General features: G+C 39.7%; 119 protein-coding genes and 1 rRNA gene (1 of these 120 running past the window's edge). 84 read left to right on the top strand and 36 right to left on the bottom strand.

Going from position 1 to position 115343, the window contains the following annotated elements; all coding sequences use genetic code 11:
* Positions 1-437 carry the end of an MFS transporter gene (locus ACE1TH_RS18645; RefSeq protein WP_375079715.1) on the top strand. The gene continues 847 nt to the left of window position 1, outside the view, so 437 of the gene's 1284 nt are visible here — the last part of the coding sequence; its start codon lies beyond the left edge, outside the window; it ends in the stop codon at positions 435-437.
* Between the two features lie 29 nt (positions 438-466).
* Here the strand turns inward: ACE1TH_RS18645 and ACE1TH_RS18640 are convergent, their stop codons facing one another.
* The gene (locus ACE1TH_RS18640; protein ID WP_099305139.1) at positions 467-1645 is read right to left on the bottom strand and encodes an MFS transporter; all 1179 of its coding nucleotides are present in this window, start codon (positions 1643-1645) and stop codon (positions 467-469) included.
* A gap of 125 nt (positions 1646-1770) precedes the next feature.
* Between ACE1TH_RS18640 and ACE1TH_RS18635 the strand changes: the two genes are divergently transcribed.
* The 4 genes from ACE1TH_RS18635 to ACE1TH_RS18620 all read left to right on the top strand — a co-directional run bounded on the left by ACE1TH_RS18635 (position 1771) and on the right by ACE1TH_RS18620 (position 5217).
* Positions 1771-2529, top strand: coding sequence for a TrmB family transcriptional regulator (locus ACE1TH_RS18635; RefSeq protein WP_255224915.1), 759 nt, complete (start codon positions 1771-1773; stop codon positions 2527-2529).
* A gap of 94 nt (positions 2530-2623) precedes the next feature.
* Complete coding sequence (locus ACE1TH_RS18630; protein ID WP_375079796.1) at positions 2624-3064, top strand: NUDIX hydrolase; 441 nt, start codon at positions 2624-2626, stop codon at positions 3062-3064.
* A 90-nt stretch (positions 3065-3154) separates the two neighbouring features.
* Entirely contained in the window at positions 3155-3559 is a 405-nt protein-coding gene (locus ACE1TH_RS18625) for a hypothetical protein (RefSeq protein WP_099305133.1), read from the top strand.
* Between the two features lie 203 nt (positions 3560-3762).
* Positions 3763-5217, top strand: a complete 1455-nt coding sequence (locus ACE1TH_RS18620) for a SulP family inorganic anion transporter (RefSeq protein ID WP_255224918.1) — start codon at positions 3763-3765, stop codon at positions 5215-5217.
* A gap of 80 nt (positions 5218-5297) precedes the next feature.
* Here ACE1TH_RS18620 and ACE1TH_RS18615 read toward each other — a convergent pair whose 3' ends face one another.
* Positions 5298-5483, bottom strand: a complete 186-nt coding sequence (locus tag ACE1TH_RS18615) for a hypothetical protein (protein WP_099305129.1) — start codon at positions 5481-5483, stop codon at positions 5298-5300.
* 119 nt (positions 5484-5602) lie between these two features.
* On the opposite strand from ACE1TH_RS18615, the gene ACE1TH_RS18610 reads away from it, so the two are divergent.
* Both ACE1TH_RS18610 and ACE1TH_RS18605 read left to right on the top strand, forming a co-directional pair.
* On the top strand, positions 5603-5971 hold the full coding sequence (locus ACE1TH_RS18610) for a CidA/LrgA family protein (RefSeq protein WP_099305127.1): 369 nt from the start codon (positions 5603-5605) through the stop codon (positions 5969-5971).
* Entirely contained in the window at positions 5968-6657 is a 690-nt protein-coding gene (locus ACE1TH_RS18605; protein WP_375079714.1) for an LrgB family protein, read from the top strand. Before ACE1TH_RS18610 ends, ACE1TH_RS18605 begins: the two co-directional genes overlap by 4 nt.
* 31 nt (positions 6658-6688) lie before the next feature.
* Here ACE1TH_RS18605 and ACE1TH_RS18600 read toward each other — a convergent pair whose 3' ends face one another.
* From ACE1TH_RS18600 to ACE1TH_RS18590, 3 genes are all read right to left on the bottom strand, one after another.
* A complete protein-coding gene (locus ACE1TH_RS18600; RefSeq protein WP_375079713.1) occupies positions 6689-7768 on the bottom strand; it encodes an ABC transporter permease in 1080 nt (359 codons plus the stop codon).
* Positions 7761-8462, bottom strand: a complete 702-nt coding sequence (locus tag ACE1TH_RS18595; RefSeq protein WP_375079712.1) for an ABC transporter ATP-binding protein — start codon at positions 8460-8462, stop codon at positions 7761-7763. Before ACE1TH_RS18595 ends, ACE1TH_RS18600 begins: the two co-directional genes overlap by 8 nt.
* A gap of 113 nt (positions 8463-8575) precedes the next feature.
* Entirely contained in the window at positions 8576-9055 is a 480-nt protein-coding gene (locus ACE1TH_RS18590; protein WP_375079711.1) for a GNAT family N-acetyltransferase, read from the bottom strand.
* A gap of 268 nt (positions 9056-9323) precedes the next feature.
* Between ACE1TH_RS18590 and amaP the strand changes: the two genes are divergently transcribed.
* From amaP to ACE1TH_RS18570, 4 genes are all read left to right on the top strand, one after another.
* Positions 9324-9866 (top strand): alkaline shock response membrane anchor protein AmaP, encoded by a 543-nt coding sequence (gene amaP / locus ACE1TH_RS18585; protein WP_375079710.1) that lies wholly within the window; start codon positions 9324-9326, stop codon positions 9864-9866.
* 12 nt (positions 9867-9878) lie between these two features.
* The gene (locus tag ACE1TH_RS18580) at positions 9879-10088 is read left to right on the top strand and encodes a DUF2273 domain-containing protein (RefSeq protein ID WP_099305115.1); all 210 of its coding nucleotides are present in this window, start codon (positions 9879-9881) and stop codon (positions 10086-10088) included.
* Positions 10089-10167: 79 nt separating this feature from the next.
* Positions 10168-11148 (top strand): HD domain-containing protein, encoded by a 981-nt coding sequence (locus ACE1TH_RS18575; RefSeq protein WP_255224919.1) that lies wholly within the window; start codon positions 10168-10170, stop codon positions 11146-11148.
* Positions 11148-12440: a D-serine ammonia-lyase gene (locus tag ACE1TH_RS18570; RefSeq protein ID WP_099305111.1), complete on the top strand. Its 1293-nt coding sequence runs from the start codon at positions 11148-11150 to the stop codon at positions 12438-12440. The genes ACE1TH_RS18575 and ACE1TH_RS18570 overlap by 1 nt, the downstream gene beginning before the upstream one ends.
* A gap of 51 nt (positions 12441-12491) precedes the next feature.
* On the opposite strand, the gene ACE1TH_RS18565 is transcribed toward ACE1TH_RS18570, so the two are convergent.
* The gene (locus tag ACE1TH_RS18565; protein ID WP_099305110.1) at positions 12492-13412 is read right to left on the bottom strand and encodes a patatin-like phospholipase family protein; all 921 of its coding nucleotides are present in this window, start codon (positions 13410-13412) and stop codon (positions 12492-12494) included.
* 218 nt (positions 13413-13630) lie between these two features.
* On the opposite strand from ACE1TH_RS18565, the gene ACE1TH_RS18560 reads away from it, so the two are divergent.
* Positions 13631-14146 carry a YhcN/YlaJ family sporulation lipoprotein gene (locus ACE1TH_RS18560; protein WP_255224920.1) on the top strand — a complete coding sequence of 172 codons (516 nt, stop codon included), beginning with the start codon at positions 13631-13633 and terminating at the stop codon, positions 14144-14146.
* 65 nt (positions 14147-14211) lie between these two features.
* Here ACE1TH_RS18560 and ACE1TH_RS18555 read toward each other — a convergent pair whose 3' ends face one another.
* Positions 14212-15066, bottom strand: a complete 855-nt coding sequence (locus ACE1TH_RS18555) for a LysR family transcriptional regulator (RefSeq protein ID WP_255224921.1) — start codon at positions 15064-15066, stop codon at positions 14212-14214.
* A gap of 246 nt (positions 15067-15312) precedes the next feature.
* Between ACE1TH_RS18555 and serS the strand changes: the two genes are divergently transcribed.
* The 3 genes from serS to ACE1TH_RS18540 all read left to right on the top strand — a co-directional run bounded on the left by serS (position 15313) and on the right by ACE1TH_RS18540 (position 17194).
* Positions 15313-16584 carry a serine--tRNA ligase gene (serS, locus tag ACE1TH_RS18550; protein WP_375079709.1) on the top strand — a complete coding sequence of 424 codons (1272 nt, stop codon included), beginning with the start codon at positions 15313-15315 and terminating at the stop codon, positions 16582-16584.
* A gap of 89 nt (positions 16585-16673) precedes the next feature.
* Positions 16674-16847, top strand: coding sequence for a hypothetical protein (locus ACE1TH_RS18545; protein ID WP_255224922.1), 174 nt, complete (start codon positions 16674-16676; stop codon positions 16845-16847).
* Between the two features lie 5 nt (positions 16848-16852).
* On the top strand, positions 16853-17194 hold the full coding sequence (locus ACE1TH_RS18540; protein WP_375079708.1) for a GNAT family N-acetyltransferase: 342 nt from the start codon (positions 16853-16855) through the stop codon (positions 17192-17194).
* Positions 17195-17271: 77 nt separating this feature from the next.
* On the opposite strand, the gene ACE1TH_RS18535 is transcribed toward ACE1TH_RS18540, so the two are convergent.
* Positions 17272-18267, bottom strand: a complete 996-nt coding sequence (locus ACE1TH_RS18535; protein ID WP_375079707.1) for an LLM class flavin-dependent oxidoreductase — start codon at positions 18265-18267, stop codon at positions 17272-17274.
* Positions 18268-18407: 140 nt separating this feature from the next.
* Here ACE1TH_RS18535 and sigY point away from each other — a divergent pair, with 140 nt between their 5' ends.
* The 6 genes from sigY to ACE1TH_RS18505 are packed head-to-tail and all read left to right on the top strand — an operon-like array spanning position 18408 to position 21290.
* On the top strand, positions 18408-18941 hold the full coding sequence (gene sigY / locus ACE1TH_RS18530) for an RNA polymerase sigma factor SigY (RefSeq protein WP_099305098.1): 534 nt from the start codon (positions 18408-18410) through the stop codon (positions 18939-18941).
* Positions 18925-19224 carry a YxlC family protein gene (locus ACE1TH_RS18525; RefSeq protein ID WP_255224925.1) on the top strand — a complete coding sequence of 100 codons (300 nt, stop codon included), beginning with the start codon at positions 18925-18927 and terminating at the stop codon, positions 19222-19224. Before sigY ends, ACE1TH_RS18525 begins: the two co-directional genes overlap by 17 nt.
* Positions 19208-19447 carry a sigmaY antisigma factor component gene (locus ACE1TH_RS18520; protein WP_099305094.1) on the top strand — a complete coding sequence of 80 codons (240 nt, stop codon included), beginning with the start codon at positions 19208-19210 and terminating at the stop codon, positions 19445-19447. Before ACE1TH_RS18525 ends, ACE1TH_RS18520 begins: the two co-directional genes overlap by 17 nt.
* The gene (locus ACE1TH_RS18515; protein WP_099305092.1) at positions 19440-19646 is read left to right on the top strand and encodes a PLD nuclease N-terminal domain-containing protein; all 207 of its coding nucleotides are present in this window, start codon (positions 19440-19442) and stop codon (positions 19644-19646) included. Before ACE1TH_RS18520 ends, ACE1TH_RS18515 begins: the two co-directional genes overlap by 8 nt.
* Positions 19636-20523, top strand: coding sequence for an ABC transporter ATP-binding protein (locus ACE1TH_RS18510; protein WP_255224926.1), 888 nt, complete (start codon positions 19636-19638; stop codon positions 20521-20523). Before ACE1TH_RS18515 ends, ACE1TH_RS18510 begins: the two co-directional genes overlap by 11 nt.
* Positions 20520-21290, top strand: a complete 771-nt coding sequence (locus ACE1TH_RS18505; RefSeq protein WP_255224927.1) for a hypothetical protein — start codon at positions 20520-20522, stop codon at positions 21288-21290. Before ACE1TH_RS18510 ends, ACE1TH_RS18505 begins: the two co-directional genes overlap by 4 nt.
* Before the next feature lie 15 nt (positions 21291-21305).
* On the opposite strand, the gene ACE1TH_RS18500 is transcribed toward ACE1TH_RS18505, so the two are convergent.
* Positions 21306-22949 (bottom strand): PAS domain S-box protein, encoded by a 1644-nt coding sequence (locus tag ACE1TH_RS18500; protein WP_099305086.1) that lies wholly within the window; start codon positions 22947-22949, stop codon positions 21306-21308.
* A gap of 134 nt (positions 22950-23083) precedes the next feature.
* Between ACE1TH_RS18500 and ACE1TH_RS18495 the strand changes: the two genes are divergently transcribed.
* Positions 23084-23818 (top strand): class I SAM-dependent methyltransferase, encoded by a 735-nt coding sequence (locus ACE1TH_RS18495; protein WP_255224928.1) that lies wholly within the window; start codon positions 23084-23086, stop codon positions 23816-23818.
* A gap of 25 nt (positions 23819-23843) precedes the next feature.
* Here the strand turns inward: ACE1TH_RS18495 and ACE1TH_RS18490 are convergent, their stop codons facing one another.
* The 3 genes from ACE1TH_RS18490 to ACE1TH_RS18480 all read right to left on the bottom strand — a co-directional run bounded on the left by ACE1TH_RS18490 (position 23844) and on the right by ACE1TH_RS18480 (position 26462).
* Positions 23844-25067 (bottom strand): YeeE/YedE family protein, encoded by a 1224-nt coding sequence (locus ACE1TH_RS18490; protein WP_255224929.1) that lies wholly within the window; start codon positions 25065-25067, stop codon positions 23844-23846.
* 207 nt (positions 25068-25274) lie between these two features.
* Complete coding sequence (locus tag ACE1TH_RS18485) at positions 25275-26147, bottom strand: glycine betaine ABC transporter substrate-binding protein (RefSeq protein WP_099305379.1); 873 nt, start codon at positions 26145-26147, stop codon at positions 25275-25277.
* Between the two features lie 141 nt (positions 26148-26288).
* Positions 26289-26462 carry a hypothetical protein gene (locus ACE1TH_RS18480; protein WP_176554474.1) on the bottom strand — a complete coding sequence of 58 codons (174 nt, stop codon included), beginning with the start codon at positions 26460-26462 and terminating at the stop codon, positions 26289-26291.
* Between the two features lie 174 nt (positions 26463-26636).
* On the opposite strand from ACE1TH_RS18480, the gene ACE1TH_RS18475 reads away from it, so the two are divergent.
* A complete protein-coding gene (locus ACE1TH_RS18475; protein ID WP_176554473.1) occupies positions 26637-26783 on the top strand; it encodes a hypothetical protein in 147 nt (48 codons plus the stop codon).
* A 70-nt stretch (positions 26784-26853) separates the two neighbouring features.
* On the opposite strand, the gene ACE1TH_RS18470 is transcribed toward ACE1TH_RS18475, so the two are convergent.
* Positions 26854-27744: a diacylglycerol/lipid kinase family protein gene (locus ACE1TH_RS18470; protein WP_099305081.1), complete on the bottom strand. Its 891-nt coding sequence runs from the start codon at positions 27742-27744 to the stop codon at positions 26854-26856.
* A 129-nt stretch (positions 27745-27873) separates the two neighbouring features.
* On the opposite strand from ACE1TH_RS18470, the gene ACE1TH_RS18465 reads away from it, so the two are divergent.
* The 7 genes from ACE1TH_RS18465 (at position 27874) to ACE1TH_RS18435 (ending at position 36540) form a co-directional block, all read left to right on the top strand.
* Positions 27874-29682 carry a hypothetical protein gene (locus tag ACE1TH_RS18465; RefSeq protein WP_099305079.1) on the top strand — a complete coding sequence of 603 codons (1809 nt, stop codon included), beginning with the start codon at positions 27874-27876 and terminating at the stop codon, positions 29680-29682.
* Between the two features lie 634 nt (positions 29683-30316).
* On the top strand, positions 30317-31306 hold the full coding sequence (locus tag ACE1TH_RS18460) for an ABC transporter ATP-binding protein (RefSeq protein WP_255224931.1): 990 nt from the start codon (positions 30317-30319) through the stop codon (positions 31304-31306).
* Positions 31296-32294 carry an ABC transporter ATP-binding protein gene (locus ACE1TH_RS18455; protein ID WP_099305073.1) on the top strand — a complete coding sequence of 333 codons (999 nt, stop codon included), beginning with the start codon at positions 31296-31298 and terminating at the stop codon, positions 32292-32294. Before ACE1TH_RS18460 ends, ACE1TH_RS18455 begins: the two co-directional genes overlap by 11 nt.
* Positions 32291-33940, top strand: a complete 1650-nt coding sequence (locus ACE1TH_RS18450) for an ABC transporter substrate-binding protein (protein WP_375079706.1) — start codon at positions 32291-32293, stop codon at positions 33938-33940. Before ACE1TH_RS18455 ends, ACE1TH_RS18450 begins: the two co-directional genes overlap by 4 nt.
* Before the next feature lie 76 nt (positions 33941-34016).
* Complete coding sequence (locus ACE1TH_RS18445; protein ID WP_373454119.1) at positions 34017-35006, top strand: ABC transporter permease; 990 nt, start codon at positions 34017-34019, stop codon at positions 35004-35006.
* A 13-nt stretch (positions 35007-35019) separates the two neighbouring features.
* The gene (locus ACE1TH_RS18440; protein WP_099305067.1) at positions 35020-35928 is read left to right on the top strand and encodes an ABC transporter permease; all 909 of its coding nucleotides are present in this window, start codon (positions 35020-35022) and stop codon (positions 35926-35928) included.
* A gap of 81 nt (positions 35929-36009) precedes the next feature.
* Complete coding sequence (locus ACE1TH_RS18435; RefSeq protein ID WP_375079705.1) at positions 36010-36540, top strand: histidine phosphatase family protein; 531 nt, start codon at positions 36010-36012, stop codon at positions 36538-36540.
* On the opposite strand, the gene ACE1TH_RS18430 is transcribed toward ACE1TH_RS18435, so the two are convergent.
* Positions 36537-38072, bottom strand: coding sequence for a methyl-accepting chemotaxis protein (locus tag ACE1TH_RS18430; RefSeq protein WP_375079704.1), 1536 nt, complete (start codon positions 38070-38072; stop codon positions 36537-36539). The two genes, ACE1TH_RS18435 and ACE1TH_RS18430, sit on opposite strands and share 4 nt — an antisense overlap.
* Positions 38073-38268: 196 nt before the next feature.
* On the opposite strand from ACE1TH_RS18430, the gene ACE1TH_RS18425 reads away from it, so the two are divergent.
* Positions 38269-39621 carry an MATE family efflux transporter gene (locus ACE1TH_RS18425; RefSeq protein WP_375079703.1) on the top strand — a complete coding sequence of 451 codons (1353 nt, stop codon included), beginning with the start codon at positions 38269-38271 and terminating at the stop codon, positions 39619-39621.
* Positions 39622-39729: 108 nt separating this feature from the next.
* Here ACE1TH_RS18425 and proC read toward each other — a convergent pair whose 3' ends face one another.
* Positions 39730-40530: a pyrroline-5-carboxylate reductase gene (gene proC, locus ACE1TH_RS18420; RefSeq protein ID WP_375079702.1), complete on the bottom strand. Its 801-nt coding sequence runs from the start codon at positions 40528-40530 to the stop codon at positions 39730-39732.
* Between the two features lie 208 nt (positions 40531-40738).
* Between proC and ACE1TH_RS18415 the strand changes: the two genes are divergently transcribed.
* The 6 genes from ACE1TH_RS18415 to ACE1TH_RS18390 all read left to right on the top strand — a co-directional run bounded on the left by ACE1TH_RS18415 (position 40739) and on the right by ACE1TH_RS18390 (position 49723).
* On the top strand, positions 40739-42769 hold the full coding sequence (locus ACE1TH_RS18415) for a HelD family protein (RefSeq protein WP_375079701.1): 2031 nt from the start codon (positions 40739-40741) through the stop codon (positions 42767-42769).
* A gap of 65 nt (positions 42770-42834) precedes the next feature.
* Positions 42835-43485, top strand: a complete 651-nt coding sequence (locus ACE1TH_RS18410) for a GDSL-type esterase/lipase family protein (protein ID WP_375079700.1) — start codon at positions 42835-42837, stop codon at positions 43483-43485.
* Positions 43486-43512: 27 nt separating this feature from the next.
* Positions 43513-44259 (top strand): hypothetical protein, encoded by a 747-nt coding sequence (locus ACE1TH_RS18405; protein WP_255224938.1) that lies wholly within the window; start codon positions 43513-43515, stop codon positions 44257-44259.
* 563 nt (positions 44260-44822) lie between these two features.
* The gene (locus ACE1TH_RS18400; RefSeq protein WP_375079699.1) at positions 44823-46541 is read left to right on the top strand and encodes an ABC transporter ATP-binding protein; all 1719 of its coding nucleotides are present in this window, start codon (positions 44823-44825) and stop codon (positions 46539-46541) included.
* A 1-nt stretch (position 46542) separates the two neighbouring features.
* Entirely contained in the window at positions 46543-48423 is a 1881-nt protein-coding gene (locus ACE1TH_RS18395) for an ABC transporter ATP-binding protein (RefSeq protein ID WP_375079698.1), read from the top strand.
* Between the two features lie 70 nt (positions 48424-48493).
* Positions 48494-49723 carry an ATP-binding protein gene (locus ACE1TH_RS18390; RefSeq protein ID WP_375079697.1) on the top strand — a complete coding sequence of 410 codons (1230 nt, stop codon included), beginning with the start codon at positions 48494-48496 and terminating at the stop codon, positions 49721-49723.
* 70 nt (positions 49724-49793) lie between these two features.
* Here ACE1TH_RS18390 and ACE1TH_RS18385 read toward each other — a convergent pair whose 3' ends face one another.
* Positions 49794-50537 carry an SDR family NAD(P)-dependent oxidoreductase gene (locus tag ACE1TH_RS18385; RefSeq protein ID WP_099305052.1) on the bottom strand — a complete coding sequence of 248 codons (744 nt, stop codon included), beginning with the start codon at positions 50535-50537 and terminating at the stop codon, positions 49794-49796.
* A gap of 133 nt (positions 50538-50670) precedes the next feature.
* Between ACE1TH_RS18385 and ACE1TH_RS18380 the strand changes: the two genes are divergently transcribed.
* From ACE1TH_RS18380 to ACE1TH_RS18370, 3 genes are all read left to right on the top strand, one after another.
* Complete coding sequence (locus ACE1TH_RS18380) at positions 50671-52332, top strand: glycerol-3-phosphate dehydrogenase/oxidase (RefSeq protein ID WP_375079696.1); 1662 nt, start codon at positions 50671-50673, stop codon at positions 52330-52332.
* A gap of 120 nt (positions 52333-52452) precedes the next feature.
* Positions 52453-53841, top strand: coding sequence for an alanine/glycine:cation symporter family protein (locus ACE1TH_RS18375; RefSeq protein WP_099305049.1), 1389 nt, complete (start codon positions 52453-52455; stop codon positions 53839-53841).
* 88 nt (positions 53842-53929) lie between these two features.
* Complete coding sequence (locus ACE1TH_RS18370) at positions 53930-55264, top strand: polysaccharide biosynthesis protein (RefSeq protein WP_099305047.1); 1335 nt, start codon at positions 53930-53932, stop codon at positions 55262-55264.
* Between the two features lie 42 nt (positions 55265-55306).
* Here the strand turns inward: ACE1TH_RS18370 and ACE1TH_RS18365 are convergent, their stop codons facing one another.
* Complete coding sequence (locus ACE1TH_RS18365) at positions 55307-56917, bottom strand: gamma-glutamyltransferase family protein (RefSeq protein ID WP_375079695.1); 1611 nt, start codon at positions 56915-56917, stop codon at positions 55307-55309.
* A 191-nt stretch (positions 56918-57108) separates the two neighbouring features.
* Here ACE1TH_RS18365 and treP point away from each other — a divergent pair, with 191 nt between their 5' ends.
* From treP to ACE1TH_RS18310, 11 genes are all read left to right on the top strand, one after another.
* Positions 57109-58539, top strand: coding sequence for a PTS system trehalose-specific EIIBC component (treP, locus tag ACE1TH_RS18360; RefSeq protein ID WP_375079694.1), 1431 nt, complete (start codon positions 57109-57111; stop codon positions 58537-58539).
* Positions 58540-58755: 216 nt separating this feature from the next.
* The gene (gene treR / locus ACE1TH_RS18355; protein ID WP_375079693.1) at positions 58756-59472 is read left to right on the top strand and encodes a trehalose operon repressor; all 717 of its coding nucleotides are present in this window, start codon (positions 58756-58758) and stop codon (positions 59470-59472) included.
* 70 nt (positions 59473-59542) lie between these two features.
* Positions 59543-60028, top strand: coding sequence for a glutathione peroxidase (locus ACE1TH_RS18350; RefSeq protein ID WP_099305377.1), 486 nt, complete (start codon positions 59543-59545; stop codon positions 60026-60028).
* 57 nt (positions 60029-60085) lie between these two features.
* Positions 60086-61153 carry a nitric oxide synthase oxygenase gene (locus ACE1TH_RS18345; protein ID WP_375079692.1) on the top strand — a complete coding sequence of 356 codons (1068 nt, stop codon included), beginning with the start codon at positions 60086-60088 and terminating at the stop codon, positions 61151-61153.
* A 56-nt stretch (positions 61154-61209) separates the two neighbouring features.
* Entirely contained in the window at positions 61210-63084 is a 1875-nt protein-coding gene (locus ACE1TH_RS18340) for an ABC-F family ATP-binding cassette domain-containing protein (RefSeq protein WP_099305039.1), read from the top strand.
* A gap of 158 nt (positions 63085-63242) precedes the next feature.
* Entirely contained in the window at positions 63243-64007 is a 765-nt protein-coding gene (locus ACE1TH_RS18335) for a DeoR/GlpR family DNA-binding transcription regulator (protein ID WP_099305037.1), read from the top strand.
* Positions 64004-64915 carry a 1-phosphofructokinase gene (gene pfkB, locus ACE1TH_RS18330; RefSeq protein WP_099305035.1) on the top strand — a complete coding sequence of 304 codons (912 nt, stop codon included), beginning with the start codon at positions 64004-64006 and terminating at the stop codon, positions 64913-64915. Before ACE1TH_RS18335 ends, pfkB begins: the two co-directional genes overlap by 4 nt.
* 12 nt (positions 64916-64927) lie before the next feature.
* Positions 64928-66817 (top strand): PTS fructose transporter subunit IIABC, encoded by a 1890-nt coding sequence (locus ACE1TH_RS18325; protein WP_099305033.1) that lies wholly within the window; start codon positions 64928-64930, stop codon positions 66815-66817.
* Between the two features lie 108 nt (positions 66818-66925).
* Positions 66926-68185, top strand: coding sequence for an amidohydrolase family protein (locus ACE1TH_RS18320; protein ID WP_099305031.1), 1260 nt, complete (start codon positions 66926-66928; stop codon positions 68183-68185).
* A 62-nt stretch (positions 68186-68247) separates the two neighbouring features.
* Positions 68248-68949 carry a hypothetical protein gene (locus ACE1TH_RS18315; protein WP_141556826.1) on the top strand — a complete coding sequence of 234 codons (702 nt, stop codon included), beginning with the start codon at positions 68248-68250 and terminating at the stop codon, positions 68947-68949.
* 23 nt (positions 68950-68972) lie between these two features.
* The gene (locus ACE1TH_RS18310) at positions 68973-69209 is read left to right on the top strand and encodes a hypothetical protein (protein ID WP_099305028.1); all 237 of its coding nucleotides are present in this window, start codon (positions 68973-68975) and stop codon (positions 69207-69209) included.
* A 42-nt stretch (positions 69210-69251) separates the two neighbouring features.
* On the opposite strand, the gene mreBH is transcribed toward ACE1TH_RS18310, so the two are convergent.
* Positions 69252-70259 (bottom strand): rod-share determining protein MreBH, encoded by a 1008-nt coding sequence (gene mreBH / locus ACE1TH_RS18305; protein ID WP_099305026.1) that lies wholly within the window; start codon positions 70257-70259, stop codon positions 69252-69254.
* 340 nt (positions 70260-70599) lie between these two features.
* On the opposite strand from mreBH, the gene ACE1TH_RS18300 reads away from it, so the two are divergent.
* A complete protein-coding gene (locus tag ACE1TH_RS18300; RefSeq protein ID WP_375079691.1) occupies positions 70600-70992 on the top strand; it encodes a thiol-disulfide oxidoreductase DCC family protein in 393 nt (130 codons plus the stop codon).
* Positions 70993-71075: 83 nt separating this feature from the next.
* Complete coding sequence (locus tag ACE1TH_RS18295; protein WP_099305022.1) at positions 71076-71396, top strand: hypothetical protein; 321 nt, start codon at positions 71076-71078, stop codon at positions 71394-71396.
* A 101-nt stretch (positions 71397-71497) separates the two neighbouring features.
* Here the strand turns inward: ACE1TH_RS18295 and ACE1TH_RS18290 are convergent, their stop codons facing one another.
* Positions 71498-71749: a hypothetical protein gene (locus ACE1TH_RS18290; protein ID WP_099305020.1), complete on the bottom strand. Its 252-nt coding sequence runs from the start codon at positions 71747-71749 to the stop codon at positions 71498-71500.
* A 157-nt stretch (positions 71750-71906) separates the two neighbouring features.
* On the opposite strand from ACE1TH_RS18290, the gene rnhA reads away from it, so the two are divergent.
* The 8 genes from rnhA to ACE1TH_RS18250 all read left to right on the top strand — a co-directional run bounded on the left by rnhA (position 71907) and on the right by ACE1TH_RS18250 (position 84318).
* A complete protein-coding gene (gene rnhA, locus ACE1TH_RS18285; RefSeq protein ID WP_255224950.1) occupies positions 71907-72539 on the top strand; it encodes a ribonuclease H in 633 nt (210 codons plus the stop codon).
* A 66-nt stretch (positions 72540-72605) separates the two neighbouring features.
* A complete protein-coding gene (locus tag ACE1TH_RS18280) occupies positions 72606-73967 on the top strand; it encodes an aldehyde dehydrogenase (RefSeq protein WP_375079690.1) in 1362 nt (453 codons plus the stop codon).
* Positions 73968-73977: 10 nt separating this feature from the next.
* A complete protein-coding gene (locus tag ACE1TH_RS18275) occupies positions 73978-75273 on the top strand; it encodes a lysine N(6)-hydroxylase/L-ornithine N(5)-oxygenase family protein (RefSeq protein WP_099305014.1) in 1296 nt (431 codons plus the stop codon).
* Between the two features lie 152 nt (positions 75274-75425).
* On the top strand, positions 75426-76883 hold the full coding sequence (locus ACE1TH_RS18270; protein ID WP_099305012.1) for a catalase: 1458 nt from the start codon (positions 75426-75428) through the stop codon (positions 76881-76883).
* Positions 76884-77073: 190 nt separating this feature from the next.
* Positions 77074-80124 carry a GNAT family N-acetyltransferase gene (locus ACE1TH_RS18265; protein ID WP_375079689.1) on the top strand — a complete coding sequence of 1017 codons (3051 nt, stop codon included), beginning with the start codon at positions 77074-77076 and terminating at the stop codon, positions 80122-80124.
* A gap of 7 nt (positions 80125-80131) precedes the next feature.
* Complete coding sequence (locus ACE1TH_RS18260) at positions 80132-80986, top strand: amidohydrolase family protein (protein ID WP_375079688.1); 855 nt, start codon at positions 80132-80134, stop codon at positions 80984-80986.
* Between the two features lie 234 nt (positions 80987-81220).
* On the top strand, positions 81221-82981 hold the full coding sequence (locus ACE1TH_RS18255; RefSeq protein WP_375079687.1) for a M3 family oligoendopeptidase: 1761 nt from the start codon (positions 81221-81223) through the stop codon (positions 82979-82981).
* Between the two features lie 425 nt (positions 82982-83406).
* Positions 83407-84318: a hypothetical protein gene (locus ACE1TH_RS18250; protein ID WP_375079686.1), complete on the top strand. Its 912-nt coding sequence runs from the start codon at positions 83407-83409 to the stop codon at positions 84316-84318.
* 44 nt (positions 84319-84362) lie between these two features.
* On the opposite strand, the gene ACE1TH_RS18245 is transcribed toward ACE1TH_RS18250, so the two are convergent.
* The 3 genes from ACE1TH_RS18245 to ACE1TH_RS18235 form a co-directional block, all read right to left on the bottom strand.
* Positions 84363-85400 carry a cytochrome d ubiquinol oxidase subunit II gene (locus ACE1TH_RS18245; RefSeq protein ID WP_375079685.1) on the bottom strand — a complete coding sequence of 346 codons (1038 nt, stop codon included), beginning with the start codon at positions 85398-85400 and terminating at the stop codon, positions 84363-84365.
* A 12-nt stretch (positions 85401-85412) separates the two neighbouring features.
* Complete coding sequence (locus ACE1TH_RS18240) at positions 85413-86753, bottom strand: cytochrome ubiquinol oxidase subunit I (RefSeq protein ID WP_375079684.1); 1341 nt, start codon at positions 86751-86753, stop codon at positions 85413-85415.
* A 120-nt stretch (positions 86754-86873) separates the two neighbouring features.
* Positions 86874-87044, bottom strand: a complete 171-nt coding sequence (locus ACE1TH_RS18235) for an FbpB family small basic protein (protein ID WP_099305000.1) — start codon at positions 87042-87044, stop codon at positions 86874-86876.
* Between the two features lie 234 nt (positions 87045-87278).
* Between ACE1TH_RS18235 and ACE1TH_RS18230 the strand changes: the two genes are divergently transcribed.
* From ACE1TH_RS18230 to ACE1TH_RS18220, 3 genes are all read left to right on the top strand, one after another.
* Positions 87279-87425 (top strand): hypothetical protein, encoded by a 147-nt coding sequence (locus ACE1TH_RS18230; RefSeq protein ID WP_176554468.1) that lies wholly within the window; start codon positions 87279-87281, stop codon positions 87423-87425.
* Between the two features lie 108 nt (positions 87426-87533).
* Positions 87534-87875, top strand: coding sequence for a hypothetical protein (locus ACE1TH_RS18225; RefSeq protein WP_099304998.1), 342 nt, complete (start codon positions 87534-87536; stop codon positions 87873-87875).
* Positions 87876-88231: 356 nt separating this feature from the next.
* Positions 88232-89038, top strand: a complete 807-nt coding sequence (locus ACE1TH_RS18220) for a YfkD famly protein (RefSeq protein WP_099304996.1) — start codon at positions 88232-88234, stop codon at positions 89036-89038.
* 66 nt (positions 89039-89104) lie between these two features.
* Here ACE1TH_RS18220 and yfkAB read toward each other — a convergent pair whose 3' ends face one another.
* Positions 89105-90220, bottom strand: coding sequence for a radical SAM/CxCxxxxC motif protein YfkAB (gene yfkAB / locus ACE1TH_RS18215; protein ID WP_099304994.1), 1116 nt, complete (start codon positions 90218-90220; stop codon positions 89105-89107).
* Between the two features lie 129 nt (positions 90221-90349).
* Here yfkAB and ACE1TH_RS18210 point away from each other — a divergent pair, with 129 nt between their 5' ends.
* Both ACE1TH_RS18210 and ACE1TH_RS18205 read left to right on the top strand, forming a co-directional pair.
* Positions 90350-90541, top strand: coding sequence for an SE1561 family protein (locus tag ACE1TH_RS18210; RefSeq protein ID WP_099304992.1), 192 nt, complete (start codon positions 90350-90352; stop codon positions 90539-90541).
* Positions 90542-90556: 15 nt separating this feature from the next.
* Positions 90557-91204: a histidine phosphatase family protein gene (locus ACE1TH_RS18205; protein WP_255224958.1), complete on the top strand. Its 648-nt coding sequence runs from the start codon at positions 90557-90559 to the stop codon at positions 91202-91204.
* Between the two features lie 47 nt (positions 91205-91251).
* Here the strand turns inward: ACE1TH_RS18205 and ACE1TH_RS18200 are convergent, their stop codons facing one another.
* Both ACE1TH_RS18200 and ACE1TH_RS18195 read right to left on the bottom strand, forming a co-directional pair.
* Positions 91252-92598, bottom strand: a complete 1347-nt coding sequence (locus tag ACE1TH_RS18200) for a hemolysin family protein (protein WP_375079683.1) — start codon at positions 92596-92598, stop codon at positions 91252-91254.
* 385 nt (positions 92599-92983) lie between these two features.
* Complete coding sequence (locus tag ACE1TH_RS18195) at positions 92984-93808, bottom strand: DUF368 domain-containing protein (RefSeq protein WP_099304986.1); 825 nt, start codon at positions 93806-93808, stop codon at positions 92984-92986.
* 160 nt (positions 93809-93968) lie between these two features.
* Here ACE1TH_RS18195 and pdaA point away from each other — a divergent pair, with 160 nt between their 5' ends.
* The gene (pdaA, locus tag ACE1TH_RS18190; protein WP_099304984.1) at positions 93969-94751 is read left to right on the top strand and encodes a delta-lactam-biosynthetic de-N-acetylase; all 783 of its coding nucleotides are present in this window, start codon (positions 93969-93971) and stop codon (positions 94749-94751) included.
* Between the two features lie 32 nt (positions 94752-94783).
* Here the strand turns inward: pdaA and ACE1TH_RS18185 are convergent, their stop codons facing one another.
* Positions 94784-95146, bottom strand: a complete 363-nt coding sequence (locus ACE1TH_RS18185; protein ID WP_099304982.1) for a GAF domain-containing protein — start codon at positions 95144-95146, stop codon at positions 94784-94786.
* Positions 95147-95305: 159 nt separating this feature from the next.
* Here ACE1TH_RS18185 and rlmD point away from each other — a divergent pair, with 159 nt between their 5' ends.
* Positions 95306-96688, top strand: a complete 1383-nt coding sequence (gene rlmD / locus ACE1TH_RS18180; protein WP_099304980.1) for a 23S rRNA (uracil(1939)-C(5))-methyltransferase RlmD — start codon at positions 95306-95308, stop codon at positions 96686-96688.
* Positions 96689-96769: 81 nt separating this feature from the next.
* Here rlmD and ACE1TH_RS18175 read toward each other — a convergent pair whose 3' ends face one another.
* Positions 96770-97459, bottom strand: coding sequence for a hypothetical protein (locus ACE1TH_RS18175; protein WP_099304978.1), 690 nt, complete (start codon positions 97457-97459; stop codon positions 96770-96772).
* Positions 97460-97655: 196 nt separating this feature from the next.
* Here ACE1TH_RS18175 and ACE1TH_RS18170 point away from each other — a divergent pair, with 196 nt between their 5' ends.
* From ACE1TH_RS18170 to ACE1TH_RS18160, 3 genes are all read left to right on the top strand, one after another.
* Complete coding sequence (locus ACE1TH_RS18170) at positions 97656-97796, top strand: hypothetical protein (protein WP_176554467.1); 141 nt, start codon at positions 97656-97658, stop codon at positions 97794-97796.
* A 373-nt stretch (positions 97797-98169) separates the two neighbouring features.
* Positions 98170-99210, top strand: a complete 1041-nt coding sequence (locus ACE1TH_RS18165) for a S66 family peptidase (protein ID WP_375079795.1) — start codon at positions 98170-98172, stop codon at positions 99208-99210.
* Positions 99211-99296: 86 nt separating this feature from the next.
* Positions 99297-99593: a hypothetical protein gene (locus ACE1TH_RS18160; RefSeq protein WP_099304974.1), complete on the top strand. Its 297-nt coding sequence runs from the start codon at positions 99297-99299 to the stop codon at positions 99591-99593.
* Positions 99594-99641: 48 nt separating this feature from the next.
* On the opposite strand, the gene ACE1TH_RS18155 is transcribed toward ACE1TH_RS18160, so the two are convergent.
* Positions 99642-100544, bottom strand: a complete 903-nt coding sequence (locus ACE1TH_RS18155; RefSeq protein WP_099304972.1) for a TIGR01777 family oxidoreductase — start codon at positions 100542-100544, stop codon at positions 99642-99644.
* A 99-nt stretch (positions 100545-100643) separates the two neighbouring features.
* On the opposite strand from ACE1TH_RS18155, the gene recX reads away from it, so the two are divergent.
* Together recX and ACE1TH_RS18145 are read left to right on the top strand one after the other, a co-directional pair.
* Positions 100644-101474, top strand: coding sequence for a recombination regulator RecX (gene recX, locus ACE1TH_RS18150; RefSeq protein WP_375079682.1), 831 nt, complete (start codon positions 100644-100646; stop codon positions 101472-101474).
* On the top strand, positions 101474-101797 hold the full coding sequence (locus ACE1TH_RS18145; RefSeq protein ID WP_099304968.1) for a YfhH family protein: 324 nt from the start codon (positions 101474-101476) through the stop codon (positions 101795-101797). Before recX ends, ACE1TH_RS18145 begins: the two co-directional genes overlap by 1 nt.
* 36 nt (positions 101798-101833) lie before the next feature.
* On the opposite strand, the gene ACE1TH_RS18140 is transcribed toward ACE1TH_RS18145, so the two are convergent.
* The 3 genes from ACE1TH_RS18140 to ACE1TH_RS18130 all read right to left on the bottom strand — a co-directional run bounded on the left by ACE1TH_RS18140 (position 101834) and on the right by ACE1TH_RS18130 (position 103231).
* Positions 101834-101995: a YpzG family protein gene (locus ACE1TH_RS18140; protein WP_099304966.1), complete on the bottom strand. Its 162-nt coding sequence runs from the start codon at positions 101993-101995 to the stop codon at positions 101834-101836.
* An 18-nt stretch (positions 101996-102013) separates the two neighbouring features.
* Positions 102014-102169 carry a small, acid-soluble spore protein K gene (gene sspK, locus ACE1TH_RS18135; RefSeq protein ID WP_099304964.1) on the bottom strand — a complete coding sequence of 52 codons (156 nt, stop codon included), beginning with the start codon at positions 102167-102169 and terminating at the stop codon, positions 102014-102016.
* An 81-nt stretch (positions 102170-102250) separates the two neighbouring features.
* Entirely contained in the window at positions 102251-103231 is a 981-nt protein-coding gene (locus tag ACE1TH_RS18130) for a metal-dependent hydrolase (RefSeq protein ID WP_375079681.1), read from the bottom strand.
* Positions 103232-103392: 161 nt separating this feature from the next.
* Between ACE1TH_RS18130 and mutY the strand changes: the two genes are divergently transcribed.
* A complete protein-coding gene (gene mutY / locus ACE1TH_RS18125) occupies positions 103393-104466 on the top strand; it encodes an A/G-specific adenine glycosylase (protein WP_255224966.1) in 1074 nt (357 codons plus the stop codon).
* Entirely contained in the window at positions 104463-105206 is a 744-nt protein-coding gene (locus tag ACE1TH_RS18120) for an SDR family NAD(P)-dependent oxidoreductase (RefSeq protein ID WP_375079680.1), read from the top strand. Before mutY ends, ACE1TH_RS18120 begins: the two co-directional genes overlap by 4 nt.
* A gap of 48 nt (positions 105207-105254) precedes the next feature.
* Here ACE1TH_RS18120 and ACE1TH_RS18115 read toward each other — a convergent pair whose 3' ends face one another.
* Positions 105255-105611 (bottom strand): hypothetical protein, encoded by a 357-nt coding sequence (locus ACE1TH_RS18115; RefSeq protein WP_099304956.1) that lies wholly within the window; start codon positions 105609-105611, stop codon positions 105255-105257.
* An 11-nt stretch (positions 105612-105622) separates the two neighbouring features.
* A complete protein-coding gene (locus ACE1TH_RS18110; RefSeq protein WP_099304954.1) occupies positions 105623-105844 on the bottom strand; it encodes a cytosolic protein in 222 nt (73 codons plus the stop codon).
* 96 nt (positions 105845-105940) lie between these two features.
* Between ACE1TH_RS18110 and fabL the strand changes: the two genes are divergently transcribed.
* From fabL to ACE1TH_RS18090, 4 genes are all read left to right on the top strand, one after another.
* Positions 105941-106690, top strand: a complete 750-nt coding sequence (gene fabL / locus ACE1TH_RS18105) for an enoyl-[acyl-carrier-protein] reductase FabL (RefSeq protein WP_099304952.1) — start codon at positions 105941-105943, stop codon at positions 106688-106690.
* Between the two features lie 60 nt (positions 106691-106750).
* Positions 106751-106906, top strand: a complete 156-nt coding sequence (locus tag ACE1TH_RS18100; RefSeq protein ID WP_099304950.1) for a gamma-type small acid-soluble spore protein — start codon at positions 106751-106753, stop codon at positions 106904-106906.
* A 195-nt stretch (positions 106907-107101) separates the two neighbouring features.
* Entirely contained in the window at positions 107102-107629 is a 528-nt protein-coding gene (gene ntdP / locus ACE1TH_RS18095; protein WP_099304948.1) for a nucleoside tri-diphosphate phosphatase, read from the top strand.
* A 49-nt stretch (positions 107630-107678) separates the two neighbouring features.
* A complete protein-coding gene (locus ACE1TH_RS18090; RefSeq protein ID WP_099304946.1) occupies positions 107679-109421 on the top strand; it encodes an ABC transporter ATP-binding protein in 1743 nt (580 codons plus the stop codon).
* A gap of 28 nt (positions 109422-109449) precedes the next feature.
* On the opposite strand, the gene ACE1TH_RS18085 is transcribed toward ACE1TH_RS18090, so the two are convergent.
* Together ACE1TH_RS18085 and ACE1TH_RS18080 are read right to left on the bottom strand one after the other, a co-directional pair.
* Positions 109450-110511: an FUSC family protein gene (locus tag ACE1TH_RS18085; protein WP_099304944.1), complete on the bottom strand. Its 1062-nt coding sequence runs from the start codon at positions 110509-110511 to the stop codon at positions 109450-109452.
* 91 nt (positions 110512-110602) lie between these two features.
* Positions 110603-111907, bottom strand: coding sequence for a glutamate-1-semialdehyde 2,1-aminomutase (locus tag ACE1TH_RS18080; protein WP_099304942.1), 1305 nt, complete (start codon positions 111905-111907; stop codon positions 110603-110605).
* A gap of 152 nt (positions 111908-112059) precedes the next feature.
* Between ACE1TH_RS18080 and bcp the strand changes: the two genes are divergently transcribed.
* The 4 genes from bcp (at position 112060) to perR (ending at position 114361) form a co-directional block, all read left to right on the top strand.
* Positions 112060-112527, top strand: coding sequence for a thioredoxin-dependent thiol peroxidase (gene bcp, locus ACE1TH_RS18075; protein ID WP_099304940.1), 468 nt, complete (start codon positions 112060-112062; stop codon positions 112525-112527).
* Entirely contained in the window at positions 112524-113477 is a 954-nt protein-coding gene (locus ACE1TH_RS18070; protein ID WP_099304938.1) for an NAD(P)-dependent oxidoreductase, read from the top strand. Before bcp ends, ACE1TH_RS18070 begins: the two co-directional genes overlap by 4 nt.
* 13 nt (positions 113478-113490) lie before the next feature.
* Positions 113491-113793, top strand: coding sequence for a cyclic-di-AMP receptor (locus ACE1TH_RS18065; RefSeq protein ID WP_099304936.1), 303 nt, complete (start codon positions 113491-113493; stop codon positions 113791-113793).
* Positions 113794-113929: 136 nt separating this feature from the next.
* Positions 113930-114361, top strand: a complete 432-nt coding sequence (gene perR, locus ACE1TH_RS18060) for a peroxide-responsive transcriptional repressor PerR (RefSeq protein ID WP_099304934.1) — start codon at positions 113930-113932, stop codon at positions 114359-114361.
* A gap of 38 nt (positions 114362-114399) precedes the next feature.
* Here the strand turns inward: perR and ACE1TH_RS18055 are convergent, their stop codons facing one another.
* Complete coding sequence (locus ACE1TH_RS18055) at positions 114400-114765, bottom strand: YgzB family protein (RefSeq protein ID WP_255224968.1); 366 nt, start codon at positions 114763-114765, stop codon at positions 114400-114402.
* Positions 114766-115223: 458 nt separating this feature from the next.
* Between ACE1TH_RS18055 and ACE1TH_RS18050 the strand changes: the two genes are divergently transcribed.
* A 16S ribosomal RNA gene (locus ACE1TH_RS18050) occupies positions 115224-115343 on the top strand; the annotation flags it as partial.

Here is a 115343-nt window from a genome sequence, read left to right as displayed (position 1 = left end):
ATGTAGTGTTTCCATTAATGAATGTGAAGCATGGTTTGCTCGGGATATCGGTTTTAATGACACTTTTCACAATACCTGTATTGGTTGTTTTTCCTTATAATGCGATCGTCGGTTTTTACGGAACTGTAATGATGCTTATTGGATTTTCTCTTACTTATGTGAATACACCAATTGGCGTTCTGCTACAGAAGCGAGTGAGCGATCAATATAAAGGCAGAGTGTTCGGCATTTTAGAAACCGGTGCTTCCGCTCTCATGCCGCTAAGCCTTATAATCTACGGATTTGTTTATGAGTTCATCGGACCAATTGGAACACTTTTGCCATCCAGTATCCTGTTATTATCTACTTCCCTATACTTACTGCGGAAAAAAGTGATGGTGACGGCTCATCCTGAATTAAGTCTGAAGAAAGCAGATATGATAGAGAAACCAGCGTGAAAAATGATAGCAAAAAAGCCAATTGATCATCAATTGGCTTTTTTTAATGACGAATTTTCTTCTTTTGGTTGCAGAGATTTTTTCATTGACAGAGCTACGACAATTAAAGCGAGTACCGCCAATACACTGCCGACGAGCGCGTTCATTTCTACCGTACTTCGCTCAATCACAACGCCGCCAATCATGGAGCCAAATGCAATACCGAAGTGTAAAGCAGAGTTATTGAGGCTCTGTTGAATATCGGATGTCTCAGGAGCTGACGCAATTAAATAGCTTTGCATGGCTGGTGTAATGGCCCAGCTTAACAAGCTCCAAATCATCATCACGACAATAAAAAGCGGCATAAATGTCGTTGTAAACGGTATGGCAAAGATGGATACCGCAAATACAGAGATCACGCCAATAATCGTTTTTTGCGGACCGAAGCGATCGGAAAGCAGACCACCAACACCCCCACCAATAATCGCGGCTATCCCGAAAATTAAATACATGATGCTAATCCAATTTCCTTCGATGCCCATCGTCGATTGGAGAAAAGGTGTTAAATATGCATATAACGTTAAGTGTCCAGCAAGGAATAAGAACGAAGTCATTTGAATTAAGACAATCTTAATACTCTTTAATGACTTTAATTGCTGGAGTAACGATATTCCCGGTTTTGGTGCGATTTTTTCCATAAAGATAGAAACAAATAAGATAGACAATCCCGTTAATAGAACAATAAGGACAAATGGTGCACGCCAACCAAAGGCATTACCGAGCATTAAGCCAACAGGCACACCAAGAACAAGCGAAGCACTTACACCCATAAAGACAATCCCAATCGCCCGAGCACGATAAGGTGCACTCACAATATTTGAGGCGATTGTCACACAGAGTGAAATTAATAGTGCAGCACTCATTGCAGAAATGATACGAGCGATTAATAAAACTGCATAGCCAGGGCTGAAGACCGCAAGAACATTCGCGAAGAAGAAAACAACCAAGGTTATTAACGTTAGCTTCTTACGTTCGACTTTTGCGGTAGCGGACAATAGAATTGGACCAGACAATGCAAATACAAAAGAAAAAATTGAGATTAACATGCCAACTTGTCCTAATGTCACGTTTAAATCGGATGCGACTAAATGTAAAATACCACCTAAGATTAATTCTACAAGACCAACGACAAAAGAGACGATGGTTAATAAGTAAACTCGTTTATCCATAAAACACCTCTGTTTATTTTGTTACCACTAGAAGAGTAACATAAAATAAATTCATGCTACAAGTGGAAATTTTTACGGGAGTTGGTCTATCCTAAAGGAAGGATAATGGGAGAAAGGTGGTTCATGTGCTACAACAATTTGGATTTACCCAATACGAAAGCCAGGTCTATACATCGCTAATCACGATTAATCAGCCTTTAGACGCGACGGCGATTGTTAAACGTTCTGGTGTACCTCGTTCAAAAGTATATGAAGTGATTACGAAATTAATTGAAAAAGGAATTGTGCTGGAATCGTTTATAGAAAAAAAACGTCAGTATACAGCACTACCGATGGAGGCGTTAGTTGAAAAACTAACATCAAACTTTGAAGCAAACATTGAAGAGTTAAAAAAAATTGAAGTTGAAGAAATGGAAGTTGACGACCGCGTATGGACATTGCGTGACGATCAATCGATCCAATCGATTATGAAAGAGTTAATAGCTGGAGCAAAAAAATCCGTGCATCTGTCACTTTGGGCTGATGAAATGAATCAATTTCTACCTTTGCTTGAAGAGATGCATCAAAATGGCAAGGACATACACATCCACGCGATTGGTGAAATTAAGACGAACATTCCTGAAACGTCCGTTCTTATTCCAACTCAAGGTCATGATACGTTGGAACGAAGTCGAATTTTAATTATTGATGAAAAAGAAATGATCTTTGCTGGCATTGAGGAGCATGGATGGCAAGCCATTCGGACACATTCGAAACCTCTTGTTACTTTTTTTACAGAGTTCTTCTATCATGATGTGGTCTTAACAAAAATCACGCAGCGTCACCATGATTTAATCATGAACGATGATGAAGTAAGAGACATGTTGTTAAAGCTGAAGTATTAATGAAAGAAATTAGATGAACAGTTTAAAACGGCGGTAACGCCTGCGGAAGAAGGGCGAGTTGAAAGGAGAGGCTAGCTTGGACTACATTCAGACTATGCGAAGAAAAGTAGGAAAGGAACAAATCATTCTAAACTTTGCGGGGGTATGTGTTGTAAATTCGAAAGGGCGTATCTTGTTACAAAAAAGAGGAGATCGCAACCAATGGGGGTTTCCGGGAGGAGCACTAGAGCTAGGGGAATCGGTCGAAGCATGTGCGAAAAGAGAAGTGTTTGAAGAAACAGGAATAGAAGTGTCAATTGACCACCTTGTTGGTGTGTATTCCAAGTATTTTGATGTCTACCCAAATGGTGATCAAGCACAAACGGTTTTACACTTTTTTAAAGGACATCCTATTGGTGGAGAGTTGGATGTAGATGGAGAAGAAACATTAGCACTCAAGTACATGCACCCAAATGAAGTCCCTAGTCTGTTTAATCAACAGCACCAAGACTGTCTTCAAGATTTTATCGATGGCAGAGTCGGTGTGTATCGTTAAAAGGAACAGAATAACTAGACATCCTAAGCAATTTTTTTCAAATTGATACATAGGATAGTGATACAACACTCTTAATGGGAGGGGTGTGTCATGGCGAAAAATAAGGGGACAGGTAAAAACAAACACCAAGATCCCCATCAACAATATTTAGAAGATCTACTAGAATTCTCTGAAGATATGATTTACGTTGGTACAATTTTAAGCACCATTTCATCTGCGCTTGGTTTTATCGGCGTAACGATCGCACGTGATATTTCGCGACAACGAGAGGCATCAAATGATGTGGAGGCTGAGGCAGAAACGGCTGCAACATTTTTTTCAGCAGAAGTAACTGAAACAGGCGGCGTGCGAGGTCCAGTTGACAATCAAGAGGAATACTCTATGTATTTGTACACACAAATGAGGCAAATGCAAGGAGAGCTCAATCGTGTTCATAGTGAGATGAAGAGAATGCAAGATCAGCTAAATCGCTGGTATCGTCCGCCCCAAGGCTAATCAAAATATGTAAGACGGAAGGGTTGTTAACCTTCTGTCTTTTTTGTGTAAGTCGTTTGAAGGCGAAAAATACTTGTTGTAATCATAAGGAAATTCCTTTAACCTAGTAGAGGATTTTATTGAGCGAACTCTCCTTTGATAAAAGAGTGACTTTCGTGAGACTCGGGGGTCATCACTTTTGATTAAAAGAGAGAGGGTAAAGAATGGAAACAGTAAAAGAACAGTGGTTTGGAAATATTCGAGGAGATGTTCTCGCGGGAATTGTTGTTGCACTTGCTTTAATTCCAGAAGCAATTGCGTTTTCAATTATTGCTGGTGTAGACCCAATGGTTGGTTTGTATGCTTCATTTTGTATAGCGATTGTGATTGCTTTTGTTGGTGGACGTCCCGGAATGATTTCCGCAGCAACTGGAGCAATGGCATTGGTTATGGTGACGCTTGTGGCAAATCATGGATTACAATATTTGCTTGCGGCAACGATTTTGACGGGAATCATTCAAATAATTTTTGGGGTTTTTAAACTTGCGCGTTACATGAAGTTTGTACCACGAACGGTAATGACAGGATTTGTTAATTCATTAGCCATTTTAATTTTTCTTGCACAAATTGATCATTTTGTTGGAGAAACGTGGATCATGTACGCACTAGTTGCGTTAACACTGGCTATCATTTATCTTTTTCCCTATGTGACAAAAGCGATTCCTTCGACATTAGTCGCAATTATTGTTGTGACGGTGATTGTATTGACAATGAATATTGGTGTAAGGAACGTAGGGGATATGGGTGAATTAAGTCAGACGTTACCAGTATTTGCGCTGCCAAACATTCCGTTTAATCTTGAAACGTTATGGATAATCTTGCCTTATGCATTGGCACTTGCGATTGTCGGATTACTAGAATCCCTTTTGACAGCGAATATTGTGGATGATATGACGGATACGAAGAGTAATAAGGATCGAGAGAGTCGTGGCCAAGGAATTGCCAATATTGTTACTGGTTTTTTTGGCGGAATGGCAGGATGTGCAATGATCGGGCAATCTGTAATTAATGTAAAATCAGGAGGAAGAGGTCGACTATCAACGCTCGTTGCGGGTCTATTCTTAATGTTCCTCATTTTAGTACTCGGAAATGTTGTTGTCCAAATTCCAATGGCCGCTTTAGCTGGTGTCATGATTATGGTGTCGATTAGTACGTTTGATTGGCAATCGGTACGAACGTTGCACCGTTTACCACGTACGGACGCCATTGTGTTAGTTGTGACGGTGGCAATCGTTTTACTGACACATAATCTGGCTTATGGTGTCCTTGCAGGTGTATTGCTAAGTATGGTGTTCTTTGCGGCAAAACTGTCGCAGGTTCGTGTTGATTCGCACTTCGATAAGGCAGAAAATAAACGGACATATACAGTTGTTGGACCGCTATTTTTTGCATCAGTAACAGACTTTTTAGCAAAAATTGATACAGAGGAAAAGCTGGACTACGTTGTATTTGATTTATCACACTCGCATGTTTGGGACGATTCTGCTGTTGGGGCATTAGACAGGGTCGAAGCAAAGTTCGTCACGAATAAAGTAGATGTTCAAATAATAGGGATAAACAAAGAAAGTAGTCAGCTACTTGAGTCAGTAAGCCAACTACCAAAAGCGTCTAACCATTAAAAAAGAGCGGGAATGTCAACAACGACATTCTCGCTTTCACATTTTATCTTTAGGTATGGTGACGCGAAAACAATAGCAGCTTACAAAAGAAAAGCGATGATGACAACAAAAGCTAAAGCAATTGGCACGAGTAAAAAATAAAGCCAAGAAAATGTTTTTATGCTACGATCACTACTGTATTTTGTATCGGAGCCACTCATTGCGATGATTGTTACAATGAGGCCGCCAATACAAATAATTGCCGCAATAAGTAAAACGTTAACCATGATAATAAGCTCCTTTTTCTTTAAAAACCACCAATGTCATGAATAGATTGATTATAATAAAGCTTACCATATTGTTTTTGCTAATTTAAGGAGGGAACCTGTCAAACGAACAGGGCGTTATGAATGTAATACAACTACTACTGCAGGTTCTATTTTTATATGGCCTTTCCGTTTTTGGAGATTTTTTATCGGTTTGGTTACACTTGCCGATCCCAGGATCGATTATTGGATTTCTATTGTTACTCTTACTGCTAAGTACAAAAATGATCCCAGAAAACTGGGTAGAAAAGGGAGCGACCGCACTATTATTTGTGCTCCCACTATTATTCATTCCTTTTAATTTAGGGGTCATGCAATACCCAGAACTTTTATCAACTACAGGAGTGCTGTTACTGCTTTCCGTTTCAGTCAGTACGCTTTTATCAATGGTCGGCATTGGGCACTTCTGCCAATGGTATGAGCGAAAGCGAGGTGACTTCGAACAATGATTCATGCATTACTAGCCATAGGCATTGTCGCTGGAACCGTAACCTTCTATTTTCTTTTTCGACTGCTTTACTTAAAGTATCCTTATCCATTTCTTTTGCCAGTTGTGACAACAACCGCATTCATTTTAATCCTCTTGCTGTTGTTTAATGTTTCATATGAAGACTATTTAATTGGCGGAGAATGGTTGAGTCGCTTAATGGGTCCAGCGATTGTCGCATTAGCTTTTCCTTTATATAAACAGCGTGTACTCGTTCTCCGCTTTAGTGTCATGATTGGAGGAGCTGTATTGATTGGTGTGTTTTTAGGATTTAGTACGGTTTATGGTTTTGCAGTTTTATTTGGATTTGATGACATTCTTACGGCTTCTTTATTACCGAAATCTATAACAGCACCGGTTGCTGTTGAAATCTCGGCCGCTCTACACGGATTACCAACATTAACTGCGGCATTTGTTCTTGTAGCTGGCTTTAGCGGTATTTTGTTCGGTCCTTTTCTTATGAAGAAAGTAGGGATTAAGAGTCTTCATGGAAAAAGCATTGCTTTGGGTGGAGCCTCACATGCTTTAGGCATTTCAAAAGCCGCTGAATATGGTAATGTTCCGTTATCAATGAGCTCGATTGCGATGACATTAAGTGCGATTGTGGCTTCATTTTTAATACCAGTATTCATATGGATCTTTTTATAACAGCATGCCGCAGCATGCTGTTTTCATGATCTTAAAACCTAGAGAATAAAAGAATGAAGCCATACGTGCTAGCTTGAAGCATCATTGCTCTTCTAGTGATCGATTGATAGGCAAACTGAAGTTGGGTCTGGTCAATCGGGTAATGTGCTGAGAAATATTTTTTTGGTAAATGAACTGCTGATTTGAGCTGTTTTGTATTGATTCCTATCGACAGTAGCGCAACAAAAATTGAAAAAACGATCGATGGAGAGAAAAGAATCAATCCAATAGTGAGAATCACAACTCTCTGGAACAGATTTGCTTGTTCTTGGGTTCGATGTGCTCTTTTTAAGAGAAAGTCTACTTGAAAAGAGTCTGAGCGCCTTTTTAAGATCGTTAGAATCGAGAATCGATTTTGAACAAACCTATCATTAGTAGGGACTTGGATAAATTGGCTTAAGAATAGTTGCCAGTAGCGTTCAGAAACCGTATCCATTTTAATAAAAGCAACCCATGTATGTACCTCGAATCGTTTGAACGTATAGATAAATAAAGCGTAGGCAGCCACAGTTGCTATCATCATTAAGACAAAGATCATTGACTCCATAAATAAAAAGAAAATCATGACGAGCATCCATAACCTTGCTAAGACCCGTACGCGATTCAGGGATCTCAGTGTTGTAAGCAAATAGATTACAGACAGATGTAAGATGGAAAGTAAAAAAAGTAGCAATGCTACATACAACAATTGCAATAAAGGCAGATTTTGAATTTGTGAGAGAAACAGGATAAACAAGCTTGTGTGAACCGCTTGCACCCCAACATTATAGCGAAATGTTTGATTAAAATAAGTTTGAACAACCTTTTTATGGGGAGACAAATAAAGTGTATCAGGCTCTGTTAGTAAGGTGGTTAATCTCGATTTCAACCCGAAAAGAACGTATAACAGACTTAATAAAAATGCTTGAACAACAGGTGAAGCAAAGTGGTTTAAATAATGAAGCAAGAAAAACAACCCAACCATGATAAGTGGTACAAGTAACAGGACTCCACTATTTAGAAACACTTTTCCTACTTGCTTTTTTCGCAATTGATGATAGGCCTTTAAGCGCGTTTTGAATAAATCATTCATCGTTAACACCAACTAAGTGAAAAAAGAAATCTTCTAATGTGCCTTGTTTTTCGGTTGAAACCATTTTTCCTTCTGCTGGGGTTACTTGATGTCCTTTATGAATCACGACCACTCGATCACATAAGGACTCTGCAATGGTTAATAGATGCGTCGAGAGTAAAATCGCTGTTTGATTTGCACGCAGTTTTTTTAAATCGGTTAGAAAACGTGATAAACCGATGGGATCTAGCCCCATAAAAGGCTCATCAATAATTAAATACTTTGGCTTAGCTAGAAGAGCATTAACGATTGATACTTTCTGTTTGTTTCCCTTTGAAAGGGCAAAGGGGTATTTATGTAAATGCTCTGTTAGTTCATAGCGCGTAATCAGCTCTTGTTGATAGTCTGACAGTTGTTCTTTATACAAAGCACGAATAAATGAAAAGTGTTCTTGAACTGTAAGGTGCGGATAAAGGGTCGGTGTGTCTGGAATATAACTGAGTAAATGGCGTTCAGTTAACAGCGATTTCCCATTTATCGTAATCATACCATTCATTGGTTTCAAAGAACCAATAATATGTTGAAGTGTTGTACTTTTACCAGCACCGTTTAAACCTAAAAGTCCAACAATTTCACCTTGATTTACATCAAACGAGATGTCGTGAATGATTTTTTGGTTCACATAGCCACCGTGTAATTGATCGATCTTTAACATGACAGTTCTATTCCTCACTTTCTTCCCTTACGAACAGTTTGTAACTGAAATTTCTAGCGGACAAGGAGAAAATAAAACCCCGTTAGCCCGAAGCCAATGGGGCAAGAGGAACGTTATTCTTCCTGTAACGTTTTGATATACCAAGCGTCGCAAGAGAAATGCTCTGTTTCAAGTAACGGCGCATCTAGTTTTTTGAAACCATGTTTTTGATAAAAGCGGTTCGCGGCATGCATGGTGTGGATGGTCTCTAAGTAACATGCGTTATAATGTTGCTTTGCAAAAGTAAGACTCGTTTGTAGCAAGCGTTCCGCAACACCGCTTCCTCTTGCAGACGGAGCGGCGTACATCTTTTGCAATTCACACACATCTGGACGACCCGGTATATCACCGATCCCGCAACCTGCTACAAGCTTATTGTCTTCAATTGCGACCCAGTAGTTTGTTTGTTCTTTCTGGTAAAGCTCATAAAATCGGCCTAAATCCGGATCGGACCAAGCCGTTCCAGGTTTATTTGCGCCAAACTCAATTAAGCATGTTCGAATTAACTGTTCTACATCAGGGTTGTCTTGTTTTTGTATTTCACGAATGATCATACGTCTTACTCCAATCTAACTAAAGTGACTAAATTATTTTGAATTCATTGTACAGTCTGGAACAATTAGAAGGCAAGTTGATTTTAAAGATGTGGTTTGGAATGAAAAGAATTGTGATTAAGTATCTTTTTTAAGACGCCGCTTTTCAAAATCCTCTTTCATGGGTATAAAGAGGTATACACGATGAAGCATATAAGGAGGTGACTTCCAAAGATTGAAGCTACACGTGAATTCCTGCGTAAAGCATCAATTTCTTGGGTCATGACACATGAATGGTTTATTACGATTTTTTATGGGAGTCTTTGCGTTTGTGACTCTTCTCGTTTCGACGGGGGCAATCCTAACAATTACAAACACATATCCAGTTTTTGAAGAAATAATCGCCCAAGGTCAAGATTTTTTCTGGGTACTAATTGGTGTTTTTTCGTTTTTAATCTTATTGTCGTTTATTTTGTTCGTTGCGAGTGTTATAAGTCGAGGTCATGTTGGGTTGTTTCGATCGGCAACTGAACTTGGGGAGATCGCCATCTCTCAAGAGACTATCGAAGCCACTATTTTAAAAAGTGCACGAAAACTCGATGGAATTCGATCTCTAGAAGTCCATTCTCGCATGAAAAATGATGGCAAGAGCGTGCTCGTTGATTTAACCTACTCTCCATTTGGAACAAAGCCTGTACAAAAAAATGCAACCGCATTGCAAGATGTTGTGAAACATGACTTAGAATCTTGGCTAGAAGTCCATGTCGCAGAAGTTCGTGTCTTTGTGAGACCACAAACAACATCAGCAAGCAAGAAGCAACGAGTTGTGTAAGGAGGTGCTAAGGTGAAACAAGAAACAGTAAAACGGTATCGTGGACGAATCATTGGCTTACTAGCGGCTCTCATTTTTAGTGTTCTCTTTTTAACCATTGGTTTCTGGTATACCGTTGCGATTGGTATATTTGTAACGATTGGGTTCTTAATCGGAAAATGGGTGGACGGCGATTTAAACGTTTCAAGTTATGTGGATGCTTTATTCAGCAGACGGTCGTAATCTGTAAAAAAGAAAGTCATAGGACTTTCTTTTTTTATGCCATAATGGAAGGAGAAAGCGGATAAAGGGGAGGTCTAGCATGTTAATAGAAGATGTACTTTATGGATCAGCGAGAGTAGAGCCCGTTCTAGAAAAGTTAGTGCGTAGCGCCAATGTACAACGGTTAAAAGGGGTGCATCAAGCAGGGGCGTGCTTCCTTGTTCAACCTAGTTGGAATGTTACCCGTTATGACCATTCGATCGGAACGATGCTTTTCGTTCGCAAACTAGGCGGTTCTCTTGAAGAGCAGATCGTTGCATTGCTTCATGATGTGTCTCATACTGCCTTTTCTCATCTCATTGATTATGTAATGGACAACAAAGAAGAAAATTACCACGAAACGATTTATGAGACGTTGATAGAATGCTCAGATATTCCAGTGATACTGGAAGAGGAAGGATACGCGTGGAAAGAACTCTTATCAAGTAAGCAGAATGGGTACTTGTTAGAGAAATCGTTGCCTCATCTTTGTGGCGATCGAATTGATTATACGTTGCGCGATATGTATGAATATGGCAAGGTCCCGTTACATGAAGCGCATGCATTTTTGGAACAACTCATCGTGGTTGATCAGCAAATTGTGTGTACACAATTAAAATGGGCCGAGTGGTTCGTCCAGCTCTTTTTTAAAGAAACGGTTGAATTTTTCCATCACCCAACAAATGTGTACGCCAATCAACAGGTAGCGCATCTTATTTCGATTGGTTTACAGCGAAATGTGCTGTCATTGGAAGATCTAATGAAAACGGATCACGAAGTAATGGAGCAGTTGAGGCAAAGTGAAGACCTGACAATTAAAACATTGCTAGCAGTTTTTAATGACTCGGTTGATAAAGGAGCGTACAGATGGATCGAGAAGCATGTCACCATTAAACATCGCTACATCGATCCGATTGTGGTAATTGACAACGATCTTTTACCAGCATCAAAACTGTCCATGAAAGTTCGAGATATCCATAAGCAAACCGAACAAAGCATCGATCGAGGTGTTAACGTCTTCATTACAGAAGGAGTAATTTAATGAATAAGCAGGAATTAATCGAAACGTTTCCAGCGTTACATGAGGTTGTCAGTTTAAAAGAAACGTTTTGGGAAAATCCATTAAAGAATGGTCAAGCGGAACTAAAAGATGAAGACATCAATATGCAAGCGATTGAGGCAGCAGAAGCGCGCTTGCAACGATTTGCGCCTTACTTAAAAAAGGTTTTTCCCGAGACTGAAGCAACGAATGGATTATTAGAATCACCGCTTAAGCAGATTGATGATTTTAAAGAGGAGCTGGAACATGTCTACAATGAACAAATAGTAGGAAAGCTTTTCTTGAAATGTGACCATGTATTACCTATTTCAGGATCCATTAAAGCAAGGGGCGGGATCTATGAAGTCTTAACCCTTGCTGAGTCAATTTTACTTAAACATGAAGTACTTAAAACCGACGAGAATTATGAAAAAATTGCTGATTCGAGCATCCACGATTTATTGTCCTCATATACCATTGTCGTTGGTTCGACTGGTAATTTAGGATTAAGCATTGGGGTTATGGCGAAAAAGTTAGGGTTTCATGTTGTTGTGCATATGTCAAATGACGCAAAATCATGGAAAAAAGAGTTGCTTAAACAAAGAGGAGCGGTCGTTGTTGAGCATCAGCAAGACTATAGCCTTGCTGTGGAAGAAGGACGTAAACAGGCAGAACAAGACGAAATGAGTTTTTTTATTGACGATGAACAATCGAAAACATTGTTTTTAGGGTATGCGGTAGCGGCTTTAAGGTTAAAAAAACAGTTGGATCAAGCTGGAATAAGCATTAACGCCAACCAACCTCTTTTTGTTTATTTACCGTGTGGTGTGGGCGGTGGACCTGGCGGCATTGCCTACGGACTTTATCAAGTGTTTGGGCCACATGTGCATTGCTATTTCGCAGAACCAACACACGCACCATGCATGCTCATTGGGATGATGACAAGATTACATGACCAGATTCATGTACAAGATCTAGGAATTGATAACCGCACGATTGCTGATGGTTTAGCAGTGGGTCGCCCATCAGGATTTGTAGGGAAGGTGATGGAGCCAATTCTAAGCGGCATTTATACAGTAAGCGATGATACCATGTATCAACTCCTCGCGACACTCATTGATAAAGAGGATACCGCGCTAGAGCCATCAGCTGTGACAAGCTTGGTTGGACCAGTAAAAGCAAAAACAGTGAACAGAAACGGCATTCATCTATCGTGGGCAACCGGGGGAAGTATGGTACCGGATGCGATTATGAGCGCGGATTATGAAAAAGGAAAAGCATTGCAATCCACATAAAAAAAGCTTATCGAGTCAAGTTGTCGATAAGCAAGTGGGGTACTTGTCCACTTATTTAGTCATATTTTTGCGGTTTCGAAGTCGTTTGTGGGCTTCAAAGTCCCATGTCGATAAAAAAAGTTGGGCAGCTTGATAACCTGATTGAAATAAAAAGTCGCTTTGTTCTTCTGTTAATAAAAAGTCTGTTGCTGTGATGGAGTCTGTATAAATTTGAATCGTTCGATCTCGCGTCTCATCGCTAAGATGACGCATATCGTGGGCTTGCATCATCGTTTTTATAATATTTTGCGCTAAGTGTATTGGAGTTGGGATCACAGCATCCGCTTCAATTGTATCTTTTAGAAACCGAAAGCCAAACGTTGGGTGTCGCGGATTTTCTACATCAAACAGCCAAATTGGAAAATTACTAAGCAAGCCTCCGTCAACAATATAGGCCTTACTTTTATTAGCTAATTTCCATCGAGCTGGGCGATAGAAAAAAGGAATAGACGTGCTCATGCGAACAGCCTGAGCGATTGTTACATCACTTGGTTTCATCCCGTAGCGATTAAGGTCGTCAGGAAAAATAATCATTTGCCCACTACTAATATCAGATGCAATAATCTTCAGTTTATCGTCAGGTAGATCCGCGAATGTTCGGATCTGCTTTTTTTGTAATAAGCTTCCAAGCCATTTTTCAATGTAATCATTTTTGTACATCCCTAAATACAGAAGGACGTTAACTAAATTTCCTGCAAAGGGAATATGGTTAATCCAGTTCTTCCCTCTTAAATCTTTGAAATTGAGTTCTTGCAGATGATCGTTAATTTCAGTGCTTGTATAGCCAGCAGCAAGTAAGGCTGCAAGAATCGAGCCTACAGACGTTCCAGCTAGTTTTTGCCACTCGACACCATGTTCTTCCATCGCCGTTATTGCGCCTGCAAAGGCAACCCCGCGAATTCCCCCTCCTTCAAAAACCGCATCGATTTTCATAAACATCCTCCTTTCCCATTGACAAGAATCGCTAAAAGAATACTTGTCTACTTTATTCTATGAATGACTGAAGAGAAAAGTGTTCCTTTTCCATTAATGTGGAGTGTAAGAAATAAAATCAAAAAAAATTAGAAAAATCTCCAAGAAATACATAATTGTTTTATGAATGAACCAAGCTAATGATGAAACAAAAATATACGTAATGGAGTTGAATAATTATGAAGAAATATCTTCTACATTCTTTAGCCTTAACTTTTGTTGCTACAGCTTTAGTCGCCTGTGGTGGAAACGATAATAATAATGATATGAACCCACCGGAAGATGACACGGAGATGAATGAACCAGGCGAAGGAAATGTTGAGAACCAGCGTTACGGTATGAACGAACATGGAGACCATAACCATATGACTGTTTCCGGCGAAGTAGCAGACAGTGTCCGTGAATTAGATGGTGTAAACCATGCTGCAGCGATTGTCATGGGTGGTCAAGCATATGTAGCGGTCACAATGGACGATGAATCTCATGATGTATCTGATGATATGAAACAAAAAGTCGCTGATAAAGCAATGGAAGTCGATCATAATCTTAATAATGTACATGTATCCTCTAACCCAGATTTCGTAGAGCGAATGAGCGGATATGGAGATCGAATTGAAAATGGTGAACCAGTTAGTGGTTTTGCAGACGAATTTATGGACATGGTTAATCGGATGTTCCCTTCTTCAAAACGATAATTCTAATGAAAAAAGAATCTTTATGAGTGATAAGCAGTCATTCATAAGGATTCTTTTTAGTTCCATTATTGGATGATCACGTTCGCAAAGCTTTGCTGTAAAGGTTTTAAATAATGCTTATCTGATGTGTAAAGATATAAATGACGAGCAAAATTTGGATCTTTAATCGGTTTATACACAATCCCACTGTGCCAAACTGGTTCAAGCATTAGCTGCGGAATAAAGGCAACGCCGTTTTTTTGTTTGACAGAGTAAAGTAAGGATTGATAAGGAACGCTGAATACGTCATGCTTTGTCCAATTGTTTTGATCACGTAATGCAACCCAAAATTGATAAAAGCGACTTTTTTTCGGCGGAACAATTTGCGGGTAATCGATACATTGTTCAAGCGAAAGTTCATTGTAAATAGCAAGGGGGTGATCATCCGACATGGCTACTTTATAATGATCGTGCTTGATTAAAGTGGAGTACAAGCCTTGGTGATGTGGAAGGTCTTCAATGACTGCAGCGTCAATTTCCCCTTTTTCAAGCATTGGTATAAATTCAAGACAGTTTAAGCGGGTTTGGTGACACTCAACAGCAACTGTTGATGTAGCGTATGTAATCGAATCTGGTAAATATAAAGGTGATAAAAAAGGTGTAAGACCTAGTCGAACAACAGGTGATGGCATGTAAGCGAGTAGCCTGCTGCGAAGAGAACTCCATAACGGCCTTACGTCAGCGTACAACTTTTGCCCTTTATCAGTAAGGGCCATTCCTTCATGGGAACGAGTAAATAAGCGACCTTGTAAGGAGGTTTCCATTTGCTTTAATTGGCGACTGACGGCAGGTTGGGTAAGGTGAAGGCGAGTCGCAGCTTTTGAAATACTGCCTTCCTCTGCAATTGTTAAAAACGCCTCTAAATAACGAATTTCCATCATAACATCCTTTCGAAAACAAGGAATTATCCATATACCTAGGTTAGTAGATACCTTAACACAGTGTAAAGCACAACCCTATACCCTTTTTGGAAAAAATTAAACATATCGTCCTACAAGGCTTCTTCTGTATTGAAAAAGCATTTTTTTACGTGTGTAAGCTATAGGGGTGTGCTAAAATGTACATAATGATTACTAGTCGTTTACAATGTATACGAAGTGAGAAATTAGAATGAGAGAGGTTTACACATGTTAGATATTCAATTTATTAGGGAACATGCTGAGAAAATTAAACAAACAGCTCAACAAAAAAAATTAAACGTCCCAGTAGATGAACTTATTGATGTTGATCAAAAGCGCCGTGAGCTTATTCAAAAGATTGAAGGATTTCGTACAGAGCGTAATCAACAAACAAAAGCGATTGGTGAATTAGCAAGAGAGAAAAAGAAAGATGAAATGGATGCGAAAAAAGAAGAAGTCCGTCTTCTCAACCAATCTATAAAAGATCTTGAAGCTGAATATCAAGAGGTTGAAGCGTCTTATTTACACATTATGAATCTTATACCAAACGTTGTTTCAGACGACACGCCTGTAGGTGACTCAGATGAAGACAATGTCGAGTTAGAAAAAATTGGTGAGATTCCTCAATTCTCTTTCACACCAAAAGACCACATGGAACTCGGACAAGCACATGAAATGTTTGATGTTGAGCGCGGTGTGAAAATTGCTGGTACCCGTAATTATGTGTTAAAGAATCAAGGCTTATTTTTACATAGAGCGGTTCAGCAATTAGCTGTTGATTTGCTACACGAGCGTGGTTTTTCCATTATGGATGTGCCTTTAATGGCTAATGAAGAAGTGCTGTATAGTACAGGTTTCTTCCCCGATGGAAAAGAACAAACGTATCATCTTGAAAAAGATAATAAATATTTAGTCGGAACAGCAGAAGTCCCGCTCGTTGGTTTTTTTGGCAATGAAATTGTCGATGTTGAAGAACCGATTAAGTTAGGCGCAGTATCAAACTGTTTCCGTCGTGAAGCGGGATCTGCTGGGAGAGATGTTCGTGGCTTGTATCGTGTCCATCAGTTTGCGAAAGTAGAGCAAGTCATTATTTGCAAAAATGATCCTGAATTAGCAGATCGTCTGTTATCGGAAATTACGGAGATTGCCAAAGAAATTTTGAATTTATTAGAGTTGCCATATCGCGTTGTTGCCGTGTGTACAGGAGATATGTCGCAGAAAAACCATAAACAGTTTGATATTGAAACGTGGATGCCAAGTCGCGAAAGCTATAGCGAAACCCATTCATCTTCAAACGTAACGGATTTTCAAGCAAGACGTTCAAACATCCGTTACCGTGATGAAGATGGCAAGCTGCAATATTGCTACACATTAAATAACACAGCTGTTGCAACACCTCGAATCCTTATTCCATTGCTTGAAAACCATCAGCAAGAGGATGGATCGATTAAAGTACCAAAAGCCTTGCAAAAATATATGTACGGTAAAACCATTCTATAATCATAGCTGTAACTAAAATGCGTCGTCGAATAAGGCGGCGTACTTTTTCTTTAGTTAATGTCTGAATAATGAATAAATGGAGGGTTGATATGAGGAAGGGAAGCGTGACTATCCGTCCAATTCAGTCTACAGATCGTCAGCTCCTGTTAAAATGGTTGACGACAGCAGATGTTCTTGCTTTTTATGAAGGAAGAGATCAATCATTTACATTGGAGAAGATCGAAAAAAGTTTTTTAATGAAAAGGAAAGAGATCGCTGGATAGGGGAAGTGGATGGAGCATCAATGGCCTATCTTCAATCCTATCGATTAACAACGAACGAAAAGAAGAAGTACGGTTATCCACCATCTAAAACAGCAATGGGTATGGATTTATTTATCGGAGAAGTGTCTTTTTGGAACAAAGGTTATGGAACTACTCTAGTCAACATGCTGACCGAAAATATAATAGGGGAAGATCCTAAAACGATTGTCACTGTCGATCCACGAGTTGAAAATGAGCGGGCTATTGCTTGTTATAAAAAGTGTGGGTTTACGATCGTCAAGCGACTAGAAAAGAATGAGTGGCATGAAGGAAAATGGCACGATGCATATATTATGCAAAAAAGCTAAACAGCCTATTATTTCTTGGGAAATGATTAAAATAAATAACCAGAGTATTGTTCGCTAGAACAATCTCTGGTTAAACGTCATGATAAAAGTTCTTTTGCAAGTAAGCGATACACATTTAAACGAGCTTCAAATGAGTACTGATTGCTATTAACCATGACCTCGTCGAAACCAAATTCTTCCTTTTCTTTTAGGAGTTGTTTACTTACCTCTTTTGGTGTACCGACAAGATGTAGCGCGCGATTTTTTGCTAAGATCGCTTTATCCATTTCTGTTAGTGGATAGGCTTGAGCGTCTTCGGGACTAAATGTTTGCGGCATTTGACCACGCATTAAAAATAAACGTGATAAGTCAATGGGCAAAGCAAAATACTCTGCTTCATCTTTTGTTTCTGCAACGGTTACAGCGTATGAGACATTGATCTCAGGCTTCGGCATAAAATAAGATGGTTCAAAATAGTGTCGATACGTATCAAATATTTCTTTTGACATTTCCCCATTAAAAAACTGCGCAAATGAGTAGCCAACCCCTTGTTTTCCCGCCTGCCTAGCACTATTTCCACTTGAACCTAACAACCAAGCCTCTGGTAGCTTTACTTCATGAGGTGTAGCAATGACTTGATTGTATAGTGGATCATTTGTTTTTTGATCGTTTAATAATTGAAGTGTTGTTGCTAATTTATCATATTGATCGTCTGGTATAGAGGCACGACCTTGTGCTAATGCTTGTATAGAAAGATGGTCGCCGCCAGGTGCACGACCAACGCCAAAGTCAATTCGATCTGGTGCAAGAGCACTTAACGTTTTAAAAACTTCCGCCATTTTTAAAGGGGAATAGTGCATCATCATGACTCCTCCTGTGCCAAGTCGAATGCGGTTTGTAAGCGCAGCGAGATGGGCAATTGTCACTTCAGGAGCTGAACTGGAAAGAGATGTTGCACTATGGTGTTCGGCCATCCATAAACGATGGTAACCTAGCTCATCACCTAGTTTTGCAAGATCTTTTGTGAACTGTAAGGCGTCTGTTGAAGTTGAGCCTTTAGGAATAGGCGCTTGGTCAAGAATGCTTAATTTCATAAGAAATGACTTCCTTTCGTTTTCACTGTAGAGCACTATAACATAGAAGCTTTAAAAACCAAATTTAATTGCTCAAGAAAAAAATGAACGATTCCGTCGTTCAAACGTATAACAGATGTACAACTTGTAGGGGTGGTGTCATGGAAGAATCACAAGAGAGCACGATCAAGAAAGCGCAAAAGGGTGATGATGACGCTTTGGCCTTATTATTGAAGACTCATTATGAAAGCGTCTATCGGTTTTTAGTGAAAATCACGCTTAATCCTGAGTATGCCCAAGACTTAACTCAGGATACGATGACAAAAGCCATTGTAGGCATCCAAAGTTACAATAGAAAAAAGGCGAAGTTTTCAACGTGGCTGTTTCAAATTGCTACAAATCTATTTTTAGATAAAAAACGAAAGAAAAAGCATGAAGACCAATATGTGCAAATGCAAAAGTTGCAATGGTCCATGAAGCAAGAAGCAAATGACGACTGGATGGATGTGCAACAAGTCTTAGCAAAATTAGATGAAAAGAAGCGGATTCCACTACTTTTAAAACATTATTATGGCTATAGTTACGAAGAGATTAGTCAAATTTGTCAAATCCGTGTTGGTACAGCGAAGTCGAGAGTAAATAGTGGTCTCGAACTCGTGAGAAAGGAGTTATCAGGAAATGAGCCAAGAGAATAAACGATTTAAAGACGGTCTAGATCAACTAAACCGAATTGCTTATAAGGAACCATCAATGGCTGAGATGCTGCATCTTGTTAAAGAAACGAAACGAAAGCAGCGACGAGAAGCCTTTCTATTCATCGTTGTAACGCTTTTATTAGTAAACGGGATGGTCTTTTTACTGGCCAACGTGCCGATTGTCTTTTTAAGCATCAATATCGCGATGCTGGCAATAATTCCAGCTATCGGCGTATTGGCAATCATAGGCGGTTGGAGGGAAAAACATGAACAACGACATTGAGCAATTGTCAGAAATACCGATCTGGGCATGGATCATCCTTGGGATCGTCCTTTTATCACAAAGCATCTATTTATTTTTTAAAAGTCGACAACGTGGACAATGGAAATGGTTTTGGGGGATCTGGGGTGTGACACACTTTCCAATGCCGTTGGTCACCTATTTTATTTGGACCTATTGGTTAAAGTCTAAATTCAAACAACGAGGGGGTACAAGACATGAATGAAGTCATTGAAATCATCCAATTGTTTTTACCGCTTATCCTTGTTCAAGTATTGCTAATGATCGTGGCTTTTATTGATTTGTATCGCCGTGCACACACGAGAGGTCCAAAATGGATTTGGGCGCTCGTCATTGCGTTTATTAATTTATTTGGTCCGATTCTATATTTTTTATTTGGGAGGGAGAAAAAACGTGACGATTGAAGTTAACGCCCTTACCAAAGAGGGGAGAATTAAAGACATAACGTTTCAAATTGCTACAAATCAAATTACGGCATTGATTGGGGAAAATGGTGCTGGGAAGACAACGCTGCTCCATTTAATCGCTGGGAATTTACAACCCTCATCGGGAAGCGTTCAATTTAGCGGATATCTGGAGAAAGATATTCGTTCTACGATTGGCTTTCTTCCGCAATTTCCTGCTTTTCCCCTTTGGATGACTGGACTTGAGTATTTAACTTATATTGGAAGATTATTTGGTTTTACAAAAAAACAAGCTTATGAAAAGGCTTTGACATTGTTACAGATTGTTCGTTTAAACGCAAATGACAGACAACGGATTGAAACGTATTCTGGAGGGATGAAACAACGATTAGGGATTGCCCAAGCATTGATTGGAGACCCAGGCATTTTATTGCTAGATGAGCCTGTATCAGCACTAGACCCAATTGGAAGGACAGAGGTAATGGAACTTCTTTTACAACTGAAAAAAGGTCGATCTATCCTCTACTCAACCCATATACTTCACGACGCTGAACAAATTAGTGATGCGTATGTGCTGATGCATAAAGGCGAGTTGATCAGTGCCGAGACCATAACATCGTTCACTAATCAGAATGAGTCTATTTTAGAAATTGAAACAGTTGACCACGAGCAGTTAAGTAAACGAATTGCCCAGTGTTATCCACAGTGGATTGTCCATAAAAATTTGAATGTTCTTGAAATAATACCGAAGAATGAAAATGAACGTGCTGATTTAGCTGTGCTAACGCTCCTAACAGACGGTCACTATAAGTTCCAAGCAATTCGTAAGCGGAAAAAAACGTTGGTTGATGTATTTGGGGAAGCGGTGAGAGGATGAACAGTTTGTGGACATTAGTGGCCAAGGAAGGATTAGAGGCATGGCGTCACTATAAGTTGTTATGGCTACCGGCTTTATTTATTATCCTAGGTGCGATGCAACCTCTAACGTACTACTATATGGAAGAGTTGTTATCATTACTTGGAGGTTTGCCAGAAGGAGCAAACCTATCATTTCCTACTTTAACTGGAGAGCAAGTTTTGATGGATACGCTCAATCAATTCTCTCAAATAGGCATGATAGCTGTTGTGTTATCCATAATGGGGGTGTTTGCCTATGAGCGAAAATCAGGTGAAGCAATGCTTGTTTTCGTTAAACCAATACCCCTATGGTCCTATTGGCTATCAAAATGGTTAGTCGCCATCATGTTGGTTAATAAAAGTTTTGTTGTAGGATTTATTACAGCGAACTATTACATTTTCCTTTTATTTGATCCGATTTCTTATTCAACATTGGGACTTACCTTGATGCTGTATAGTTTATGGTTAACGTTTATAGTGACTGGAACACTAATGATTGGAACTTTTGTAAAGAGTGCCGCTGTAGTGAGCGTTGTAAGTATTTTAAGTGCCTTTTTCGTGACGTTTTTCCCCATTCTACTTGGGGAGGGAGCGATGTGGACACCAGCAGGCCTAATCGTTCTAGTTGAAGACATTATACTTAAAACCGATTTCTCGATAAAACCCATTCTTGCCACCATCGTTCTTGTTAGTTTCTTTATCGTTGTAGGAATAAGAGGCATTTACAGAAAAGACTGGCGTATGTGAAAGAAGCACCTAGGGCTAATGCCCCTGGTGCTCTTCGTATATAGGAAAGGTAACGTGTACAAACGTACCTTTTCCTAATGCACTATCATAATGAATCGTACCTTTATGCTGTTCAACAATTTTATGACTAACAGTTAATCCTAACCCAGTCCCTTTTTCTTTTTGAGAAAAGAAAGGCTCTCCTAAGCGCTCGACTCGTTCTTCTGTCATTCCATGACCATCGTCTGCAATGTTTATGATAATCGCTTGATTGGTTTCGTCAAGATCGATGGAGGCAGTGATTTGACAGGCACTCGCTTCTGTAGCATTTTTAATGACGTTAATAAATAACTGTTTAAGCTGATTTTTATCTCCGTACACATACATTGGTGATGATTGCTCCTTAAAATGGAGGGTTGCACCATGTGCTTTCGCTTCAGAAGAAAGGAGTTGTACAACATCAGATAACACTTGTGAGACATCTGTTTGTGTAAAAATAATCTCCTGTGGACGTGAAAGAACGAGTAGCTCGCTTGCGATCATATTGATCCGTTCTAATTCATCAAGCATGATTCGATGAATTGGATTTTCTTCCTTACTTTGAGATTGAAACAGTTGGACAAACCCTCGTAGTGATGTAAGTGGATTGCGGATTTCATGTGCAATACCGGCTGCGAGCTCACCAACCACCGCAAGTTTTTCTGTGGTTCGTAGTTTCTCTTCTGCTTCAATAATTGGGGTAATATTATTAGCATACCCTGTAATGCCTACGAGTTCATCGTTAATGATAATAGGGACAGAGGCGCAATTTACAATTACTTTTTTTCCTGTTCGATGCTTAATTTTAATTTCATTACACTGAACGACTTCACGATTCGTTAAAACACGGTGAAATTTTAATTTAAGACGAACATGATCTTTTTCATCAACAAAATCAATTAATGACTTGCCAATTCCTTCGTCCTCGTTATAACCAGTGACATGCTTAAAATGTTGGTTCAAATTTGTGATTTTTCCAGAAAGGTCAATCATATAGACAAGTTCGGGACTATGTTCAAACAATGCTTTATAACGTAATTCGCTTTCTGCTAATTTTTGTTTAGCGGAAATGCGCTCTGTTATGTCTCGTCCTACAACAATCAGGGCTTTCCGATCACCCGCTTCTGTAAATAGAGGTGTTTTAATCGTATCAAACACTTTTGTTTTTCCGTTTTGGAGAGGGATTGTCTCTTCACTTCTTGTAGTATGTCCCCGTGTCCACGTTCGTTCATCTGATTCATTAGCACAAAGAAGTTCGTCTTCATAAAAAGGCTGTTCTTCAGCTAATTGACTATTGGTTTTGCCCACATAATCAATGTGATGCAGTTGGTAGAGCTGAAGAGCAAATTGATTTGATTGAATCCAGCGGCCGTCACCATCTTTAAACGTAATAAAGTCTGGAATCGAGTTTATGAGGGTTTCTACTTTTTCTTTTTCTTCGGTTAAAATATTAATTTTTTCTGATTTGTTCAATAAAAAATAGATAAACACACTTGTCGCAATGATAAATACGATGCCTTTTATTTTTTGATAAAAGGAATATAATTCAGGTTCCCATCTTAGTAATAAGTAGTCAGTTCCAATCACCCAAATAAGACTAACGACAACAAATAAAGCAATAATTTTTCTTTTTGATTTCATCCCAGCGTCCACCTTTATCCAACCTATCGAAATAAGAGTACCTGCTCTTAAGCAGAAAGACAACCGCATTTGAAGAAGTCTGTCAATTTTTGTCGACTTTTTACGACAAATCGTAAGAAGAGAGGGGAAATGCAATGAGTAGTCAACTACCGCCAGAGCATTTGCAGCAATTTGTCGGTGGCAATTTTGAAAGTGTTGGAAAAGAGTTTTTACAGCTTTTTCAACAATATGGTCATTTAAAACCAAATGATCATGTTTTAGACGTTGGAAGCGGGGTTGGAAGGATGGCGCTACCGCTTTCGACTTACTTATCAGACAAAGGGTCGTATAAAGGGTTTGATATATCGAAAGAAGGAGTGGAATGGGCAAAAAACAATATTGCTGCAACGCATACGAACTTTCAATTTGATCATGTCGACATTTACAATCACTTGTACAATCCAAATGGCACCTTAACGTCAACAAGCTTTACGTTTCCATATCCGGACCAGTCATTTGATTTTGTTTTTTTAACATCAATTTTCACGCATTTAATGGAAGAGGAGATTGCACATTATTTAAGTGAAATTGATCGCGTTCTAAAAGAGGATGGTACCTGTTTATTTACAATGTTTATTGTCAATAAAGAAGCAAAAGATTGTATTCAAGCTGGTAAGAGCACCATTCAGTTTCCGTTCCGAGTAGGAGAAGCGTTTATTGAAAATGAAACGTATCCGAATGCGGCGGTAGGGTATGATTACCCCCAAATGGAAGGATTAATAAATGAAACCAATTTACAAATCAAAGAAGTAAAGCTTGGAAACTGGTGTGGACGAACAACGTATACAACTTATCAAGACTTACTTATTCTTAATAAAAAGAAGCAGTAGACGAATGTCTACTGCTTGATGTTTGCTAACAGAAACTGTCCCGCGGTTTGGGGACGGATAGTCCGAACATGGGTCGAAGCTTAAGAGCTAGAAACGTCCCAGCAATTGCCATAACGCCCCATATGTAGCCATGTGCACTAAACGATGCTATACCACCAAAGTAAGCCCCAACGTTGCAACCAAAAGCAAGTCGTGCGCCATACCCCATTAATAATCCTCCGATCACAGAGGCCGCAGCGTTTTTGGCTGTAATTTTAGTAAGAGTAAACAATCCACCAGCGGCGGATGCAATAAACGCTCCTAAAATAACGCCAAAGTTTAAAACCGTTGTTGTATCTGCAAAAATAGATGCCTGCAAGGCTTCCGTGCTTCCTTGCCAGTAACCCCAGCTTTCTACATCAAAGCCAATCGCTTCTGCTGCTTTTGAACCCCATAACGTAAATGCTGACGTGACGCCCCATGGTGTTCCACGGGTGAGTAACGTTAACGCATTCAGTACGGCTAGGACAATTGCTGCTGTAAATAAAGGCCATGAGCCTCTAAAAATACGTTTCCAACCAATTGCTGAAGGGACTGCAGCCATTTTGGGCGGGTTCTTTTTCTTTTCAATTAGAATTGTAATCCAAGCAATAACCGCAAAGATAAGAAGGGACACAACCAGTGCACCGCCATAGCCAAGTCCTGTTGATGTGGCTAATGAAAAAGGTTCTGCGGAGGGCATATCTTCCATCCAAAAATTAAAGTGAGCGGCGCCAATGGTGGAACCAATAATAAAAAATAGCAACGTAATAAACATGACGGAACGACCGCCACCTACAGCATAAAGTGTGCCAGACGCACAGCCGCCTCCAAGCTGCATACCGATACCAAATATGAACGCACCTACGAGTAAACTAACACCTACAGGAGATACATAGCCATTGGCATCTGCGCCAAAGAACGTAGTCCCAACCGCAAGTATTGGTGCAAAAAGCAAGCAAGCGACCGCAAGCATCAGCATATGTGCGCGAAGGGATTGTCCATTCCCGACAGATGCTAATCTTCTGAACGCCGACGTAAAGCCAAAACGTGCATGAAATAATGTGAAGCCAAGCCCTATGCCGATCACGGCTAACAAGGGTTGAACAATATGTTGAGTAATCGCTAAAAAGACCGTTAAAATAACAGAAACAAGTATACCAATGATCACTAAAAGACGTTGTGGTGGATTTAAAGGTTTTGTTTCTTCTTGTTGCGCAACAGTAGCCACTTCATCACCTTACCCTATTAAATTTATCCGAAAAGGATTTTTTAATCTTAGACAAAACAAACGAGTGTGTCAAGACAAAAACTTCCTGTAAAAGATTGTCTCATCTTGTTAAAAATGAACTCGTTATAAATAAGATTTGTTATTAGTCAAAAACCATTCATGATTTAGTGAAAAAAAATACCAAGGCAAGTGGCCTTGGTATATCGATTAATTTTCTAACCAGCTGTCAACAAGCTCGCGATTGTCTTCAATCCATTGTCTAGCGGCTTCCACATCATCATCAAGTTCTGATTGTAACTGAAGAAGTTCGCCAAGATTGTCATCATCGAACTGGGCATTATTTAACCACGTAATGATTTCAGCATGATCATCGGCTAAGCCATCTCGTGCAATGTAGTAAATATCGTCTGGCTCACCATAGATACCGTCTGGATCGTCAAGAAACTTCATGTCGTACTCACCTAGAGTCCAGTGGGGGCTCCAAAGTGTAACGACAATAGGCTCTTCATTTTGATAGGCACTTTCAAGTTCAGCAACCATTGCTTGTTCAGAAGATGCTGCAAGAGTAAAGTCTTCCAAGCCATAGTGAGGAATGACGTCATCTTCCGTCACGCTCATTAAAGCAGAACCTGGATCAATCCCCATAATTTCACCATTTACGTCATCATATGCATCGGGTAAGTCCTCTATTGAGTTCACGTCTTCCATATATGTAGGAACAGCAAGTCCTAAAGTCGCACCCTCATACAGAACACCATCTTCTTGCACATCAATATCTTCGGTTTCTTCATCAATATAATTTTGATCTGTAAAAGGTAGCCATGCATTGAAACCAATATCAAAATCCCCTTGTTCTGTACCAGTAAATAAAAATGCTTTCTCAACGGAAGCTAATTCAACATCGTACCCCTGTTCTTCCAGTAATTGTTCCCACACGTGAGAGAATGCAATGGCTTCAGCATACAAGTTATAACCGATTTCGATTGAACCAGATGATTCACCATCATTGTTATCGCTTCCACAAGCGCTTAAAACCGTTACAGCTGCTAGAGGAATTGCGAAAAGTTGCAGTTTCTTCATGTTTGTAAGTCCTCCTTCTAAATTAAACGCAATTTCTACCATACCATATTGTTTCATAGGAATCATCTTTTATGCATAGGTAGGTTTTTAAAAGAAGGAGTTTGGGAATACAATAAAAAACTCGTCAAACGACGAGGATTATTAAGAACGATAGACTTTATTTACGTGCCAATGCATTTCCGGAAATGTATTAGAGTTGAGTTTTGAAGCAAAAAGATCTGCATGTTCATAAGAGGAGAATAGTTTATCAAAAGGTGTGGAAGTATTTTTTAATGATTGCGTATGACCATCAACAATACGGGTAACTGCGTACATGCAAATGGCTCCTTTCCTCTTGTTCTTACTTGTTAGTATGACATATCAAACCGAGAAATTCATTACTAATTTTCTGAAAAAACGCGAAGGTTTTGTTAGTTTTTGTAGAAAGTGCATTAAATCACTGGAGGAAAGTCGGAATCACTAGTTTTCTAAGAGAAAGGATGATGGAATGTGGATACAGTTATTTGGATTATTATAGCAATCGTGGTGTTTGCGATATTAGCGGGCGTTACTAAGGCAATTTTACGTATTGTATTTAGTTTAGCGGCCGTTGCAGCAGTCATTTTTCTTATTTGGCAATTAGTTAGTGGACTCTAGCAATACTGTCACATACATAAGCAACTGGATATGAACATAAAAACAGGAACCGCTAAAACGGCTCCTGTTTTTATGTTGTTTCTGGTACTAAGACTTCTATAAAACTAGGCAATATGTCTATTGTAACAGGTAAAGTAATGCCCGTTTCTCCATCAATGTTTGTACTAAGTGGGTCTTCTGCTGATATAGAAAGGTGTTTCGCTTTGAACGCATGAACATGCTTGCTATTCTCTAGATTCCCCGTTAAAAGAGAGGTGCCTACTGCAGCCGTATTCACTAAATTTGTATCTTGAATAATAAAACAGTGTAAGTAGCCATCGTCAATTTCTGCTGAAGGGGCAAGTTGTTCAAAGCCACCAACCGAATTCGTTAATGCAGCTATAAATAGAAGGGCGCTTCCTTCCCATGATTGATCGTCGTACTGAATGTGTATTGTGCTAGCCGCATCGCTTGTAATCGTTTTGAATCCTTCTTTCACATATGCAAAAAATCCTAATTTTGATTTCTCTTTGGACGGCACTTCTGATAAAGAAGATGCTAAACGGCCTGCTGCAACGACGTTGACAAATAATTGGTCATTTACTTTTCCTAAATCAGCCTTCCGTGTTGTGCTCGATTGTAAGCTTTGAATCGCTTTTTCAGGTTGGAGAGGGATGTTGAGTGCTCGAGCAAAATCATTTACGGTTCCTAATGGTATAACAGCAAGCTTAGGTTTATGAGTACTCGACATAAACCCATTTATCGTTTCATGTAGTGTACCGTCTCCGCCAGCAGAAACAACGAGGTCGTACTTCTCTTCACATGCCTCCATACAATAGGTTGTTGCGTCAAACTCTTTTTTTGTTTCCCGTACTTCTACCGTATAATCGTGTTCTTTTAATAATTTTGCCGCTTGTTCCGTGTAGGAAAGGGCGTCTTCTTTTCCTGAACTTGGATTAATGATAATCATCGCACGTTTCATTTTTTACACCTCACTATGTTCTCTTATTAGGTATTTCCTTATTTCTCTCATATCTAACCTAAAATTGCACGTTTTTGAAACCAAATTAAAAAGCTTTCGTAGTATACTTGAGTAGGAAGGGGAGAGTTGATGTTTTTTTGGATTTTAATTATGGCGCTGTCTTGCTTGAATTTAAACCCACGAGAATGGATTCGTGGACTAAAACAGATGCCAAAACAATGGTTAATAAGCCAAGTTCTTCGATATGGGATTGGGCTTGTACTTAGTTTTATTATTATTTATATTTTTCTTGTGGATCGTTCGTTAACTGGATTTTTAAATACGTTCGGATTTATCATAGCGATCAATCTAATTGTTTCAGGCTTTTTTCAAGCAACAAAAGGACTGTCAACAGCGACAAAAAAGAAAAAAGTACAGAAGTTAAAAAAAGCAAACATTCCTATGGCGCAAGCTGGTATTGGAATTGCGCTATTTATTGGCTTGATTATTATGAATGTCGTGTATCCACTTACGATTACACAAGATTTAGCGAACCTAGGTGAAATTGAAGTGTCAACCGATTCGATTGATTCAGTTACGGAAGAAAGTGTTCGATCGGTTCCACATTCATATGCACGGTATAAATCTGAAATTGTTTTTGGAAACATTGAAAACTACTCGTTCTATGAATTAGGAGAGTCAGCCATTCAGCGAATCGATGGAGAACTTTTTTGGGTTTCGCCAATTGAATATTCAAGTGTTTGGAGATGGATTAGAGCCGATAGTGCACCTGGTTATGTAATGGTCAGTGCAGAAAATCCAAATGCGGAAGCTGTACTTGTGGATGACTATGAAATGACGTATGTGCCAAGTGCATTTTTAGGAGACAATTTAGAGCGCCACATACGAAGTGTTTATGGCGACGTCATTTTAATTGATTATTCGTTTGAACCAGATGATGAAGGAAATCCGTACTACGCCTATTCGTACGCATATTATGATCATTATCGAAGTGCGCCAAAAGCCGATGGAGTGATTTTAGTTGATCCGGTATCTGGTGAAATGGAGCAGTATGATTTGGGTGAGCAACCTGAATTTATAGATAATGCGATTCATTACTCACTCGCACTTGACTATGCTTATTGGTTTGGTACATATAGTAACGGTCTTCTAAACTCAATTTTTGCAAAAGAAGGTGTGCATCAACCAACAAGTGAAGAAGAAATGATTGGTGTTATTGGACCAGATGGTAATATGTATTGGATGATTGATCATATGAGGCCGAATCAGGAGAGTAATGCCATGGTTGGTTTTACTATGGTTAATGCTCAAACCGGTGATGCAACTTATTATGCAGGAACCTCTGGAATGACTAACGCCAGAGGTGCTAGAGATGCAGTGAATCGCTCGTTCCAGCGTGAACAATGGGAAGGTACACAACCTGTTTTATATTCCATTTATGACAACTACACATGGGTAGTACCTGTTGTGGACCAAAGCGGATTGATGAGAGAAATTGCGATGGTCCATGCAGAGACGTCGAGCGTAGCAACAGGAACGTCGAGAGAGGAAGCGTTCCATCACTATCGTCAGATGCTAGCAAATGATTTAGGCACGGATGATTATATTCCAACAAATCTTTTAGAAGAACTAGAAATGCAAGGAACGGTCTATCGTGTTAGTCAAGCGTCCAATGCCCGCTACATTCAAGTCCTGCTTGATGGTGAGAGTCGTGTATTAGAGTTTGATATTACGGGTAATGCAGCTGCGGTCTTCATTCAACCTGGGGATGAAATTGAAGCAACGGTCAATGATACAGGTGAAAGTGTCTTACCTGTCCTAGAGTTTGAGAATGTAACGATCGATGATGAATTTGGTGAAATTGAAGATTTTGAGCTAGAAGATGAAACGGAAGAAGAATCAAGTGAAGAATCTGAACCAGAAACGTCGGAAGAATAAACTGTTCAAACAGAAGCGCGCCTTATGGCGTGTTTTTGTTTTTTTTGTGAAAGTTGATAGAGTCCATATAATTTTGTAAAGAATGCCTATGACTAGCCCGATGCGATACACTGTTTTTACACCACTAAAATATACCAGAATGAAGAGATACGAAGCTTAATTGACACAACTCGGTGCAGTGCTCATGAACATCTACGAAAATTGGCGCTCGGCTCTAAAGGTGAATGTAAACCTTATTTTTCTCTTATGTCTTACTCATTAGCGCTTGTGCCTGTGATGAAAGCTTCCATCCGCGCGATAAATGATGAATATAATTTGAATTGATCATGTCATTTTTGGATTAAAGGTGACCGTTTTTGGACAAACCTACTCAAATTATAAAAGCAGTGTGTCGTGATTGTACGCTGAGATCTGGACTTGAATTGAAAGCTCTTGAAGTGTATTGAAAAATGATTAAAAATAATCTTACAAATTTAAAGGGAAAATGGTTTTGTTTAGAGAACTATAGAAGAAGCTATGAATATTTCTCAATACATGAAATCATTAAAAAAATTAAATAATGATTGTGTTGTGATTTGATTTTTTGTATCGTTATACATAAGCTTTCTTAATTTTACATAAAAGGGGGGACGAAATGGATAATCCTGTTCTTCAGATAAAAAATTTACAAACGACTTTCCAATCTGGTAGAAAATCAGTACCCGCTGTAGATGGTGTCAGTATTCATCTAAATAAGGGAGAGGTTGTAGGGATTGTAGGCGAATCCGGGTGTGGGAAAAGCGTAACATCGTTATCCATTATGCGGCTTATTCCGAGTCCACCTGGGAAAATAAGTAAGGGTGAAATCTTATTTAACGGTGAAAATCTTGTGAAAGCCTCGAATAAACGAATGAAGCAAGTACGAGGAAAAGAGATTTCAATGATTTTTCAGGAACCGATGACTTCATTAAATCCTTTATTTACAATTGGAAATCAGCTTGTTGAAGCGATTCGAAATCATCATACTATGTCAAAAAAAGAAGCGTTGGAAAAAGCGATTGGTTTAGTCGATATGGTGGGAATTCCTCGGCCAAGAGAAATTGTAAATAATTACCCCCATCAATTATCGGGTGGGATGCGACAACGGATTATGATAGCGATGGCCATGTCCTGTGATCCGGAAGTATTAATTGCGGACGAACCTACTACAGCTCTTGATGTTACCATTCAAGCGCAGATCTTGGATTTAATGAGAGAGTTAAATGAGAAAAAAGGAACAGCTATTCTTTTTATTACTCATGATTTAGGAGTAGTTGCAGATATTTGTCATCGTGTTGTCGTCATGTACGCTGGACAAGTCGTTGAGGAAGGTACGGCTCGTATGATTTTGAAAGATCCTAAGCATCCGTACACAAAGGGGTTAATACGATCGTTACCTAATATGGCAGAAAAACAGCAGACGCTTTATTCCATTCCAGGAACCGTGCCACAGCCGGGTTCTGTTACGCAAGGGTGTCGATTTGCTGACCGCTGTGAATTTGCTTTTGACGCTTGTTTCTTCGAAGATCCAGCCTTACTCGATCTAGAAGAGGGCCGCGCTTGTCGCTGTTTGCTATACAAGGAGGAACAAGAAAGTGTCGGTTAAACCATTACTCGAAGTAGAAGATTTAAAGACGTATTTTGATATTAAAGGCGGTGCTTTGTCTAAAAAAGTAGGTGAAGTGAAAGCCGTTGATGGCGTATCGTTTTCAGTAAAGGAAGGAGAAATTGTCGGGATTGTTGGGGAGTCTGGTTGCGGAAAATCCACAACAGGAAAATCGATTCTGCGTTTAATCGAACCGACTTCAGGAAAAGTGCGTTTTAATGGGGAAAATATTCTAGAACTCTCCGGAGAAAAAGTTCGAAAAATCAGAAGAGACATGCAAATTATTTTTCAAGATCCGTATGCATCGCTAAACCCACGCCATAAAGTTGGGAAAATCATCGGTGAACCAATGTTAATACACGGTATTGGAAATAAAGCAGAACGAAAAAAAAGAGTGGAAGAATTGCTGGAAAAAGTGGGCTTGCGTAAGGAGCACGCCAATCGTTACCCACATCAATTCAGCGGCGGACAGCGCCAGCGAATTGGCATTGCGCGAGCACTTTCGGTTCACCCAAAGCTGATTATATGTGATGAACCGGTATCGGCACTAGATGTTTCTGTACAATCGCAAATCCTTAACCTTATGGAATCCTTAAAAGACGAATTTAAATTAACGTATGTATTTATTGCCCATGATTTAAGCGTTGTAAAACATATAAGCGACAGAGTCGGAGTAATGTATTTAGGTAAAATGGTTGAACTCGCATCCAGTGATGCGCTATACGAAACGCCTATGCATCCTTATACAAAAGCATTGTTATCGTCTGTGCCAATTCCTGATCCTGATCAGAAATCTGACCGAATGATTTTAAAGGGAGATGTACCGAGTCCTTCGAATCCACCAAGTGGGTGTACATTTCACACAAGATGTCCTTACGTAATGGATGTATGTAAATCAGATATTCCGGCATGGAGAGAGGTAGCTACAGATCATCATGTCGCATGTCATTTATTTAACGATTCAACAAAAGAGGAGCGTATTCAATGAAAAAAACGAAGATGAATTTAATTTCAGTGTCTTGCTTAGGGCTACTACTGTTAGCAGCATGTGGAGGAGATGAAGACACATCAAGTGATGGGAATTCGGATACCAATGATAATGGAAATGGAACAGAACAGGCTGACGGAGGCACATTAATTTTTGCACGTGGAGGCGACTCACAAGGTCTTGATCCAGGTGCAGTGACAGATGGTGAATCGTCGCGCGTAACGAAACAAATCTATGAAACGTTAATTGAGTTTGATGAAGATTCGTTTGAACTAACAGAAGGACTTGCGACAAGCTGGGAGCCAAGTGAAGATGGCCTAAACTACGTATTCACCTTAAGAGAAGGCGTAACGTTTCATGATGGAACGCCGTTTAATGCTGACGCTGTAAAGCTTAACTTTGAACGTTGGGCTGATGAAAATCACGAATATGCGTTTAAAGAAGACGGCTATACATACAGTGTCTACGGTACATTATTTGGACTAGGTGATGAACATGTTATTGACGAGATTAACGTCATAAATGATTACGAAGTTGAGTTCGTTCTTAATGAACCACTCGGAGCCTTTTTACAAAATGTTGCGGCTAGTTATTTTGGAATTATTTCTCCAGCGGCGTTAGAAGAACATGGAGCGAATATTGATGAGAACCCAGTTGGCACCGGTCCTTTTGAATTTGTAAGCTGGCAACGTGATTCTAGTATCGTTCTTGAAAAAAATGAAAATTATTGGGAAGAGGGGCTCCCTCATTTAAATGGTGTGACGTTCTCAGTTATTGGTGATAACTCGGCTCGACTTTCTTCACTTTTGTCAGGCGACATTGACATCATGGATGGTCTTTCGCCGGATGATATTTCTCAAATTGAAGGTGCAGATGGATACGAAGTGTTTGAGCGTGTGCCGAACAATGTCGGTTATCTCGGCTTTAACACCGAAGTAGAGCCATTTGATGATCCGCTTGTTCGACAAGCGTTTAATCATGCGATTAATAAAGAAGACTTAATTACCGCTGTGTATGGTGGACAAGCGACTACAGCAGTGAATGCGATTCCAGAAGATTACCTAGGTCATAATGATGAGATAGAAGACTATGAGTATGATTTGGATTTAGCACAAGAATTATTAGCGGAAGCGGGTCTTGAAGACGGGTTTGAATTTGATCTTTGGACAATGCCAGTTCCTCGACCGTATATGCCAAATCCAATGCGTGCTGCAGAACTCATTCAAGCTGAATTAAGTGAGTTAGGGATCACGGCAAACATTGTTGAAAAAGAGTGGGCCGTGTATTTAGAAGAAATTGAGCTTGGCTACCATGATGTCTTTATGCTTGGCTGGTCCGGGGTAAATGGTGATGCAGATTACTTCTTAGGAACGATCCTTCATACAGATGGTATTCCAGGAAGCAACCAAACCTTTTATAGCAATGAAGAAGTCGATGCACTATTAGACGAGGCAAAACGAACAGTTGACCCAGATGAGCGTGCTTCATTGTATGAGGAAGCTCAAGTACTTATTCATGAAGACGCACCAATGGTTCCTCTGGTTCATTCTAGACCTGTATTAGCTGGTTCTAGCTCTATTTCAGGCTATGTCCCTCACCCATCAACAAGTGAAAACTTAAAACACGTTTCGCTTACAAACGAATAACATCGATAGGAGGCGGCAGCAATCTTGCTGCTGCCTTCTCTATCCAAAGAAGAGAGGTGAAACTGTGTTTTCCTATATGTTAAGAAGGGTTGCACTATTAATTCCAGTGTTGATTGGCATGACAGTCGTGACGTTTTCAATTATATGGCTCATTCCAGGTAATCCAGCACAAACGATCTTAGGTGAACAAGCTTCACCACAAGCGATTGCAGAGTTGGAAGAGCAGCTTGGATTAAATAACCCATTTTGGGTGCAATATGGATCATACATAGGAGATTTACTTACAGGTGATTTAGGCGTTTCAATGCGAACAAATAACGAGATCATTTCGGAAATTTGGCCTTACTTAGCGGCGACAATGGAACTTACCTTTTTTGCCATGCTGTTCGCCATTATTATTGGCGTAAATGCAGGAATCGTCAGCGCTTGGAAACAGAATTCGTTTTTTGACTATGCATGTATGCTGATTGCGTTAGTTGGGGTATCGATGCCTGTTTTTTGGCTTGCTTTGATGGAGCAATGGATTTTTGCTCAAGAGTTAGGCTGGTTGCCCACAGTAGGGCGAAGTGATCCACGTAACCCAATTGAACCGATTACCCATTTCTATATTGTTGATACGCTTATACAAGGTAATTTTGATCAAACGTTAACTGCAATACGCCATTTAGTGTTGCCGGTCATTGCGCTTGGAACCATTCCAATGGCAATTATTGCCCGAATGACTCGTTCGAGTATGCTTGAAGTACTGCGGTCTGACTATATTCGTACCGTTCAAGCGAAAGGATCTGGTCAAGGGGTCGTGATTTACAAGCATGCGCTTAAAAATGCGTTTATCCCTGTATTAACTGTTGTAGGTTTACAAGCAGGTGCCCTCCTTGGTGGGGCTATTTTAACCGAAACCATTTTTAGTTGGCCAGGTGTTGGACGGTACATCTATGAGGGAATATCTTATCGCGATTATCCAGTAATCCAGTCAGGCATCTTAATTGTTGCCACCATTTTTGTGTTTATCAATCTCATTGTCGATCTTCTCTATTCGGCTATCGACCCTAGAATTAAATATTAAGGAGGAACAAAAGATGGAATCAAGGCCAATGGCAACTCAGCCACATCAGCGTCCTCCTTCAAAAGAAGAAAAGACAAGGTCGCTTTGGGGAGATACACTGTATCATTTATTTAAAAATAAGTTAGCGCTTGTAGGAGCGATTATTTTATTTATCTTTATTTTACTGGCGATTTTTGCGCCGGTTTTAACGCCTTATACCATTGATAAAACGGAACCAGCAATGCGCTTAATGCCTCCTTCATCTGATCATTGGATGGGGACCGATGATTTAGGGCGAGACGTCTTCACTCGTGTAGCTCATGGAGCAAGAATTTCGCTTTTAATTGGTTTATTTTCAATAAGTGGCGCATTACTTATTGGGACAAGTCTCGGGTTAATTGCCGGTTTTTATGGACGTTGGATTGACATGCTCATCTCAAGAATTTTCGATATTATGTTAGCATTTCCAAGCATCTTGCTTGCAATTGCCATAGTGGCAATCTTAGGGCCATCCTTGCAAAATGCCATGCTTGCAATTGCGATTATTAACGTGCCAATCTTTGGTCGGATTGTTCGATCGAAAGTCATTAGCTTACGAGCGGAAGAGTTTGTTCTTGCTGCGAAAGCGCAAGGAATGAAAAACGGTCGAATTATGTTCCATCATATCTTACCGAACAGTATGGCACCGATTATTGTGCAAGCAACACTTGGCTTTGGTATCGCCATCATTGAAGCAGCCGCCTTAGGTTTTTTAGGCATGGGGGCTAGTCCACCAACACCAGAATGGGGGAGAATGCTCGCTGATTCAAGGGGTTATATTCAAAGTGCCTATTGGACTGTTTTATTTCCAGGCTTATCAATTATGCTTGTTGTATTAGGTTTTAATATGTTAGGGGACGGTTTAAGAGACGCGCTCGATCCGAAAATGAAAGATCAAGGATAATTTTAAATGAAAAACGGACATGGACTTGGTTCATGTCCGTTTAATGTGCACGACGTAAATATAACTGGAAGGGGCAAGGTGATGTTTCCATCAATATATTTTGTTCGACACGCTCAGGCGAATGGGCAAGAACGTTACGCAGGATTGACGAAAAAAGGACATGAGGATGCGCATGCTTTAGCAAATTATTTCCACGATAAGAACATTTCAAGAATTGTTTCCAGCCCTTATTCAAGAGCTGTCTCGACGATTAACCCAGCAGCAGAAATGCTAACCTTACCGATTGAAAAGGACGAGAGATTAATAGAACGATGTTTGAGCCCCGACCCAATGAAAAATTGGCTTATCCATTTAGAAAAAAGTTTTAAAAACGATTCTTATAAGCTTCAAGGTGGAGAATCTTCGTTAGAAGCTCAATCACGTATTCTATCTGTAGTAGATAGCATCAAAGAGAATACGATTATTGTAAGTCATGGAAATCTATTAGCCCTATACATCCAATCGATCGTGTTTATAGATGGGTTTAAACTTTGGAAGCAAATGAAAAATCCAGATGTGTATCATCTTCATCTCGGTTCTAGCACGCTAAAGAAACTGGATTGGAAAAGTTAAGCCGTTTTTATTGTTGTCAACTCTTGCAGATCCTCTGTTAAATGCCTCGTTGCTCGTTGCAAACTAGAAGAGATTTGATTAAGCGTGTCCCAAGTTTGATCTTGCTTCGCTACAGCAAGAGATACTGAGCTGGTTCGCTCATTTAATAAATGTACGATTGAAGCGAGTTCATTAAGCGACTGCTCAAAAGTTGTGCCGTAACTAGAAATTTCTGTCGATAGCTGCGCTGATTTTGCACTTTCTTCATGGGTCGTTGTTGTATATTCGTTCATTTGTTTAAAGATGTTGTTTAACTCAATCATTTGTGTAGAGCCTTCTTTTACAGCGCTTGAATTTCGTTTTAATTCCTTATCCACTTGTGTAGTCCACGTATTAATGGAATCGGTCATCAATTCAATCCGTTTTGCATAATCCGTGGTTTGCATCGATAATTTTCGAATTTCATCTGCAATAACCGAAAACCCTTTTCCAGCATCACCAGCACGAGCTGCTTCTATTGAAGCATTTAAAGCGAGCAAATGTGTTTGTTGCGCTACCGTTTGAATATGACCGAGTGCTTCAGAAATCTTGCTATTTTGATCATTCACTTCGAAAAATGATGCTTCGAGTTGAGTGGCGGTATGATGAATTTGATTCATTTTAGTCATGGCATGTTCGACGCCTTCTTTACCTTGAAAAATGGATTGCTGGTTTTCTTCTACAGTTGCAAATGTTTGCTTTGTTTGAGCAAGAATTTCAATTAATTTTGATTGCAATGTCGCGAGCATATTACGGTTGTCGTCTGTTGCTTGTTGATATTGTTTTGCTGAATTGGATACATACGTAACCGTTTCAGTTAATGTGGATGTGGCTTGTTTTGCATCACGGACATCATTTTCTAATTGGTCCGAACTTTGTAGTACGTCCGTTGACGTTTTTTGGACACGAGCAAATAAACTTGAGACGAGTTTTTCATGGTTTTCACGGTCTTTTTCTGCTTGCATTGTCACTCGATTTCGCTCATATAGTTGAACGAGAATAATGGAACTAGTGGCGATTAAGAAAAAGGCATGAATGAGAAGAAGTGTAAATGGATAATTATCGGTCCCGCAAATGAGCTCAGGAAAAGCAAAATAACCAAGAAAATGTTGAACGGCAAAAATGGCAGTACTTACATAGATAAGGATTGGCATGCTAAAGTACGCTAAGCTTGCAAGCACCATGAATATGGAAAAATGATATTCCACTAATCCGTCTCCCATGGCAATAATGGACATACTGCCTAACGTCAATGTCAGCATGAGTAGGTATGGAATGATGATTGAAGCAGGTTTTTTCATAACGAAATAGATGGATAGGAGCAGGAGGAGAATAGGTAGCACAAAGAGAATCGTACGAAGCGTCTCGTAAGGTTGCTCAGTTGTGTGGATCGTTGAAAGAAGTAAATATGTGTCGAACCAACCTACATGAACGTGTAAAAAATAGACAAAGATAGAGAAGAGGACGACTAGAGTACTAAAACCAAGCATTATTCTGTTTTTGTTTTGATTCATTTGACAAATGACCACACTTTCTTTAGGTGTAAAAGACTACTTCATTATACCTGTTTTTAAAAGAAACGAAACAAAAATTTCCAATTAGGAAGAAAGAGAGATGTTTCAACAAAAATAAAAAAGCGTAACGATTCACACAAAAGATTTGTTATAATACGTAAGGTTTCATTGATTAAGGGAAAGAGAAGGTGGAAAAATGGGAAAAGAAGAAATAAAGAACCCTTTAGAAACCGAGAAAATTAGCAAATTATTTTTACGATACTTAATTCCATCGTTAGTTGGAATGCTGTTAATGGCTGTTAATTTAGCAGTTGATGGAATTATGGTAGGGAATCGACTGGGTCCTGTAGCGCTAGCAGGAGTGAACATCGCGGGTCCGGTCTATACAATCTTTGTTGGGTTATCGCTATGGCTTGGTATAGGTGGAGCGACCCTTTATTCACAAGCAATGGGACGGAAAGAGAAGAAGCGGGCGCAATTTATCTTTACCCATTCCATTTTACTAATTGGTTTAGGGACTTTAGCAATTGGAGGATTGGCGCTCTTTTTCCACGAACCATTAGTTTATGCGTTAGGAGCAAATGAAGAAACAGCGCCGTTTGCTTCAGCATATATGAACGTTTTTTTGCTGTTTGGATTTGTGTTCACTTTAGAGAATGCAGCAAGTATTTTTGTTAGAAATGATGGGAATCCGACATTAGCCATGGCTGCCCTAGTAACGACAGCATTTTCAAATGTTGGGATCAACTATATGATTCTATATGTCTTTGATTTAGGTGTGCGTGAAATAGCGTTCGGTACAATCATTGCTGCTTTTTTAGGATTGCTCGTTTTATCTTCTCACTTTTTTACGAAACGAAGTCAGTTAAAGTTCGTCAAAGTGAAATTCGAAGTTCCTTTAGCTAAACAAGCGTTAACATTTGGTTTTCCGAGCTTCTTAGCAGAAGTAGGTATTTCCGTCTTTACGGTTTCACATAATATTATGTTTGCACGTCTAGCTGGAACCGCCGGTGTGGCAGCTTTCTCTGTTTTAAACTATGTGCACGGAGTGATGTTGCTCATGTTTCTTGGTATGGGCGCGGCTGTTCAACCAATTGTCAGTTATTTTCAAGGGGCAAACGAACACGAGAAGAAAAGACAGCTCATGCGTTTAGCAATTCGAACAGGGTTTATTGTCGGAGCGGTTTTTTTTGTAATTGGTCAAGTGGCAGCGGTACCGATCGTAAATATATTTGGCGATTTTCCAGAAGAGGTGAAAGAATTAGCTGTAACAGGGATCCGTTTATTTTTTATTGCTTATCTCGTTATGGGTGTGAACTTTGTGTTGATGACGTATTTCCAATCGATTGGAGAAGTAAAGGTTGCAACGTGGATTACAGCAGGAAGGCAAATCGTTTTCATGCTAGTCTTTCTTCTTACACTTCCTTTTCTATTCGGAGTTCAGGCTATATGGCTAGCGATTCCATTAGCTGAAGTGGCTGTACTCTGTCTAATTATTATCTACTTAAAAAGAAGCAAAATTCAATTTGGAGAACGGCGAATGTTTTAAGGTTGAAAGGTTTTACGCCTTTTCATGTCTTTACCAAACTATGTTTGAGTTAAAAGGAAAAAAAGAACCTTTATGAGACGATCACACTCATAAAGGTTCTTATTACGATTAATTATGCTTCTTTTTTGCGTGATCTGTAACGGCTTGAACTGCTCGGGCTACTGATCCTTCAAAATCATCTTGGTGCAATGACTTAAGTCCAGCTTCAGTTGCGCCACCTGGTGTTGTCACTTGGTCACGTAAATCTGTTGGCGTAAAACCTGCCTTAAGCATTTCAGCACTTCCAGCTAACATTTGCACAACGAGCTCGCGTGCTTGCGCTTGTTCCAGTTGAAAGGATTGAGCGATCTTTTCGAGTTGAATCACAAATTCATATACAAAAGCAGGTGCACTGCCAGTAATCGCTGTTAGTTCATGAATTAGTGATTCGCTTAGTTGAGCGCCAGTTCCGATAGAAGAAACAAGCGATTCAACGTATCCTTTTTGAATATCTGATACGTGAGAGCCGTATGTATAGAGACTAATGGATGCGCCTGCTTGCGCAGCAGTATTAGGCATAATCCATGCAGTTGCGGTTCCTTTAGGTAATTGGGCTTCAAGGTCAGAAGCACCGATTCCAGCCGCTACTGTTAATACAAGTTGTTGGTCTACAAGTGAGTGTAATGCTTCTAATATGCCAGTATGAGCAGAAGGTGGGGCTGCAATTAAAATCACATCGACGTTAGCAACGACGTCAGTCCAGTTTTCGACAATTTCAATTTGATAGGATTGCGTTAGCTTGTGCAGATGATCTTTATTCGTATGGTTACTTACATATACTGGAGAGAAAGCGGGTTCTGGTTGCGATAGTACACCTTTAAATACAGCTTCAGCCATTCTTCCAGCGCCAATAAATAAAATGGATGGCATAATGTTTCACTCCCTTTGTCGATTTAAAAAGACTTACGCAATATAGCTTAAGCGTAAGTCTTTTTTATTTGAATAATCCCATTATATGGTAAAAATATTTCAGGCAATTGAACTATATAAAGCTTACCAAATTGAAAAGAAAAAGTCTATTATTTTTTTACTTTTTTCTGCAAAATAAGAGTATGTAATAAGAAAGGATGGGATGTGTATGACCCGAGAACATGAAGAGGAGCGTGTGTTGCATCACGCACTTACGAAAATTGACTCGATGTATGAGCGTTTATCGAAGGTTCCCATTTACAGAGGCGATGATTTTACTCAACAAGTACTTGAAGGTCAGCGTCATTCTTTGAGGGAATCTTTGAAAAGTGCAAAGGTCGAACCGTATTTTGCGAGATTGGATTTTCTGGATTTTGAGGATCCTTCTAAAAAAGTGCTCTATATTGGCAAAGTCGGTATTCACGATGAGGAAGAAGATGAACCGCTTGTGATAGATTGGCGTGCTCCAGTAGCCTCTCTTTTTTACAGTTTTAACGGAAGTGAAGATGATGTGTATTACGATTCACCAGAAGGAATTGTTGAAGGGGAAATTAAGTTAAAACGCAATGTGGTTATTCGTTCAAGGGAATTAAAACGAGTAGTTGATAGCTATGTAGAGGGACAAGACGGCAGTGGGGGAGATGAATTCCTTCTTTATAAATTAGGAGAGCAAAAAGATAATAAATTGAAAGATATTGTCTCCACCATTCAAACAGAACAAAATACAATTATTCGTGCTGACGTTCGAAAAGCTTTAGTAATCCAAGGAGCGGCAGGAAGTGGGAAAACAACAGTAGCACTTCATCGTCTAGCATTCTTACTTTACGAATATCGAGAGAAGCTACGAGCGGAGCGGATGATGATTTTTGCTCCAAATGCGATGTTTCTCGATTATATCGCCCAAGTTTTACCTGAACTTGGCGTCGGGAATATACGTCAATCTACTTATGTAAGCTGGGGCATGACGATTTTAAACGATACGTATAGTGTTGAATCCACGACGGACCGAATGTTCACTCGTTTTGAAGGTTCAGAATCTCAGGAGAAACAAAAGGAGATCATAGTAAAAGGATCTCTTTCATTTCGACGTCAATTGAAAACCCATCTCGATCATGTGTTGGTAAGTACCTTGCCGAATAAAGATTTTATTCCTTGGTCCTCAAAAAGCATTCCGCAAAAGACCATTTTAAAGTGGATTCAAGAAGATTTTTCGAATTCAGCACCAGTAAAACAACGTGAGCGTTTACAAGCTCGATTAAAACGATGGGTTGAAATTGAAGTGAAGGCTTATGAAGATGAAAAAGAGCGCAAAAGCTATAAAGCAGAGGGACTTAAAGCCGTTCGTGCCTATATGAACGGGTGGAAAAAACCGAATGTGTTAAAGATTTACGAACGTTTTCTCATAGAGCAGGGACTGAACAGATCAAAAGATTTGCAAAGCGGTTTATTAGCCTATGAAGATTTGGCGCCAATTCTTTTTATCCATCAAGAATTGCACGGAATTGAGAAAGAAAGGCGCTTTGATCATCTCGTTTTGGATGAGGCGCAAGACTTATCACCTTTCACGCTATCCATTTTAAAGGACAATACGCGAGCTGGTGGATTGACAATTCTTGGAGACCTTGCTCAAGGCATTCATGGAGAAGAGGGGATTTTATCCTGGGACTCTTTTGTGGAAGTATTAGATCACAAAGTTGCGTACGTTCAAATGGAGAAAAGTTACCGTTCAACGATGGAGATTATCGACTACAGTAACCACATTTTACAAAAAGTGAGCAATCATCCTCCGACAGCGAAACCTGTATTTCGTAGCGGAGAGCCTGTTCAAGTGATGAGGGAAACGTCCGAGGCACTTATTAAATGGCTTGAGCGTGTTCAGGATTATGAATCGGCTGCGATTTTATGTCGATCAATTGCCGAAAGCGAAAAAATCTATCAACAACTAGTAGACACTCCTATCGAGGTTACGCTAATTCGTGCAAATGATAAAACATACAAAGGAGGCGTTTCGATTTTGCCGATTTATCTTGCTAAAGGATTTGAGTTCGATGCTGTGCACATTCTAAACGTAACGCCAGAGTTTTACCCAAATGATGATATGCACTGCAAATTACTCTATGTTGGCTGCACAAGAGCCCTTCATTCTCTAACGCTGTCTTATCCAACAATAGCTTCAGAAATTATACAAGATGATAAGTAGAAAGAGGAACGAACGCCGTTCCTCTTTCTTTTTTATGAGAATAATGTAGAAAAAAAGGAGGATTTATGGTGAGAGAAAGCGTAGTTAAATACTTAGCCATTGGTGACTCGTTAACAGTCGGTTACGGATCATCCTACCATAAAGGTGGCTTTGTTCCTATTTATAAAAGCTTTGCTGAACAAGCATTAAACACACGCGTGCGCACGATGAATATAGGAGTTGATGGTTTTACTGCCAAGCAAATTTATGGTGTTGTACGAAGTCAATCCCCTAGCTCAATTGCCGAAGCGAATCTCATTACAATTACTGGTGGCGGAAACGACTTATTAGCAGTTTTGGAAGGTGGATTGAGTTCAGTTACGCCAACACTCATGGACCATGCTATAAAGGAAGCAATATGTTATTTACAACAAACCGTTGGCTACATTACAAAGATAAAAAAGCAGACGAACGTCCCTTATCGGATTTTAGTGTTTAACAGCTATAATCCATTTGGTCCGATCCCGATTGCCAATCGGTTTATAACTGAATTTAATCGCGCGCTACAATCTATTACCCGCTTGCCAAATGTACAAGTAGTAGACGTTTACCGTGTCTTTAAAGGAAACGAGCGTGTTCTACTCTATCAAGACCATGTTCATCCAAATGACAAAGGTTATCGGTTAATGGCGGAAGAGGCAGCGAAAAAAGGCTTTACACTTAAGTTCCTAAATTAGGTTAAACGGGGAAAATGAAAGGAGGCGGTGATTGTCCATTTACTTACAATTGTTCACGATCAAGACGGAGCGCTTTTACCAGCAATGAAAGCTTATTTACAGCGGGCGTCTTCTATTTATAACAAGATGTATATTGTGATAAGCGACGAAACAAATGACGCGGTTGAAGCAGAAGCAAGAAAGAATGGTCTAAAAACGTTCCGTATCCCAAAAAAAGGAGCAGCGTTTGCGCGTAGACAGGCTTTGCGTTTGGTCTTTGAAAATTTCGAGGAGGCAGCAACGTATCACTACTGTGACTTTGATCGTCTTTTAACGTGGTTAGAGGTAGGCACCGCGGAACTAAAACATACGATAGAAACATGTCCTGACGTTGATTACCTTCTTTTAGGTCGCACAAAGCAGGCGTTTCAAAGCCACCCACTTGAATGGCAAGAAACGGAAAAGTGGACGAATCACTTATTTTCACTTGCTATCGGTTTTGAAGCAGATGTTACAGCGGGGTCTTGTATAATGAGCTCGCGAGCTCTGAAAGCCATTGTTGCGGAACTTCCCTATTCAATTGGCAAAATGACAGATGCTGAATGGCCGTTACTCGTGAAAAACAAAGTAAAAGAGGCGGTCATTCAAGCAGAGTTTGTAAATGGACTATGTTACCGTGAACGAAATCGCGCATTAGAAGAGGATTCCGTTATAAATTGGGCCAATCGTATTAAACTTTCTTCCTTTATAGCAGAAACCATATTAACCCATTATTATCAAGGTACTTCTAACTAGATTTATATATTTTTCTGTATGTTTTACATAGTACATTAGGCGTGAAAGTTGTATACTAATAGGAGTTGAATAACTTTCATAAGTGAATGAATTTCATAATAGGTAGTAATAGTCATTCTTTGCAATGATCATAGCGATATCGTTTGTAACTTCGTTCGCCAAATGAAGGTGGACAGCAGCTGAATGTTACGAACAATGTAATGTTGAAATTTATTCAGTTCATTCGAGAAGGAGGATCGAACGTGAACCCGCGCTTTGTAAAATTAATTTCTGCTACTTTTTTTGTTTGTGTTGCTGGTGTGATTGTTTTAGCTGTTACTGGACAAATTTAATAGATATATTAAACGGTCCACGATACATTTATAATTCTATGAATACGTTACAAAAATTCTAAGTCGAACTTAGAATTTTTTTATTGGATTACTAGTTATCGATAGATCGTTTTATTTTTTTTGAATTGTTTTTGAATGAAGACAATCATCCTAGTGTTTGTACTTTGAAAAATAAGCTATGATAGAGAGAGATCTTTTGGGTTATGTACGATGTAGAAGGGGTCGATTCAATTGAGGACAGTATTTTCATATTTGTTGCCGTATAAGTGGGCTGCCGGGATTGCATTTATTTTCATGTTGTTAGAGCTGACCGTTGAATTAATTCAACCTCTTTTATTGGCTCGAATTATAGATGACGGCATTCTTCAAGAGGATTTAACGACGGTTGTGGTTTGGGGAAGTATCATGATCGGTTTATCATTACTTGCTTTTATAGCAGGGATTTTAAATTCATTTTACGCAGGTCATGCAGGTCAAAGTACAGGATTTGATCTTCGAAACGCCATGTTTAAAAATATTCAGCGTTCGAGTTTGGATAAACTCCAGCCATTTGCGACATCTTCATTAATGACACGGTTAACGAATGATATTACGCAAATACAAAACACGATTTTTATGGGTTTACGCATTATGGCCCGCGCACCATTACTTGTGCTCGGTGGTGCGATTATGGCTTTCATTATCAATGCGCGTCTTGCTTTTTTTCTCATTATTACGATTCCGATTTTGATTCTATTTCTTCTATGGATCTTAAAAAAAGGTGTACATATTTTTAGCTTAGTGCAAAGTCAGGTTGACCGCGTGAATCATGTTGTCCGTGAAAACTTAACCGGCATCCGTTTAGTGCGGGTATTTGTAAGACGGTTGCACGAAATTGAACGCTTTTTTGCTGAAAGCGATGCATTAAGGCATCGTATGGTGCAAGCATTCCGCTTAATGGAATTAACCATGCCAATTCTCTTACTTTTAATGAACGGCTCGATTTTACTCGTTTTATGGTTTGGTAGTTTTCAAATCGAGAATGAGACTGCTCAGGTAGGCGACGTTGTGGCAATTGTTAATTACGCAACGAGAATTACGTCTGCTTTAGGTGTATTTGCGATGATTATTATGGTGTTTTCTCGAGCTCGTGCTTCTGCACTCCGAATTGAAGAGGTTCTACTTGAACCTGATGATGAGCTTAGTGAGAGTGTGAACCACCCTGCACCTCCTACCTTAAAAGGTGAATTGACATTTGAATCTGTGTCGTTTTCATATGAAGGTCAGAAAACCGACGTGCTAAAAGAGATTTCGTTCACTGTTAAACCTGGAGAAACCGTTGCTGTTTTAGGCGAAACCGGATCAGGGAAAACATCGCTTTTTCAGCTTATCCCTAAATTATATGAAGCAGATAAAGGTGAAATTAAAATTGATAACACCTCAATTAAAGAGTGGAATATTCAGATGGTACGAAAGCAGTTAGGTTACGTCCCGCAATCCATTCGTTTATTCTCCGGCACAATACGAGAGAATATCTCATGGGGTGTTCCGGATGCTCCGATAGAGGATGTTCACTTTGCTGCGAAAGTCGCGCAGATTCATGAAACAATTGAAAAACTTCCTGATGGCTATGATACAAAGGTTGGGCAACAAGGTGTTAATTTATCAGGCGGTCAGAAGCAGCGAATTTCCATTGCAAGAGCCTTACTTCGAGAACCGAAAATTTTGCTTTTAGATGATAGCACTAGCGCCCTTGATACAAAAACGGAAGAACGATTTTTAAAAGCGCTTGAACAGTATTCATGTACAACGCTAATCATTACACAAAAATTATCAACAGCGAGAAAAGCTGATAAAATTTTGCTGCTAGAGTATGGACAAATTGAAGGCTACGGAAGCCACGAACATTTAATGGAGAAGTCTACTTTTTACCGTAAAATTTACCATTCTCAATACGGAAAGGAGGGATAACATGTCTTTAAAATCGATTTTAAAAGAGCCTTTTCAATATAAGAGAATTGATTGGCGAGGGTACACATCGAATCACAAGCAAAACGAGCCTGGAAAAGCCGTACACCCACATGCTGCTCGAGCAGGGAAGGCCCAAAAAGCGAGAGATTGGAAACAAGCTACTCGAAGAATCCTTGCCTACTTAAGTAAACGTAAAGGGTCCATTTACCTTGTGATGATCCTCGTTGTGTTAAGTTCTTTGCTCACGCTAGTAGGCCCTTTCTTGATTGGTTACGCGATTGATAATCACATCATTCCCGTTGATTTCGATGGCTTAGGTGTCATTTTAATTGGCTTGCTTGCGTCCTATATCGCGTTATCGATTGCTACATTTTTCCAAAATTTCATTATGGTTCGAATTGCTCAAGCAACTGTATTTGAAATAAGAGAAGATCTATTTCAACATATCCAGCGTTTGCCTATTCGCTTTTTTGATAAAAGACAGCATGGGGACATTATGAGCCGAGTGACAAATGATATTGAAAATATATCGGCAACGTTAAATTCTTCTATTGTGCAAATCCTTTCAAGTGTTGTGACGTTTGTTGGTATTTTGGCAGTGATGCTGTGGTTATCGCCTATTTTGACAATCATTACGATGACCGTTATCCCGCTTATGTTTTATGGGTTAAAGTGGATTACAAAACGAACGCAAATTTTCTTTAAAGAACAACAGCGCACCCTCGGCCAACTGAATGGTTATTCTGAAGAAACGATTGCAGGTCAACAAATGGTTAAGACTTTTTCAAGAGAAGGAGCTGTGATTGAAGGCTTTACTGAAAAAAACCAAGCTTTAAGAGGAGCTGGGTTTTGGGCACAAACCTATTCAGGTTTCATTCCTAAAGTCATGAATGTATTGAACAATTTAAGCTTTGCTGTAATTGCGTTTATTGGTGGTGTCATGGCGGTTAACCAAGTGGCAGGCATTACGGTGGGGATGATTGTCATTTTCGTGGAGTATGCGCGGCAGTTCACGCGACCGTTAAACGATTTGGCAAACCAATTTAATACACTTCTTTCTGCTTTAGCAGGGGCTGAAAGGGTCTTTGATATTATGGATGAAGACCCAGAGGAAGATCCTGATTCGTCGGTTTCCTTAAAGAACTTAAACGGGTCTGTTTCATTTAACAAAGTAAGCTTTGCGTATGACACAACCCCCATTTTAAAAAATGTCTCTTTTAAGGTGGAGCCAGGTGAAACCGTTGCGTTTGTAGGACCAACGGGGGCTGGGAAAACAACGATTATTAATTTGCTTACTCGTTTTTACGATGTAAATGATGGTTCGATAGAAGTGGACGGAATTGATTTAAGAAAAGTAAAGCGAGCCGACTTAAGAAATCAGATGGGCGTTGTGTTGCAAGATTCTTTTCTATTTCAAGGAACGATTATGGAAAATATTCGTTACGGGCGACTGAGTGCAACTGATGAAGAAGTGCTTGAAGCAGCAACGTTAGCGAATGCTCACGGCTTTATCGATCGATTGCCTCAAGGGTATAAGACGAAATTAAGTCAAGATGGTGGCGGGATCAGTCAAGGTCAGAGACAATTGTTATCCATTGCACGGGCTCTATTAGCGGATCCGAAAATTTTAATTTTAGATGAAGCAACGTCGAGTATTGACACGGTCACTGAAATGAAGATTCAAGAGGCGTTAAAGCGATTAATGAAAGGAAGAACCAGTTTTGTCATTGCGCACCGTTTAAATACGATTGAAGCAGCAGACAATATACTTGTTCTACAAGATGGAGAACTAACAGAAATGGGTTCACATGAAAAGTTAATGAAGAAACAAGGGTTTTATTACGACCTTCAGCGTACAAAAAATATGGACGCAATTCTTTAAACTGTAGAGGAATGATGCAGAGGGTGTCGAAATGTATTAAGCAAAGTGAATAAAGGGGATGCTTCGTGACATGGTTATCGAAAAACTCATTATCAATGTATTTGCCATTGTAATCCCCGTGCTTATTTATAGCTTGCGTGCTGAAGGAAGTTGGAAAATTCAACGCTCGTTAACAATGTTTTTGTTTATGAGCGTTGCGGTTATTTTTTGCATGCTGTTTTCAATTGAATTTGAAGGGGTCCAATGGGACTTACGTTATATACCGGTTTTACTAGCATTTTTATATGGCGGTAAACGAGCAGGATGGGGCGTTACTGCTATAGCGGTTATTGTGAGACTTTTTCAAGGGGGAGACTTAGCGTTATTAGGCATAGGTCTTGTCTTGTTAACGGCTTTGTTTTTTGGTGTGTTTGTTAGTCGCTTTTTTACGTTACCGCCGAAATGGGCTAGAGTAAAGTATGCAGCAATGCTTTTACTCTTTCCTGCTTTGTTGCAAACGTTTATTACGATTCTGTTTATTTACAATTATTCAAGTGGAGATTTTGGCCTATGGATTGTTGGCCTGGAGTATATTGCTTTTCTTGTAGCCACCGTCGTTTTGATTGGACATTTCTTTGAGACCTTGTTGGAGAGAGAACGCATTGTTGCGGAATTAGTTGCAACAGAAAAAGATCATACAAAAGGAGAATTAGCGGCTTCAATTGCTCATGAAGTTCGAAATCCGTTAACCGTTGTAAAAGGTTTTGTGCAATTATTGTCAGAAGATAAACAACATGCTGAATATCACAAACTTATTTTAAGTGAATTGGATCGAGCCGAATCCATTATTCATGATTATTTGCATTCAACCAAACCGCCACAATACGCATCGTTTCAGCTAGAGAATACAGTATCAGAAGTTGTTGCGTTGTTGACCCCATATGCAGACGAACGTTCCATTACTCTTTCTGCACGGACGAAAGAAAGCGCTGAAGTGATGGGGAACGAGAATAAATTAAAGCAAGCTTTAATCAATTTTATAAAAAATGCCATTGAAGCATCGAATTCAAATGGTGATGTCGTCGTTTATTTAATGTTGCATAATGGTCGAGCTGTGATTGAAATTATTGACGGCGGTGTCGGTATGACTCGCCAACAGTTAAAGCAACTTGGAACAGCTTATTTTACTACAAAAGAGGATGGAAATGGAATTGGTACGATGGTATCCATTCGCATGGTTGAAATGATGAACGGGATCGTGACGTTTAAGAGTAAATTAGGCAAGGGAACAAAAGTGGTTATTTACCTCCCAATAAAATGAGGGTGGGTTACATCCAAATCCATCAAAATAAAGCAAACCCTTTAGGGGATCTGCTTTATTTTTGTTCATTTTAGACATAGTTCTCTACAGATACAATCGCTCCAGAGCGTAAAGACGGGTCTTCAACAACTTGTAATAAAGCCTTGGCAACAACTTGAGCTGAGCGTAGTCTTCCGGAAGAATGGTACTGTTTAAACTGGGAAACAGCAGGAAATTGATTTTCATCGTAGCTTCTAATCGTTGCCTGCATATCTGTGTCCATGATGCCTGGATTAAATCCAATAATGGAGACAGGGGAGGCTGTATCTTGCTGTTCAGCTGCAATGGACTTGACCATCATATCAAGGGCTGCTTTGGAGCTTGAATAGCTCGTCCATGAAGGCACGGGGTTAGAGGCTGCTCCTGAGGTAATAAATACCATCCGTTTATTTGCTTGTATGTCTTGGAAAAACGCTAAAAATTGATTACTTAATTCTAATGGAGCAACAAAGTTGATTTCCATATGCTTGCTAAACTCCGCGTCTTTCAAAGTTCCTATTTTACCAACTGGATCAAGAATAGCAGCATTGTAAATGAAAACAATGTCCGATAGATCTTGAACGCTTATTTCCTTTACTATGTCTTGAAATCTATTCCCTCGTTCGTGGGTGGCGCCTGCATCATAATAAATATATGTGAAGGAAGGGTGATCTTGAACCGACGTTTTTGGTTCATTTCGTGATAAACCAAGTACCTCATACTCTTGTTCAAGAAGTTGCTCAACAACCGCAGAACCTAACCCTTTCGAAACGCCAACGACAATCGCAATTTTCATAACCGTGCCTCCTTTTTTAAAAGTGTACCCTAAAAAGAATTTGGACCGCAATGAATGTGTGTTTGAAAGATGAATTACGTGGAATAATACAATGGAGAATATGAATGTGTATATACGATGGAGGAATGATTGAATGACCTTTTCGTCAAAAACGCGTAAAACATCGATTCAAGAGATGCAGAACAGCGAATTAGACTTATTAATTATTGGCGGTGGAATTACTGGCGTTGGTACAGCCCTTGATGCGGCTACTAGAGGATTAAAAGTTGGATTAATTGACATGCAAGATTTTGCTGCTGGAACCTCTAGCCGCTCAACGAAATTGATTCACGGTGGCCTTCGCTATTTAAAGCAATTTGAAATTAAGCTTGTGGCTGAAGTTGGCAAGGAACGAGAGATTGTCTATGAAAATGCCCCGCACGTAACGACACCTTTAAGGATGATGTTGCCTTTTTATAAAGGTGGAACATTTAACTCGTTTACAACCTCAATTGGCTTACGAGTTTATGATAAATTAGCTGGCGTAAAAAAAGGGGAAAGACGAACGATGATGCGTTCAAAACAAGCTATAAAGCGAGAGCCGATTTTAGCACCTGATGAGTTAAAAGGCGCAGGCATGTATGTAGAATATCGAACCGACGATGCTCGCTTAACGATGGAAGTTGCCAAGACAGCTTCTCTCTATGGTGCGCACTTAGCAAATTATGTAAAGGCTGAATCATTCACATATGAGAATAATCGCGTGAATGGCGTTGTTGCGAGAGATTTACAGACGAGAGATGCGATTGTTCTTCATGCTAAAAATATTGTCAATGCAACAGGACCATGGGTGGATACATTAAGAGAACAAGATCGCTCAAAAAAAGGGAAAACCATTCATTTAACAAAAGGGGTTCACTTTGTTTTCTCAAAACGACATCTTCCATTAAATCAAGCGCTCTATTTTGATACCCCTTATGATGATGGTCGAATGATGTTTGCGATTCCTCGTGGAGAGAAAGTATATGTTGGCACAACGGATACAAATTACAAGGGCTCAATGAATGAACCTGGCGTGACTCAAGAAGATGTGGAGTATATTATCGGAGCGATCAATGCGCGTTTTCCAGATTTTCAACTTACGAAAAAAGACATCGAGTCAAGCTGGTCTGGTTTGCGACCACTTATTCATGAAGAAGGAAAAGATCCGTCAGATATCTCGCGAAAAGATGAAATATTCCTTTCTGAAAGTGGATTGATTACAATTGCTGGCGGAAAATTAACAGGCTATCGGAAAATGGCAGCAGATATTGTTGATCGTGTTTGTGAAACCCTTGAAGCAGAGGGGATGGATACATACCCTCAATCAAAAACGAAGCACCTTGTTTTAAGTGGAGGGAAAGTTGGTGGTTCTGATCGCTTAGACCATTTCCAGAAGGTTCATATTGAAGCAGGCGTGAAACTTGGGTTAAATGAAGAGCTGGCTCGAAAACTCGTCGAGCGTTATGGGTCAAACGTGCCACAAGTTTTTGCTTATTTAGATGATCCTCGTGCAGAAACGTATCAATTGCCAAAGGATGTTTGGGCATCGCTACTGTACGGCATTCATCATGAAATGGCCCTAACCCCTGTTGATTTCTTCTTACGACGGACGTCAGATTTGCTTTTCGATGTTCAAACCGTAACGACGTACAAGGATCAAGTCATTGATGCAATGGGATCGCTATTAGAGTGGAGTGAAAATGAGAAAACCGATCATCAAAATGAGTTGGAAGAACAGCTGCATTACTTGACACTCGCTCATTTAAACGAATAATGAACAAGGAGGCTTGCTGGACAAGATATCCAGCAAGTCGTTTTTAATTGCAATCAATCTTTATTTTGGTATAATAATGAGATTGTTTTGATCTTATATGCTAGCTAACGGAGGAATTTAATGGAAGTTTTTCACAATATGATTACAAGTATTAATGGAGTGACATCATACATACTTGTAGCTGCTCTCATCAGTGTAGGTATTTATTTTACGTTTCGGACTAAGTTCGTTCAATTTCGTCTTTTTCCTGAAATGTTTCGTGCAATTACAGAAAAGAAATCAAAAAAAGGCGAAGTGTCTGCATTCCAAGCGTTTTGTATTAGTGCCGCGTCTCGAGTAGGCGCAGCGAATATCTCAGGTGTTGCGATAGCGATTACAACTGGCGGACCTGGCGCTATTTTTTGGATGTGGGTCATTGCTATTATCGGGATGGCGACAGGATTCGTTGAAAGTATGCTTGCACAAGTATATAAAGTGCGAAAAGATGGCCAATTCCGTGGTGGACCTGCTTATTACATTGATCGTGCATTAGGCCAGCGCTGGCTTGGAATTATCTTTGCGCTATTAATTGCTGTAACTTTTGGCTTTATTTTTAATTCGCTACAAGCAAATACAATCACGGCCGCGTTTGATACCGCTTTTAATTTTAATCCACTAACAGTAGGGATTGTTATTGCACTTGCAGTAGGGGTCATCATCTTTGGAGGAATTCGCTCGATTTCGGTTTTCTCAAGTATTGTCGTGCCGATCATGGCCGTTCTTTACGTTGGGGTTGTGGGATTTGTTGTGGTTACAAATTTTGAAGCTGTTCCAGCGGTGTTTTCATTAATTGTTGGAAATGCGTTTGGCTTCCAAGAAGCAACAGTTGGAATCTTTGTCGGCTTACTTGTTGGGGCCCAGCGTGGATTGTTCTCGAACGAAGCCGGTATGGGTAGTGTGCCAAATGCTGCTGCGACTGCTGACGTTTCACACCCAGCAAAACAAGGGTTGGTTCAATCATTAGGTGTATTTTTTGACACGATTATTATTTGTTCAGCGACTGCGTTTGTAATTTTATTAACAGATGTTTATACCCTTGCTCCAGACGGTATTAATGGAGTTGCGTTGACGCAACAATCATTGGGAATCCTTGTTGGAGATTGGGCTGTGCCATTTATTGCGATTGCCATTTTCTTCTTCTCATTTTCTTCATTAATTGGGAATTATTACTATGGCGAAACAAATCTTGCTTTTATTAAAGAAGGAACCATTTGGCTACAAGTGTACCGCCTCGCTGTAATGGCGATGATTGTATTTGGTTCTATGGCAAGTATGGCGCTTGTATGGGACATGGCAGATGTCTTTATGGCGTTTACCACCATTGTCAACTTAATTGCGATTGTTTTAATTGGTAAGATTGCGATTGCCGTAATTAACGATTACGTAGCACAACGGAAAGTTGGGAAAGATCCAGTATTTAAAAGTAAGAACATTCCTGGCTTAAAAAATGCTGACACATGGGATGATTAAAAAACAAGCGTAACAGCTTGTTTTTTTCTGTTTTAATTTAGCGACTTGTCTCATACCTTTATAGAGAGAGAAAAAGGAGAGATGAGTGTTGAGTACGTTTTTCCGCGGTGTGCTAGTTTTAAGTGGAGCTGCCTTCATAGGAGAATGCTTGGAGTTTATTATTAATATTGTTTTGGCTAGAGAGCTAGGGGATGAAGCATTTGGTTTATACATGGCGATCTTACCGACAATGTTATTTGTCGTGGTGCTCGCAAGTGTAGAACTACCTGTCTCGATCTCAAAACTAGTTGCAGAAAAAGAACCGAATTATCATTGGGGTGTGTTGTTACAAGCATTAAAGCTGGCTACAGTTTGTGCGGTAACGGTGATGGTTGCGGCGCTAGTGATTTTGCCTCAATTAAGTGTGTTAGACAATTATCATATTGGGGTTCAGTGGATGTTATTTTTACTGATTCCCGTTATCACCTTTTCCTCTGTTGCAAAAGGGTATTTAATGGGCGCACAACAAACGTCTAAAATAGCAATCGCAAATATTTTGAAACGAACTGCACAGCTAGGTGGCTTATTAATTGTCTTTTACATGTTTTCTTTCACAAGTGACCTTGCTATTTTTATGGCATTGTTAGCGCTGAAATTAAGCGAACTTTTGGTGTTGTTTTACTTAGTGGTGGTGTTTATTCGTAAAATTTATCAAACGAAGAAAGATCATACGCAAAAAAAAGTAAACCAAAAAGAAATTCAGAAAAAATTATTAGCCGTGTCTATTCCTACAACTGGGTTACGTATTTTTCATTCGATCACATTTGCTGTTAAACCGTTTTTAATTACGTTGGCTCTCACGAATGCAGGTGTGCTAGAAAGTGTCGCACTTGTACAGTATGGAAAACTAGCGGGTATTGCATTTACCATTGGTTTTTTCCCAGCCTTTGTAGCGCATGCTCTGCTAATTGTGTTAATTCCTATTGTTTCAGAAAGTTATGCAAAACGACAATACGATACGCTTCATTACTATTTGCGTTTATCGCTCCTTGTGACGTTTGCTTATGGAATGCCCATCGTACTGATGTTTTACTTTTTTGCTGAACCAATTACGACATTGTTTTTTGGACCGTCACCGGCAGCAGATTACTTGAAGCTCTTAATTCCGTATTTTTTGTTTCATTATTGTGCAACGCCACTGCAAGCGTATTTAATTGGAATCGGGTTAGTGAAGGATGCGTTTCTACACTCGTTTTATGCAACGGTGGTATCCTTTTGCTTAATGATCGCCCTTGGATCTATGCCAAGTTTACAAATGAACGGCATTATTATCGGGATGAATATGAGTGCGGTGTTGTTAACGGTTCTTCACTACATTACAATTTGCAAAAAATTAAAATTAAATATGTTGATGCGACCAGGGGAAAGTTGGTTGTTCAGATGAATAAAACGTGCACAGGAGTAAATGCTCCGGTGCACGTTTTTATTATAACGTAGCGATATGACTATCTGTTCTTGATTCTGTACCGCCAACATAGCTCTCTTTTTCGTCGTCTTTCCAAATGATTTGGCCTCTTCCAAAAGACATGACGTCATTTGCAATCGTTACGTCATGACCTTTGCGTGCGAGCGCTTCTGCAATATGACGAGGAAAGGATGGCTCTAATAAAATTTTGTTTCCTTCTGTCCATTGCCAGCGTGGAGAATCCAATGCTGCTTGTGGATGCAGAAGAAAGTCAACTGTATTCATAACGACTTGTACATGACCTTGTGGCTGCATAAACCCACCCATAACGCCAAACGGTCCAACAGCTTGTTGATCTTTTGTGAGGAAGCCTGGAATAATCGTATGATATGGGCGTTTGTTTGGTGCAAGTGCATTGTCGTGGTTGTGGTCGAGTGAAAAGGAATGACCGCGATTTTGTAGAGAGATGCCTGTCCCCGGAACGACTAAACCAGAGCCAAAGCCCATGTAGTTTGACTGGATAAACGATACCATATTCCCTTCACTGTCAGCTGTACATAGATAGACGGTACCACTTGCAGTTGGTTTCCCGACAGTTGGTAATTGCGCCGTTTCGCCAATTTCTTGCGCCCGTTTTGCTGCATAAGATTTATCGAGAAGCGACTGGGTGGGAACGCTCATATGGTTTTCGTCTGTAATGTACGCTTGACCATCTGTAAATGCAAGTTTTAACGCTTCGATTTGCTTATGATACGTATCGACGTTTTCTTTTTCATTAATCTCCACGTTTTCGAGAATATTCAACGCCATTAAAGCAATTAAGCCTTGTCCGTTTGGAGGAATCTCCCATACGTCATAACCTTTATAGTTCGTGTGGATCGGATCAACCCATTCAGGTTCGAAAGCGGCAAGATCTTCTTTACGCAAAAAACCATGATGCTTTTTGAAAAAAGCGTCAATTTGATCTGCTAATTCTCCGGAATAAAACGCTTTTGCGTTTGTCTCGCCAATTAACCGTAACGTATGTGCATGATTTGGAGAACGCCAAATCTCCCCAGGTTCCGGCGCACGTTGATTCAACGAAAATGTCTCAAACCAAGCTGAAAATTCGTCTCCTGTATGAGCAGCTTGAAACCGTTTATAACTTGTTTTCCATTGTCGAGAAATAGTAGGCGTTACCGCAAAACCTTCTTCAGCAAATGTAATAGCAGGTTGAAGAACATCTAATAAAGGTAATTTTCCGAATCGTTTCGATAAGCTTGCCCATGAAGCAGGTGCTCCTGGTACGGTCACGGGAATGAGTCCAGTTGTAGGCATTGTGTCATACCCACGTTGCTTTACCGCATCAATAGTCATTGAGGCTGGAGAAGGACCACTACCATTAAGTCCATATAGGTCACCGTCGAGCCAAACAATGGCAAAGGCATCCCCGCCAATTCCATTTGAACAAGGTTCTACAACCGTTAAGCATGCGGCTGTTGCAATCGCAGCATCGACGGCATTGCCACCTTGGTTAAGAATATCTCTACCTGCTTGTGCTGCCAGTGGTTGTGATGTTGCCACCATTCCATTCTTTGCATAAGCGGGCATTCGTTTTGAAGGATATGGGTGATTATGTGAATCAAATTTCAATTTCTCAACCTCCTTTTTTATTAGTGTAACATGCCAAGCATATGGAAATAGCAAGAAATAAAAAAGATGTCTTTTTTTGTTGACTAATTTGTATATACAAGGTATGATCAAAGCAATCAATTATTTGTATATACAAATTATAAATGCACTAAAGCGACGTTTTTGAAAACGTTAGCAAAGGAGGAACGGGGATGGCTGTTAACTACAAAAAATCTGCTGAACAGATTTTAGAGGCCATTGGTGGAGAAGAGAACATTTCTTCAGCTACACACTGCGTGACGAGACTGCGACTTGTTTTACAAGATGAAAGTCAAGTAGATACGAAAAAACTGGAAGCGCTTGATGTAGTAAAAGGAACATTTTCTGCAAACGGGCAGTTTCAAATCATATTAGGTAACGGTGTCGTCGATAAAGTGTATAAAGAAATGATGGCATTGACGGGCCGTGAAGAAGAGTCAAAAGATGACGTGAAAGAAAACGCTGCTAAAAAAGGAAACCCCTTACAAAGAGGGATTAAAGTCTTAGCAGACGTATTTATCCCAATCTTGCCAGCGATTGTGACTGCTGGTTTGTTAATGGGTTTAAACAATATTTTAACCGGCGCAGATATTTTTTATGATGGTGCATCCATTATTGATGTTCATCCTCAATGGGCGGATTTTGCCGATATTATTAATGTCATTGCGAGTACCGCCTTTACCTTCTTACCAGCGTTAATTGGGTGGTCAGCCGTGAAGCGATTTGGAGGCAGTCCGCTGCTTGGTATTGTCTTAGGATTAATTCTTGTTAATCCAGCGTTATTAAGTGCTTGGGATTATGGAGCTGCTCGTGAAGCTGGTGAAATTCCTACTTGGAACTTGTTTGGCTTAGAAATTCAGCAACTTGGTTATCAAGGACAGGTACTGCCGGTGTTCGTCGCATCCATTATTTTAGCGAAAATAGAAGTATTTTTACGTAAGCGAATTTCCGATTCATTCCATTTGTTAACAGTAGCTCCAATTGCTTTATTGGTAACGAGTTTTATTACGTTTATTGCGGTCGGACCAATCACGTTTGCAATCGGTAACGGAATTGCAGATGGCTTCATTTGGTTGTTCGATACGATTCCAGCGATTGCAGGATTCTTGTATGGCATTATTTATGGTCCGCTCGTGATTACAGGGATGCACCATACGTTCCTTGCCGTTGATTTACAGCTAACAGGTAGTGAAGGTGGCGGCACATTCTTATGGCCGATTCTAGCATTATCAAACATTGCGCAAGGTTCTGCTGCATTTGCGATGTATTTTGTCTTAAAGAATAAGAACTTAAAAGGATTAGCAGGCACATCAGGGCTGTCTGCGTGGTTAGGGATTACAGAACCAGCACTATTCGGTGTTAATCTTCGTTTCCGCTTCCCGTTTTTTGCAGCGATTATTAGCTCCGGTCTTGCAGGAATGTTCATTTCTATGCAAAATGTACTGGCGCACAGCGTTGGTGTAGGTGGGATACCAGGTATTTTCGTTATTCAGTCTGGTGGCTGGCTTGCCTTTGCGATCGGGATGGCAATCGTTATTGCACTCCCATTTGTGGCAACCCTTCTTTACGGAAAGATTAGAAATCCGAAGAGCCTATATGAATAATAAAAAGAGCTGCCTCGTGCAGCTCTTTTTTTCACCATATGATCTTGACCGACCATGGTCAAAAATGAATCGTTTGTGGTATTGTTAGAAGGAATTATTTGTTAATGTTATTACTTGAATGAATGTCATAATAAGAGTAGATTTCGCATTGAACTCGAATGATGAAATGGACTCACTTAAAAACAGAGTGATTATAGAAAAAGTAGGGCGATATGTTTGAAAAGTAAATTTCAGTCGATCTATCAACATCTTATTAAAGATATGCAAAATGGAAAGTATCAAGCTGGTGATACGCTCCCATCGGAGCATGAGCTTACGGAGTTTTTTCAGGCATCAAGAGAAACGATTCGAAAAGCGCTAAAGCAGCTGTCAGAACATGGCTACATTCAAAAGATACAAGGAAAAGGATCCGTTGTACTCGATTTACAGCGCTTGGATTTTCCTGTTTCGGGTGTAACCAGCTTTCAAGAGTTAAATCAACAGCTTGGGATGAAGGCAGAGACAGAAGTGGTCACATTTAAAGAATGTCGCGCTACGCCTAAGCAAGCGAAGCAATTTCAGCTCCCAGATGATTCGATTGTTTTAGAGATTGCTCGAGTACGGTTAATTGATGGAGAGCGAATCATTCTAGATAAAGATTGGTTTCCTAAGATGCTAGTACCAGGTTTAACAAAAGACATTAGTTCTGGTAGTATCTATGAGTATATTGAGAAAACTCTAGGCTTAACCATTAGTTTTGCTAAAAAAGAAATCGTTGTAGAGGTTGCAACAGATGAAGAGCTCCAGCTGCTAGACGTTGAGCCAGGAAGTCAAATCGTTGTTGTTCGCAGCTTGACGTATTTAGAAGATGCAACGCTTCTTCAAATAACAGAGTCACGTCACCGCCCTGACCGCTTCAGGTTTGTTGAATTTGCAAGAAGGTATAAAACGTGAGCATATTTGTTTTCATGTGAAAGAGGAAGCTTTATACTTGGTGCAAACGATTGATGGAGGAGAGGCATTTATGTCTGTATTCGACTACACGGTAAAAACAAGTAAGGGAGAAGATTTTTCATTATCGAACTATGAAGGGGATGTTCTTCTAATCGTCAATACAGCGACTAAATGTGGTTTTGCATCACAATTTGATGGTTTAGAAGAGCTTCATCAAAACTACCAAGATAATGGCTTGCGTGTATTAGGATTTCCAAGTAATCAATTCATGAATCAAGAACCGACATCAGATGATGAGATGGAAGATGTGTGCAAAATTAATTTTGGTGTGACGTTTCCACTTTTTGCGAAAACGAATGTAAAAGGAAAAGATGCCAATCCATTATTTAAGCATTTAAAAAGTGAAAAAAAGGGAACAATGGGAGATGAAATTAAATGGAATTTCACAAAGTTCCTTGTTGATCGTGACGGAGCCGTTGTTAAACGATATGCGCCGCAAACGAAGCCTAGCCAAATTGAAGATGATATAAAAGCAGAAATCGAAAAAAAGCAATAGCCAAAAAACTGTGTAGCAATCGGCTACGCAGTTTTTTTAGGAGGATTACAATCGCTTATGGAAATTGAACTTGCGCAACAAGCGCGTGCGTTTATTAAGCAATTTTATGAAGAAACAGGACAACCAAACGTGGCGTCACGTCTGACCGCTATTCTCGCTGAGATCAATAAATCAGGTACCTATACATTAACAACCGAAGAGCTAACGTATGGTGCAAAGCTAGCGTGGCGAAACAGCAATCGCTGTATCGGTCGATTGTTTTGGGAGCGAATGCATGTCATTGATGCAAGAGAAGCCGAAACGGAAGAGGATGTGTTTAAGGCATTGTGCCATCATCTCTCTTACGCAACGAATGAAGGGAAAATCATTCCAACGATTACGGTTTTTCCGGTAGGAGAGCGTGTGCGTATTTGGAATCACCAGCTTATTCGATACGCTGGTTACGAAAAAAACGGGCGCATCATCGGCGACCCTGCATCACTTGAATTTACAAGATATTGTCAATCTTTAGGATGGACGGGAGCTGAAAGCGATTTTGATCTGTTGCCGTTTGTTTTTTCCGTTGGTGAAAATAGACCCGTTTTCTATCCGATTCCTGACAATTTAGTGAAAGAAGTTGAACTTGAACATCCAACCTTTAATTCATTCAAAGAACTAGCTCTGAAATGGTACGCTGTACCGATTATTTCAGATATGCGCTTAGAAATTGGCGGGCTTTCTTTCTATGCAGCTCCGTTTAATGGCTGGTATATGGGGACAGAGATTGGTGCGAGAAATTTAGCGGACGATTTTCGCTATAATCGATTGGAACAAGTGGCAGATCAGCTCAGCATAAATCGAACTAAGGAATCGTCATTGTGGCGAGATGAGGCATTGGTAGAGCTGAATCGTGCCGTTCTGCATTCTTTTCAACAAGCTGGTGTAAGTATCGTTGATCATCATACAGCGGCAAAGCAGTTTCAACAATTTATAAAAAACGAAGAGAAAGAAAATCGTTCTGTAACAGGAGACTGGACGTGGCTCATCCCGCCAATGTCGCCAGCGCAAACGAAGATCTTTCATCAATCCTTTCATGATGAAATGAATTCACCGAACTTCTTTTATGAGGACAGTCCTTATAAATAAGTCAATGTGCTATACTGCATAAATAACGAATCTTTATCGGAAAAAGGAAGATGTTCATGAATGTATTAAGAGTCGAAGGACTTAGTAAGACGTTTGGGGAAAAAGCGCTGTTTCAATCGATTGATTTTTCCATTGAAACAGGAAATCGGATCGGACTACTTGGCGTGAACGGAACAGGGAAATCAACGCTTTTAAAAACATTAGCAGGAATAGAAGGGAAAGAAGCAGGAAGTTTTTATCACGCCAATGATTTCACGATCGAATATTTGGCGCAACAACCGGACTTACCAGAAAATGAAACCGTTCTTGACTATATTTTCAAAAGTGATTCAGAGCTATTACGAACAGTTGCTCGCTATGAAGAAGGGCTCGCTAAGCTCGAACAAGACCCTTTGAATGAACAATACCAATCGACATTGTTAAAATTACAAGCAGAAATGGATAAGGTGGACGGTTGGGAAGCTAGTACTCAGGCGAAAACAATCCTTAGTAAATTAGGCGTTTTTGATGTTACCGCGCGTTTACGTACACTATCAGGAGGACAGAAAAAGAGAGTGGCGATTGCGCGATCTTTAATCCAGCCTGTAGATTTGCTTTTACTTGATGAACCGACTAACCATCTTGACCATGAAACGGTTGAATGGCTCGAGGGCTATTTAAAGCAATACCGTGGGGCACTTATTGTGATCACCCATGATCGCTATTTCTTAAATCGAGTCGCGACGACGATTTTTGAATTAACGAACGGTCAGCTTTATCGCTATGAAGGAAATTTTGAAACTTATTTAGAAAAGCGTGCTGAACGTGAAGAGCAGCTTGAACAAGCAGAAGCGAAACGACAGAATTTGCTCAGACGAGAAATGGCTTGGTTAAAAAGAGGCGCAAAAGCGCGTACAACGAAACAAAAAGCGCGAATTCAGCGGGTTGAAGCATTAAACAATCAGCAAGGTGTCAAAACGAAAGAGCATTTAGATGTGGCGATTGGGTCCAAACGACTTGGAAAGCAAGTCATTGAGCTAGAGAATGTAAGGAAATCGCTAAATGGAAAAGAGCTTTTTTCGAATCTCTCCTATCTACTGACGAACCAAGAGCGATTAGGCATTATTGGCGCGAATGGTAGCGGAAAAACGACACTGTTAAACATTATGGCGAATAGACTGGAGCCTGATGAAGGAACTTGTACAGTCGGAGAGACGGTTAAAATTGGTTACTACACCCAAGAAGATGCCGAACTAGATGGCACGCTGACTGTTATTGACTATATCAAGCAAGTTGCTGAAGTGGTTTATACAAACAAAGGCGATCAAATCACTGCTGAACAAATGCTTGAACGGTTTTTGTTCCCGCGTTCACAGCAATGGACGTACATTCGTCGTCTATCTGGTGGGGAAAAACGTCGTCTTTATTTGCTGCGCATCCTAATGGGAGAGCCAAACGTGCTATTTTTAGACGAGCCTACGAATGATCTTGATGTGGAGACGTTAGCTGTGCTTGAAGACTATATTGATACGTTTCCTGGAACGGTTGTGACCGTTTCCCACGATCGTTATTTTCTCGATCGAGTAGTAGAAACGATGCTTATATTTGAGAATGGTTCGATTCGACGATATCAAGGGGATTATACCGATTACTTGGAAGAGCAAACGATAGAGAAAGCTCCAAAAACGGTCAAATCGCCGATTGTTGAAAAGAAAAAGGCGCCAAAAAAGTTGTCGTATAACGAACAACGTGAATGGGATCAAATCGATGACAAGATTGCGTCCCTTGAAGAAAAACAAGCAACGTTAGAAGTAGGAATTCAAGAAGCAGGAAGCGATTACGGTAAAATTGCAGATACGATGAAAGAAAAGGAAGCAGTAGATGCAGAATTGGATCAGTTGCTTGAACGCTGGGCAGAGCTAGCAGAGAAGGTCGAGCAATTAAGTGAGTAGAGCTTTTAAGAGTAAAAGGCGGGGAAATCCCGTCTTTTTTTTGTGTTACGTGGAAGAAAAGTGGAGAAACTTGTAAATATGTTTCTGGATGAAAATGATTGATTATGATTGATTTTGGTTGTATAATAAAAAAGTCTCGACAGTAAAGAGGTGTGCACATGTTAACCGTGGAAAGACAAGAGATCATTATTCAGCTTGTTCAGCAAAATGAAGTTGTGAAAATTCAGGACTTAATCGAAGCAACTGGGGCTTCAGAATCAACAATTAGAAGAGATTTAACTGAGCTTGAACAAGGAAAGAAATTAAAGCGCATACATGGAGGCGCTACGCTTCTTCAAACGATGCGAGAAGAACCAACGATGGCACAAAAATCATCCAAAAACAGTCATGAGAAAAAGAAAATCGCGCAACGAGCTGCGGAGCTCGTTCAAGAGGGTGATTGTATTTTCTTAGATGCTGGAAGCACAACGTTTGAAATGATTTCTCATTTAAAGGGAAAGAACATTGAAGTTGTAACAAACGGTGTAATGAATATACAAGCATTAGTAGAAGCTGATATCGACACACATTCACTAGGTGGCCATGTGAAAAAAGGAACCTATGCATTTGTAGGCAGAGGTGCAATTGAGTCGATAGCTAGATTTCGATTTGATAAAGCGTTTCTTGGAACAAACGGCATTACCGTCAAAGATGGCTGTACAACACCTGATCCGGAAGAAGCCTATATTAAGACAAAAGCCATTCAATATGCTCAGCAAGCGATTGTATTGGCGGATCATACGAAATTTGAGGATGTCACGTTTTCTCCTTTTGCTTCAATAGAAGACGTTCATATATTGACGAGTTCGTATGTAAAAGAAGAAAAAGAGCAACTCTATCAAGAGTTAGTGAAAAGTACGGCAATAGAGGTGGTTAAATTATGATTTATACAGTGACCTTAAACCCGGCGATGGACTATTACGTCTCGTTACCAACTCTAGAAATTGGTCATGTAAACCGTTCAACAAATGATCGAAAAGCAGCTGGTGGAAAAGGGATAAACGTCTCAAGAGTTTTAAAAGCATATGGGACGCAATCAACAGCACTAGGGTTTATTGGTGGTTTCACCGGCGACTATATTCATGCAACGGTCACTGAAGAAGGCATTCAGTCAGACTTTGTAAGAATTAACGGAGATACCCGCATCAATGTGAAAGTGAAAGCAGAAGATGAATCTGAAATAAATGGCTGTTCTCCTGAAATTAGCGATGTGGATCTTCGTACTTTAGAAGAGCATTTAAATCAGTTAACGGCTGAAGATACAGTTGTGTTAGCCGGTAGTATTCCGCCGTCTTTACCGTCGAATCTTTACGCAAAGTGGGTCGAGCGATTAAATAACCAAGGCGTGAAGGTGTTTGTGGATACGAGTGGAAAAGCACTTGAGCAAATCATTCCTGCAAAACCATTCTTTATTAAACCGAATCAACATGAATTGGCAGAACTTACGAACTCGGTCATAGAAACGAAAGAAGATGCCATTCCACATGCAAAAGCGTTAGTTGAACAAGGGGTAGAGCATGTCCTCGTTACATTTGCTGGGGACGGGGCGCTTCTTGCTACTAAGGAAACCATCCTTTTCGCTAATGCGCCTAAGGGTAAATTGCTAAATTCAGTCGGTGCAGGGGACGCAACAGTTGCAGGATTTCTTCACGCGTATCATAGTGGAGCAAAATTAATCGATGCATTTCAATACGGAATGGCATCTGGAAGCGCCACAGCATTTTCACTAAGTTTTGGTGAGCCAGCTGAAGTTGAGCGCTTAACGAAAGAAATTAGCGTGCATTCCATATAAGGGGGACTGGAGATGAAGATCTCTGATTTACTAAAAAAAGATACGATCATTTTAGATCTACAAGCTTCCTCAAAAGCGACAGTCATTGATGAACTTGTGGCTAAGCTAGATGAAGCGGGTCGACTAAACGATAAAGAAACATACAAAGAAGCAATTCTTGCAAGAGAAGCACAAAGCACAACTGGGCTAGGTGAAGGGATTGCCATTCCACATGCCAAAACAGCGGCTGTCAAGACACCTGCAATTGCTTTTGGACGTTCGATTTCAGGTATTGATTATGAAGCGTTGGACGGTCAACCGAGTCAGTTGTTCTTTATGATTGCGGCCTCTGAAGGGGCGAATAATGAACATTTAGCAACGCTCTCAAAGCTTTCAACGTTTCTAATGGATACAGCTTTTCGCGACCAACTTCTCGCTGCTCAATCAATTGATGAGGTTATTTCAATTATTGATACGAAAGAAGCAGAAGAAGCTGACGAAGTAGAAGAGGATGTTCAACCTACTGCAGAAGAAGATACGTATATCATTGGCGTTACTGGGTGCCCTACAGGGATTGCTCATACGTATATGGCGGCAGATGCGTTAAAGAAAGAAGCGCAAGAACGAGGCTACTCGATAAAAGTGGAAACCAATGGCTCAGGCGGTGTAAAAAATCGCCTTACGAAGGAAGATATTGCTCGTGCTGACGGTATTATTGTGGCAGCTGATACAAAAGTGGAAATGGATCGGTTTGATGGCAAACGTATCGTTATCGCACCTGTGGCTGATGGTGTAAGAAAACCTTCCCAATTAATTGAACGTTCATTAGCTGGAAAAGAAGCGGTTTATTCTGCTCAAGGCGGAGCGAAGAACGACAATGACGAATCTGTATCATCAGGTGGATTTGGAAAAAGCATTTACAAGCACTTAATGAATGGTGTTTCAAACATGCTCCCATTTGTAATCGGTGGGGGAATTCTACTTGCCATTAGTTTCTTATTTGAAATTGAAAGCTTACTTGGGGAAGACAATGTTGTAACAACTATCCTAGGTACAATTGGTGGCGATAATGCTTTTGCGCTATTTATTCCTGTTCTAGCTGCATTTATTGCCATGAGTATTGCAGACCGTCCAGGTTTTGCTCCTGGTTTAATTGCTGGTTATATGGCATTCAACGGTGATGCTGGATTCTTAGGAGGATTACTAGCAGGTTTCCTCGCTGGTTACATGGCCCTAGGTGTGAAAAAAATCCTTTCAGGTATGCCGCAGTCGCTAGATGGACTTAGAACGATTTTATTTACACCAGTCTTAAATATCTTATTTACCGGTGTGATTATGTATTTCTTAATTGCGCCGCTTGCATCTGTGAATACAGGCTTACAAAATTGGCTTGGTGATTTAGGTACAGGTAATATGGTCATTCTTGGAATTGTACTTGGTGCGATGATGGCCATTGATATGGGTGGTCCAATCAATAAAGCGGCTTATACGTTCGGAATTGCGATGCTCGACGCTGGAAACATGGGTCCGCAAGCTGCGGTTATGGCGGCAGGAATGGTTCCACCACTCGGGATTGCGATTGCAACAACGTTTTGGAAATATAAATTTACAAAACAACAACGTGAATCTGGACGAACAAACTATGTGCTTGGCGCATCCTTTATCACAGAAGGTGCCATTCCGTTTGCGGCAGCTGATCCAATTCGCGTCATCTCTGCAAGTGTTGTAGGTGCAGCAATTGCTGGAGGGTTAACGGGTTTATTCCAAATTTCGTTACCAGCTCCTCACGGAGGCATTTTTACGATGTTGCTCGTAAATGATTCAACACTGTCCTACATGGGACTATATGCGGTCGCGATTCTTACAGGAGCGATCGTTACAGGAATCTTGTACGGCATTATGAAACGCCCGCTTGAAAAATAAACATAACGATAAAAACAAAGTCCGCTGAAAAAGGCGGGCTTTTTTTGAATTTATGAAAAGCGGGTATAGGAAAGGAAAGAGTCGATGTAAATTGCAGGAGGACAAGAAATGAAGCAAACAGAAACAATCAATCTATTAAATATGGATACAGCAACCTTTGAAGGAAAAACAATCACTGTTGAGAATGGGCGTATAATAGACAAAATTGATGCACCAAATGAACACTTGAATACGTATGCACTACCAGGTTTTATTGATAGTCATTGCCATATCATGCCTGGTTATGCATCGCTTTTTACAGCCGCAGGCGTAACAAGTGTACGCAATACTGCTGGGAATGCATATATGCTTGCACCCCTCATCAAAAATGGCCCAACTCCCTTTACGCCACACGTTTATTGGGCAGACCGCATGATTGATGGGGTGCCTGGTTTATGGGGAGGAACAAGCAGTGGTTCATTCACGACAACATCTAAGCAGGAGGCACGTGAAGAGGTTCAACGACAAGTTGAACAAGGTGCTTCGTTTATTAAAGTGTATGGTCGCTTGAAGAGAGAGGTCATGGAAGCTGTAGTGAACGAAGCGGAGCGACACCGCCTTGATGTTGCGGCTGATCTGTTAGCATCGACGGACGTAGATGCATTGACAGCTGCAAAAATAGGGGTACGCTTTCTGGAGCATAATTCGGGAATTATTCAATCCTTAATCCCAAGCTGGCATGTATTACTAGATGAAGCAGATGACAAGGAATGCTTAGATGGGGGGTTAGAAAAAGAAGCGCTCGCGAAAGTTTGCGAAGAGCTGAAGTCAGCTGGTGTCATCTTAACACCAACTTTAAGTCTGTTTGCGCAATCTATTAATGAACATCATTGGTCATCTTCTCTACCTTTCGAAACAGATGCCATGTTAAGCTTAGAGGAGCAGTGGAAGCAAGTCAGGCCACATATACAGTCACGAAAACAAGAGCGATTATTCCAAGCGACAAAACAGATTACAGCGGCTTATTACCAGATTGGCGGTACGATTTTAGCAGGAACCGATACTCCTTCAGGCGTAGATACGTACCCAGGTCAGTTGCTGCATCGTGAGCTACAGTTATTGGTGGAATGTGGATTAACTCCGTTTGAAGCGATTCAATCAGCAACATCGATTCCAGGTGAATTATTTGGATTTACTAGCAATTGTGACCCTGGTGAACATGCGGATTTAGTCATTGTGAAGGAAAACCCACTTCAAACCGTTGAAGCGACCTTGACGATTGACTGGATCGTGAAAGGTGGCAAATGGCATCGACCAGAGGCATTGTTAGCAAAAGCAGAGCAAAGCAGAAAGGATTATTCAGAAGAATGGTATAGGGAGCAAGAATAATCCTTTCACGACGATCTTAAGAAGAGTTACCCACATGTAAATAGGAAAAGCTAGGTGATTGAATGAACAAACAATTATTCTTCTCAAGTAACATAAACGCACCGCACAGCAAGGAAGAATTACTCATGTACGAGCCTTTTTGGCATATGGGCATTGTGACAAATGAAGAAGAACGTATGAAACGATTAGAGCGTCTACTAGGGGTACAGCACCTTGAAATGGAGCGTCTGAAAGTCTTGAAACAACAGCGGCAGCAGCGAGAGGCTATTCAAACAGCTTTAATAAAAGGGAGCGTCGTCGCTTGGGTAGGTCCATCGGCTGGAGAAGAGTTAGCTTTTTTGGAAATTGCAGAGCTGTTTGATCGAACGGAAAATTTGTACGTGCGGATCGTGCCAGGTCCTTTGCATATTCACGAGCGTGCTCCTGAGCTATTTCAAGAACTTGAACAGCAACCTCCATTAAAAAAGGAGGAGTGGATGGAGTTCATCCCAGCGTTTTCAAGCATTGAACAACATAAACTAATTGAGCGTGAAAATCTGTTTGCCTATAGTGGCCGAGATGAGCACTTTTTTGACGCAGAAGTATTAGAAGCACTTCGCCAGCTTGAAAAGCCCGTACCAGTGGAAAAGCTGGTTGCGGCCGTTTATGCAAAGAGACCTGACTATCCGGTACCGTTTTATTTTCAACGTGTGAATGAAAATAAACGTAAAGGTCATATTGTGCAAACCGATCGGTTGATTTCTTTAAGTGAACATCTACAGTAAAAGAGAGCAGGTGGAGGAAACGAATGGAAATGATTTCATACTCATATTGGAAGAGGAATCAAATAAAGGCTGTATTTAGTCGCTTTCCTTCATCGATCGTTACGTTTCGGATGGTCAGTCGTTATTACTTTATTTATTCTGTTCAGTGGTCAGAGCTGGATCCAATGGTCATACGTGAAGATTTAAAAGAAATGGAATGGATGATTAACGAAGAACTAGGACTTCAGGAATTCTATGAAAGTCGAAAACGTGCATTTTAATAGTAAAAAACGAGCACGCTGAATAGCGTGCTCGTCTCTTCTTTAAACAGACGCTTTTTGAAGTTTGTCAATAAAGGATAGAGAACGACCTGTTCCAATTGCCACAGATTCCAGTGGATTTGGTGCAATATGAACGGGCACAAAAATCTCATCCGAAATCCACTCTTGGAGTCCATTTAAAAGTGCGCCGCCGCCAGTTAAAAGCACACCTTGGTCGACAATATCTCCACTTAGTTCTGGTGGACAATCTTCTAATGTTGCTCTTAGCGCTTCTAATAGTTGAAGCAATAGCTCGCTCATCGCTTCTTGAATTTCAAACGAATGCAGCTCAATCGTTTTTGGAAGTCCATTCACCAAGTCACGACCACGTATTTCTAATGTTAATTTTTCATGCTCGATGGGTGCATAGCCAATTTCCATTTTGATTTGCTCTGCCGTACGTTCACCAATAAGAATGTTATAGGATTTACGAACATACTGAATAATGGCCTCGTCTAGCTTGTCCCCACCAACTCGCACAGAGTTAGAGGACACCACGCCACCGTAAGAAATGATGGCTACTTCGGTTGTACCTCCGCCAATATCAACAACGACATTTGCTGTCGGTTCTTCAACAGGTAGGTCTGCGCCTATTGCAGCAGCAACAGGTTCTTCAATAATGTGTACGTTTTTCGCCCCACAGCTTCGAACAGCGTCCAAAATAGCTCGACGTTCTACAGAAGTAGACCCTGTCGGCGCACATACAACAACGTTAGGTTTACGCATCGCAAGACCCATATTTTTGCTGGCTTTACGCATAATTTCTTTAAGTAAACTAGCCGTCACATCAAAATCAGCAATGACACCATCACGTAACGGACGAACAGCGACAATATGGGAAGGGGTTTTACCAACCATTTTTTTCGCTTCAATTCCGATCGCGAGTACGTCTCTCGTATCTATATTAAGTGCAACAACAGATGGTTCGTTTAAAATAATTCCTTTTTCCTTGCTATAGACAAGTATGTTTGCTGTTCCTAAATCAATTCCAATTTGTGCTGTTGAAAACATAATAAGTCACCACATTTCTTCCTTATTCTTTGACTACAAGATAGTGTAACAATTGTGTGGAGAGAGATAAAGTGAAAAAGGATGGAAAAAAGGTTGCATTTAGATTGTAAGAAATAAGTCGGAGTTCCTGTTTTGTTACTTAAATGTAAAGAAGCACCTAAATAAAGGTGCCTCAAAAGGTGGGGGGGGGGAGGGTATGAAAGGATTAGGGACTTTACTAAAACGATCGATCGTTTAGTGAAATCACCCTCTTATTTGGTATATACCCTATTTCGTCTTACGTAAACTTTTTTTACAATAAAATTTGTGCTACTCTTCTTGTACGAGAGGAGAGAGCGGAATGAGTGGAATTATTTTGTTTGATGGTGTGTGTAATTTATGTAACCATTTAGTGGACTTTGTGATAAAAAGAGATGTAAAAGGTCGTTATCAATTTGCTTCTCTTCAATCTGAAAAAGGTATGGCGTTGCTTAAAGAACACAATATACGTCTTGATTTACATACTATGGTCGTGATTGAAAATCAACAAGCGTACACAAAAAGTGATGCTGCATTAAGAGTTTTCCCTAAATTAAAAGGTTTGTGGCCACTTTTTCGGGTGCTAATAATTGTTCCTCGACCTATTCGTAATAAATGTTATGACTGGATTTCTCAAAGTCGGTATCGTTTATTTGGGAAAAAAGAGTCGTGTCGATTGCCAACAAAAGAAGAACAAAGCCGCTTTTTAACATAATGTTTGAATGTTTATTAAGAGTTGAGGCGTGAAAAAAATCGAGAATTGTGCTATAATTACAAAAAGCATGAGGGGGCATCATTGTGGAACAAACTGAATTGCAACCATATCTCAAGGCTAAGTTGGAAAAGGCAAAGACTCAATTTGAACGCACAATTGATTGCAAGCATACAGAATTTGATGACTTGTATCCTTATATTTCAGAACAACCGCAATTTTTCTGGTACAAACGATACGTTGCGTGGCAGGAATTATTAACACTTGTCCAGATGGCATCAGACTTTAACGTGAATTGGGAAGAGTTATTTCTAAAAAAACAAACCATTTATATTAAAAAGCGCATTCTTGATGCAAAAGTACTGGATAACTGGTATGAGCAATCAACAGCAGATTCAGCGCAATAAACGATAAGCAAAACGCCTCAGATATTCTGAGGCGTTTTTTTATAGCGTGATTTGATGACACGTTCTGTTTGTTCTGTTAGAAATCTACACCAACTACAAACTTAATTCAACGTAATAGAAGCGTTATGTTGGTTGTAAATCTCTTTTATTTTTTCACCAATATCTTCTTCAAGCTCATTGCGAGTTGGCATACTATCATAGTTTTGAATGATGTGAAAAGTTTGTAATGAAAGTAGGAGATAAGGGTACTTTTCGTCTTTATCAAGAACGACAACATAAATCTGTTCATTTTCAGTGCAAACAAAATTCCCGACTTCCTCTACAGAACGTTTTCGCTCCACATTGATTTCCATCTATGATCCTCCTCTTTTTATCATCATGGTCAAGAAAAAGGAATTCTATTCAACTCGTTTTCATTTCATAAGAATACTGCTTTCGTTTTTAAAGGTTAAACGGTACTATGATACAAGAGTAGTAGATTCGGAAGCGAAAGGAATGATAAAAAGCAGGATGGCAAAGCAAAAATTTTATGTTGTTTGGGCAGGAAGAAAGCCTGGTATATACCGTACGTGGGCAGACTGTGAAAAACAAGTCAAAGGATACAAGGGTGCTAGATTTAAATCATATGAATCACAAACTGAAGCAGAGCGTGCTTATGAAGGGAAGCCAACTTCAACTGGGACCAAAAAGGCGGCTAAATCTGTTAAACAGGTTAGCAGCAATACGGCTGAAGACGTTATATGGGATAGCATTAGCGTTGATGTTGGAAGCCACGGGAATCCTGGAAAAGTAGAGTATAAAGGTGTTGATACAAAAACCGGCGCCATTTTATTTGAAAAAGAGCCAATACAGTTAGGCACGAATAATATGGGCGAATTTTTAGCGATTGTACATGGTCTAGCTTATTTAAAGGAGAATCAATTAACGAAGCCCGTTTATTCGGATTCAAGAACAGCGATTAGTTGGGTGAAAAAGAAAAAAGCGAATTCAACGTTAGTACGCAATGATAAAACGCGCGAAATATGGGACCTTGTTAACCGAGCTGAACAATGGTTAAAAGAGAACCCGAATCATCATCAAGTGCTGAAGTGGAATACCGAGCAGCATGGAGAAATTAAAGCGGATTATGGGCGTAAAAGCTAAGAAGAGTGAAAGCAGCCTATTTAGGGTAAACCACCATTAGGAATCTCTGAAAAGGAAGTGATGATTATGTACGAAACGCTAAAAGGTGTCCAACAAGAATACGTATTTTCTGGCGCTTTAAAAACGTTTCAAGCACGAAAGCAGCAATTATTGAAGCTTAAAGACATGCTACAAAATCACGAAAGCGAACTGTTAGCTGCTGTAAATAAAGATTTAAATAAACAAGAAGCGGAAGCCTTTATGATGGAGCTAGGTACCGTTCATTCAGAAATTAATCATACCTTGGAATCGCTAGAAGAGTGGATGGAGCCTGTTAAGGTGAAATCACCTGTTACCCATACCGGTTCAACGAGCTATGTGGTAAATGAGGCTTACGGAAGTGTCTTAATCATCGCGCCATGGAATTATCCTATTCAATTAACCTTTTCGCCTCTCGTTGGTGCACTTGCTGCAGGGAATAGTGCGGTTATTAAGCCATCTGAGTTAACGCCTCACACATCAAGCGCAATCGCAGGAGCCGTCCGCTCCACGTTTGCACAAGAAATTGTAGCGGTGGTGGAAGGGGATGCCAAAACATCAGAAGCTTTGCTAGAGCAAGGGTTTGACTATATTTTCTTTACCGGTAGTGTGGCTGTAGGAAAAATTGTGATGAAGCATGCGGCTGAACATTTGACGCCTCATACATTAGAACTAGGTGGCAAAAGCCCTGCGATTGTTGCGGAAAATGCGAAGCTTGATTTAGCTGCAAAACGCATCGCTTGGGGGAAATTCACAAACGCAGGCCAAACGTGTATTGCGCCTGACTATGTAATGGTTCATGAAGATGTCTATGAATCATTTCTTAAGAAACTTGAGAAACATACGTATAACTTGTTCTCGAAAAGAACGAAAGAAGGCACGTATACGCAAATTGTTAACGAAAAACATTTTGATCGCTTAGCTGCATATTTGGATAATGGAGACACCGTTTTAGGTGGTCAGCATTCAAAAGAACATCGTTTGATTGCACCGACCATCTTAAAGAACGTTGATTGGGATGCGCCAATTATGAAAGATGAAATTTTTGGTCCGATATTACCCGTTTTCACGTATAAGTCATCAACAGAAGTGATCGTGCGCGTTCGATCATTACCAAATCCTTTAGCACTTTATGTGTTTTCTGAAGAAGAACAAACGCAAGCGCTCTATTCGGAACAGCTTTCTTTTGGAGGCGGCTGCATCAACGACACCATTATGCACGTTGCAAACCCTCATCTTCCGTTTGGCGGCAAAGGACCTAGTGGCATAGGAGCTTATCACGGATATGAAAGTTTCCGCACATTTTCGCATCAAAAGGGCATGCTAAAGCAAACGACGTCATTTGATATGCCACTACGGTATAAAAGTGGAAAAATGGCCAATAAAATCATTCGAAGTGTGTTCAAATAGGAGTGTTGATATGAAAGAAACATTTGATGTAATTGGTGTAGGAATCGGCCCATTTAATTTAGGGCTGGCGGCACTAATAGAAGAAAAAACTACGTTAAAAAGTGCGTTTTTCGATGAAACAAACGTTTTTCAATGGCATCCTGGCATGCTGTTAGATGGGACCGATCTACAGGTCCCTTTTCTAGCTGATTTGGTCTCATTTGCAAATCCTATGAGTCAGTATTCGTTTTTAAATTATGCTCATGTACATGATCGTTTAATGTCATTTTTCTTTTTTAATCGCTTTGATGTGCCGAGAAAAGAATACAATGCATACTGCCACTGGGTTGTAACACAACTAAATAACTGTCACTTTGGCAAGAAGGTTGTGGACGTTCAATACGTAAAAAGCGATGCTTGTTATCAAGTAACAGTAGAAGATAGTGACAAGACAGAGCACTATTATTGCAAACATCTTGTCGTTGGCACTGGAAGTGAACCAATTGTCCCTGCAAATGTTGAGGGCGGTTTAAATGAAGATATCATCCATTCAAGCTCCTATGGGTTTTACGAAAAAGAAATCAAAAAAGCGAAATCCATTACGGTTATTGGGTCAGGTCAAAGCGCAGCAGAGATTTTTTACAAATTATTGGATGATCAATTAGAAGAACAATATGAATTAAGCTGGTTCACTCGTTCGCCAGGATTTTTTCAATTGGAAGATTCGAAACTTGGACAAGAGTTGTTTTCACCTACTTATGTCGATTATTTTCATAATCTCACCTACGAACAAAGAGAAGAAGCGCTACCGTTGCTTGGAAATTTAAGAAACGGTGTGCAGCAAAAAACATTGCATAAGATTTACGATAAACTGTACCATCGAAGCATTGAAACTAAACAATCGCCAGCACTTATTCAAGCTGCCATCGAAATCAATCAAGTGGAAACCTCTAATTCCGGTGACTATCTTTTATCCGGTAAGCAGTGGCAAGAAGATCAGTCGTTTACCCATCAGTCTGAAAAAGTAATCTTTGCAACAGGCTATAAACCGCATATCCCAGATTGGCTAAGCGCAATGATGAAAGATGTCAAGATGGAGTCAGAATCAGAATTTGCTGTAACTCGTAATGCTGAATTGATCTTCCATGATCAACGAGAAAATCGTGTATTCGCGCTTACAAATTTAGAGCATGCATTAGGAACGAGCGCCACGAATTTAGGGTTATCGGTTGAGCGGAATGTTCGGATTATTAATCAATTAGCGAATCAAAAAGTGTATAAAGAAAGCCCAGGACCTGTGTTTCAACAATTCTCTCATAAAGGGTAAATATCCGCTACCTCAAAGATTAACCAATAAGAATAATTCTTAAAAAAGAATCCTTGTTGATTTAGGTTTGAAAGATTTTAGGGTGGGGAATAGTTTTCTACGACACAAGAATGAAATCTTTTAAATTTGTTTTTCTTGAGGAGGAATTACATATGACCCGGTTAACAGACAATCAAGGGCATCCAATTTATGATAATCAAAATTCAAGAACGGCTGGTCAGCATGGACCAACGATGTTGGAAGATTATCATCTAGTAGAAAAGTTAGCTCATTTTGATAGAGAACGAATTCCTGAGCGTGTGGTGCACGCTAGAGGTGTAGGTGCATACGGCGTTTTTAAAGTGAAAAACAACTTGAAACGTTATACAAAAGCAGCTTTATTTGCTGAAGATGGAAAAGAAACACCATTATTCGTACGGTTTTCAACGGTAATTCATGGCGGTACTTCGCCAGAAACGTTAAGAGATCCACGTGGGTTTTCAGTTAAATTTTATACAGAAGAAGGAAACTACGATTTTGTTGGAAACAACTTACCTGTTTTCTTTATTCGAGATGCGATTAAATTTCCAGACGTGATTCATTCTTTAAAGCCTGATCCACGGACGAATATACAAGATCCAGATCGCTATTGGGATTTTATGTCGCTTTCACCTGAAACGACAAACATGATGGTGCATTTATTTACAGACGAAGGCATTCCGGCTTCATACCGTGAAATGCGTGGCTCAAGTGTCCATGCATTTAAATTTGTAAACGAGCATGGCAATATGGTTTACGCGAAGCTTCGTTGGGTTCCAAAGAAAGGCATTCGTAATTTATCTGGCGAAGAAGCGGCGGAAATTCAAGGACAAGACTTCAACCATGCAACAAGGGATTTCTATGAAGCAATTGAAAATGAAGATTTTCCTGAATGGGATCTTTATGTACAAATCCTTGACCCGGCTGATTTAGATAACTTTGACTTCCATCCTCTTGATGCAACGAAAGATTGGCTAGAAGAAGACATTCCATATCAACATGTAGGTACGATGACGTTAAATCGTAATCCTGACAATGTGTTTGCAGAAACAGAACAAGTTGGATTTAATCCAGGTAACTTGATACCAGGAATTGAGCCTTCTGAAGATAAAATGTTGCAAGGACGAATTTTCTCTTATTCTGATACGCAGCGTTACCGTGTTGGCGCAAACTATTTGAACCTACCTGTAAACTGTCCATTTGCGCAAAAAGCGAATTTTCAACGTGATGGAGCCATGCCTGTAGGCCAGCAAACAAATCCAGTTAATTATGAGCCAAATCGTTACCAAGAAACGCCAGACGAAGCAGAAGGCTATGAAGATTACCGAGCTCCTATACAAGGAACAATCGGTCGAATGGCAATTGAAAAGAAAAATCACTTTGGACAAGCTGGTAAGATTTACCGCAATTACGAGGAAAGTGTGAAACAAGCACTCGTGAAAAATATTGTCGGTGATTTAGAGCAAGTCAAACAAGAAACTGCTCTACGCGCAGTTTGTAATTTCTACCGTGCCGATGAATCATTAGGGCAGAGATTAGCAGATCAATTAAATCTTGATATTTCCGAGTATGTCCAGCAGGCGGAGAAATAAGAACTGGTTCTGATGCGAAGTAGTTATATAGTCTAAAGAGAAGACAAACGATCCAATCTGGTCGTTTGTCTTTTTTTATGAGAACTTAAAGCTTTTAAGGTATAGCTTTCGGTTCGAGAGCCTTCTTTGTTTAAACAATTATTTGCGCTCGGTGAGGTTCTTCTTTATGATTTAAAAAAGGGGGAAAGTTATGAAAATTATAGACTTTGAAAAAGGATACGCACGTGCGACAGCAAAAATGTGGAACGAAAGTCGTGAAAATTTTGGCGGTGGTGATACGGTTGAAACCGCCGAAGATCGCGAAAAAGAAGAGCGAAACTCGGGGAATATCGCCACTATGTTGGCGATAAAAGAGGAAGAGGTTGTTGGGTACTGTGGACTTGCTGAATTTCATGCAGATCGAGATGCTCTTTACATTCCGTTATTGAATGCTCATCCAAAGTATATCGGGAAAGGAATTGGAAAAGCTCTTGTTCTTGAAGCCATTCAGCGTACCTTCAAAGCAGGTTGGTCTCGGCTTGATCTGCATACATGGCCTGGAAATACAAAAGCTGTTCCTCTCTATAAACGCTGCGGATTTTTTTGGGAGGATCGAGAAGAAACAACTCATTTAATGAACTTTATCCCATTAGTTTTACAGCACCCCTTTTTAAAACAATATTTGAATGAATCTAACTGGTATGCTGCATTAAAACGGGACTTGTCGGTGAAGCCTGATCGTGAGAAACAGGGAGAATTCTCCATTTTTACATATGAATTTGAAATAGACGGAGAGCTTATTACGGTAGGAATCGAGCATTCTAGCAGGAAAATTTATAAGGTTGAAACAAATGAGTTCAATCTAGAATGGCTTCTTCCGCATAAACAACTTTTCCCAACTATTTCTTACAAAGCCTCACTCAAATTGGTGAACAAGCGAAATCAGTCAATGCCTGTACGTGTACAGGATGAAGATGAACGTCTGAATTTGCATGTGAAAATTGACGACGAAATACCAGCGAAGGGCGAGAGAATCTATACCTTTCCATTTAATATAGATGAAGTAAAAGCGGAAGATGAAGCCATTTCTGAATGGAAAACATACCCTTATGCGACTTTGACTGCACACATACATGACATAAATGTTCCTCTATCTTGTGGATATGTGGTGAAAAAACCATTACATGTAAGCGCTAGCGATTTTACGAGCCATCAACGGGAGCAGCTATTTTTACATGTTCGAAATCAGCTACCAACGCATCAAATAGTGAAGGTTCAAGGAAAAGAACATCCGTTACTTGAGTGGATAGATAGGGAAGGGACCATTGAAGTTGCGCCTAATCAAACGAAAACCCTTCCATTCTCCTGTAAACAAAAACAAGAAGGTGTTGAACCTCTTCATTTCACTATTGCATTACAAGATAAAAAAGAGCATACGCCTTCTCTTTATGAAGAGCGTGTCCCGTTTTATATTGATGGTGAGAATAGCACTGGGTCCTTTCAACAAGATCAAACGTTTGTGGTTGTAAATGGAAAGCAGCAGCTTGTTTTTCATCAAGATACAGCTTTAACCACGTTTATTCAAGCGGGTATTGAGCAGCCATGGACCATGCTTCATCCGAGTTTTAATGATCCATTAACGAATGAGTTGGCAAACGTTGGCTGGCAGTCCATTCATTCAGATGTGAAAGAACGTTTCCAAACGGTTATGGTAACCTATCCCCTCAATCAAGGGAATGCAGAGTGTACGATTCAATATAAATGGACGCATCATCACATCCTGGAAGCTGAATACTTCATAACCAATAAAAGTAGTCAGCCAATCGATTTAAAGCAAATGATTGTGCCTTTTTATTTTAAACCAAATGATTTCTACCTCTCTACTAATCAAGAAATTAAACATTTCTCACAAATTCAACAATATTGGATTGATGACGTCCCCTTGGAAGAGTGGGATGTTGAATGGGTGTTTTTAGAATGGGAAGATGGCACTCTTGGTTTGGAAGCGGATAACGGGGCACAGTGCTTGGAAATTGATGATGATTTATGTTTTCGATGGACGCTGGAACCGCTTGAATCTGGAGAAACATCCGGCCCTATGAAAGTAACTTTATTTCCAAATGTAGACGGAAATATTGAGTTGTTTATGAAGAGAAAAAAAGCAAAACAAACCATTCAAAAACAAAAGCTTGTGTCATTTAGAGAGCACGGATTTTATCGAGATAATCAAGCGCTTAAGCTGCAATTTAATACAGGTATCCAACAAGCTGATCAAGGAGAAGTGATGGTCAGCGATCAAACAGAAACGACCTATAGCTTTGACACGCAAGATGGACAAACCGATCTTAACCATACTGTTTTGGCAAACAAAGAGAATGGGGTTACACCATTAACGATTCACTATAAGGGAAAATCGATGCAAGCAATAAGTATGCTACAGGCATTGCGTGTAGGTAGTGAGCCAGTTGTCTCAAAGGTAGAGAAAAAAGAAGGCCTAGACGTCCATGTTATTCATAACGGGCTGCTCACTTTTAAAGTTGCAAATGATTACTATCCAGCGGTTTATTCTGTCTACACAGAAGAAGAATGGTTTGATCATTCTTTTCCGCAGTCAGGTGCAAAAAGTTGGTGGAATCCATGGGGTGGGGGAATCATGACGATTCCTGCAGGGTTGCAGCTACGGACAATTGCTGAACAAAAAAGAAAAACCACTTTTGTTACTCGTAAGGATCAATGGGGACAGGTCTGGACAGGAATAAAAATTTCTTTTACATTTAACGATCATAAGCAATGGCAAAATGCGACTGTTCATCAGTATTTTTTAACGATTCCACAATCAAGTCTACTAGTCCATTATACGGAGTTAGAAAATGGAGCAAACTGTGTGTTGGATCAATCCTTTTTGACAGGAGCCTTTTTCAATCGGAAAGATGGCGTTTTCTATCCTACTGAAGCAGACGATGTTGCATTTGTTTTATCTGGAGGTTCACAAGCGTTTGGAGGAACAAATTTAGCACAAGTCGCTAGGTTATATAAAAAAGAGGTAGACGAAACGCTTATTGTTGTTCGACCAGATCAGCAGCATGATGCGGAGTTTTATGAGAATAAAGATGTCTTTTCATACATGACAAGAGAAGCAATTGAACGCTTTCCAGGTGATGGAATTGTACAGTCTCGTCCTCATTCCTTTATTTTCACTTCAGGTTTATCAAAGGGTACAGGTTGGGAATGGTTACGTTCACTGCAATTTAAGGAGGAATAGAACGACGTTGAAAATTATTGATGCACATGTTCACTTTTCTAGGATTCACACATTTCAAGAAACCGCAATGAACGATAGTTTGCTTCATTATGATCACAAGGGAATTGAGCGTGAATTCAAAGACGCCAATGTAATCGCATCGGTTGGAATGGGCGTGGAAGAAAGCAAACTAGGTGCGTTTCCAGATCAATCGGCTCCAGATTTAATGGGTCTTGATTTACCAAATCGTCCACCATCGATGGGGATTTGTATTGGGATTAATCCCTTTTTACTAACAGCACATTCAATTGAGAGGCTAGATTCGTTGTTAGAATTTAAAGAGTATGTTGGTATCAAAATTTACTTAGGTTACTATCCTTACTATGCTTTTGATGATGTATATCAACCAGTTTATGAGATGGCAAAAAAACATCAAGTTCCTGTAGTGTTTCATACAGGCGATACCTATGCAGAAACAGCCATTTTAAAGTATGCACACCCCTTAACAATTGATGAGGTAGCTGTAAAGCATCGAGATGTCACGTTCGTTATGGCACATTTAGGCGATCCATGGTGCCTAACTGCTGCTGAAGTGATGTATAAAAATCGAAATGTATATGCAGATTTATCTGGTCTCATCGTAGGCACAGACGAGAAAGTGAATCGGCACAAGGAAAAAGATAACCCTTATTTTGATCATTTTAAGCACGCGTTAATTTATGGTGATGCCTATGATCGCTACATGTTTGGAACGGACTGGCCGCTGGTTGGCGTCAAACCATACATGGAGTGGCTTACGGGAATTATACCGGAAAAACATCACCAAATGTTTTTCCACGATACTGCCCTGCATGTGTTTCCAAAACTAAATGCATTAATTTAAGCATAAGCTCCTGTCTGATTTCATAGGTTTAAATGAGATCAGAGGGGGCGTTTTGATGTATAGACAATGGACGAGCTATAAGAAAGAAGAAAAAATATTGCTAGGATGTAGTTTTTGCACCGTTCTATTTATGGTTTCAAGTTTGCTTTTCTAACATTTAACGTGCAAATCTTCAAAATAAATGATACGATTATTACGGGTTTCGAAATAAGCCGTTCTTTGAGGAGGATACATATGAACGAAACAGTGAATTTTCCGATTACATGGGATTTGGATTCGATCTTTAAAGGTGGAAGTGATTCGAAAGAATTTACAGAATTCTTCAACGAAACGGACAAGCAATTAGATTTTTTGTTAGCAAAAGAAGATCTTAACGTGGTGGACTTGGTCCAAGCGATAGAGACGATTACGCCGAGACTTCGCCAAACTGGTGCATTTGTATCGTGTTTATCGGCTCAAAATGTTAAAGATAAAAAAGCGCTTCTCTTGCTTGAAAATGTACAAGAACAACAAGTGAAAACGCAGAAGCTAGTGCTTCGTCTAGAAGATGAACTACGAGATTTATCAGACGAGGCGTTTTGTGAGCTTCTTTCAAATGAGAAAGTAGCGCCATCTGCTTTTTTACTTGAAAAAACGCGGAGTCGCGCAATGGATAAAATGAGTTCAGAGAAGGAAGAACTTGCTTCAAAGCTTGCTAAAGATGGTTATCATGCCTGGGGGTCCGTGTATAACGAGGCTGTTGGCAGAATGGTGATTCCTTTTGAAGAAGATGGCGAAACAAAAATGTTGTCGGCAGGACAATTACATAATCGCTTAGGAAGTACGAATCGTGAAGTAAGAGAGCGTGCCTCAGCAGCATCTTTAAATGCGTGGGAAGAGCAAGCTCCATTATTCACTCAATCATTGAATCGCTTGGCTGGATTTCGATTAAAGCTCTATGAAGAGCGTGGCTGGGAAAATGTGCTGAAAGAACCTCTAGAATTAAATTTAATGACAGAGGAAACCCTCACTACAATGTGGGATACGATTACAAAGAACAAGCCTGAATTTTATGCATATATGGATAAAAAAGCAGCTCTACTAGGGGTCGAAACCTTAGCTTTACACGATGTAGGGGCACCGTTACCTTTAGAAGATGAGTCAAAGAATTCTATTTCATACGAAGATGCATGCCAGCTCATTATCAAACATTTCAAACGGTTCAGCCCTAAAATGGCAGATTTTGCAGAAATGGCATTGAGAGAGGGATGGGTAGAAGCAGAAAATCGGTCTGGTAAACGTCCTGGTGGATTCTGTACAGGCTTCCCAATGGAGCAAGAATCTCGAATTTTTATGACGTATGATGGTTCTATGTCAAACGTTGCGACTCTTGCACATGAATTAGGTCATGCTTATCATAGCTGGTGCTTAAAAGACAATGATGTTCAGTCACAAAAGCAATACCCAATGAGTATCGCGGAAACAGCTTCTACGTTTGCGGAGATGATTGTGGCAGATGCGTTAGTTGACGAAGCAGACAGTGAAGATGTGAAAAAGATGTTGATTGAAAACAAACTGTCTCGATCTCTAGCATTTTTTATGAACATTCATTCTCGCTTTTTGTTTGAAACACGTTTTTACGAAGAGCGGAAACAAGGAATGGTTCCTACAGAACGATTGAATGAGCTTATGATTGAAGCGCAAAAAGAAGCATACGGTGAAAAAGTTTCATCCTATGATCCATATTTTTGGGCATCAAAGCTACATTTTCACATTACAGGACAACCATTTTATAACTTCCCGTATACATTCGGTTACTTGTTTAGTATGGGGATTTATGCAAGAGCGTTAAAATCAGAATCTTCTTTTGAAGATGCGTATATTGCATTGTTGCAAGATAGCGGTCGGATGTCCGCTGAAGCTTTAGCAAAAAAACATTTAGACGTGGATCTAACGAAGCCTGATTTTTGGCAAGAAGCCATTGATGTTATTTTAGAAGACATTCGACAATTTTAATACATTCGTGAACACATAGTTTGTTGGGCAACCAATACGCTATGTGTTTTTTATTAACCGAATGAATTTCATAATGGAAAGTAAGAGTTATTTTTGGGTCGTTTTTCGAAAGCTACTCTAGATAGAAGCGTATAAATGTGGAATGGTTTTGTAAAACAATCTAAAAAGGCTGGAACATAAGACAGTGTGAAGACTTTCGTTGTATCTTATAGTGAGGTAACGAACGCATGAACTCATATAAAGATAAGAAGTGTTTTAAGGGGCGCTTCCTTTTCATATGCCATTTTGTATGCGCTTAAACATATCTATTTGCAAATCCCTTTATGAGTAAAATAGAATAATGATAAAATAATAGAAATCGCTTAATTAACGGAAAAGAATAGGAAGCACGCATATTATTAAGTACCGATTAAGGAGAGGTGAAGATGAATAGAGCAACATGGATAATTTTTGGCAGTGCATTGATGTTGGCGGCATGCTCGCCAGATGAAGAGCGTGCCGAATCACCTGAAGTGAATGGAACTACTAGTGAAAGCCAAACCGAATCAACAGATGAAGACAACGAGGTTAATGATACAGAAGAGCGCAGTAGTGAAGAATCAGATGATGCGACCACAGAGGATCGTGAAGACGATGAACCACAAGCAAGTGATGATGAGCAAGCTGAAGAAACGAATGAATCTCCAGAAGAAGAGCAGAGCAGTGATGGTGAAGTGTCATTGAATCCTGAAGAAATCATTGCCAATGCGATTGCCGCAGAAGAGCAGTTTGAGCAGTATTCACTTGAATGGCAGCATCATGATGTGGCAGAAGATGGTGCCGTAAGGGAAGCCAAAGGGTATACCGTGTTAAAATATATGGCGAATCCAAATGGTCCTGATTATTACTATCGTGAGACTTCTGGTACGGAGTTGGCTGAAGAAGAAGGGGGAACGGTCTATGAAGCGCAAACCCCTGAAGCTCGGTCAATGTATATAGAGGGAGACGATCATGTCACTTTGCTTCGTGCAAATGATGAACAGGTACCAACGATTTCTCAAGTAAAGTTAAATGAATTTATCGGTGATTATTCTGTTTATGACATAGAATATAGAGGGATCTTTGAAACAGAAGGCTTCAGAGCACACCATCTATTTGCCGTATCCGATAATGAAAACACGGAAATTAATCTGTGGTTTGACACTGAGACCGGTATCCAAGTTAGACAAAATCAGTTTTTTGCGGGTTATGATGGTACGGTTTCACGCTTAACGATGTTTGATCCAGAGGCTGAATTAACGGATGCCGATTTCCAAATTAGTCATGTTAGTCAATATTCGATTATTGATGAACGATAAGAAAAAAGAAGCTTTTCCATAAAAGGAAGCTTCTTTTTTTTCCTTTAGTAATCGTGTCCATCACTTTGTAAGTAAGCTTTATCTTTAAAAAATAACCGCCAAAACCAAATAAATACAGGAATTAGCACGGCTAAACCGATGATGAAGCCAATCATTAGATAACGAAACATGGTTTCATTTGTAAATGCATCATAAATCGTGACGTCAGGGTATAGGAGATAAGGCAAATGAGCCATTCCATAAGCTAAACTGGCGAGACCGAATTGGATGACGGTGAAAATTAATGCGACCCGCGGTTGCCCTAATTCTTTATTTTTAGATGGCCACCACAATGCGCTATAGCCAATGCCAAACGCAAGGAGAGAAGCTGTGTACCATCCCCATAAGTCCATAAAATTTTCGAACATCCAAGGCGCCTCTGGAATTAATGTGAAGATCGCCGCAATGGCAACTACAAGCGTAATTGGACCGAGAATAAGCGCGTTTCTTCGGTACGTATGGGCTGTACTCATATCGCCAGCTTCTTTTGAGTAATCTGCCATAAAGAGTGACGAGATAAACAACTCTGTCATTAATCCGAAGCTAATATGAGTATAAAATGCGGGACTTTGCAAAAGTCCGTCTAACAGAATGTATTGTCGTTCGTCTGCTACTGTAACAAATCCACCAATGGCAGCTGGAAGAATGCTGATTAAAATCGCTGGAATAATTAATCCGCACGTACCAGATACGAGAGTGAGCACACGAGAATATTTTTCCGTACTGAAAGCATAGACCATAAAGGCACTTCGAATCGTTAGCAGCAATAGGACTAAACAGAACGGAACAATCATTAATGTACCAAGTGTAGGTGCAGCACCAGGAAATAATGCAACAAACGCTACAACTAATAAAACGAGAAAGACGTTAGTTACTTTCCATGCAGGAGATAGGAAGTTGTTCGCAATCCGTGAAGCTTGTACGTTATTTCTACGCTCATAATACATGGCCCAAAAACCAGTTCCAAAGTCAATTGAGCCCGCAACAGCATAAATGAATAACATGACCCATATTAACAAAATGGCTAAATAAACGGGTTCCATCTTTCTCCCTCCTTATGATCCAATTGCATTCATATCTTGCGTAAGTGGGTTTCGCTTAAAATAAAAGTACAGCACAAGACTTGTAATGACGAGTAGCACCGCATACAGCACAGCAAAGAAGAAAAAGATGATCCCTAAGTTTCCTGATGTCGTTGCTGCTTCAGATGTACGTTGAATGTCAAAAATCGTCCAAGGCTGTCTGCCTGTACAGCTAAAGATCCAGCCAGTTTCAATTCCGATCATAGCAAGTGGACCGGAAGCGACAAACGCAGCTAAAATCCATTTAGGAAAGGCGAAGTTCTCTTTCTTCCGCTTCATAAACCAGTAAAGCAAGCCCCCACCTGAAATGGCAATTAACCCACCTCCAATAAAAACCATGACATTAAACAGAGTATGTACAATAAGCGGTGGCCAATTTTCTTGTGGAAAATCGTTTAGACCTTGAATAATACCGTCAGTAGAGTATGTGGCAAGCCAGCTTAACAAACCAGGAATTTCTAACCCACCGATCACTTCATTTTCTTCAGGACTTGGAACACCAAAGAGTGTCAAAGGTGCGTTTGATTGTGTTTCAAACAGTCCTTCTGCAGCGGCGAGTTTAATCGGAATTTCCTCATAGAGCATAACGGTTGTGTCATGTCCCGTTAATCCTGTCCATAAAGACATGCCTAATCCGAAAATAAGTGCCATCAGCATCCCTTTATGATGGTAGCGACGTTCAGCTTCTGTAATAGAAGGTTTCATTAGCTTGTAAGCCGCAACTGCAACTAAAACAAATGCACCAGTCATATAAGCTGTACTAACTACGTGTAGAGAGGTTGCCCAAAAGCTCGTTGATAAAGCAGCGGACAGTGGATTCACATTTGTAATTGTCCCGTTAACAATGTCAAATCCTTCAGGTGTGTTCATCCAGGCGTGGGCACTTGTGATGAGGACGGCTGAAGCCACAGCTCCAAATGCGATGAAGAAAGAACTAATGATTCGCATTGTCGTAGTTAAACGGTCAGCCGCATAAACGTAAATAGCGAGAAAAAGTGATTCTAAAAAGAAAGCGAATATTTCAATCTGAAACGGTAGTGCGATAACCTGGCCAACGATCTCCATGAACCCTGGCCATAGCAGAGAAAGCATGACTGCTACGATCGTTCCAGTTGGAATCGCAACACCAAGTAGAATGGCTAATCCTTTTGTTAGCCGTTTTGCTAGAACCGCATAATCGTTATCCTTGCGAATCACACGCATAATTTCACCAAAGAAAATCATAAGGGAAATGCCAACGGTTAAGGTAGCAAAGATGATGTGAAAAGCCATTGAAGTACCAAAAAGCATTCTTGATAGTAGTACATTATCCATGCAAATCCTCTTTTCGTATTGTTTAAGAGGTAATTTGTGCAAGTAAAACAAATTTATACAAAAAAAACTCCCTTCAACCCCATTCACGTTTGATCGCGATCAGGTTGAAGAGAGTCTATATTAAAAGCGCCGAGTCTTTGTAGTTGTATTATCTAAAGAACGTTTATTCTTCTTAACGGCACGTTCATATAACTTATCGTCTATTTTTGATAGTGCTTCATCATCTTTCATTAGCTCATCTCGATTTCGAGCCATTAAATCTTCATATCGTACAGAATGTCTTCTGCGCAAATCCATCACCTTTTTTCTGAATATTTCCTAACATTAGTATATCACCTATATTTGCATATGCAAGGTTAATTTGTTACAAATTTTCGATAAAGAAGATTTATGTCGAAAAAAGTCATTAAAAAATGCATATGTTTTTTTCAGTAATACACTTTACACTGAAGAAGAACATTGGTAAAATATTCTGCATATATAAATGTTGCTGAGTGAAAGATATACAAAATGGAGGGAAGCTATATGACAGAAAAAGATCGACGTAAAATGGAAAATCTAGAAGCGAAAATCAATGCTCTTTCAAAAGAAGTTAATGAATTAAAACAAAAATCTTACGATGAGTTTGAGCAATTAGAAACCGATCAATCACTTGTACAGACATATAATTAAGACTGCCGACAAGATTTGTTGGCAGTTTTTTCATTCTTCTTTGCAAAAACGTCGAAAATTGTACTAAAATAAAAGATAGAACGAGTTAGTGCTTAGGAGGATGAAGAAATGGGAAAACGTAAATGGGGTTTTGTACTTGCAGCAGCAGTCGTTGTTGCAGTAGCTTCAAAGAAAGAATGGCGTGAGCGAGTATGTGTAGAAGCGCAGTTAGCAAGAAAGCAAGCAGAAGACGCATATATCTTTTTACGTGACAATCGTGAAGAAATGGTCACCCAAGCAAAAGAAACCATTGAAGGCGTCAATCTTCTTTGGAAAGATGTATCAAATGATGTGCGTGCCATAACTGAAAAGGCTGCGCACATTCGTAATACTTCTGAAGAAGCGATTCATGCTGCAAAAGAAGCTGCAGATGAAATAAAAGCATTAAAAAAACAGCGAGAACTTGAATAAAGTAAAAGAGATTGGATCATGCTATAGGTAAGGACGGTAGCGATGCTACAGTTCTTCCTTAAATCAATTGCATTCGTAAGAGTTTTGATTGTCACACGTTTTCTATTAGAAGAGGTGGTTGCGTTGAGCAATGTAAATGTCTTTTTAATCATGTAAGACCATACATGATGAAGGAAGGTGTTTCCAAAAGACAAAGATCGACTCTGCCCTAGAAGCATATGATTAAGGCAACAACAGCAGCCCAGCGCTGCTGTTGTTTTTTGTGTATTTTTATAAAAATTTCCATACACGATCTGGATAAAAGCATAGTTGTTGTTAAAGAATAAGGACATAAATTTAATAAAGGAGAACATATAATGAAAAAAATCTTTATAGTGGCCTTACTCTTTTTGTTATTAAATCCTGCACAAGCTTTTGCGGAAGATCAGAAAGAAGAAAATAAAGAAGAACATACATTTATGATTCCGCAATCCGTTCTTTCAATTTCAAAAGAAAATACGTATAAAAATGCTACTCAAGATCTCCCTTATTTACAGCCAAGTGAACTTGCTGAACAATTACTAGAGTCAACTGGTGAAAACATTGAAAATCCAGATCTTATTCGAATTATGAATGAATCAACGATCCAGTTTGCCAAGCTTGGGTTTGCGATGAAAGCGTCTATTTACTTAGGCGAGTGGCCACTTGCTTATCAATCAAGAGGCACTGAAGTGAATTGGGAATACCAAAAAGTGAATACAAATTATATTGATAATCGTGGTGGGAACGCGCCAAAAACTATGTCTTATTTCCAAGAACAACAAAAGAAAATTACTGGAGGATTAACAGCGAAAATTCCAAATGCAGAAGCTGTTGAGAAGATGATGATGATCTCTGCCGCTGAGAAAACAAACCTTCCTTTAGCGTTTGATACAGTCGTTGGCCAAAGTACGACGAAAAACAATCAATACAATGTACCCTCGAATCAAGTCGGTTATTTATATGGCTATGTACCGGCTGTTCATGAAAAAGGAGACGTGACGTACGGAGAAGTATTTTTAACGTTACGTGGAGGAAAGCCAAAGCTAGAAGTGAAAAACGTCACTGAACAAGGAATAGGCGCTTGGATTCCGGTTCAAGATAATATTTCGTTTACATTTATGGCTTCTACAAAACCAAGATAATAGGAAAAAAGAATCTTCATGAAGAGCCATGAAGATTCTTTTTGTTGAGCTAATCGAATGTGACCATCAAATTTTTGAGTGTCTTGTAGTGAAATCAATGTCTTGATAATAAGCATCTCGAACGAGTAAGTTCGGTCCTAGACATTTAACAGCAGGACAATGACAGGAAATCTCAGCGTTTAATGACGACGTTTTCCATTTTAAATAAGCGTCTGGTAAAGACGACGTTTGAATATTTCCGAGGTCAGGAGCATCACCGAAGTCCGTTACGATGATATCCCCAGAAAACAAATTAATATTGAGTCTAGAGCGACCATCTGGATCATTTCGAACGGTCACATTCTTTTCTGCATATAAACGTTTCTGTAAAGCCAAATCGTCTTGGTTATCTAAGCACGGATAGAACGGTAGTGTACCAAATAACATCCAAACATCAGGGTCACGAACATCTAACAGACGATGAATCCCTGTGCGAATATCTTCAAGAGAAGCTGTTTCTAAAGCGGAAGCAAAGTCACTTGGGTACATTGGATGGACTTCATGTCGCTGACAGCCCATCTCGACAATTTGTTTATGGATCGCATCTAAGTGTGGCAAGGTGCGACGGTTAATCATCGTTTCGGCGGAGACTAAGACGCCTCTCGCTGTTAGCGCCTTCGCATTATCAATCATACGTTGAAACATTGCTTCTCGTTGTTTCTCGCCTGGTTTACGCTCAGCGTGAGCGAAGCCAATCAAATGAAAATCCTCAACACTTCCATAGTTATGAGAAATATGTAGCACATCCAAATAAGGGATAATGTAATCATAGCGCTCTAAAGGCATCGTTAAATTAGAATTAATTTGCGTCTTTGCTCCTCTTTCATGGGCATATTTAAGGAGTGGAACGACGTATTCTCGAACGGACTTCATCGACATCATCGGTTCTCCACCAGTGATACTAAATGCTCGAAGGTTTGGGATCTCATCAAGACGCTTAATCACTAGCTCTAACGGCAGAGGATCAGGGTCTTTTGGCGAAAGCGTATAGCCAACAGCGCAATGCTCACATCTCATGTTGCATAACGTTGTCGTGGTAATTTCTATATTCGTTAGAGAAAGTTCACCGGTTTCGTGCATATCATGATAAGCTTCCCATGGATCATTTTCGGGTGTAATCGTTGTAGAATATTTTATGCTCATAACAATCATGCTCCTTTACTACATCGTCTATCTTATCGTATCTTGCGAAGAAACAAAAGACTGTTTGAGAGTATATGCATACTTTGTTACACTTAATCCATTGCTAGTTAAACAGAGGAGAGAGATAAAATGGGCGGAACCATATCAACAAAGAATGAACAACTTGATTATTTGCAGAAACGATTTGAGCTTCTGGCTTCCGTTATTGATGGAATGGATGCAGAGTCGGCAAATGTAGAAGAGTTGGACTCCATTTTAAAAATGATTGATGATATCGAAGTGAAGATCAAGCAGTTTCGTAGAGATTGGCCAAACGCCTAAAGGAGAACAGGAACGATGAAACTATATTTTATTCGTCATGGGGAATCAGAAGGGAATAAACAAGGAAAAATTCAAGGAAGTATGGATTTTCCCTTAAGTGAATTAGGGCATATTCAAGCAAAAGCAGTAGCTGAATTTTGTCAAACCCTTCCTATAGATGACGTGTACACATCTGATTTATCAAGAGCGCTTCATACAGCTGAAACTATTGCAAATCCATTAAATCATCGATTAACACAAACCGCTTTATTACGAGAAGTGCATTTAGGCGTTTTACAAGGAAAAACCAGAGAAGAAATTTTTGAGCAATACCCTCATTTGAAAGGAAAACCTCTCGTTGGCTCTGATGCAGAAGGTGCTGAAACAACAGAAGCGTTAAGTCTTCGCTGTGAACAGCTTTTGCACATGTTAAAAGAGCATCATCAACAAGACGAAGCGATCTTACTTGTCTCTCACGGAGGATTTATAAGCACGCTGCTTACGTATCTGATTGCGGGGGCGAATTGGGGAGACGTTAATCGTCCGTTTGTGATTGGAAACACGAGTGTCACGCTCGTTGAGTGGGATGTCGAGGCAGATCGTTTTTATATTGAATATACAAACCGTACTGCCCACCTTGAGACGATAAAAGCTGACCATCAAGCAAAAAAAGGCATTCTTTAACGGAAAAAGGACGTTCATCATTTGATGAACGTCCTTTTTTAGTATTTTTAGGATGTGCCGTACGCTTGGTATTGATCTTCCACATCTTTATCATCAGAATGTTTTATGACTTCAACCAGCTTGATTTGGTGACCGTCGAAGGCTTTGACCGTAAAAGCATAATCGTCAAATGTCATCGTTTCTCCAACCTCAATATCGTACTTTTCTGTTAAGACCCAACCACCAATTGTATCAACTTCGTCTTCATTTAATTCAACGTGTAGCAACTTATTCACATCAGAAATCAACGTCTTTCCATCTAACAAGTAATGGTCTTCATCAATGGTACGGATAAGAGGATCTTCTTCAACATCAAATTCATCCCGAATTTCTCCAACGATTTCTTCAATAATGTCTTCAGCTGTAATTAATCCAGCTGTACCGCCGTACTCATCAAACAGAATGGCCATGTGCGTCTGCTTCTTTTGCATTTCAACGAGCAGATCATTCACCGGAATGGATTCAATAACGCTAATCACCGGGCGAATGTAATGTTCTAATTTTACTTCTTTTGTTACTTCAGGTGACACAATGTCGGTTAACACTTCTCGAACATTGACGATCCCTAAAATATTATCTTTGTCACCGTTTACGACAGGGTAGCGTGTAAACTTCTCTTCACGCATAATTGCAAGGCTATCGTCTAAAGTATCTTCAATGGAAATGGCTGAAATTTCGGTTCGCGGAACCATAATTTCTTTTGCCAGCCTGTTATCAAAGTCAAATATTTTGCTAACATACTTAAACTCAGACTGATTAATTTCGCCACCTTTGTAGCTATCAGAAATAATCAAACGCAATTCCTCTTCAGAGTGGGTAACTTCATGCTCTGACATTGGTTTAAACCCTAAAAGTTTAATTAAGATTCGGGCCGAACCGTTTAAAACCCAGATAAAAGGATAAAGTAAACGGTAAAACCAAACAAGTGGACGGGCAATCAAAAGAGTAACTTGTTCTGCTCGTTGAATGGCAATCGTCTTAGGAGCTAGCTCACCTATAACAACGTGTAAAAAGGTCGCAAAACTAAACGAAACAATAACAGCGATTGTGGTTACCATTGCTGGTGGAACAACACCTTCAAAAAACGGGTGCAGCATTTGTTCAAATGTTGGTTCAGCTAAGCGCCCAATCCCTAATGCTGTAATTGTAATTCCAAGTTGACAAGCAGATAAATACTCATCTAAATGAGTGGTTACTTTCTTTGCATGCTTCGCTGATGCTTTTCCAGCTTCCAAATGAGGTTCAAGTTGCGTACTGCGAATCTTTACAATTGCAAATTCTGATGCCACAAAAAAAGCGGTTAATCCAATTAATATCGCCACGGCGATAAGGCTAAGTCCCTGTTGTATGTCCAAATATTCCCCTCGTTAAGAGGGAGTCACCTCCTGTATTGTTCAAAAAATAGGATTGTTTATCGTTTTCCTAGTTTGGAACCACAGGCTTACGCGTATTCTATACTTACAACGGTTACGAAGTGCGTACATTGACAATGTGATTATGTGTAGTAGATGGTTTCGCAAGAATAGCGGAAGCCCGACTCGATAGGAAAGCAAACGAGAAGTTCCAAACGGTTGTTGCACGCTTTAACCGTTTTTCTATCTACTTTATACTCTCCACCATCGAATCACCCCGCTCTCATCATTAAGTACTTATATTTTATGGCAAGATCATAATGGCGTCAAACAATTTCTTGAAAATGATTAACAATTCAAAAAAGTTTTATAGAATCAGTTGTTTCTCCTATGTTCGTTCAGCTCGTCCGAATGTTAAAGCGGTGACGAGTCCAGCTAAAAATGTAAAGAAAGAAACGAGTCCATACATAAAGGTATCGGGTAACGCTGATGGTGCAATAACGAGAAGCGATCCTGCCACTAAGCCAAGCATAATCGAATAGGTAGCTTGCGTGTACGTTTTTAAGAAATAACGAATGATTCTACTCGTAAATAAAACCCCCACAACAACACCAAGACCGATTGCTGCAATAACCGGCAGATTCAATGACCCGAGTGCAGCGATTGCCGTATGATACGCTCCGAGAATCATTAACACTAACGCACCACTAATGCCAGGTAAAACGAGTGCCATGCTGGCGATCACACCTGAGAAAAATAAGTAAGCATACGTTGTCGCGTTAAAAGTAGTAATAACCGTTTCTACAGGTTCGCCAATGAAGTTCGTTAAACCAATTAATATAAATGCAAGTACAATTAACCCGTAATGGTATGGTTTAAACGATTTGTTTGTCTCTGAGTGAGCCGATCGCCATAAAAAAGGAAGGATACCCATGACAAGTCCTACAAATAAAAACATTGTTGGAATCGGATGTTCACTTAGTAAAAATTCAATGATATTTGCGGTAATAAGAAGAGCTAATACCATGCCAATTCCTAATGGGATTAAGAAGCCCAGAGCACGCTTAATATTACCTTTCGTTAAATCACTTAATGAGCTAAGCAATCGTTCATAAATACCCATTAACATCGCAATTGTACTCGCGCTTACGCCAGGTACAGTTTCAGTAATTCCCATAGCAAAGCCGCGAAAAAAATTTGTCCATTTAAACATTCATGTGCCTCCAATATCAAATCATACACCACATTCAATCAAACCATAGCCCAACTTAACTTGCAAGTCGAAAAAAAACGAAAGATATGTAAATCGCATAGAAATTCCTTTGCCTTCTCATACTAAGTAAAAAGGAATCTCAATTGAAGGAGAGACGTAGATGAAACATAAAATGGCGTTATTTTTTATCGTTGTGTCAATCATTGTAACTGCCGTTTCGCCTGCATTCGCATACGATAACAAAACATTCAACTGGAGTTACAAACCTGCACCGACACATACACCTGCCGATACAGAAGAAAACTATAAAGCATTATTACAACAGTCAGAAGGCTATTTTATTGGCAATACGAACGAAAAGACATTATATTTAACATTTGATAACGGCTATGAGAATGGATATACAGAAACCGTATTAGATGTATTAAAAGAAAAAAACGTCCCTGGTGCTTTTTTTGTTACAGGTCATTATTTAAAAACAGCTGACCACTTAGTAAAACGTATGGTAGAAGAAGGCCATATTGTCGGAAATCACTCGTATCATCATCCGAGTTTACCATCGACTAATGACAATAAATTAAAAGAAGAACTTGAATCGGTTAAAGCCATGTTTACGGAAATTACAGGCGAAGAAAATATGCACTATTTGCGTCCACCTAGAGGAGAATTTAGTGAACGGACGCTCATGCTATCAAAAGAACTTGGCTATACAAATGTATTTTGGTCCCTTGCTTACAAAGATTGGGAAGTAGACAAGCCAAAAGGGAAGAATTATGCTTTTGAGCAAGTGATGAAACGGATACATCCTGGTGCGATTATGCTTATTCACTCTGTTTCACCTGATAATGCAGCCGCCTTAGGAGATATTATCGATGCTTGTGAGGAGCAGGGGTACACGTTTAAAAGCTTAGATGACTTAGCTATGCATCAGACACTATTTTAAAAAAAAGGAGCTGCGAGAAATCGCAACTCCTTTTAATTCATTTGGCTATCGTAAGCAATTGCGCTTGCAATCGTTTCAAGTGTCGATAGGTCGGTCACATCAAATGCAATTGTTTCTTTTGTGCGTACAACCATCATGCCAATTTCCGTGCTAGAAGCGTTCTTTACTGGAAATTTTAACTCTCCATTGCATTCCCAGCGCAAATCATTCTCAAAGCAAGATGCAGCTACAAGATTGTGGTTTAAATCTTCATACATATAAATGCCAACCCAATCAATGTAAGGAACCGTGTCAACTAAACTCTCCACCGTTTTTTCAAATACATAATCTGTGTCTTGTTTTTTGTATACATGAGCCATTATTTTTAGAGAAGCTATATCCGTAGGAATAGACAACTTATCACCACCTCCGAACACAATTATTTCTACATTCTATCAGAAGTTCGCACAACATGAATTAGAAAGTTTAGGAAGGCGCCAAAAATTTGTTATACTAGATAAAAGAAAAGCGCAATACACTAGGGTTTTTTATTAGGAGGAAAAAATTTAATATTTATGAATGAAAAGAAGACAAGCAGTATTCAAATAAAACCGGGTCAACGCTTTCCACTTACAATTAAACGATTAGGCATTAATGGGGAAGGCGTCGGCTATTTCAAGAAAAAAGTCGTGTTCGTTAAAGGCGCTTTGCCAGGAGAAGAAGCCGTCGTGGAAGTGACAAAAGCAAATGAACGATTTACAGAAGCGAAAATTCGTAAGCTAAGAGTCCCTTCGAAAGATCGCCAAACGCCTCCTTGTCCGATTTATGATGAATGTGGTGGATGTCAGCTCCAACATATGGATTATCAAGCGTCGTTAAAAGGAAAGAAAGACATTGTGGCGCAAGCTTTTTATCGCTACACAAAAATTCCCGATGATCAGTTACCGTTAAAAGAAACAATCGGTATGGAAAATCCATGGTATTATCGGAATAAGAGTCAGCTGCAGACGCGAAAAATGAACGGGCGCGTAGCTGCTGGATTATACAAAGAAGGTACACACGAATTAATCGATTTATCTGAGTGTCTCGTTCAGCATAAAGAATTAAATCACGTCACTCAAGTTGTGAAAACCATCTTACAAGATTTAAATATCGCGATTTATGATGAAAAGAAACATGCTGGTCAAGTTCGAACGATCGTAACAAGAGTTGGATTTGAAACTGGACAAGTACAGCTTGTACTCGTAACTCGCACAAAAGAGTTAACAAAAAAAGATTTACTCGTTAAACATGTACGTGAAAAGCTGCCACAAGTAACGTCGTTTATGCAGAACATTAACCATGAACGGACATCTCTCATTTTTGGTGAGCAAACGATTCATCTTGATGGTGAAGAGACGATTAATGAGCGGTTAGGTGACTTTGCATTTGATTTATCCGCACGCGCATTCTTCCAGTTAAATCCTACTCAAACGGTGAATCTATATAATGAAGCAAAAAAAGCGGCGCGATTAACAGGGAAAGAAAAGGTAGTCGATGCGTATTGTGGGGTAGGGACGATTGGACAATGGGTCGGCAGTGACGCAAAAGAAATAAGAGGAATGGATACGACAAAAGAAGCGATCACAGATGCACGAAAAAATGCTAAGCAGCATGATCTGAACGCAACCTATGAAGTCGGAACAGCTGAAAAATGGATGCCGATCTGGTTAAAAGAGGGCTTTAAACCAGATGTGGTCATCGTTGACCCGCCACGTAGCGGTTGTGATCAAAAGCTCATCCAATCCATTCTAAAAGCAAAACCAAAGCGAATTGTGTATGTCTCCTGTAATCCATCTACGCTTGCGAAAGATGTGCAAGACTTGATGAAAAAAGGATACAAAATCAAAAACATTCAGCCTGTGGACATGTTCCCATGGACGGCACAAGTTGAAAGTGTGACCGAGCTAACCCTGTAGATACCGGGTTTTTGCTCTTTTTATCTTATGAATGACCCGCTTAAAGGAGTACAAAAAAAAGAGCCGCAAAGGGCTCTTTTTTTAATTAATGCTTACTTCAAAATCAACCGCTTCTCCAACATCTTCCCAATCTTCTAAAGTATGAGGCGCACTCATCGTAATTCGGATTGTGTCAATGTCTTCAGGATTTGAATTTTCTAAGAGGTAATAGACAGAGCCGCTTTTATTAACTGCACCTAAATATTCTCCGCCAATGTGATCTGAAAACCATAGATCCGCTTCGAGTTGCTCACCAGTATTTGTTGTAATGGTTGCTTGATCTGGATAGAAGTTGATGTCATCGTCGGATGTATTACTCACTTCCATATCGATTTGAATGATTCCAGTTGGCTCAAACTCAATAAAGTCTAAAAGGTCGCCTGATAAATTTACGTCCTGAACATTTAATTGTGGGATGTCTAAAGTCATAGGACCTGTTTCGACTGTATCAATATTGTCTTCTCTTGCAACTAGCGTAAATGACCCGCCATCATTTTCAATCGTTTCACCTACAGCTGTTTCCCAATCACCATCGTTTGCTTCTGTATCTTCGTCGGTAGTGTTTTCTTCTTCAGTGTTGTCATTTTCGTCGTCCGTTGCTTCAGTGTTTGTTTCTGTAGTTGAACCTTCAGTATCATTCGCTGGGTCTTCAGTGTTGTCAGTATCTCCACAAGCTGCAAGTGTGATAGCGCTAACAAGCCCAAGTGAAAGCAATAGATGTTGTTTTTTCAAAAGAAATTCCCCTTTTATGTATGATGCATTAAGTATAAAGGAACTAGGTGATCATTCATAGTGAATCGACAAATTAAGACATTGAAAAAATTCCAGCTTGTATTAATTTCATATGTTTTTAAAACGAGAGTTACTATTGATCTATTTTTCTGTTTATAATAGGCTGAAATAAAAGACAAATGTTGGAGGGGGAATAATGGATCAATTCGATTTACAGATTCCAACTTTATCATGGATGTTTCACCCCATAACACTCGTGATAAGCATTCTTTTTATAGTGACAATCGTGATCGGCATTTTGAAGCTTGTGAAGCATTTTGATGAGAAACAATCGTGAAGGCACCTATTGTTTTTGTTTGAGCTTTTTATGAAGTGAAGTTCGAATCTCTCTATAGAAAATAATAGTCAATATAAACATTGTGTTTCCTAGACTTGAACACGTTCTTGCGATCCATTCTATCGGGAATAGTACAGAAGATAAAGCTATGGTCGGGCCGATAAGAAAAAGAACGAACATCATAAAGTCTTTTCGATTCATCGAGTGTGTACCTACCTAATTAAAGAATTTTCACTAAAATATATATCACACTTATTTTACCTGTTTGACGGAAGTATGGAAAGAAACCATTCGGTTTTATTACTGGTGTATTTGGAATTCAAACGATTATTCAATTACGATCACTTATCTAATAAAAAGAAAGGGGACGGTCATGTTAAATTTAATGAAACCTCATGCGTTAAAAAGGGGAAATCGAGTTGCAACAGTTAGTTTGAGTTGGGGAGGTGCAGGTGAACCTGGACTCGGCTACCGATATGAAAGAGGAAAACATGTATTAGAGTCGGTTTTCGGGCTAGAGGTTATAGAAATGCCGCATACGCTTGCTTCTCCAAATGAAGTGTATGAGCATCCAGAAAAAAGAGCACAAGATTTAATGGACGCTTTCTCTGATCCAGAAATTAAAGCAATTTTTAGTAACATCGGTGGAAACGATAGTATTCGAATGCTTCCTTATATCGATTATGAGCTCATCAAGAAAAACCCTAAGATTTTTATTGGCTTTTCTGATTCAACAATTACGCATTTGATTTGCTTGAAAGCTGGTATCGGTAGCTTCTATGGTCCTGCAATATTAACCGATTTTGCGGAGACAGGTGGATTAATGACGTATACAAAAGAAAGTGTTGAACAGAGCTTATTTTCCAATGTGCCAGTCGGTGAAGTGAAGCCTTCTTCTCATTGGACATCAGAGAGATTGGATTGGTTTGATCCGGATTGTAAAAATCAACCGAGAACGATGTATCCGAATAAATTTTATGAGTTTTTGCAAGGAGGCCAAGCTGTAACTGGTCCGTTAATTGGTGGTTGTTTAGATGTGTTAGAAATAGCGAGAGGTACGAGTTTGTTTCCGGAAGACGAGTGTTTTGATGACGCAATCTTGTTCTTAGAAACATCAGAAGTACAAGCACCACCATGGTTAATAGAGGATATTTTCCGAAATTATGCTGTAAGAGGTATTTTGCAGCGCCTTAATGGATTAGTATTCGCAAAACCTAAAGGCGAAGTGCATTATGAAGCGTATAAAACGCCGATTTTAAAAGTACTAAAGGAAAACAACTTAGAATCCCTGCCGGTTCTTTATAATGCAAGTTTTGGTCATAACGAACCAAAGTGCGTTATGCCGATTGGTGTACGAGCCAAGCTTGATCCGATTAATCAACGCTTTTCGCTAATTGAAAGCGGGGTACAGTAAAAAATTGTTTAACCTAGGCATTTGCTTTAACCGTGGTACAATCGTTACATAAGATAAAAGAAAATGACCACGGAGTGTGAGGAGCCATGCAGTTATTTAAGACACATATTATTCATCCCCATACCCATGTGCCTTTGATTGTTTACTATAATCAGTCAGAGGGATTTGTTAGCTTTGAGCGTGATGAAAAAGTTTTGAAAGCGATTTATAACGTGAAGCGTGATTTAGCGTTAAATAAACAATTCCAGGAAAGTCTTCGACGAGCAACGCAACTTTGTCAAACACAGTATCCGCTCGATACGCTTAAACAAGCGGAACAATTTCTGAAAAAATTAGGGATTGAAGAACAAAGTATTAAATTTCAGAAAGTGCTTCTTCATTAAGAAAATGCATGGTCTCAGCACATTCCTGATTCCATGCGTTTTTTTTGTTTAATTTAACAACTGCTGAAGTGCTTTTTCCGGATCGTCATAGTGAAATTCAAACCCGTGTTGAATTGCTTTTCGCGGAAAGATATAGGCGCCATCAAGGATAAGGGTGCTCATTTGACCGAGTGCTGTTTTGATTGCAAAAGAAGGAGCTGGGATCCAGTGAGGTCGGCCGGTGACTTTTGCAATAGTTCGATTCAGTTGTTGCATGCGAACAGGATGGGGCGCCGTTAAGTTTAATGGACCTGAAAGCTGTTCATTTTCGATTGCAAATGTAAACAGTCGAATTAAATCATCGATATGAATCCAGGACATCCATTGCTTTCCTGTACCTACTTTTCCACCTACATAGAGCTTGTAAGGAAGCAGCATTTTCGGAAGGGCTCCTCCATCTGCATCGAGCACAATGCCAATTCGAGCATAAACGGTACGTATGCCTAGCTCTGTAGCTTGTGAAGCGGATTTTTCCCATTTTTGCGTAACGTCGCCTAAGAAAGGGGTGTTTGCTGGTCGGTCTTCCTCGGTAAACTGCCTAGAATCTGAATGTCCGTAATAGCCCATAGCGGATCCATTCACTAAAACTTTTGGTTTTTTCTTTAATTGTTTAATGATTGAAAGCAGTTCCGTGGTTGCTTCTAATCGACTGGATAAAATTCGTTCTTTTTTTAGCTTGGTCCATCTCCCCATAATGGACTCACCAGCCAAATTGACGATCGCATCAGTCCCTTCTAACTGGTCTGCAGGAGAAGCGTTCGGATTTAACCATTCGACATAGTTTACGTTTTCTTTGTTTTGCTTATTTGACACATTTCGAGTTAAAATAGTGACGGAATGTCCTTGTTCGACTAAGAAGTTCGTTAATTTTTGACCAACTAATCCCGTACCTCCAGTAATAGCAATGTTCATTTTACGGCTCCTTTGGTGTTCATTTATTACTACTTATACCCTTTATAGGAACAAATACACGTCATATCAGGATGCTTTTTAAAAAGAGGGGGTGAGCGTTTGACGACTATTTCTAAAATTACTGTGCAAAAAAAAGCAAAGCAGCGCTACAATATCTTTGTTTTGGAGAACGAAGTAGAGCGTTATTCCTTTAGTGTTGATGAAGCTGTTTTAATTAAATATGGACTTCGTAAAGGAATTGAACTTGATGAAGCATTTATGAAAACAATTGTTGATGCGGATGAAGCAAAAAAGACGTTTCATTTAGCTGTTCACTACTTATCTTATCGAATGCGTTCGGAAAAAGAGATTGTTGACTATTTAAGGTCGAAAGACCGTGAAGAAGAGCATATAAAACAAGCTGTTTTACGTTTGAAAGAAGAGCGACTGATCGACGATTTAGCTTTTGCGCACGCTTTTGTTCGTTCTAAAGCGAATCAAGGTTTTATCGGACCAACAAAATTAAAGCAACAGCTTTATGTAAAAGGTGTTAGTGATCAGCATAGTGATGAGGCAATAAGTGAATATGATGTCACATGGGAAGTGGAACAACTTCTATTGTGGAAGGAAAAGCAAGACCGAAAGAGTGGACAATCTAAATTTTCTAAGCAGCAACAAATAAACAAATGGAAAACGCAATTAATTTCAAAAGGGTTTACGCTTGAAGCGATTACTCAGTTTCTGAAGTCATTGGATGATGAAAAGGATATAGAAGAAGAGCGAGCAGCGCTTGATTATCAAGGGGAAAAGTTATTTCGTACGTATGAAAGAAAATACAGTGATTCCTTTGAATTAAAACAAAAAATGATTCAAGCGCTTTACCGCAAAGGTTTTTCGTTTGAAGATGCAAAAGCTTTTGTCGATGATAAATTAAAGGGGATGTCAGAGTAATGGAAAAGCGTTTTAGCGATATGGATGAGTACGAATTAAAGTTAGAGATTTCAATGTTAAATGAAAAAGCGAAAAAAGCGGAACAGCTAGGAAATATGAATGAGTTTGCAGTTTATGAAAGAAGAAAAACATTAGCTCAGTCATATTTGATAAATCCAGATTCAATTGAGCCTGGACACGCATATCGTATGAAGGACGGGGTCACGATTTTTGAAGTCTCTTATATGAATGGCCGTTTTGCCTGGGGCTATCGTTCAGGTGAGCGAGAGCTTGCAGGAGTGCCAATCTCATTGTTAGCGGATAAAATTACAATGGATGCATAGAAAAAGAGGCTTTCTTAGAAAGCCTCTTTTTTAGCGCTAGGTACGCTTACGCATCTGCGCTTCAAGCACGATATTGTGTTGGCTTTGTTGAGTTTCACCATTCACTTGGTGGAAAGCGTGCTTAGAATTGGCACGCGGTGACATGAACGGATCTCGGTACAAACTGTTAAAATGCGATTTATTTTGTTCCTTACCCATGAATCATTCCTCCCAGTATTAAAACGTTTTAAAGTGGTTGGACGAACTCATTCGTTCTTTTGGACGGTCGTTAATCGAGCCATCCGGACGCTTTGATGCGTGTGCATCAGCGTTGTTGGCTTTATTGCCATCAAACGAAATCGGATTTGGAAAGTTTTTCGCTTTGTTTCGCACTCGTGAAACCCCCTCGCCATATCGGCTTACTACTAATATGACCAAAAAATGTTGAAGTTATTGAAGGGAATATTACCCATACTACGTGATAATCTTCAATTTTTTTCTGAGTGTTTCTTCACTATATACCCAACCTGTATAAGACGTCATAATGTTCAATTGTGCATCCATTTTTACGATAGCGACAAATGGATAATACCCGTTGCTGCGATAGCGCAAGTCAACGAAACGAACTTCATAACCTCCTTCATCTGTTGCTTCCATTTCCCATCGATACGTTGGCGAGAAGGAAAGAAAGGCGGCTAAATTCTTGTCAGATCGAGCTGCTTGCATCACTGGATCAGTCGGAATGGGGTCAAACGTATAGCTTTCAAAAAAGTGAATCACACGATCTTTTGATTGCGCCACGTAAAGCATGTCAGGTGTACGAATAACGAGATGCCATTTATGCCAGCGAATCGTCGGTGAAACAAAAATATGTGAAGCTGTTGGATGAATATTCCTCGCTTGACGAACGACTTGTTGCTTTTGAGAATACCTCCATAGGTAATAAAAGATAAGCAAAAAGTAAATGACAGCGAATGTAGGGCCAGGTGGTACGCCAAATATCCATAGCAGAATACCTGCAATATGAGCTCCGAATATTACAGGGTCAAATATGTTAATTACGCCAAGAGCAATCCACCTATTCGTAACAGGTCTTAAAGCCTGTGTGCCGTATGCGTTAAAAATATCAACAAACACATGCAGAAAGACAGAAATTGCTGCCCATAAAAGCATTGTTGGCCAATACGCATCTTGGAAGAAAAGCATTAATCCTCCTGATACAATAAAAGGCCAAAGGAGTAGAGCGGGTAAGGAATGGGTGAGTCCTCGATGATGGCGAATGTAAACAGCGTTGTTTCGTAATTTAAGTATCGTATCAAAATCTGGAGCGTTTGAAGCCACTAAAGTGGTAGCTAAAACGGCTGTTGCCATATAAGGAGATGATGAGACGTTTGGATCTAACGTCGCAAGTCCAGCCAATCCTACACCCATAACAATATGTGTGGATGTATCCATTCTCTTAAACATCCTCCTTTAGAAGTTAAAAACAAAACCGTCGCATTGTTTGTTACAGATTCATTTTAGTTATGCTATAGTTATACCCGTCATGAAGTAAACTAAGCATCTTTTCATGATGAACGTAACAAAGCAACAAGTCAAGATAAGCAGGTGATTCTTTGCTAGAACAAAATCAAGCTAAAATTAATGCGTTTCAAACCAATTTAGTTAGTTGGTACAATGAACATAAACGAGATTTACCATGGAGAACCTCACAAGATCCGTATCGAGTTTGGGTCTCAGAAGTGATGCTCCAACAAACGAGAGTCGATACTGTCATCCCATATTATGAACGTTTTATGCGTTTGTTTCCGGAAATGGAAGACCTAGCATACGCTTCAGAAGAAGAGATTTTAAAAGTATGGGAAGGATTAGGGTATTACTCACGGGTTCGCAATCTTCAAAAAGGCGTGCGAGAAGTGGTGGAACACTATGGTGGCGAAGTTCCTAAAAATCGAAAAGAAATTGAATCGTTAAAAGGCGTTGGTCCTTACACCGCAGGAGCGGTGCTAAGTATTGCCTATGACTTACCAGAACCAGCTGTAGACGGCAACGTGATGCGTGTACTGTCTCGAGTTTTTAATTTGAGCGATGATATTGCCAAACCAAGCACGAGAAAAAAACATGAAGCCATTCTTTATGAAGCTATCTATGCCGATGATCCTTCTAGTTTTAATCAAGGATTAATGGAGTTGGGTGCACTTGTATGTACGCCTACATCACCTGGCTGCTTATTATGTCCTGTACGCGAACAGTGCGATGCATTTTATTTAGGCACCCAAGCGGATCTTCCAGTCAAAAGTAAAAAGAAAAAAGCAAAAACGGTTGATTTAGATGCTTTTGTCTTATTAGATGAAAACAAGCAATTATATATTGAAAAACGTCCTGCAGAAGGATTATTAGCAGGATTGTGGCAACTGCCAATGTTGCCTAAATCTCAATCAACTAAAGACGGACAAGCAGCTATTTCAAAAACTTATGGAATGAATTCAAGCCTTAAGCCATTAGACTTTCACGTGAAACATGTTTTCAGCCATATTATTTGGGAAATTGATTTGTATATCGGACACGTTAAACAAGCAGAAATGCCGCGAGAGTGGAAAGCGGTAATGAAACATGAACTTGAGCAGTTTGCTTTTCCTGTGTCACAGCAAAAGCTATTGAGTTATTGTTTAGAGGAGGAGTTACTATGAACTTACAATTGAATGGAAAAGCGGTTTTTGTCACTGGTGGCACGAAAGGAATTGGAAAAGCAATTGCAGAGTCTTTCGCAGCAGAAGGCTGTAAAGTTGCGGTATGTGCGAGACATGAGGTCGATAACTTTTCTGAAGACATTCCTATTATTTTAGGTGATATTACTAAATTTGAAGAACGGGAACGCATTTTTAAAGAAGTGACGGCTAGCATTGGACCAATTGATATTTTAATTAATAACGCAGGTGGAAGCAACGGAGCAGAAATTGAAAAAACGACGCTTGATGATTTTCATCAAGCCTTTGAATTAAATTATTTTTCTGCTGTTCATTTTTCGAAACTAGTACTTCCAGGAATGAAAGCGAACAAAGAAGGGGCGATTATTCAAGTGAGCTCTATATTTGGACGGGAATCTGGAGGAAAGGCGACTTACAACAATGCAAAAGCAGCGTTGATTAGCTTTACAAAAGCGCTCGCTGATGAAGTAATGAAGGAAGGCATTCGTGTAAATAGTGTGGCGCCAGGAAGTATTTTGCACCCAACTGGGAATTGGCAAAAACGATTAGACGAGAATCCTGAGAAAATCAATGATTTTGTTGAAGCAAATATTCCAGCAGGCCGATTCGGTACGCCAGAAGAAATTGCTGATGTTGTCGTGTTTATGGCGTCTTCAAAAGCAAGCTGGGTGACTGGATCAAGCTTACAAGTAGACGGCGGTCAATCAAAAATGAATATGTAGAACAGAGCAAATCGACGGGGCTAATTAGCATCCGTCGATTTTTTAAGGTTATAACCCTGGCGTGTTGTCATCTTCATTTTGCAAATGAATTTCAGATACTTTTTGCTTTGTTTCGTCTGTGCCAAGTCGATAGATTTCCTCATAAATATCGTTCATACCTGTTTGAAACTCATCTTTATCTGCATCAGCCGTTAAATCATCAAAATGTTTAAAGCTCAACAGATTCCCAAGCTCTACATCGTGTTTATGCACTTCACGAATTAAGCGCTCAAGCTGCTCTTTTTCTGCTTCTGTAGCTGAAATTTCATATTCAATTAATTGCCCATCATCCACTTCCGTTAAGCTAATATTATCCATGCTAATTGGATTTAAGTTCACGTAATAAAGTTGTTTTTGATTATCCATTGTTATTCTCCTTAATCGTAATGAACTTCCGTCCCGCTCGTCCAAGTTGCCGTATGATGTAACCCGCCACGGTTTTCAATTTCTTCAATAATTGCCCGGTGTTTTGAGTTTCCTTGAACATTTAAATAAGCGGTCATTTGCTGCATACCATGATGGAAAAACGCTAATTCTTTGTCCGTCCAGTCAGATGGTTGAATGTTTTCTAATTCACTTAAGTCACGACCTACGTACATGAATGATCCCTCCTGTTCTTCTTAGATTGGCTGTTCTAAACTTTTGCTATACGTTATAATGAGCTGAATAGACAGTAAATACTGGGAGGATTACATATGGAAAGAAAAGTAGCATTAGTGACTGGAAGTAGCCGAGGAATTGGAAAGAAAATTGCCATTAAACTTGCTAAGCAAGGTCATAATATCGTCATTAATTTTGCAAGAAGCCGCTCGCAAGCAGAGGCAACTGCAGAAGAAATTCGTGCATTAGGTGTTGAAGTATTAACGATAAAAGCAAACGTTGGCAAGCAAGATAAAATAAAAGAGATGTTTACACAAATTGATGAACATTTTGGACGTCTAGATGTGTTTGTGAACAATGCGGCATCTGGCGTACTACGTCCTTTAATGGAACTGGAAGAAAGTCATTGGAACTGGACTATGGACATTAACGCAAAAGCACTGCTTTTCTGTGCGCAAGAGGCAGCAAAGCGCATGGAAGTATCTGGCGGAGGGAAAATTGTTAGCTTAAGTTCACTTGGTTCGATTCGTTATTTAGAAAATTACACGACCGTTGGTGTCTCCAAAGCAGCAGTTGAATCGTTAACGCGTTATCTTGCGGTTGAATTGGCGCCAAAAGGAATCATTGTTAATGCGGTTTCTGGTGGAGCGGTGGATACAGATGCCTTAACCCATTTTCCAAACCGAGAACAATTATTAAAAGACGCTGCGGAACGAACTCCGGCAGGAAGAATGGTTGAACCAGATGACTTAGCAAAAGCGGTGATGTTTTTATTATCGGACGACTCCAGCATGATTCGTGGGCAAACGATTATAGTCGATGGTGGAATTTCTCTTTTAGCTTAAAAAAAGTTTGCATAAACATTACCTCTACGGGACATCTTAATTAGCGTGGAGGTGATAACCATGAACAACAAAGCATCTAAAACAAACAAAAACCAAGTGAAGAAGCAAAACCAAGCTTCTGAACAAGGGTACAACACTGAATTCGCATCTGAAACTGATGTACAAGAAGTAAAAGAGCAAAACGCTCAATCTGCTTCTAAGAAAAACCAACAGTAATTGCTGTAGCGTTTCGGCGCAAAAGAACACCTTTTTCCATTCGGAAAAAAGGTGTTTTTTTATGTCATATTTCTTCTATATTTGCGTTATAGAGTGTTTACGTTTTAAATAAAGAATGAACATTGTATAATGTATATGTAGAGTAGAGTTGAATAGAAATTTTTTCGTGAAAAATAAAGACGAAAGGAGTTTCGTATGAGCTTTCCTAAGGAAGGCAGCACCATCCAAATACAAAGTTATAAACATAATGGTACACTTCATCGGATCTGGGAAGATACCACGATTTTGAAAGGTTCTTCTAAAGTTGTGATCGCGGGAAATGACCGAATCATTGTCCGCGAATCAGACGGAAGACATTGGCGAACACGGGAACCAGCAATTTGCTACTTTGATGCGGACCAATGGTTTAACACGATTGGAATGATTCGTGCGGACGGCATTTATTACTACTGTAATATTGGCACACCGTTCACGTGGGATGAAGAAGCGCTGAAATACATTGATTATGACTTGGATATTAAAGTGTATCCTGATATGACGATGAAGCTGCTAGACGAAGATGAATATGAGTTACACAGTAAATTGATGAATTATCCGCCAGAGTTAGATGGCATACTTAGAAGAAGTGTGGACGAATTAATATCTTGGATTCACCAAAGAAAAGGTCCGTTTGCGCCACAATTTGTAGAAAGTTGGTATGAGCGGTACTTGCAGTATCGGTAAAAGAAGCTTGTGAGAACGAGCTTCCTTTTACTTAGAAAAGAGGTTTATGTTGAATACGATTAAGCGCTATATGTTCTTTGTAAAACCGTATAAAAAACAAATTGGTTTTACAATTATCATCGGCATTATGAAATTTGGTATTCCGTTGCTGTTTCCATTAGCAATGATGTATATCATTGACGACATTTTATTGAACGAAGAAATGGCTTCAAGTGACCAATATTCACAAATTTATTGGATTATTGGTGGCATGGCTATTCTTTTCATCGTATTACGTCCGCCGATTGAATATTACCGACAATACTTTGCACAATGGATTGGGAATAAAATTTTATTCGACATTCGCGACCACTTGTTTACGCACATACAGAAATTAAGCTTGCGTTTTTACTCAAATCGTAAAGTAGGCGAAATTATTTCCCGCGTCATTCATGATGTGGAGCAGACGAAGAACTTTGTTATCACTGGTTTAATGAATGTGTGGTTAGATTTAGCGACGATTATTATTGCCATTATTATTATGTTGAATTTGAATGTTTGGCTCACCCTTGTAGCAATTTCCATGTTTCCGTTCTACGGGTTTTCCATTAAATATTTTTATCAACATTTACGAAAGCTTACTCGAGTGCGCTCGCAGGCGCTGGCGGATGTTCAAGGGCATTTGCATGAGCGCGTGCAAGGAATGAACGTTATTCGTAGTTTCGCAAATGAAGACTATGAGCAGGATCAATTTTCGCATCGCAACAGAAACTTTTTAACAAAAGCATTGGATCATACGAAGTGGAACGCAAAAACGTTTGCAGTTGTTAATACGGTAACCGATGTTGCACCGTTGTTAGTTTTATTTGTTTCGGCTTTATTTGTGCTGCAAGGCAATCTAGAAATAGGTGTGATGAGTGCGTTTGTTCTTTATATGGAACGTTTATATGGGCCACTAAGACGATTAGTCAATTCATCCACAACGTTAACCCAGTCGATTGCATCAATGGACCGAGTGTTTGAATTCATTGATGAGAAATATGATATAACGGATAAACCAAGCGCTACACCATTAACTCAAGTTGATGGAAAAGTAACGTTTGACCGTGTCTCGTTTTCGTATAGTACCGATGACCATGCGATCCTTAAAGATATTCGTTTGGATATACCTGCCGGACAAACTGTTGCATTCGTTGGAATGAGCGGGGGTGGAAAAAGTACGTTAGTTAGCTTAATTCCGCGGTTTTATGATGTGACATCAGGTCGGATCTTACTTGATGGGAAAGATATCCGCGATCTTCAAGTAAGAACGTTGCGTGACAATATTGGCATGGTTCTACAAGACAATATTTTATTTAGCGATAGTGTGAAAATGAACATTAAGATTGGAAATCCGGATGCCTCTGATGAAGAAGTGATGGTGGCGGCAAAAGCAGCGAATGCACACGATTTTATTATGGGGCTTGAAGAAGGCTATGATACGGAAGTAGGGGAGAGAGGCGTTAAGCTCTCAGGTGGTCAAAAGCAGCGAATTGCAATTGCACGTGTATTTTTAAAAAATCCACCGATTCTTGTTTTTGATGAAGCGACATCTGCGCTAGACCTCGAAAGTGAGCACTATATTCAAGAGGCTTTAGAAGATTTAGCAAGAGATCGAACAACCTTCATTGTCGCACACCGTCTATCAACAATTACAAATGCAGACCAAATTGTTGTAATTGAAGAAGGAACCGTAAAAGAACAAGGAACCCATCAGGAATTAATGAAGAAACAGGGAGCATACTATAAACTTTATAGCGTTCAAGAAATGTAAAAATCCAGGAGGGCTTCCTCCTGGATTTTTAATCGTTTTCGTCATCTGGTGCATGAGTATGATGATTCTCTACAAGTGTATCTAAATGTTCTAGCTCTTGTTGATACTCAATTAGTGCAGAGATTGCTGGTAAGAAACTGTGCCATTGAGATAAATCAAATTGTTCTTCTTCATACAACGTGACAAATAAATTCGTCATCGTTGATTGGCCTTTTTCAATCTCGTCAACATATTCGTCAGTTGCATGGGTGTTGACTTTCCCGTTGTACCGAAGAATAATTCGGTGATGGTAATCGGTTAAGGTTAGAATCTGTTCTTCTATTCGGCTTTGGACATTATCAGGCAGTTGTAAATAGTCTTCCGACCGTTTTTCAATCGCTTCAAGTGCTTGGTACGCTTTTTCAGTTGCTTGAATCATTTGCCTAAAGACAACGACTTTTCTTCTTTGGGTAAACGTTTTTGCACGGAAATAATTACGTTCCTCCCGATAAAGAGAAAAAAGTTGATTTGCTTTATCAAGTTCCGTGCGTTGGTTTTTAATATCTTCACGTAATGCGATTGTGTCTGCGTCATGTCGGGCAAGTAGCGTCAGCCATTCTTGAATGGAGTCCGTCACTGTAGTCACCTTGTCAAATACTTTCTTTTCATATCTTGGTGGAATGAAAGCTAGATTAACAAGGAAAGCAGCGACAATTCCAATTAATACAGCAGAAAATCGCTCTAATGCAAATTGAAGAAAATTATCAGAAGGACTTTCCATAATAATAATAATCGTCACAATCGCTGTCGGAATAATTGCAGCTTCTAATTTAAGCTTAATAAAGATCGCAATCGAAAGTGTGACCACAACCCCGACAACAAACGGCTCGTGGCCAAAAGTCATTACGAATAAGACACCAATCGTTGCTCCAATTAGATTCGCCTGAACTTGGTGGCTAAATGTTCTTAAAGTCCGAAATAACGATGGTTGAATGGCGAAAGCTGCTGCAATTGCTGCAAACGTTGGCGGGTTAATGCCAAGCCATCTGGCTAAATAAAGAGCTAGTACAACAGCTAAGCCTGTTTTTAATATCCGTGCTCCAAGTCTCATGTACGGATGTTTCCTTTCTTTTAGTCATCCTTTTTAGACGTATTCTTTACTCTTATGCAAAATGATGACCTTTTACGCACAAAAAAACAATTTAATTATAAAAAGAGTCGGCAACGATACTAAATGCTTTTTCAGCCGCAGCAATGGTTTCTTCAATATCTTTCTTTGTGTGAGCAGTTGTGAGGAACCAAGCCTCGTATTTTGAAGGAGCTAAATGAACACCTTGATCAAGCATCGCTTTAAAGAACATGCTGAATTGCTCGCCATTTGTATTGGATGCGCCCTCATAATCAAAAATAGGATCTTCCGTAAAAAAGACTGTTAACGCACCTTTTAGACGATTAATTGTAATGGGCACATTCGTTTTCGCGGCTGCAAGGTGTAGCCCTTCTTCTAACTCCATGCCCAATTCATCAAGTTTATCATACGTGCCTTCTCTTTTTAGGATATTCAAGCAAGCAATCCCGGCAGTCATAGATGCTGGATTTCCAGCCATCGTTCCAGCTTGATAAGCAGGTCCGAGTGGTGCGACGGTTTCCATAATATCCATTCGGCCACCGTAAGCGCCAATCGGAAGACCGCCGCCGATGATTTTTCCGAGTGCCGTCATATCTGGTTTAACATGTAGTAGGTCTTGCGCGCCTCCAAACATAAAGCGGAAAGCGGTAATGACTTCATCATAAATGACAAGCGCACCAGCCGCATGAGTTAATTCATTTACTTTTTCTAAAAACCCCGGCTCTGGCTCGACGATTCCGAAGTTCCCAACAATTGGTTCCACGAGAACCGCTGCTGTTTCATCGCCCCATTTATTTAAGGCTTCTTTAAGGGCATCACTATTGTTAAATGGAACCGTAATGACTTCTTTTGCTGTTCCTTGTGTTACACCTGCTGAATCAGGTGTCCCTAATGTGGACGGTCCGGAACCGGCAGCAACAAGGACAAGATCTGAATGACCGTGGTAACAACCAGCAAATTTAATAATTTTTTCTCTACCTGTATAAGCACGAGCTACTCGAATCGTTGTCATCACGGCTTCAGTACCTGAATTGACAAAGCGCACTTTCTCTAATGAAGGCATGGCTTCAGTTAAAATTTGGGCAAATTCATTTTCAAGCCTTGTAGGGGCACCGTAAAGAACGCCTTTAGCAGCTTGATCTTGGATCGCTTGTGTAATTTCTTGATGAGCATGCCCTGTAATAATCGGCCCATATGCAGCCAAATAATCGATATATTTGTTTCCATCAACATCATAAAGATGAGCGCCTTCTCCACGCTCCATGAACACTGGTGTTCCGCCCCCGACCCCTTTATATGCTCGGGATGGGCTGTTCACACCGCCTACGATTAAGTCTTGTGCTTCTTTATAGTGTATTTCGGATGTGTCGCGATTCATAAAACCCTCCATTGTAGTTCGCACATATTTTGTACTCAACTATGATAGCATATGTTCGAGATTTAGTCAGATGAAATGTGGCAGGGGTTCTTGATTGAAGAAAGCGTAAAAATCGGCTACGCTAATAAAAAATACAAAGCGGGGTTTATAAGATGGATTTAGTGAAAAAACAAGCGCCAGATGTTACATTACCAATTTCTGAGGATCAAACGATCACGTTATCTGATTATAAAGGATCAAAGATTGTTTTATATTTTTATCCAAAAGATATGACGCCTGGTTGTACAACGCAAGCGTGCGATTTTAGAGATCAAGCAGAACAATTTAAAGAACACAATGCCGTTGTAATTGGAATCAGTCCAGACCCAGTACATCGTCATGAGAAGTTTACCGAAAAGCATGGTTTATCGTTTCCTTTACTTGCAGATGAAGAATTAACTGCAGCAAACGCATACGGCGTATGGCAGTTGAAAAAGAATTTTGGAAAAGAGTATATGGGGGTTGTTCGTTCAACGTTTGTCATCGATGAACAATTTAATGTGGTAAAAGAGTGGCGTGGTGTTCGAGTGAAAGATCATGTTAGCGAAGTATTAGACTACGTGAAAGGCATGTCATCATGAACGAACATGTACTATTTGTCGTCAATCAAAAGGAAGACCGACAAACTAAATTAAGAGAAACTTATCAAGATACGACCTTTTCCTTCGTTTCTTCTATAGAAGAGGTACCTTCTTTTAAGGAGGTTACGGTTTTAGTGACGTTTGGAGAGGATCTGACGGATGCCATACTGGAGCAAGCGCCGCAGTTAAAGTGGATTCATGTGTTATCCGCTGGAGTGGAGAGACTGCCTTTTGAACAAATTAAAGAGAGAGGAATACGCGTAACGAACAGCCGCGGCATTCATGCTATTCCTATGTCTGAACATGCCATATGGATGATGCTTGATTATGTGAAACAAGCAAAAACGTATCACAAAGCACAAGTAGAGCAAAAGTGGGCAAGAAAGATCAAGCCAACAGAACTAACGGACTTAACGGTTGTTTTGCTAGGGACTGGCGCAATTGCAAGCAAAATTGCTGAACGAGCAGAAATTTTCGGGATGAAAAGGATCGGCGTAAATACAGACGGAAGGGCTGTTGATTATTTTGATTCCGTCTACCCAATGAATGAATGGGAGAAAGCGCTACGTCAAGCTGACTTTTTAATAAACGTCTTGCCTGCTACATCCAGTACAGAAGGCATTTTAAATCAAAACGCTTTTCATGCTGTAAAATCTGGAGCCGTATTAATCAATTTAGGCAGAGGAAATGCGGTTATTGAAAAAGACTTAGTAAATGCGTTAGAATCAGAAGATCTAGAACACGCATACTTAGATGTATTCAATGAAGAACCTTTGCCGAAGGAGTCCCCTTTGTGGAATCATGAATCAATAACGATCACACCCCACATTTCAGCATCAACTTCTTTCTATATGCAAAGGGCACTTAGGATTTTTGAAGAAAATCTTTCTCTTTTTATAGAAGGAAAAGAGAACTATGTTAATGAAGTACATATAGGAAAAGGGTACTGAAGGAGGAGCGACGATGAAGTTACTCGTTTGTATTATAGAAGATTTCTATGCAGACCATGTCGAGAGAGAATTAAGAGACCAAGGATATCGGATGACGGAATTATCTAGTTCAGGTGGATTTCTAAAAAAGGGAAGTACAACCTTTCTCTTTGGTGTTCACGAAACCGATGTTGAGCAACTTCAACAATCTTTAAAAGACGCTTGTTTAGAGGTGGAGAAGCGTAAGCAACGTAAAGATAAAAAAACGCATCGCTTTACATCGTTTCTATTACCAGCAGCAAACGCAACGCCACTCTTACTACAAGATCAACTGTAATAATGTTCGAGCTACTCTCAATGCAGAGTAGCTTTTTAATACGATCTTAAATAATCGTTGCTTGCTAAAATAACTGTTACAACTTATAATAAGTCTAAAGAAAGAATAGTTTTTATTGAAAGTGAGGGTGCATTCTATGGCTAGTCAAAGCTTAGTTGAAGCAATTGATGCGCTAAAAAGCACTCGTGTGCGTATGACACCACAGCGTCACGCAATACTTGAATTTTTATATGAAACAAAAGCGCATCCCACTGCAGATGAAATTTATAAAGCTTTAGAAGGTCGATTCCCGAATATGAGTGTAGCGACTGTTTATAATAATTTACGAGTTTTTAAGGAAGTCGGCATTGTTAAAGAGTTATCCTATGGTGATTCATCGAGCCGTTTTGATTGCGTGACAACAAATCATTATCATGTTATTTGCAAGAACTGTGGAAAGATCGTTGATTTCCATTATCCAGGCTTAGACGAAGTAGAGACGTTAGCTGAGCATGTAACTGGATTTGAAATTGAAAATCACAGGATGGAAATTTACGGAACGTGCACGACGTGCAAAACATCTCATTAAAAAATGTCACTTCAATATTGAAGTGACATTTTTTTCGTTTATGCTTCATGGTGACTAGCTTTCTTAGAATTATAAGATTCATCAAAGTCTTGTCCTTCTAAAGAACGATCCATTGTTAAAGGCTGATCGCAATGCATGCAAGCATCGACCCGGCCTAGAACTTTTGTTGGCTTCTCGCAAGAAGGACAAACAACAGGAACGGCTCTTGTAGAAAGCATCCCGATAAAGAAATAAACAACGGTACTCCCGATAACAGCGAGTAAGCCAAGAATCATGGCAATAATCATCACAACTGGATAATCTCTAAAGAATATCCCAATATACATAATTAATATGCCAATGAAAACAAGACTTAAAGCAAAGGTACGAATCTTATTTATTTTGTTCGAATACTTTAAACCCATCTCTTTTCCTCCAATATAATCTAGAAGGTTTATTCTATTGAAAAACTTGTTTATAGTATAACATAGAAATAAGTAGGAAGTTGGATTGCTCCTATATATATTTGCACGATATTTTACCTAGTTATAACGATTTCTTCGTAATTTAACATATCTTTATCATACAGTATTAGCGTAAGGACGATTAATGAAAATATAGTTTTAAAAAAAGTTTATAAAAAGTGTTGACGGCATATTGTCACCGTGATATATTATTACATGTCGCCGAGGCAACACGCTAACGACGACGTTGAAAAATAAGATGTTGACCAAATGATTGCTAATATGGTAAGATCATGAAGTCGCAAAACGAGTTCTTTGAAAACTGAACAAAAGCCAAGCGTAAAAGAGATACAAGGTATCTCGTCAATGAAGTTAGACACAGCTTTTAAAAAATGTGCAACAGCTTAGGATGAACACTTTTAACGGAGAGTTTGATCCTGGCTCAGGACGAACGCTGGCGGCGTGCCTAATACATGCAAGTCGAGCGGACAGAAGGGAGCTTGCTCCCGGAAGTTAGCGGCGGACGGGTGAGTAACACG

This window comes from Shouchella sp. JSM 1781072, assembly GCF_041949915.1.
Taxonomy (GTDB): Bacteria; Bacillota; Bacilli; order Bacillales; family Bacillaceae_D; genus Shouchella.
This window is presented reverse-complemented; position numbering and strand designations above follow the sequence as displayed.

Excerpts from the sequence above, each read along its gene's own strand:
- sigY (WP_099305098.1), top strand. The coding sequence starts at position 18,408 with ATGGAAGAATCACAAGAGAGCACGATCAAGAAAGCGCAAAAGGGTGAT.
- ACE1TH_RS18465 (WP_099305079.1), top strand. The coding sequence starts at position 27,874 with ATGTTTTTTTGGATTTTAATTATGGCGCTGTCTTGCTTGAATTTAAAC.
- ACE1TH_RS18560 (WP_255224920.1), top strand. The coding sequence starts at position 13,631 with ATGAAGAAATATCTTCTACATTCTTTAGCCTTAACTTTTGTTGCTACA.
- ACE1TH_RS18570 (WP_099305111.1), top strand. The coding sequence starts at position 11,148 with ATGAATAAGCAGGAATTAATCGAAACGTTTCCAGCGTTACATGAGGTT.
- ACE1TH_RS18445 (WP_373454119.1), top strand. The coding sequence starts at position 34,017 with ATGTTAAGAAGGGTTGCACTATTAATTCCAGTGTTGATTGGCATGACA.
- ACE1TH_RS18345 (WP_375079692.1), top strand. The coding sequence starts at position 60,086 with ATGGAAATTGAACTTGCGCAACAAGCGCGTGCGTTTATTAAGCAATTT.
- ACE1TH_RS18080 (WP_099304942.1), bottom strand. The coding sequence starts at position 111,907 with ATGAATCGCGACACATCCGAAATACACTATAAAGAAGCACAAGACTTA.
- ACE1TH_RS18620 (WP_255224918.1), top strand. The coding sequence starts at position 3,763 with ATGGAAACAGTAAAAGAACAGTGGTTTGGAAATATTCGAGGAGATGTT.
- ACE1TH_RS18255 (WP_375079687.1), top strand. The coding sequence starts at position 81,221 with ATGAACGAAACAGTGAATTTTCCGATTACATGGGATTTGGATTCGATC.
- ACE1TH_RS18170 (WP_176554467.1), top strand. The coding sequence starts at position 97,656 with ATGGATCAATTCGATTTACAGATTCCAACTTTATCATGGATGTTTCAC.
- ACE1TH_RS18225 (WP_099304998.1), top strand. The coding sequence starts at position 87,534 with ATGGGAAAACGTAAATGGGGTTTTGTACTTGCAGCAGCAGTCGTTGTT.
- ACE1TH_RS18610 (WP_099305127.1), top strand. The coding sequence starts at position 5,603 with ATGAATGTAATACAACTACTACTGCAGGTTCTATTTTTATATGGCCTT.
- bcp (WP_099304940.1), top strand. The coding sequence starts at position 112,060 with ATGGATTTAGTGAAAAAACAAGCGCCAGATGTTACATTACCAATTTCT.
- pfkB (WP_099305035.1), top strand. The coding sequence starts at position 64,004 with ATGATTTATACAGTGACCTTAAACCCGGCGATGGACTATTACGTCTCG.
- ACE1TH_RS18130 (WP_375079681.1), bottom strand. The coding sequence starts at position 103,231 with ATGGATACATCCACACATATTGTTATGGGTGTAGGATTGGCTGGACTT.
- ACE1TH_RS18250 (WP_375079686.1), top strand. The coding sequence starts at position 83,407 with ATGAATAGAGCAACATGGATAATTTTTGGCAGTGCATTGATGTTGGCG.
- ACE1TH_RS18280 (WP_375079690.1), top strand. The coding sequence starts at position 72,606 with ATGTACGAAACGCTAAAAGGTGTCCAACAAGAATACGTATTTTCTGGC.
- ACE1TH_RS18085 (WP_099304944.1), bottom strand. The coding sequence starts at position 110,511 with ATGAGACTTGGAGCACGGATATTAAAAACAGGCTTAGCTGTTGTACTA.
- rlmD (WP_099304980.1), top strand. The coding sequence starts at position 95,306 with ATGAATGAAAAGAAGACAAGCAGTATTCAAATAAAACCGGGTCAACGC.
- ACE1TH_RS18340 (WP_099305039.1), top strand. The coding sequence starts at position 61,210 with ATGAATGTATTAAGAGTCGAAGGACTTAGTAAGACGTTTGGGGAAAAA.
- treP (WP_375079694.1), top strand. The coding sequence starts at position 57,109 with ATGGCTGTTAACTACAAAAAATCTGCTGAACAGATTTTAGAGGCCATT.
- ACE1TH_RS18210 (WP_099304992.1), top strand. The coding sequence starts at position 90,350 with ATGGGCGGAACCATATCAACAAAGAATGAACAACTTGATTATTTGCAG.
- ACE1TH_RS18390 (WP_375079697.1), top strand. The coding sequence starts at position 48,494 with ATGGTTATCGAAAAACTCATTATCAATGTATTTGCCATTGTAATCCCC.
- ACE1TH_RS18160 (WP_099304974.1), top strand. The coding sequence starts at position 99,297 with ATGCAGTTATTTAAGACACATATTATTCATCCCCATACCCATGTGCCT.
- ACE1TH_RS18120 (WP_375079680.1), top strand. The coding sequence starts at position 104,463 with ATGAACTTACAATTGAATGGAAAAGCGGTTTTTGTCACTGGTGGCACG.
- ACE1TH_RS18220 (WP_099304996.1), top strand. The coding sequence starts at position 88,232 with ATGAAAAAAATCTTTATAGTGGCCTTACTCTTTTTGTTATTAAATCCT.
- ACE1TH_RS18595 (WP_375079712.1), bottom strand. The coding sequence starts at position 8,462 with ATGTTAAAGATCGATCAATTACACGGTGGCTATGTGAACCAAAAAATC.
- ntdP (WP_099304948.1), top strand. The coding sequence starts at position 107,102 with ATGAGCTTTCCTAAGGAAGGCAGCACCATCCAAATACAAAGTTATAAA.
- yfkAB (WP_099304994.1), bottom strand. The coding sequence starts at position 90,220 with ATGAGCATAAAATATTCTACAACGATTACACCCGAAAATGATCCATGG.
- ACE1TH_RS18565 (WP_099305110.1), bottom strand. The coding sequence starts at position 13,412 with ATGAAAATCGATGCGGTTTTTGAAGGAGGGGGAATTCGCGGGGTTGCC.
- ACE1TH_RS18505 (WP_255224927.1), top strand. The coding sequence starts at position 20,520 with ATGAACAGTTTGTGGACATTAGTGGCCAAGGAAGGATTAGAGGCATGG.
- ACE1TH_RS18425 (WP_375079703.1), top strand. The coding sequence starts at position 38,269 with ATGGGAAAAGAAGAAATAAAGAACCCTTTAGAAACCGAGAAAATTAGC.
- ACE1TH_RS18155 (WP_099304972.1), bottom strand. The coding sequence starts at position 100,544 with ATGAACATTGCTATTACTGGAGGTACGGGATTAGTTGGTCAAAAATTA.
- ACE1TH_RS18335 (WP_099305037.1), top strand. The coding sequence starts at position 63,243 with ATGTTAACCGTGGAAAGACAAGAGATCATTATTCAGCTTGTTCAGCAA.
- ACE1TH_RS18450 (WP_375079706.1), top strand. The coding sequence starts at position 32,291 with ATGAAAAAAACGAAGATGAATTTAATTTCAGTGTCTTGCTTAGGGCTA.
- ACE1TH_RS18495 (WP_255224928.1), top strand. The coding sequence starts at position 23,084 with ATGAGTAGTCAACTACCGCCAGAGCATTTGCAGCAATTTGTCGGTGGC.
- ACE1TH_RS18350 (WP_099305377.1), top strand. The coding sequence starts at position 59,543 with ATGTCTGTATTCGACTACACGGTAAAAACAAGTAAGGGAGAAGATTTT.
- ACE1TH_RS18240 (WP_375079684.1), bottom strand. The coding sequence starts at position 86,753 with ATGGATAATGTACTACTATCAAGAATGCTTTTTGGTACTTCAATGGCT.
- ACE1TH_RS18535 (WP_375079707.1), bottom strand. The coding sequence starts at position 18,267 with ATGAAATTAAGCATTCTTGACCAAGCGCCTATTCCTAAAGGCTCAACT.
- ACE1TH_RS18640 (WP_099305139.1), bottom strand. The coding sequence starts at position 1,645 with ATGGATAAACGAGTTTACTTATTAACCATCGTCTCTTTTGTCGTTGGT.
- ACE1TH_RS18245 (WP_375079685.1), bottom strand. The coding sequence starts at position 85,400 with ATGGAACCCGTTTATTTAGCCATTTTGTTAATATGGGTCATGTTATTC.
- ACE1TH_RS18615 (WP_099305129.1), bottom strand. The coding sequence starts at position 5,483 with ATGGTTAACGTTTTACTTATTGCGGCAATTATTTGTATTGGCGGCCTC.
- ACE1TH_RS18375 (WP_099305049.1), top strand. The coding sequence starts at position 52,453 with ATGGAAGTTTTTCACAATATGATTACAAGTATTAATGGAGTGACATCA.
- ACE1TH_RS18555 (WP_255224921.1), bottom strand. The coding sequence starts at position 15,066 with ATGATGGAAATTCGTTATTTAGAGGCGTTTTTAACAATTGCAGAGGAA.
- ACE1TH_RS18520 (WP_099305094.1), top strand. The coding sequence starts at position 19,208 with ATGAACAACGACATTGAGCAATTGTCAGAAATACCGATCTGGGCATGG.
- ACE1TH_RS18625 (WP_099305133.1), top strand. The coding sequence starts at position 3,155 with ATGGCGAAAAATAAGGGGACAGGTAAAAACAAACACCAAGATCCCCAT.
- ACE1TH_RS18055 (WP_255224968.1), bottom strand. The coding sequence starts at position 114,765 with ATGGGTTTAAAGTATTCGAACAAAATAAATAAGATTCGTACCTTTGCT.
- perR (WP_099304934.1), top strand. The coding sequence starts at position 113,930 with ATGGCTAGTCAAAGCTTAGTTGAAGCAATTGATGCGCTAAAAAGCACT.
- ACE1TH_RS18395 (WP_375079698.1), top strand. The coding sequence starts at position 46,543 with ATGTCTTTAAAATCGATTTTAAAAGAGCCTTTTCAATATAAGAGAATT.
- serS (WP_375079709.1), top strand. The coding sequence starts at position 15,313 with ATGTTAGATATTCAATTTATTAGGGAACATGCTGAGAAAATTAAACAA.
- ACE1TH_RS18110 (WP_099304954.1), bottom strand. The coding sequence starts at position 105,844 with ATGTACGTAGGTCGTGACTTAAGTGAATTAGAAAACATTCAACCATCT.
- ACE1TH_RS18275 (WP_099305014.1), top strand. The coding sequence starts at position 73,978 with ATGAAAGAAACATTTGATGTAATTGGTGTAGGAATCGGCCCATTTAAT.
- ACE1TH_RS18230 (WP_176554468.1), top strand. The coding sequence starts at position 87,279 with ATGACAGAAAAAGATCGACGTAAAATGGAAAATCTAGAAGCGAAAATC.
- ACE1TH_RS18070 (WP_099304938.1), top strand. The coding sequence starts at position 112,524 with ATGAACGAACATGTACTATTTGTCGTCAATCAAAAGGAAGACCGACAA.
- ACE1TH_RS18290 (WP_099305020.1), bottom strand. The coding sequence starts at position 71,749 with ATGGAAATCAATGTGGAGCGAAAACGTTCTGTAGAGGAAGTCGGGAAT.
- ACE1TH_RS18380 (WP_375079696.1), top strand. The coding sequence starts at position 50,671 with ATGACCTTTTCGTCAAAAACGCGTAAAACATCGATTCAAGAGATGCAG.
- ACE1TH_RS18575 (WP_255224919.1), top strand. The coding sequence starts at position 10,168 with ATGTTAATAGAAGATGTACTTTATGGATCAGCGAGAGTAGAGCCCGTT.
- ACE1TH_RS18470 (WP_099305081.1), bottom strand. The coding sequence starts at position 27,744 with ATGAAACGTGCGATGATTATCATTAATCCAAGTTCAGGAAAAGAAGAC.
- ACE1TH_RS18265 (WP_375079689.1), top strand. The coding sequence starts at position 77,074 with ATGAAAATTATAGACTTTGAAAAAGGATACGCACGTGCGACAGCAAAA.
- ACE1TH_RS18430 (WP_375079704.1), bottom strand. The coding sequence starts at position 38,072 with ATGAATCAAAACAAAAACAGAATAATGCTTGGTTTTAGTACTCTAGTC.
- ACE1TH_RS18385 (WP_099305052.1), bottom strand. The coding sequence starts at position 50,537 with ATGAAAATTGCGATTGTCGTTGGCGTTTCGAAAGGGTTAGGTTCTGCG.
- ACE1TH_RS18115 (WP_099304956.1), bottom strand. The coding sequence starts at position 105,611 with ATGGATAATCAAAAACAACTTTATTACGTGAACTTAAATCCAATTAGC.
- amaP (WP_375079710.1), top strand. The coding sequence starts at position 9,324 with ATGAATGGTTTATTACGATTTTTTATGGGAGTCTTTGCGTTTGTGACT.
- ACE1TH_RS18140 (WP_099304966.1), bottom strand. The coding sequence starts at position 101,995 with ATGGGTAAGGAACAAAATAAATCGCATTTTAACAGTTTGTACCGAGAT.
- mreBH (WP_099305026.1), bottom strand. The coding sequence starts at position 70,259 with ATGTTTTCAACAGCACAAATTGGAATTGATTTAGGAACAGCAAACATA.
- ACE1TH_RS18065 (WP_099304936.1), top strand. The coding sequence starts at position 113,491 with ATGAAGTTACTCGTTTGTATTATAGAAGATTTCTATGCAGACCATGTC.
- ACE1TH_RS18270 (WP_099305012.1), top strand. The coding sequence starts at position 75,426 with ATGACCCGGTTAACAGACAATCAAGGGCATCCAATTTATGATAATCAA.
- ACE1TH_RS18545 (WP_255224922.1), top strand. The coding sequence starts at position 16,674 with ATGAGGAAGGGAAGCGTGACTATCCGTCCAATTCAGTCTACAGATCGT.
- ACE1TH_RS18415 (WP_375079701.1), top strand. The coding sequence starts at position 40,739 with ATGACCCGAGAACATGAAGAGGAGCGTGTGTTGCATCACGCACTTACG.
- rnhA (WP_255224950.1), top strand. The coding sequence starts at position 71,907 with ATGGCAAAGCAAAAATTTTATGTTGTTTGGGCAGGAAGAAAGCCTGGT.
- ACE1TH_RS18435 (WP_375079705.1), top strand. The coding sequence starts at position 36,010 with ATGTTTCCATCAATATATTTTGTTCGACACGCTCAGGCGAATGGGCAA.
- ACE1TH_RS18195 (WP_099304986.1), bottom strand. The coding sequence starts at position 93,808 with ATGTTTAAATGGACAAATTTTTTTCGCGGCTTTGCTATGGGAATTACT.
- ACE1TH_RS18310 (WP_099305028.1), top strand. The coding sequence starts at position 68,973 with ATGGAAATGATTTCATACTCATATTGGAAGAGGAATCAAATAAAGGCT.
- ACE1TH_RS18300 (WP_375079691.1), top strand. The coding sequence starts at position 70,600 with ATGAGTGGAATTATTTTGTTTGATGGTGTGTGTAATTTATGTAACCAT.
- fabL (WP_099304952.1), top strand. The coding sequence starts at position 105,941 with ATGGAAAGAAAAGTAGCATTAGTGACTGGAAGTAGCCGAGGAATTGGA.
- ACE1TH_RS18320 (WP_099305031.1), top strand. The coding sequence starts at position 66,926 with ATGAAGCAAACAGAAACAATCAATCTATTAAATATGGATACAGCAACC.
- ACE1TH_RS18525 (WP_255224925.1), top strand. The coding sequence starts at position 18,925 with ATGAGCCAAGAGAATAAACGATTTAAAGACGGTCTAGATCAACTAAAC.
- ACE1TH_RS18630 (WP_375079796.1), top strand. The coding sequence starts at position 2,624 with ATGCGAAGAAAAGTAGGAAAGGAACAAATCATTCTAAACTTTGCGGGG.
- ACE1TH_RS18460 (WP_255224931.1), top strand. The coding sequence starts at position 30,317 with ATGGATAATCCTGTTCTTCAGATAAAAAATTTACAAACGACTTTCCAA.
- ACE1TH_RS18410 (WP_375079700.1), top strand. The coding sequence starts at position 42,835 with ATGGTGAGAGAAAGCGTAGTTAAATACTTAGCCATTGGTGACTCGTTA.
- ACE1TH_RS18500 (WP_099305086.1), bottom strand. The coding sequence starts at position 22,949 with ATGAAATCAAAAAGAAAAATTATTGCTTTATTTGTTGTCGTTAGTCTT.
- ACE1TH_RS18145 (WP_099304968.1), top strand. The coding sequence starts at position 101,474 with ATGGAAAAGCGTTTTAGCGATATGGATGAGTACGAATTAAAGTTAGAG.
- ACE1TH_RS18515 (WP_099305092.1), top strand. The coding sequence starts at position 19,440 with ATGAATGAAGTCATTGAAATCATCCAATTGTTTTTACCGCTTATCCTT.
- proC (WP_375079702.1), bottom strand. The coding sequence starts at position 40,530 with ATGCCATCCATTTTATTTATTGGCGCTGGAAGAATGGCTGAAGCTGTA.
- ACE1TH_RS18480 (WP_176554474.1), bottom strand. The coding sequence starts at position 26,462 with ATGTACGCAGTTACCCGTATTGTTGATGGTCATACGCAATCATTAAAA.
- ACE1TH_RS18100 (WP_099304950.1), top strand. The coding sequence starts at position 106,751 with ATGAACAACAAAGCATCTAAAACAAACAAAAACCAAGTGAAGAAGCAA.
- ACE1TH_RS18315 (WP_141556826.1), top strand. The coding sequence starts at position 68,248 with ATGAACAAACAATTATTCTTCTCAAGTAACATAAACGCACCGCACAGC.
- ACE1TH_RS18440 (WP_099305067.1), top strand. The coding sequence starts at position 35,020 with ATGGAATCAAGGCCAATGGCAACTCAGCCACATCAGCGTCCTCCTTCA.
- ACE1TH_RS18325 (WP_099305033.1), top strand. The coding sequence starts at position 64,928 with ATGAAGATCTCTGATTTACTAAAAAAAGATACGATCATTTTAGATCTA.
- ACE1TH_RS18605 (WP_375079714.1), top strand. The coding sequence starts at position 5,968 with ATGATTCATGCATTACTAGCCATAGGCATTGTCGCTGGAACCGTAACC.
- ACE1TH_RS18600 (WP_375079713.1), bottom strand. The coding sequence starts at position 7,768 with ATGAATGATTTATTCAAAACGCGCTTAAAGGCCTATCATCAATTGCGA.
- pdaA (WP_099304984.1), top strand. The coding sequence starts at position 93,969 with ATGAAACATAAAATGGCGTTATTTTTTATCGTTGTGTCAATCATTGTA.
- ACE1TH_RS18590 (WP_375079711.1), bottom strand. The coding sequence starts at position 9,055 with ATGATCATTCGTGAAATACAAAAACAAGACAACCCTGATGTAGAACAG.
- ACE1TH_RS18485 (WP_099305379.1), bottom strand. The coding sequence starts at position 26,147 with ATGAAGAAACTGCAACTTTTCGCAATTCCTCTAGCAGCTGTAACGGTT.
- ACE1TH_RS18165 (WP_375079795.1), top strand. The coding sequence starts at position 98,170 with ATGTTAAATTTAATGAAACCTCATGCGTTAAAAAGGGGAAATCGAGTT.
- ACE1TH_RS18205 (WP_255224958.1), top strand. The coding sequence starts at position 90,557 with ATGAAACTATATTTTATTCGTCATGGGGAATCAGAAGGGAATAAACAA.